The organism is Thiomicrolovo sp. ZZH C-3 (genome assembly GCF_054862725.1).
Window position 1 is genome coordinate 1 of record NZ_JBTKXX010000002.1, and the last position, 115343, is coordinate 115343.

At 54.3% G+C, this 115343-nt stretch carries 100 protein-coding genes, 1 tRNA gene and 1 pseudogene (1 of these 102 running past the window's edge); 21 read left to right on the forward strand and 81 right to left on the reverse strand.

Going from position 1 to position 115343, the window contains the following annotated elements:
- The first annotated feature begins 238 nt into the window (after window positions 1-238).
- The 6 genes from gyrA to ACXWTF_RS08485 all read left to right on the forward strand — a co-directional run bounded on the left by gyrA (window position 239) and on the right by ACXWTF_RS08485 (window position 6492).
- The gene (gyrA, locus tag ACXWTF_RS08460) at window positions 239-2758 is read left to right on the forward strand and encodes a DNA gyrase subunit A (RefSeq protein ID WP_461714581.1); all 2520 of its coding nucleotides are present in this window, start codon (window positions 239-241) and stop codon (window positions 2756-2758) included.
- A gap of 22 nt (window positions 2759-2780) precedes the next feature.
- Window positions 2781-3815 (forward strand): aspartate-semialdehyde dehydrogenase, encoded by a 1035-nt coding sequence (locus ACXWTF_RS08465; protein WP_461714582.1) that lies wholly within the window; start codon window positions 2781-2783, stop codon window positions 3813-3815.
- Entirely contained in the window at window positions 3808-4323 is a 516-nt protein-coding gene (locus ACXWTF_RS08470; protein ID WP_461714583.1) for a YqhA family protein, read from the forward strand. The genes ACXWTF_RS08465 and ACXWTF_RS08470 overlap by 8 nt, the downstream gene beginning before the upstream one ends.
- 34 nt (window positions 4324-4357) lie before the next feature.
- Window positions 4358-5407, forward strand: a complete 1050-nt coding sequence (gene hemE, locus ACXWTF_RS08475) for a uroporphyrinogen decarboxylase (RefSeq protein ID WP_461714584.1) — start codon at window positions 4358-4360, stop codon at window positions 5405-5407.
- Window positions 5408-5430: 23 nt separating this feature from the next.
- Window positions 5431-6375 (forward strand): radical SAM protein, encoded by a 945-nt coding sequence (locus ACXWTF_RS08480; RefSeq protein WP_461714585.1) that lies wholly within the window; start codon window positions 5431-5433, stop codon window positions 6373-6375.
- 42 nt (window positions 6376-6417) lie between these two features.
- A tRNA-Asn gene (locus ACXWTF_RS08485) sits at window positions 6418-6492 on the forward strand.
- Window positions 6493-6687: 195 nt separating this feature from the next.
- Here ACXWTF_RS08485 and ACXWTF_RS08490 read toward each other — a convergent pair.
- From ACXWTF_RS08490 to ACXWTF_RS08500, 3 genes are all read right to left on the reverse strand, one after another.
- The gene (locus tag ACXWTF_RS08490) at window positions 6688-8661 is read right to left on the reverse strand and encodes a glycyl radical enzyme family protein (RefSeq protein ID WP_461714586.1); all 1974 of its coding nucleotides are present in this window, start codon (window positions 8659-8661) and stop codon (window positions 6688-6690) included.
- Window positions 8662-8854: 193 nt separating this feature from the next.
- Complete coding sequence (locus tag ACXWTF_RS08495) at window positions 8855-10564, reverse strand: ABC transporter ATP-binding protein (protein WP_461714587.1); 1710 nt, start codon at window positions 10562-10564, stop codon at window positions 8855-8857.
- On the reverse strand, window positions 10561-12567 hold the full coding sequence (locus ACXWTF_RS08500) for an LTA synthase family protein (RefSeq protein ID WP_461714588.1): 2007 nt from the start codon (window positions 12565-12567) through the stop codon (window positions 10561-10563). The genes ACXWTF_RS08495 and ACXWTF_RS08500 overlap by 4 nt, the downstream gene beginning before the upstream one ends.
- 74 nt (window positions 12568-12641) lie before the next feature.
- On the opposite strand from ACXWTF_RS08500, the gene ACXWTF_RS08505 reads away from it, so the two are divergent.
- Complete coding sequence (locus ACXWTF_RS08505; RefSeq protein ID WP_461714589.1) at window positions 12642-14465, forward strand: sulfatase-like hydrolase/transferase; 1824 nt, start codon at window positions 12642-12644, stop codon at window positions 14463-14465.
- A gap of 17 nt (window positions 14466-14482) precedes the next feature.
- Here the strand turns inward: ACXWTF_RS08505 and rffA are convergent, their stop codons facing one another.
- Genes rffA through ACXWTF_RS08530 form a run of 5 tightly spaced genes read right to left on the reverse strand, consistent with a single transcriptional unit; the run spans window position 14483 to window position 18814 of the window.
- Window positions 14483-15613 (reverse strand): dTDP-4-amino-4,6-dideoxygalactose transaminase, encoded by a 1131-nt coding sequence (rffA, locus tag ACXWTF_RS08510; RefSeq protein ID WP_461714590.1) that lies wholly within the window; start codon window positions 15611-15613, stop codon window positions 14483-14485.
- Window positions 15610-16509 carry a methionyl-tRNA formyltransferase gene (locus ACXWTF_RS08515; protein WP_461714591.1) on the reverse strand — a complete coding sequence of 300 codons (900 nt, stop codon included), beginning with the start codon at window positions 16507-16509 and terminating at the stop codon, window positions 15610-15612. The genes rffA and ACXWTF_RS08515 overlap by 4 nt, the downstream gene beginning before the upstream one ends.
- A complete protein-coding gene (locus ACXWTF_RS08520) occupies window positions 16506-17573 on the reverse strand; it encodes a TDP-N-acetylfucosamine:lipid II N-acetylfucosaminyltransferase family protein (RefSeq protein ID WP_461714592.1) in 1068 nt (355 codons plus the stop codon). Before ACXWTF_RS08520 ends, ACXWTF_RS08515 begins: the two co-directional genes overlap by 4 nt.
- Window positions 17570-18337 carry a glycosyltransferase family 2 protein gene (locus ACXWTF_RS08525; RefSeq protein WP_461714593.1) on the reverse strand — a complete coding sequence of 256 codons (768 nt, stop codon included), beginning with the start codon at window positions 18335-18337 and terminating at the stop codon, window positions 17570-17572. The genes ACXWTF_RS08520 and ACXWTF_RS08525 overlap by 4 nt, the downstream gene beginning before the upstream one ends.
- Window positions 18338-18352: 15 nt before the next feature.
- Complete coding sequence (locus tag ACXWTF_RS08530; RefSeq protein WP_461714594.1) at window positions 18353-18814, reverse strand: acyltransferase; 462 nt, start codon at window positions 18812-18814, stop codon at window positions 18353-18355.
- Between the two features lie 298 nt (window positions 18815-19112).
- On the opposite strand from ACXWTF_RS08530, the gene ACXWTF_RS08535 reads away from it, so the two are divergent.
- On the forward strand, window positions 19113-19856 hold the full coding sequence (locus ACXWTF_RS08535; protein ID WP_461714595.1) for a lipopolysaccharide kinase InaA family protein: 744 nt from the start codon (window positions 19113-19115) through the stop codon (window positions 19854-19856).
- A gap of 6 nt (window positions 19857-19862) precedes the next feature.
- Here the strand turns inward: ACXWTF_RS08535 and ACXWTF_RS08540 are convergent, their stop codons facing one another.
- The gene (locus ACXWTF_RS08540; RefSeq protein WP_461714596.1) at window positions 19863-20897 is read right to left on the reverse strand and encodes a glycosyl transferase family 90; all 1035 of its coding nucleotides are present in this window, start codon (window positions 20895-20897) and stop codon (window positions 19863-19865) included.
- A gap of 136 nt (window positions 20898-21033) precedes the next feature.
- On the opposite strand from ACXWTF_RS08540, the gene ACXWTF_RS08545 reads away from it, so the two are divergent.
- Both ACXWTF_RS08545 and ACXWTF_RS08550 read left to right on the forward strand, forming a co-directional pair.
- Window positions 21034-22074 carry a glycosyltransferase family 4 protein gene (locus tag ACXWTF_RS08545; RefSeq protein ID WP_461714597.1) on the forward strand — a complete coding sequence of 347 codons (1041 nt, stop codon included), beginning with the start codon at window positions 21034-21036 and terminating at the stop codon, window positions 22072-22074.
- 70 nt (window positions 22075-22144) lie between these two features.
- On the forward strand, window positions 22145-23002 hold the full coding sequence (locus ACXWTF_RS08550) for a sulfotransferase family protein (protein ID WP_461714598.1): 858 nt from the start codon (window positions 22145-22147) through the stop codon (window positions 23000-23002).
- On the opposite strand, the gene ACXWTF_RS08555 is transcribed toward ACXWTF_RS08550, so the two are convergent.
- The gene (locus ACXWTF_RS08555; protein WP_461714599.1) at window positions 22992-23723 is read right to left on the reverse strand and encodes a sulfotransferase; all 732 of its coding nucleotides are present in this window, start codon (window positions 23721-23723) and stop codon (window positions 22992-22994) included. The two genes, ACXWTF_RS08550 and ACXWTF_RS08555, sit on opposite strands and share 11 nt — an antisense overlap.
- A gap of 43 nt (window positions 23724-23766) precedes the next feature.
- A complete protein-coding gene (locus ACXWTF_RS08560) occupies window positions 23767-25089 on the reverse strand; it encodes a UDP-glucose dehydrogenase family protein (protein WP_461714600.1) in 1323 nt (440 codons plus the stop codon).
- A gap of 156 nt (window positions 25090-25245) precedes the next feature.
- On the opposite strand from ACXWTF_RS08560, the gene ACXWTF_RS08565 reads away from it, so the two are divergent.
- The 3 genes from ACXWTF_RS08565 to waaF are packed head-to-tail and all read left to right on the forward strand — an operon-like array spanning window position 25246 to window position 29388.
- The gene (locus ACXWTF_RS08565) at window positions 25246-27132 is read left to right on the forward strand and encodes an LTA synthase family protein (protein WP_461714601.1); all 1887 of its coding nucleotides are present in this window, start codon (window positions 25246-25248) and stop codon (window positions 27130-27132) included.
- Window positions 27133-27157: 25 nt separating this feature from the next.
- Window positions 27158-28420: a glycosyl hydrolase gene (locus ACXWTF_RS08570; protein WP_461714602.1), complete on the forward strand. Its 1263-nt coding sequence runs from the start codon at window positions 27158-27160 to the stop codon at window positions 28418-28420.
- Window positions 28417-29388, forward strand: coding sequence for a lipopolysaccharide heptosyltransferase II (gene waaF, locus ACXWTF_RS08575; RefSeq protein ID WP_461714603.1), 972 nt, complete (start codon window positions 28417-28419; stop codon window positions 29386-29388). The genes ACXWTF_RS08570 and waaF overlap by 4 nt, the downstream gene beginning before the upstream one ends.
- 178 nt (window positions 29389-29566) lie before the next feature.
- Here waaF and ACXWTF_RS08580 read toward each other — a convergent pair whose 3' ends face one another.
- From ACXWTF_RS08580 to rfaD, 3 genes are read right to left on the reverse strand one after another with little or no spacing between them, the layout of a single operon-like run.
- A complete protein-coding gene (locus ACXWTF_RS08580; RefSeq protein ID WP_461714604.1) occupies window positions 29567-30169 on the reverse strand; it encodes a YfaZ family outer membrane protein in 603 nt (200 codons plus the stop codon).
- Window positions 30163-31599 carry a D-glycero-beta-D-manno-heptose-7-phosphate kinase gene (gene rfaE1 / locus ACXWTF_RS08585; RefSeq protein WP_461714605.1) on the reverse strand — a complete coding sequence of 479 codons (1437 nt, stop codon included), beginning with the start codon at window positions 31597-31599 and terminating at the stop codon, window positions 30163-30165. The genes ACXWTF_RS08580 and rfaE1 overlap by 7 nt, the downstream gene beginning before the upstream one ends.
- Window positions 31596-32603, reverse strand: a complete 1008-nt coding sequence (rfaD, locus tag ACXWTF_RS08590; RefSeq protein WP_461714606.1) for an ADP-glyceromanno-heptose 6-epimerase — start codon at window positions 32601-32603, stop codon at window positions 31596-31598. Before rfaD ends, rfaE1 begins: the two co-directional genes overlap by 4 nt.
- Before the next feature lie 180 nt (window positions 32604-32783).
- Here rfaD and ACXWTF_RS08595 point away from each other — a divergent pair, with 180 nt between their 5' ends.
- Complete coding sequence (locus ACXWTF_RS08595; RefSeq protein WP_461714607.1) at window positions 32784-33080, forward strand: c-type cytochrome; 297 nt, start codon at window positions 32784-32786, stop codon at window positions 33078-33080.
- Window positions 33081-33241: 161 nt separating this feature from the next.
- Here the strand turns inward: ACXWTF_RS08595 and mqnP are convergent, their stop codons facing one another.
- The gene (gene mqnP / locus ACXWTF_RS08600) at window positions 33242-34102 is read right to left on the reverse strand and encodes a menaquinone biosynthesis prenyltransferase MqnP (RefSeq protein ID WP_461714608.1); all 861 of its coding nucleotides are present in this window, start codon (window positions 34100-34102) and stop codon (window positions 33242-33244) included.
- Between the two features lie 4 nt (window positions 34103-34106).
- On the reverse strand, window positions 34107-34979 hold the full coding sequence (locus ACXWTF_RS08605) for an alpha/beta hydrolase (RefSeq protein ID WP_461714609.1): 873 nt from the start codon (window positions 34977-34979) through the stop codon (window positions 34107-34109).
- Window positions 34980-35040: 61 nt separating this feature from the next.
- Between ACXWTF_RS08605 and miaA the strand changes: the two genes are divergently transcribed.
- Both miaA and ACXWTF_RS08615 read left to right on the forward strand, forming a co-directional pair.
- Window positions 35041-35937: a tRNA (adenosine(37)-N6)-dimethylallyltransferase MiaA gene (miaA, locus tag ACXWTF_RS08610; protein ID WP_461714610.1), complete on the forward strand. Its 897-nt coding sequence runs from the start codon at window positions 35041-35043 to the stop codon at window positions 35935-35937.
- A gap of 77 nt (window positions 35938-36014) precedes the next feature.
- A complete protein-coding gene (locus ACXWTF_RS08615; RefSeq protein WP_461714611.1) occupies window positions 36015-37199 on the forward strand; it encodes a diguanylate cyclase in 1185 nt (394 codons plus the stop codon).
- Here the strand turns inward: ACXWTF_RS08615 and ACXWTF_RS08620 are convergent.
- The 20 genes from ACXWTF_RS08620 to ACXWTF_RS08715 form a co-directional block, all read right to left on the reverse strand.
- Window positions 37183-37734: a DedA family protein gene (locus ACXWTF_RS08620; protein ID WP_461714612.1), complete on the reverse strand. Its 552-nt coding sequence runs from the start codon at window positions 37732-37734 to the stop codon at window positions 37183-37185. The genes ACXWTF_RS08615 and ACXWTF_RS08620 overlap by 17 nt on opposite strands.
- A 9-nt stretch (window positions 37735-37743) precedes the next feature.
- Window positions 37744-38994, reverse strand: a complete 1251-nt coding sequence (locus ACXWTF_RS08625; RefSeq protein ID WP_461714613.1) for an MgtC/SapB family protein — start codon at window positions 38992-38994, stop codon at window positions 37744-37746.
- A 49-nt stretch (window positions 38995-39043) separates the two neighbouring features.
- Window positions 39044-41620 (reverse strand): plasma-membrane proton-efflux P-type ATPase, encoded by a 2577-nt coding sequence (locus ACXWTF_RS08630; RefSeq protein ID WP_461714614.1) that lies wholly within the window; start codon window positions 41618-41620, stop codon window positions 39044-39046.
- A gap of 161 nt (window positions 41621-41781) precedes the next feature.
- Complete coding sequence (nuoN, locus tag ACXWTF_RS08635) at window positions 41782-43290, reverse strand: NADH-quinone oxidoreductase subunit NuoN (protein WP_461714615.1); 1509 nt, start codon at window positions 43288-43290, stop codon at window positions 41782-41784.
- Window positions 43290-44864 carry an NADH-quinone oxidoreductase subunit M gene (locus ACXWTF_RS08640; RefSeq protein ID WP_461714616.1) on the reverse strand — a complete coding sequence of 525 codons (1575 nt, stop codon included), beginning with the start codon at window positions 44862-44864 and terminating at the stop codon, window positions 43290-43292. The genes nuoN and ACXWTF_RS08640 overlap by 1 nt, the downstream gene beginning before the upstream one ends.
- Window positions 44865-44867: 3 nt before the next feature.
- A complete protein-coding gene (gene nuoL, locus ACXWTF_RS08645; RefSeq protein ID WP_461714617.1) occupies window positions 44868-46772 on the reverse strand; it encodes an NADH-quinone oxidoreductase subunit L in 1905 nt (634 codons plus the stop codon).
- A gap of 5 nt (window positions 46773-46777) precedes the next feature.
- Window positions 46778-47086: an NADH-quinone oxidoreductase subunit NuoK gene (nuoK, locus tag ACXWTF_RS08650; RefSeq protein WP_461714618.1), complete on the reverse strand. Its 309-nt coding sequence runs from the start codon at window positions 47084-47086 to the stop codon at window positions 46778-46780.
- The gene (locus ACXWTF_RS08655) at window positions 47083-47658 is read right to left on the reverse strand and encodes an NADH-quinone oxidoreductase subunit J (RefSeq protein WP_461714619.1); all 576 of its coding nucleotides are present in this window, start codon (window positions 47656-47658) and stop codon (window positions 47083-47085) included. The genes nuoK and ACXWTF_RS08655 overlap by 4 nt, the downstream gene beginning before the upstream one ends.
- Before the next feature lie 9 nt (window positions 47659-47667).
- The gene (nuoI, locus tag ACXWTF_RS08660) at window positions 47668-48282 is read right to left on the reverse strand and encodes an NADH-quinone oxidoreductase subunit NuoI (RefSeq protein WP_461714620.1); all 615 of its coding nucleotides are present in this window, start codon (window positions 48280-48282) and stop codon (window positions 47668-47670) included.
- A gap of 9 nt (window positions 48283-48291) precedes the next feature.
- Window positions 48292-49284 (reverse strand): NADH-quinone oxidoreductase subunit NuoH, encoded by a 993-nt coding sequence (gene nuoH, locus ACXWTF_RS08665; RefSeq protein WP_345969877.1) that lies wholly within the window; start codon window positions 49282-49284, stop codon window positions 48292-48294.
- A complete protein-coding gene (locus ACXWTF_RS08670; protein ID WP_461714621.1) occupies window positions 49285-51780 on the reverse strand; it encodes an NADH-quinone oxidoreductase subunit G in 2496 nt (831 codons plus the stop codon).
- Window positions 51773-54040 carry a 2Fe-2S iron-sulfur cluster-binding protein gene (locus ACXWTF_RS08675; RefSeq protein ID WP_461714622.1) on the reverse strand — a complete coding sequence of 756 codons (2268 nt, stop codon included), beginning with the start codon at window positions 54038-54040 and terminating at the stop codon, window positions 51773-51775. The genes ACXWTF_RS08670 and ACXWTF_RS08675 overlap by 8 nt, the downstream gene beginning before the upstream one ends.
- 9 nt (window positions 54041-54049) lie before the next feature.
- Entirely contained in the window at window positions 54050-56083 is a 2034-nt protein-coding gene (locus tag ACXWTF_RS08680; RefSeq protein ID WP_461714623.1) for an FAD-dependent oxidoreductase, read from the reverse strand.
- 12 nt (window positions 56084-56095) lie between these two features.
- Window positions 56096-56317, reverse strand: a complete 222-nt coding sequence (locus tag ACXWTF_RS08685) for an NADH-ubiquinone oxidoreductase subunit E family protein (protein ID WP_231019198.1) — start codon at window positions 56315-56317, stop codon at window positions 56096-56098.
- Between the two features lie 14 nt (window positions 56318-56331).
- Window positions 56332-57570, reverse strand: a complete 1239-nt coding sequence (gene nuoD, locus ACXWTF_RS08690) for an NADH dehydrogenase (quinone) subunit D (protein WP_345985218.1) — start codon at window positions 57568-57570, stop codon at window positions 56332-56334.
- An 8-nt stretch (window positions 57571-57578) separates the two neighbouring features.
- Entirely contained in the window at window positions 57579-58385 is an 807-nt protein-coding gene (locus tag ACXWTF_RS08695; protein WP_461714624.1) for an NADH-quinone oxidoreductase subunit C, read from the reverse strand.
- Window positions 58385-58894 (reverse strand): NuoB/complex I 20 kDa subunit family protein, encoded by a 510-nt coding sequence (locus ACXWTF_RS08700; protein ID WP_345985220.1) that lies wholly within the window; start codon window positions 58892-58894, stop codon window positions 58385-58387. The genes ACXWTF_RS08695 and ACXWTF_RS08700 overlap by 1 nt, the downstream gene beginning before the upstream one ends.
- On the reverse strand, window positions 58876-59265 hold the full coding sequence (locus tag ACXWTF_RS08705; RefSeq protein ID WP_231019202.1) for an NAD(P)H-quinone oxidoreductase subunit 3: 390 nt from the start codon (window positions 59263-59265) through the stop codon (window positions 58876-58878). Before ACXWTF_RS08705 ends, ACXWTF_RS08700 begins: the two co-directional genes overlap by 19 nt.
- Before the next feature lie 237 nt (window positions 59266-59502).
- A complete protein-coding gene (locus ACXWTF_RS08710) occupies window positions 59503-61239 on the reverse strand; it encodes an ATP-binding protein (RefSeq protein WP_461714625.1) in 1737 nt (578 codons plus the stop codon).
- Between the two features lie 29 nt (window positions 61240-61268).
- Window positions 61269-62516 carry an OmpP1/FadL family transporter gene (locus tag ACXWTF_RS08715; RefSeq protein WP_461714626.1) on the reverse strand — a complete coding sequence of 416 codons (1248 nt, stop codon included), beginning with the start codon at window positions 62514-62516 and terminating at the stop codon, window positions 61269-61271.
- A gap of 189 nt (window positions 62517-62705) precedes the next feature.
- On the opposite strand from ACXWTF_RS08715, the gene ACXWTF_RS08720 reads away from it, so the two are divergent.
- Window positions 62706-64019 carry an OmpP1/FadL family transporter gene (locus ACXWTF_RS08720; RefSeq protein ID WP_461714627.1) on the forward strand — a complete coding sequence of 438 codons (1314 nt, stop codon included), beginning with the start codon at window positions 62706-62708 and terminating at the stop codon, window positions 64017-64019.
- A 9-nt stretch (window positions 64020-64028) separates the two neighbouring features.
- The gene (locus tag ACXWTF_RS08725) at window positions 64029-66122 is read left to right on the forward strand and encodes a hypothetical protein (RefSeq protein WP_461714628.1); all 2094 of its coding nucleotides are present in this window, start codon (window positions 64029-64031) and stop codon (window positions 66120-66122) included.
- A gap of 693 nt (window positions 66123-66815) precedes the next feature.
- Here ACXWTF_RS08725 and nfo read toward each other — a convergent pair.
- The 8 genes from nfo to ACXWTF_RS08765 form a co-directional block, all read right to left on the reverse strand.
- Window positions 66816-67670: a deoxyribonuclease IV gene (gene nfo / locus ACXWTF_RS08730; RefSeq protein ID WP_461714629.1), complete on the reverse strand. Its 855-nt coding sequence runs from the start codon at window positions 67668-67670 to the stop codon at window positions 66816-66818.
- A gap of 472 nt (window positions 67671-68142) precedes the next feature.
- Window positions 68143-68622 carry a hypothetical protein gene (locus tag ACXWTF_RS08735; protein ID WP_461714630.1) on the reverse strand — a complete coding sequence of 160 codons (480 nt, stop codon included), beginning with the start codon at window positions 68620-68622 and terminating at the stop codon, window positions 68143-68145.
- Complete coding sequence (locus ACXWTF_RS08740) at window positions 68619-69182, reverse strand: C40 family peptidase (RefSeq protein ID WP_461714631.1); 564 nt, start codon at window positions 69180-69182, stop codon at window positions 68619-68621. Before ACXWTF_RS08740 ends, ACXWTF_RS08735 begins: the two co-directional genes overlap by 4 nt.
- Before the next feature lie 31 nt (window positions 69183-69213).
- Window positions 69214-70230: an aldo/keto reductase gene (locus ACXWTF_RS08745; RefSeq protein WP_461714632.1), complete on the reverse strand. Its 1017-nt coding sequence runs from the start codon at window positions 70228-70230 to the stop codon at window positions 69214-69216.
- 36 nt (window positions 70231-70266) lie between these two features.
- Window positions 70267-71157, reverse strand: coding sequence for a DUF234 domain-containing protein (locus ACXWTF_RS08750; protein ID WP_461714633.1), 891 nt, complete (start codon window positions 71155-71157; stop codon window positions 70267-70269).
- A gap of 27 nt (window positions 71158-71184) precedes the next feature.
- Window positions 71185-71610 carry a hypothetical protein gene (locus ACXWTF_RS08755; RefSeq protein ID WP_461714634.1) on the reverse strand — a complete coding sequence of 142 codons (426 nt, stop codon included), beginning with the start codon at window positions 71608-71610 and terminating at the stop codon, window positions 71185-71187.
- Window positions 71611-71682: 72 nt separating this feature from the next.
- Window positions 71683-72531, reverse strand: coding sequence for an N-carbamoylputrescine amidase (gene aguB, locus ACXWTF_RS08760; RefSeq protein ID WP_461714635.1), 849 nt, complete (start codon window positions 72529-72531; stop codon window positions 71683-71685).
- A gap of 924 nt (window positions 72532-73455) precedes the next feature.
- On the reverse strand, window positions 73456-73707 hold the full coding sequence (locus ACXWTF_RS08765) for a ComEA family DNA-binding protein (RefSeq protein ID WP_461714636.1): 252 nt from the start codon (window positions 73705-73707) through the stop codon (window positions 73456-73458).
- A 165-nt stretch (window positions 73708-73872) separates the two neighbouring features.
- Between ACXWTF_RS08765 and ACXWTF_RS08770 the strand changes: the two genes are divergently transcribed.
- On the forward strand, window positions 73873-74307 hold the full coding sequence (locus ACXWTF_RS08770; protein WP_461714637.1) for a hypothetical protein: 435 nt from the start codon (window positions 73873-73875) through the stop codon (window positions 74305-74307).
- A gap of 202 nt (window positions 74308-74509) precedes the next feature.
- On the opposite strand, the gene ACXWTF_RS08775 is transcribed toward ACXWTF_RS08770, so the two are convergent.
- The 5 genes from ACXWTF_RS08775 to ACXWTF_RS08795 form a co-directional block, all read right to left on the reverse strand.
- A complete protein-coding gene (locus ACXWTF_RS08775) occupies window positions 74510-75580 on the reverse strand; it encodes a hypothetical protein (protein WP_461714638.1) in 1071 nt (356 codons plus the stop codon).
- Between the two features lie 116 nt (window positions 75581-75696).
- Window positions 75697-77058, reverse strand: coding sequence for a phosphomannomutase/phosphoglucomutase (locus ACXWTF_RS08780; protein ID WP_461714639.1), 1362 nt, complete (start codon window positions 77056-77058; stop codon window positions 75697-75699).
- Window positions 77059-77101: 43 nt separating this feature from the next.
- Window positions 77102-78742: an asparagine synthetase B family protein gene (locus ACXWTF_RS08785; RefSeq protein ID WP_461714640.1), complete on the reverse strand. Its 1641-nt coding sequence runs from the start codon at window positions 78740-78742 to the stop codon at window positions 77102-77104.
- A 36-nt stretch (window positions 78743-78778) separates the two neighbouring features.
- On the reverse strand, window positions 78779-78961 hold the full coding sequence (locus ACXWTF_RS08790) for a hypothetical protein (RefSeq protein ID WP_461714641.1): 183 nt from the start codon (window positions 78959-78961) through the stop codon (window positions 78779-78781).
- 89 nt (window positions 78962-79050) lie between these two features.
- On the reverse strand, window positions 79051-80052 hold the full coding sequence (locus ACXWTF_RS08795) for a glycosyltransferase family 4 protein (protein ID WP_461714642.1): 1002 nt from the start codon (window positions 80050-80052) through the stop codon (window positions 79051-79053).
- A gap of 237 nt (window positions 80053-80289) precedes the next feature.
- Here ACXWTF_RS08795 and ACXWTF_RS08800 point away from each other — a divergent pair, with 237 nt between their 5' ends.
- Window positions 80290-81498 (forward strand): nucleotidyltransferase domain-containing protein, encoded by a 1209-nt coding sequence (locus ACXWTF_RS08800; protein ID WP_461714643.1) that lies wholly within the window; start codon window positions 80290-80292, stop codon window positions 81496-81498.
- Here the strand turns inward: ACXWTF_RS08800 and ACXWTF_RS08805 are convergent.
- Complete coding sequence (locus ACXWTF_RS08805) at window positions 81492-82661, reverse strand: glycosyltransferase family 4 protein (protein ID WP_461714644.1); 1170 nt, start codon at window positions 82659-82661, stop codon at window positions 81492-81494. The genes ACXWTF_RS08800 and ACXWTF_RS08805 overlap by 7 nt on opposite strands.
- A 19-nt stretch (window positions 82662-82680) precedes the next feature.
- The gene (locus ACXWTF_RS08810; protein ID WP_461714645.1) at window positions 82681-83817 is read right to left on the reverse strand and encodes a glycosyltransferase family 4 protein; all 1137 of its coding nucleotides are present in this window, start codon (window positions 83815-83817) and stop codon (window positions 82681-82683) included.
- Window positions 83818-83994: 177 nt separating this feature from the next.
- Here ACXWTF_RS08810 and ACXWTF_RS08815 point away from each other — a divergent pair, with 177 nt between their 5' ends.
- Window positions 83995-84732 carry an ElyC/SanA/YdcF family protein gene (locus ACXWTF_RS08815; protein WP_461714646.1) on the forward strand — a complete coding sequence of 246 codons (738 nt, stop codon included), beginning with the start codon at window positions 83995-83997 and terminating at the stop codon, window positions 84730-84732.
- Here ACXWTF_RS08815 and ACXWTF_RS08820 read toward each other — a convergent pair.
- The 30 genes and pseudogenes from ACXWTF_RS08820 to cysN form a co-directional block, all read right to left on the reverse strand.
- Window positions 84729-85307 carry a YdcF family protein gene (locus tag ACXWTF_RS08820; RefSeq protein WP_461714647.1) on the reverse strand — a complete coding sequence of 193 codons (579 nt, stop codon included), beginning with the start codon at window positions 85305-85307 and terminating at the stop codon, window positions 84729-84731. The two genes, ACXWTF_RS08815 and ACXWTF_RS08820, sit on opposite strands and share 4 nt — an antisense overlap.
- A gap of 12 nt (window positions 85308-85319) precedes the next feature.
- Complete coding sequence (locus ACXWTF_RS08825; RefSeq protein WP_461714648.1) at window positions 85320-86369, reverse strand: EpsG family protein; 1050 nt, start codon at window positions 86367-86369, stop codon at window positions 85320-85322.
- A 76-nt stretch (window positions 86370-86445) separates the two neighbouring features.
- Window positions 86446-87492 (reverse strand): EpsG family protein, encoded by a 1047-nt coding sequence (locus ACXWTF_RS08830; RefSeq protein WP_461714649.1) that lies wholly within the window; start codon window positions 87490-87492, stop codon window positions 86446-86448.
- A gap of 25 nt (window positions 87493-87517) precedes the next feature.
- Entirely contained in the window at window positions 87518-89437 is a 1920-nt protein-coding gene (gene asnB, locus ACXWTF_RS08835; protein ID WP_461714650.1) for an asparagine synthase (glutamine-hydrolyzing), read from the reverse strand.
- Window positions 89438-89566: 129 nt separating this feature from the next.
- The gene (locus tag ACXWTF_RS08840; protein ID WP_461714651.1) at window positions 89567-90520 is read right to left on the reverse strand and encodes an acyltransferase family protein; all 954 of its coding nucleotides are present in this window, start codon (window positions 90518-90520) and stop codon (window positions 89567-89569) included.
- Between the two features lie 55 nt (window positions 90521-90575).
- On the reverse strand, window positions 90576-91388 hold the full coding sequence (locus tag ACXWTF_RS08845; RefSeq protein ID WP_461714652.1) for a hypothetical protein: 813 nt from the start codon (window positions 91386-91388) through the stop codon (window positions 90576-90578).
- Window positions 91381-92046 carry an HAD family hydrolase gene (locus tag ACXWTF_RS08850; RefSeq protein ID WP_461714653.1) on the reverse strand — a complete coding sequence of 222 codons (666 nt, stop codon included), beginning with the start codon at window positions 92044-92046 and terminating at the stop codon, window positions 91381-91383. Before ACXWTF_RS08850 ends, ACXWTF_RS08845 begins: the two co-directional genes overlap by 8 nt.
- Before the next feature lie 11 nt (window positions 92047-92057).
- Window positions 92058-93185, reverse strand: a complete 1128-nt coding sequence (gene wecB / locus ACXWTF_RS08855; protein WP_461714654.1) for a non-hydrolyzing UDP-N-acetylglucosamine 2-epimerase — start codon at window positions 93183-93185, stop codon at window positions 92058-92060.
- Complete coding sequence (locus tag ACXWTF_RS08860) at window positions 93175-94413, reverse strand: glycosyltransferase (RefSeq protein WP_461714655.1); 1239 nt, start codon at window positions 94411-94413, stop codon at window positions 93175-93177. Before ACXWTF_RS08860 ends, wecB begins: the two co-directional genes overlap by 11 nt.
- A complete protein-coding gene (locus ACXWTF_RS08865) occupies window positions 94410-95645 on the reverse strand; it encodes a glycosyltransferase family protein (RefSeq protein ID WP_461714656.1) in 1236 nt (411 codons plus the stop codon). Before ACXWTF_RS08865 ends, ACXWTF_RS08860 begins: the two co-directional genes overlap by 4 nt.
- Before the next feature lie 14 nt (window positions 95646-95659).
- Window positions 95660-96757 carry a glycosyltransferase gene (locus ACXWTF_RS08870; protein WP_461714657.1) on the reverse strand — a complete coding sequence of 366 codons (1098 nt, stop codon included), beginning with the start codon at window positions 96755-96757 and terminating at the stop codon, window positions 95660-95662.
- Between the two features lies 1 nt (window position 96758).
- Entirely contained in the window at window positions 96759-98030 is a 1272-nt protein-coding gene (locus ACXWTF_RS08875) for a glycosyltransferase (RefSeq protein ID WP_461714658.1), read from the reverse strand.
- Entirely contained in the window at window positions 98030-98977 is a 948-nt protein-coding gene (locus ACXWTF_RS08880; RefSeq protein WP_461714659.1) for a sulfotransferase family protein, read from the reverse strand. The genes ACXWTF_RS08875 and ACXWTF_RS08880 overlap by 1 nt, the downstream gene beginning before the upstream one ends.
- A 15-nt stretch (window positions 98978-98992) precedes the next feature.
- On the reverse strand, window positions 98993-99874 hold the full coding sequence (locus ACXWTF_RS08885) for a capsular polysaccharide synthesis protein (protein WP_461714660.1): 882 nt from the start codon (window positions 99872-99874) through the stop codon (window positions 98993-98995).
- Window positions 99875-99943: 69 nt separating this feature from the next.
- The gene (locus ACXWTF_RS08890) at window positions 99944-100747 is read right to left on the reverse strand and encodes a sulfotransferase family 2 domain-containing protein (protein ID WP_461714661.1); all 804 of its coding nucleotides are present in this window, start codon (window positions 100745-100747) and stop codon (window positions 99944-99946) included.
- 371 nt (window positions 100748-101118) lie between these two features.
- Complete coding sequence (locus tag ACXWTF_RS08895; protein WP_461714662.1) at window positions 101119-102105, reverse strand: glycosyltransferase; 987 nt, start codon at window positions 102103-102105, stop codon at window positions 101119-101121.
- Window positions 102106-102157: 52 nt separating this feature from the next.
- The gene (locus ACXWTF_RS08900) at window positions 102158-103927 is read right to left on the reverse strand and encodes an ABC transporter ATP-binding protein (protein ID WP_461714663.1); all 1770 of its coding nucleotides are present in this window, start codon (window positions 103925-103927) and stop codon (window positions 102158-102160) included.
- 51 nt (window positions 103928-103978) lie between these two features.
- Entirely contained in the window at window positions 103979-104881 is a 903-nt protein-coding gene (locus tag ACXWTF_RS08905; protein WP_461714664.1) for a sulfotransferase family protein, read from the reverse strand.
- Window positions 104877-105041: pseudogene (locus ACXWTF_RS08910) on the reverse strand (DapH/DapD/GlmU-related protein); the annotation flags it as partial. The gene ACXWTF_RS08905 and the pseudogene ACXWTF_RS08910, both read right to left, overlap by 5 nt.
- 522 nt (window positions 105042-105563) lie before the next feature.
- Complete coding sequence (gene rfbB, locus ACXWTF_RS08915) at window positions 105564-106631, reverse strand: dTDP-glucose 4,6-dehydratase (RefSeq protein ID WP_461714665.1); 1068 nt, start codon at window positions 106629-106631, stop codon at window positions 105564-105566.
- Window positions 106631-107503, reverse strand: coding sequence for a dTDP-4-dehydrorhamnose reductase (rfbD, locus tag ACXWTF_RS08920; RefSeq protein ID WP_461714666.1), 873 nt, complete (start codon window positions 107501-107503; stop codon window positions 106631-106633). Before rfbD ends, rfbB begins: the two co-directional genes overlap by 1 nt.
- Complete coding sequence (rfbC, locus tag ACXWTF_RS08925; protein ID WP_461714667.1) at window positions 107496-108068, reverse strand: dTDP-4-dehydrorhamnose 3,5-epimerase; 573 nt, start codon at window positions 108066-108068, stop codon at window positions 107496-107498. The genes rfbD and rfbC overlap by 8 nt, the downstream gene beginning before the upstream one ends.
- The gene (gene rfbA, locus ACXWTF_RS08930; RefSeq protein ID WP_461714668.1) at window positions 108065-108955 is read right to left on the reverse strand and encodes a glucose-1-phosphate thymidylyltransferase RfbA; all 891 of its coding nucleotides are present in this window, start codon (window positions 108953-108955) and stop codon (window positions 108065-108067) included. The genes rfbC and rfbA overlap by 4 nt, the downstream gene beginning before the upstream one ends.
- Window positions 108952-109995, reverse strand: a complete 1044-nt coding sequence (locus ACXWTF_RS08935; protein ID WP_461714669.1) for an SDR family oxidoreductase — start codon at window positions 109993-109995, stop codon at window positions 108952-108954. The genes rfbA and ACXWTF_RS08935 overlap by 4 nt, the downstream gene beginning before the upstream one ends.
- Before the next feature lie 3 nt (window positions 109996-109998).
- Window positions 109999-111258 carry a Vi polysaccharide biosynthesis UDP-N-acetylglucosamine C-6 dehydrogenase TviB gene (gene tviB / locus ACXWTF_RS08940; protein ID WP_461714670.1) on the reverse strand — a complete coding sequence of 420 codons (1260 nt, stop codon included), beginning with the start codon at window positions 111256-111258 and terminating at the stop codon, window positions 109999-110001.
- Between the two features lie 13 nt (window positions 111259-111271).
- Window positions 111272-112057, reverse strand: coding sequence for a 3'(2'),5'-bisphosphate nucleotidase CysQ (cysQ, locus tag ACXWTF_RS08945; protein WP_461714671.1), 786 nt, complete (start codon window positions 112055-112057; stop codon window positions 111272-111274).
- A complete protein-coding gene (gene cysC, locus ACXWTF_RS08950; RefSeq protein WP_461714672.1) occupies window positions 112050-112685 on the reverse strand; it encodes an adenylyl-sulfate kinase in 636 nt (211 codons plus the stop codon). Before cysC ends, cysQ begins: the two co-directional genes overlap by 8 nt.
- A complete protein-coding gene (locus ACXWTF_RS08955) occupies window positions 112678-113037 on the reverse strand; it encodes a four helix bundle protein (protein WP_461714673.1) in 360 nt (119 codons plus the stop codon). Before ACXWTF_RS08955 ends, cysC begins: the two co-directional genes overlap by 8 nt.
- Before the next feature lie 41 nt (window positions 113038-113078).
- Complete coding sequence (locus ACXWTF_RS08960; RefSeq protein WP_461714674.1) at window positions 113079-114812, reverse strand: SLC13 family permease; 1734 nt, start codon at window positions 114810-114812, stop codon at window positions 113079-113081.
- Window positions 114812-115343, reverse strand: partial view of a sulfate adenylyltransferase subunit CysN gene (gene cysN / locus ACXWTF_RS08965; RefSeq protein WP_461714675.1) — the final stretch only. Its footprint extends 929 nt past the window's final position; 532 of the gene's 1461 nt are visible here — the last part of the coding sequence; its start codon lies off the right edge, out of view — the gene reads right to left on this strand; the stop codon is at window positions 114812-114814. Before cysN ends, ACXWTF_RS08960 begins: the two co-directional genes overlap by 1 nt.

The following is a 115343-nucleotide window of genomic DNA, read 5'->3' on the forward strand; positions in this document are numbered from 1 at the left end:
ATTGGTTAATCCTTTTTTCGCAGCCTTGACTGCGGAAGTTTCATGAAAATAGTATACAATTTTGTCGGCTTTTTGTTCGGTATGGGTGGTTATTTTTTAATCACCCTCCTCGTTCTACCGCCCACCCCATCTCCCCCCGATCCCGCAACCGTCGTGTTTAAGTATATATAGGTTAATATAAGCGCCAAAAATCTTAGAACACGGGGCCTGCGGGCTCCTGTACGAGGTGGGACAAGCCATGAGCGAACCGTTGGATAACAGCGAAATCGAAAATATCAATATTGAAGAGAGCCTGCAGAGCAGCTACCTCGACTACTCCATGAGTGTCATCATCGGCCGTGCGCTCCCGGATGTACGCGACGGTCTCAAACCGGTCCACCGCCGTATCCTCTACGCGATGGACAAACTCAACCTCTCCGCCGGGGCGAAGTACAAAAAATCCGCCCGTATCGTCGGGGACGTTATCGGTCAGTACCACCCCCACGGCGATACGGCGGTCTATGACGCGCTGGTCCGTATGGCCCAGCCCTTCTCCATGCGCATGACCCTGGTCGACGGCCAGGGGAACTTCGGTTCCATCGACGGCGACAACGCGGCGGCGATGCGTTATACCGAAGCACGTATGACCAAGTATGCCGGGGAGCTGCTCAAAGACCTCGACAAAGAGACGGTCAATATGATCGACAACTACGATGCGACGACCCAGGAGCCCGAGATCCTGCCGACCCGCGTCCCCAACCTGCTGATCAACGGCTCCTCCGGTATCGCCGTCGGTATGGCCACCAATATCCCGCCGCACAACCCCAAAGAGGTCCTCTCCGCGCTGGTGCACCTCGTCGACAATCCCAAAGCGGCCCTGCCGGACATCATGAACTACATCAAGGCACCGGACTTCCCGACCGGCGGTACGATCTACGGTAAAAAAGGGATCATCGACGCCTATGAGACCGGCCGCGGCCGTATCAAAGTCCGTGCGAAGACCCATATCGAGCAGACCCGCAAAAAAGAGATCATCGTTATCGATGAGCTCCCCTACATGGTCAACAAGGCGCGCCTGATCGAGAGCATCGCCAACCTCGTCAAGGACAAGCAGATCGAGGGGATCAGCGAGATCCGCGACGAATCCGACCGCGAAGGGATCCGCGTCGTCATTGAGCTTAAACGCGACGCCATGAGCGAGATCGTTCTCAACAACCTTTTCAAATCGACCAATATGCAGACGACCTTCGGGATCATCATGCTCTCCATCCTTAACCAGGAACCGAGAGTCTTCCCGATCCTGGAGATGCTGAACCACTTCATCAACCACCGCAAAACGGTCATCATCCGCCGCACGATCTTCGACCTCGAAAAGGCCAAGGCGCGCGCCCACATTCTTGAAGGTCTGAAGAAGGCGCTGGACCACATCGATGCGATCATCAAGCTGATCCGCGCCAGCAAAGATACCGAAAGCGCCAAAGAGGGGCTTATCTCCGAGTTCGACTTCAGCCCGATCCAGGCCCAGGCGATCCTCGACATGCGCCTGCAGAAGCTGACCGGCCTCGAGCGTGAAAAGATCGAGAACGAGCTCAAAGAGCTGCTTGAACTCATCGAATATCTCGAGAGCGTCCTGCGCAGCGAAGAGGTGCTCCGCGGCATCATCAAAGAGGAGTTCAACGAGGTGATGGAGGTCTACGACGATCCGCGCCGTACGGACATCGAAGATGATTACGACGATATCGATATCGAGGACCTGATCCCGAACGAGCCGATGGTCGTCACCATCACCCACCGCGGCTACATCAAGCGTGTGCCGCTGGTGAACTACGAGAAACAGCGCCGCGGCGGCAAAGGCAAGACCGCCGTTACGACCTACGAGGATGACTTCATCGAGAGCTTCTTCACCTGCAACACCCACGATACGCTGATGTTCGTCACCGACCGCGGGCAGCTGCACTGGCTGAAGGTCTACCGTATCCCGGAAGGCTCCCGTACCGCCAAAGGCAAAGCCGTCGTCAACCTGATCCAGCTCCAGCCGGACGAAAAGATCCAGTCGATCATCCCGACGGAGGACTTCAGCGAAGAGAAATCCCTGGTCTTCTTTACCGAGAACGGCATCGTCAAGCGTACCAACCTCAGCGAGTTCTCCAACATCCGCAGCAACGGGGTCCGCGCCATCGTCCTCGACGACGACGATACATTGATCACCGCGAAGATCGCCACGACGGAGACAAAGTACCTCTTCATCCTGACCAAGTACGCGCAGTGCATCAAGTTCGAGATCGACAAGACCCGCGAACAGGGACGCAGCACCCGCGGGGTCCGCGGTATCAAGTTCAAACATGACGGCGACCGCGTTGTCGACGCGAACATTATCGACAGCGACGAGCAGGAGATCCTCACGGTCAGCGAGAAGGGGATCGGCAAGCGGACGACGGCGGGCGAATACCGCCTGACCAACCGCGCCGGCAGCGGGGTCATTGCGATGAAACTCAATGTCAAAACCGGCCAGCATGTCGTCGGTTGTGTGATCGTTAACGAAAATATGGACATGATGGCGCTGACAAAAGCCGGTAAAATGATCCGCGTCGACATGGAGAGCATCTCCAAATCGAGCCGCAACACCAGCGGCGTCTACATCGTCAAGGGCGACGATGTCGCCAGCATCTCCCGCTGTCCGAAGAAAGAGCCCGTGACCGATGAAGAGGATGACGGCGAAGAGGGCGGGCCGGAGAGTGTCCAGATTGAGCCTGAACAGCAATCTTTTGATTTAGAATAATTTTACGAGGTAGCAAACAGTCATGAAAACATATAACGTAGCCGTCGTCGGTGCCAGCGGTGCCGTCGGCGAAGAGATCCTGCGCATTTTTGAAGAGATCGATTTCCCCCTGGCCAAGCTCGTACCGATGGCCAGCAGCCGCAGTGCCGGCAATACCGTCGAATTCCGCGGCGACGAACTGGTCATCAAAGAGCTGACGGAGACCGTTTTTGAAGAAGAGGAGATCGAGATCGCCCTCTTCAGCGCCGGCGGTTCGGTTTCGGCGAAATTCGCCCCCTTCGCCGCCGCAGCCGGTGCCGTCGTCATCGACAACACCAGCCACTACCGGATGGATGAAGAGGTCCCCCTCGTCGTCCCCGAGGTCAACCCCGAAGATATCCGCGACTGGAAGAAAAAAGGGATCATCGCCAACCCGAACTGTTCGACCATCCAGATGGTCCAGGCCCTCAAGCCCCTCGACGACGCCTTTGACCTGGTCCGCGTCGACGTCAGTACCTACCAGGCGACCTCGGGCGCGGGCAAATCCGCCATGGAAGAGCTCGTGCAGCAGATGCAGGACTTCTTCGCCTTCCGCCTCGGTGAAAGCGAACATAACAAGTTCCCGCACCAGATCGCATTGAACCTTATTCCGCAGATCGACGTCTTTACCGACAACGGCTTTACGAAAGAGGAGATCAAAATGGTCAACGAGACCAAGAAGATCATGCACAAAGCCGTCGAACTGAGCGCCACCTGCGTCCGGGTCCCCGTGCTGCGCGGCCACTCCGAAGCGATCACGATGACCTTCGACAGCGCCATTGATGCCGCCGAAGCACGCGAGATTCTCTCCAAGGCCCCGAACATCGTTATCCAGGACGACCCGCAAAACAGCGTCTACCCGATGCCGGCGGCCTGCGTCGACCGCAACGAAACCTTTGTCGGACGCATCAGAGGCGACCTCTACCGCGACAATATGCTCCACATGTGGGTCGTCGCGGACAACCTCCGCGTCGGTGCCGCGACCAATGCCGTACGTATCGCGCAGAAATGGGTAGAGATGGGAGGCGCCGATGTTTGAGAAGCTGTTTGAATCCGGCCTCTGGAACAGCCGTCTTTTCACCCTCTTTGCCGTTGTCTTTTCGCTGATCGGTGCGATCATCCTCTTCGTTGTCGCCAGCCTCGACATCTGGGGCGTCCTGGTCATGGTATGGGACGTCGTCGCACACCACGCCCACCCGGAACATCTGCACGAAGACGTCGTAGCAAACATCATCGGGGCCATCGACCTCTACCTCATTGCCATCGTGCTGCTGATCTTCAGCCTCGGGGTCTACGAGCTCTTCGTCTCCAAGATCGATGCGGCCGAAGACGAGGACGGCAAAAGCTCCTCGGTGCTGCAGATCCACTCCCTCGACCAGCTCAAAGACAAGATCGCCAAGGTCATCGTCATGGTCCTGGTCGTCAACTTCTTCCAGCGCGTCCTGCACACCCAGTTCAACGGGGCGCTGGAGATGCTCTACTTCTCAGGGTCGATCCTGCTGCTGGCGCTCGCCCTCTACTTTCTGCACAAAGGCGATCAGCACTGATCGCCCGCTAAATCCAACACCCATAGGAATATAAATGAGTAAAATTTTCGTCGATGCCTGCCTCGGAAAAGAGACACCGTATACCCCCGTATGGATGATGCGCCAGGCCGGCCGCTACCTGCCGGAATATATGGAAGTCCGTGCCCAAGCGGGCAGTTTTCTCAACCTTTGCCATGACCCGGAGAAAGCGGCGGAAGTCACACTCCAGCCCCTCGATATCGTCGGCGTCGACGCGGCGATCCTCTTCAGCGACATCCTCGTCATTCCCGACGAGATGGGGATGGACCTCTCCTTCGTCAAGGGTGAAGGTCCGAAGTTCAGCGACCCGATCGAAACGCAGGCGGACGTCGATCGTCTCCTCGGCGGCGAAGCGGCGGCGGACAAGCTCACCTACGTCTACGACACCATCAAACTGCTGCGCAAGCAGCTCGACGAACGCGGCGACGAGAAGGCGCTGATCGGCTTTACCGGCGCGCCGTGGACCCTGGCAACCTACATGATCGAAGGGCAGGGCACGAAAACCTACAACGTCTGTAAAAAGATGATGTACTCCAACCCGGAGCTGCTGCACAGCGTGCTGAAAAAAGTCACCGAAGTCGTCAAGTACTACATGGAGAAACAGATCCAGAGCGGTGTCGACGTCGTGCAGATCTTCGACTCCTGGGCCGCAGCGATCGAACCGGGCAAATACGACGAATTCTCCTGGCAGTACATGGTCGAGATCGCCGAATACCTCAAAGAGAAGTACCCGCACGTGCCGGTCATCATGTTCCCCAAAGGGATCGCGGCCTTTATCGAGCGCGGTCTCGTCTACGGAAACTTCGACGTCATGGGCATCGACTGGGGCACACCGATGGCCCTGGCCAAGGAGAAGCTCGGCGACAAGTACGTCCTGCAGGGCAATATGGAGCCGTGCCGCCTCTACTCCAAGGAGGCTACAACGGCCTGTATCGAAGTGATCCAGAAGACGATGGGCGGCAAACGCCACATCTTCAACCTCGGCCACGGCATCCTGCCCGACGTTCCCGTCGAAAACGCCATCCACTTCGTCAACGAGTGCCACCGCGTCAGCACCAAAGCCTGACACCTGAACAACAGGAGCAAGGGATGAGCGCGATCTTCGGCCCGGTCAACTCCCGCCGTTTTGGCACCTCGCTGGGCATCGACCTCTCGCCCGGTCTCAAGCAGTGCAACTTCGACTGCCTCTACTGTGAGCTCGCTCCCGCAGCGCCTGTCACCGAACAGAAGCAGCGCAGCAGTGTCGACGAGATCATCGCCGAACTGGAAAGTGCCTTACTCGCACATCCCGGCATCGACGACATCACCGTCACCGCCAACGGCGAACCGACCCTCTACCCCGACCTGGACGCCCTGGTAGACCGTATCGACGCCGTCAAGGGTGAAACGAAAACCCTGATCCTCACCAACAGCGCCACCCTGACCGATCCGAATACCTTTGCGACCCTGCTCAAGTTCGACCAGGTCAAGCTCTCCCTCGATGCGGTCACCCCGGAGGTCTTCCGCAAGATCGACCGCCCCGCCGAGGGGATCGAGATCGGTGCGCTCGTGGATGCCGTCAAAGCCTTTGCCAAAGAGTACCGCGGCGATCTCTACCTCGAGATCCTCTTCGTCCACGGCCTCAACGACACCGATGCAGAGATTGCTGCATTAAATGACGTCCTGCATGACATCCCCTGCAAACGGGTCGATATCGGGACGATCGACCGCCCGCCAGCCTACCCCGTGCAGGGGCTCAGCTACGGCGAGCTTCACGAGGTCGCCTCGAAGTTTGACCCTGATCTGCCTATCCACATCGCCTCGCGGACCCATGCCGAATCGTGCCAGGGATGCTACAGCGATGACGCGATCCTCAACACCCTCGACAAGCGGCCGCTGAGTCTGGAGGATATCGCCCTGCTCTTCGACAGCGAGAGCCAGGAGCGTTTCCGGGGCCTCGTTGAGACGGGCCGGATCGTTGCCGAAGACAGCTCCGGGATCACCTTCTACATCCCTGCCGGAAACCTCCGCCGCAAACGCACGAAAAATTCTTGACTTTTCAGGAAGTTTCTTTTATAATTTCGGCCTCTTAACGATTCCGGATTAGCTCAGCGGTAGAGTAGGTGACTGTTAATCACTTGGTCACTGGTTCGAATCCAGTATCCGGAGCCACTTTCATTAGACGCTTTTTCCTAAACTCATCGTTGTCGTAGCACTCACGTACAAAAGTACGCTTCGCACTACTCCGCCTTGATTTTAGAAAAAATCGCCTATGAAAGTTCTACTTGCATAGAATGCCCTTTTTCAGACCTTCTTTTCTACCCATGATTCATTTCGTAGCGTTTACCCGTATACCGTACACCCCGCTTAAAGCTCGCAGGTGTCGTTCGAGCAGAAACGGCTCTCGATGCCGTCGCTGTCTGAAAAGAGGTTCCAGTCGATCTGTGGCATGGCGGCGAGTTTCTCCTCGTAGGTTTCCCGGGAGATCCCTTCGTAAGGCATCTGCTTGTAGGCACCGGTCTCGGAGTGCGGCAGCATGGAGACCGACTTGATGACAGGGGCGAACTGCGCCAGCATATGCTCGACCTGGTGCCCCTCCGTTTCGGGGTCGAAATAGACAGTACAGCTGACCATATTGTCGCTCCACTCGCGCTGGAGCATCGCCAGGAACGCGAACTGCTCCCAGGCGGAAACCTCCGTCGCTTTGCGCGTCTTCCCCTGATCGATCGGAAATTCGAACACTGTCGTATTGTCGCTGTAGACATCCGCTTCGTGCGGTACTCCCGCAGCCTTTAAGACACTGCAGACGGCAGAGTCGTTTCCGACACGCATCCGCCGCAGGGCGTACTGGAAGGTGGGGAAGTGCATCCCCGAGCTTACCCCCGCCAGCTGCGAAATCGTGCCTGAGGGTTTGATCGTCGTCACGCGGATCGAAGCCGGCACCCCCGCATCCGCCGCCAGTTTCTGGTTGACGGCGCGCACGACCTTGTACCCCTTCCGAAGCCGCCGTGTCAGTTCGGTCGCCCCAAGCGCATCGAGCATATCCGCCACACCGGAGAGACTGATCCCGATACGGCGGTTGCGTACGACGATGGCATTGGTCTCGGAACGGTGCGTCGGCAGCAGGGCGACCGTCGACGCATAAAACGTCGCGTATTCAAGCACCTTGTAAAAATCGTCCTCATCCCCGCAGCGCGACGGGAAAACCTCCGCGAGGTTGCACAGCTCGAAACTCTCCAACGGGATTTCGGCACAGGGGTTCGCCAGCCAGGCGTTGTCGTGGGCGTCCCTGCCGTAGCGTGCATACTTCTGCACGTTGATCAGGTTCATGATCCCCGGTTCCCCGTTGGCGATGATCTGTTTGGCGATCATCGGCAGTTTTTTGAAATCGTCCGTCTTCTCCAGGACCACCGTGTTATTGGACATCCAGCCGATCTCGGCGCGTTCGGGGTGGCGTTCGTAATCTTTGAGCTCCAGGAAGGTGCTGTCGTCCGCCGAACCCAGCGCGATCTCGGCACTGCGCCGGACATTGCCGGCGACGACGCATGCGCCGATGGCATTGAAGATATCCGCCGTACAGCGCGTTGCATCCGTCTCCCCCGCACAGAAGGCATCCAGATAGCTCTCGATCCTTCGATGCAGCGTCTTAAGCGGTCCCGGTCCCGAAGCGGTACCGCCGAAGCCCTTGATCGTTGCGCCAGCCGGTCGGATCGTATCGTAATCAAATGCGAACCATGCCCCGCCCCTGGTGTAGCTTTCGATCAGCAATCTGACCGAGGCGACCCACCCTTCGCGGCTGTCGGGAATGACAAAGGGCACCGGCCGTGACTTGTCCGGCACGGCCGCACCGCGGCCTGTCCAGGCGGTGTTAAAACCGACGCCGACACCGCACATCAGCATATCCATGGTCCAGTCGGCCGCAGCGGCAAGATCCGCCGTATCCACTGCGCCGCAGTTGTTGAGCGCCGCACCGCCTCGGGTATAGACGTATTCCGTTCCCATGGCCCAGAGGCCCCGTCCCGGCGGCAGCCACTTCATCTCGAACATCGCTTCGGCCATTTCGGCGGCATAGGACTGCCAATATGCCTCATCCCAATGCAGCCTGCTCGTCGCGTAGTGGTGTTTTCGGACGGACATCGCCCCGTTGGTCACCCGGATAACCGTATCGGCCCAATGCTCCTGCGACCCATCCTCTTTCCTGCGGCTGTAGGTCCGGTAATAAGTCGCCTCTCCAAAGCCCCCGAAGCCGAAATCCGGGGTGCGCTGCCGCAGGGCGGCACAGACCCTTTCTTTCAGCTCGAACCGTTCCGTGATCATCATCTTGTCGTCACTGTCATGCATCGCATCCCTCCTTGCAAGCCTCTTTCACAAGTATAGTAGGATTTTTATGCCACGGCTGTTAGTTTTGCCAACATGCCTGATGACTGCGCATATCTATCGATGTATTAGGGTGGATTTAAGAGCTGACGGGGGATGGAAAAGGGCGGGCGAAGAGTGTCGGTACCGTGTGCCAGATGAGGGTTCCCTGTCCGGGCTACCCTTCGTAGCTGCGCGCGATGCGCTGAAAATCTTCCGAACGCTCCATCAGCTCCGTAAAGCTTCCTGTGTCGGTAATCTCTCCGGCTTTGAAGAAGTAGAGCCTGTCGGCGTGTTCGACCGTTGTGAGGCGGTGGGCGATCATGATGGTGATCTTGTCTTTCGAGTAGGATGCCAGGGCCTTCTGGATGCGGTATTCGCTCTCGTTGTCCAGTGCGCTGGTCGCTTCGTCGAGGATCAAGACCGATGCGTTCTTGTAGATGGCACGGGCGATGGCGATGCGCTGGCGCTGCCCGCCCGAGAGGTTGACACCCCCCTCTTCCATCAGGGTATGGATCCCCTCCGGCAGGCCCTCGGCAAAGTCGTAGGCGTCGGCCAGCTTCAGCGCCTCGACGACCCGCTCTTCGTCCAGCTCAAGGCCGTAGGCCACATTTTCGGCGAGGCTGTCCTGCATGACATAAACGCGCTGGGAGACGACGGCCATCTGTTTGAGCAGGGAGCGGTGGTCATACTCCCGCACATCCCGGCCGTTGATGCGCAGCACCCCCTCGGACGGGTCATAAAAACGCAGCAGCAGATTGACCAGCGAACTCTTCCCGCCCCCGCTGTCGCCGACAAGGGCGATCTGCTCTGAGGGGTGGATGGAAAGCGACACATCCCGCAATGCGCGCTTCTCCCCGTAATCAAGCGAGACGTGACTGAATGCAATCTCCCGGATCGGCTCCTCGAGCTCGACATGCCCCTCTTCGATCATGCATTTGCGGTCAAGCACACTAAAGATCCGTTCGCTTGCTGCAATGGCGTTTTGGATCTTCCCGTAGATGGAGCTGACACGCCGCATCGGCTGGAAGGTGAGCCCCACGGCCGTCAGGAACGCCGTGAACTCCCCTACGGTCATCTGGTTGTTGAACACCTGCTGCCCGGCGATAAAGATGACGGCGGCCAGCCCCGTGGCCCCCAGAACCTCCATCATCGGCGAAACGATCTCGTTCGTATAGACCGCCTTCATGTTCACCTTGAAGAACTTGTTGTTCTCCGCGTCGAAACGGCCCATCTCGTAGGCTTCGGTGCCGTTGGCCTTGATGATCTCGGCGTTGTTGAAGACCTCGGTCAGGCGGGTGACAACATCGGCGTTCTTCTCCTGCGAACGGTGCGAAAGGCGGCGCAGGCGTTTGGCGATGAGGATCAGCGGGTAGATCGCCAGCGGCAGGACGACCAGCGAATAAAAGGCCAGTTCGGCATTGAGGTAGATAACGTAGACGATCAGGCCGATGGCTGTCAACAGCTCCCGGACCAGTTCGGGCAGCATATTGGAGACGAAGTACTGCACGCGGTTGATATCGTTGGTGATACGGCTGATCAGCTCCCCGCTGCGGTTGGCGTGCAGGAAAGCCATGTCCAGATGCAGCATGTGATCGAGCAGCTGCGAACGCAGCCGGGTGATGATATGCTGGCCGATATAGTTCATGAACACGGCCTGCAGGTAACGCCCCACCGATTTGACGACGTAGATAACGATCATCATCAGGGGGATGTAGTAGAGCATCTGCGGGTCTTTCTCGATGAACATCTTGTCCATCAGCGGCTGCATGATCTGCGCCGTCGCCACGGTGGCCAGTACCGTCATGATGATCCCGATAAGAACGATGAAATAGTAGCCTTTATACCCCTTGATATACGGCCAGAACCGCCTGAAAGTCTGTTTCATTCACTCCCCTTTTCCCATACGGGTTTCACCTGTTCATACGCCTGCCGCACCAGGTATTCGGTCACCGCCAGAGCGGCGTTATACTTCTGCTCGCAAGCATGCTGCTGTTCGTTGGAAGCATGACCGGTTTTGAACGCCCCTCCGGCCGAAACGATGACGCCCGCGTCATTATAACCGCAGTGCAGCGCCTCCGGATCGTAAAGATCCTCCCCCACGGCCGTATAGGTTGCGTTGGAAAGGGTGCGGCCGTAGAGCGTCGGAAAGAGGTCGTTATGCGACGCGCTGACGTTGCGGTCGAACGGTTCGGCCTTCAGATAGGGCGGCAGGTAGAGGTAGAACGGCACCTGCTTGCCCTCCTGCAGCGGACGGTCGTAATGCATGATCCCCTCGATCGTATTGTTGTCCGCGGTGATGGCGACGACGGTCCGTTCCCCCAAATCGGAGGCTTTGACCCCGTCCATGAAACGCCCCGCCATATCGAGGGCATACTGGTAGTCCTGCAGCCGACGGTGCGCCAGCTCCATATCCCCGGTAATGTGCGCCTGCAGTGCTTCCGTGAACTGCAGCGGCTTGGAGTCGTAGCTTTTGGAGAGAATATAGGGGGGATGGTTGTTCGTCGTCAGAATAAAGACGAACTGCGGCTTTTCCGCCTGCTCCAGCTTGTGCAGCACGAAATCATACGTATACCGGTCGTAGACGCCGTAGTCATGCTCCTCCGCCCCGGGGTAGAGCATTTCGATGTCACTTTTTCCCTCAACATGGTCGAACCCCTGGCGTTTGAAAAAACTGCCGACGTTGCGCCACGAGAGGTCCCCGCCGTAGACGAAGTTCGTCTCGTAGCCCGCCGCTTTGTAGACCCTCGCTGCCGCCTGGGGGAAAGCGGTACGCTGGTAACGGCTCTGCCCGTAGGCGATGCTGGCGGGACGGGCGACGACGTTAAGCAGGAACGGTTCCATCGACGCGATCGTCCCGTTGGCGCCGGAAATGAAATCGGTAAAGAGGATATCCTCGTCAAAGTGCCGCTTGAGCCGGCGCAAAATATCAAAGGTCGGACTCTGGTACTGCAGGATCGGTGCCCCGAAACTCTCCACCATGACGACGACGACATGGGGCGGTTTCGCTGCGGCAGCGCTATTATACGGCGTTGTGCGCCGCAGGTTCGACGCGAGATCGGCCGTATCGATCTGCTCCCGTCCGAGATAGTCCCTGAACGCCTGCGGCACTTTGCCTTTGTAGCCGCTGCGCCTGATCAGGTCGTAGCCGCCGTTCTTATCCTTCATGTACTGCTTGAGTGCTTTCTCGAAGGCGAAGACGCCGCTGTGCGGAATGGCGTTGACGAAAGCGTCCGACGACACCTCCGGGATGTTTTTGAGCAGGGGGAAAAGCCCCAGGCTTCCCCGTGCACCCACCCCGACCAGCAGCAGCAGCACAAGGTAGACGGCTGCCGCCTTCATCGGACCGGCCTTGACGGCGGAGGGACGGACATCGCGGAAGAAGCGGCCGACGAACCAGACCAGCGAAAGGGCGTAAAAGAGGATCACTCCTATGATCAGGGTGACATTGTAATTTTTGAGCCCGATCTGCACGAGGGCCCAGGTATCGTCGTCGAAGAAGCCGAAGAGCATGATCGTGATGTGCTCGCCGAAGTAGGAGTAGAACCCGAAATCGATCCCGACCAGGGCGCTCACAATCAGGTAGACGGCGGTGAAGTATCCGCGAAAAAGCCGCGGCAGCCACGGCAGCGGCACGACGTTCCGCGTCAGGTGGTTCAGGATGATCGCCAGCAGCGGCAGGGCCATGAGGTAGCAGAGTAGCACCAGGTCGATCCGCAGTCCCAGGAAGAACGCCTCTGCCAGCTCCCGGCCGGGGAAGGAAGCCTTCGACGGCGAAAACTGCCAGAAGAACAGCAGGCGGGAAAGAGAGAGCAGCAGCAGGAAAATCAGCTGGAGTTTCACGGTCTGCCGCAGCAGACCGAAATAGTATTGCGCCGGCGAGTATTTCACGCGTCTATGCCCTTTTTAAGGCGTATTATACAGTGTTGGCCGCCTCTGGTATACTTTCACGAAAAAGTGACACCATGACATCGCAGCATCTTGCCCTCTTTTTCAAAGCCAACCTGCTCACGACCGGTCTGCTCTCACTGGCCTTTGCCCTCTTCAACAGCCACTACACCCCCTCGGCCCTGCTCTTCACCGCGGCGGCCCTGCTCTCGACGACGGCGACGCTTTACCTGATCTACTGGCTGCTTCTGCGCGCTTTTTTCCGCCTGACCCGTCTGGCGACGGTGCTGCTTCTGCTGCTGTTCTTTCTCACCGACCTTCTGCTGATGACCGACTTTGCCATCTACCGCATCTGGAATTTCCATATCAACGGCATGGTGCTCAATATCCTCTTCTCGCCGGCCGCCTACGACAGCCTGCAGATGACGGGCCAGGCCGTCGTGATCGTCTTCATCGTCATTGCCGTCCTGGCGGCGCTGCTGCTCCTTGGGCTGAAACGGATCGCCCGGATTCCCGCCCAGAAGGCATTGCGGGTCAACCGCCGGCTGAACCGTACCCTCGTCCCCCTGCTCCTCCTCGTCATCGTCGGCGAAAAACTGACCTACGCCGTGGCCAACCTCCACCTCGACGGCAACATCCTTGAACGCACGAAGGTCGTCCCCCTCTACCAGCCGCTGCTGATGGACGACCTGCTCATCGGCACCTTCGGCATGGAGAAGGCACAGAACGACGGGATCAACGTCAACATCAAGAAGATCACCAATATCCACTATCCACTGCACCCCATCAGCGTCACCCACCCCAAAACACCCAACATCTTCATCTTCGGGGTCGACGCCCTCCGCCCTGACATCGTCAATGACGACAACATGCCCAACATGGCTGCCTTCAAACGCGAGACCGTCGATTTCGAGCGCCACTACAGCGGCGGGAACAATACCCGTTTCGGCTTCTTCTCGATCTTTTACGGCATCAACTCCAGCTACTGGTTCGGCTTCCTCAATGCCAAGAAAGGCCCGGTACTGTTCGAGACCCTCAAGAAACTGGATTACCAGATCAGTATTGATTCCAGCGTCAACACCGCCTGGCCGGAGTTCCGGCAGACGATCTTTTACGACGTCCAGGATGCCATCAAGGATGATTACAACGGTACCAAGACCCAGAATGACCTGGCGACCGTCACCTATTTCGACGACTGGCTCGGGAAACAGGAGATGGACAAACCCATGTTTGCCTTCGTCTGGCTCGATGCGGTCCACAGCCGCGCCTACGACGACGCTTTCCGGAAGTATACCCCGGACCAGGTGAGCAGCCAGTACCTGACGGCGACCGCCGAGGAGCGGACGGAACTCTTCAACATGTACAAGAATGCCGCGTATCAGGTCGATGACCGCTTCGCCCGCTTTATCGCCGCACTCAAGGCCAGGGGCCTCTACGACGACGCCGTTATCATCGTCCTTTCCGACCACGGGCAGGAGTTCTTCGAGCACGACCACTACGGACACAACTCCGCCTACGACCGCGAGCAGGTCGGCACGCCGCTTTATATCCGCCTGCCGGGCACGGCACCGAAAAAAGTGACCCGCCTCACCTCGCACCTCGATATCGCCCCGACGCTGATGGCGATGCTGGGAACAGACAACCCCGCAAGCGACTATGCCCACGGCTACGACCTGTTCGCCCCGGACTACAACCGCGAATGCGCCTTTGTAGGGAACTGGAACGAAAACGCCATTATCTGTGAAGACGAAACCTTCGTCATCTCCGACGTCATCTCCAAAGCCTTCAATAACGAGATACGCGATACGAAGACATACAAAAAGATCAAACTGAACGATAAAAAAAGGATGAATAAAATCCTGATCAGAAGTCTGGAGGAGAACCGGCAGTTCAGCCGGTAATACGGGGGAGTGAAGGTCTAGTCACCGTAGAAGGATGTCACGACGTCGATGACGCGCTGACGCGTCGCCTCGCCCATCCCGTAATAGAGCGGGAGGCGGACAAGACGTTCGCTCTCGACAGTCGTGAAACGGTCTTCGCCGTGGAAACGGCTGAACCGTTTGCCCGCCGGCGATGCATGAAGCGGGATGTAGTGGAATACGGCCAGGATCTCTTCCGTTTTGCAGTGCTCCAAGAAAGCGGAACGCTCCTCGAACGAACGGCATTTGAGGTAGAACATATGGGCATTGTGCTCGCAGTGTGCCGGTATCGTCGCCAGATCGATACCCTTTTTTTCCAGTGCGGCGAACGCTTCGTAATAGTGCCGCCAGCTTGCCAGACGGTCCGCATTGACCGCATCGGCCGCCTCCAGCTGCGCATAGAGATAGGCCGCGTTGATGTCCGCCGGCAGGTAGGATGAACCGATATCGACCCAGGTGTATTTGTCCACCATCCCCCGAAAGAACTGGCTGCGGTTTGTCCCCTTCTCCCGGATGACCTCCGCCCGCTCGGCGAAACGCTCGTCGTTGATGATCAGCAGTCCGCCCTCGCCGCCGGCGGTGTAGTTCTTCGTCTCGTGGAAACTGTAGGTTCCGATGTGCCCGATGGTGCCCAGTGCGCGCCCCTTATAGGTCGCCTGCATCCCCTGCGCGGCATCCTCGATAACGTAGAGGTCGTGGCGTTCCGCGATCGCCATGATCGTATCCATCTCGCAGCCGACGCCGGCGTAATGAACCGGCACGATTGCCTTCGTTTTCTCGGTGATCGCCGCTTCGATCTTCGTCTCGTCGATATTGAGCGTATCGGGACGGATGTCGACGAAAACGATCTTCGCCCCTCTCAGGACGAACGCGTTGGCCGTCGAAACGAAGGTGTAACTCGGCATGATCACCTCATCGCCCGGCTCGATCTCTATCAGAATAGCCGCCATCTCCAGGGCATGGGTGCATGATGTCGTCAAGAGGGCCTTGGCACACCCGAGCTCACGCTCGAACCATTCGTGGCACTTCTTCGTGAATAGGCCGTCACCGGAGATCTTCCCGCTCCGAACCGCTTCGAGCATATACGCATCTTCTTTACCGGTGTACGCCGGTACATTAAAAAAAATCATAAGGGTCTGTCCACCTTTTCAAATCGGGATCGAAACTGTTTCAGGGGCAATACGCTTTCACCCGTTCTGCTCTTTCGGGCATCAAGGATCCTGAGCAATCCCCGCTTGCACACAACGACCGGGTACCCCTCCGCGTAAAAAATCACCTTGCCGATATGGCTGTCGCGGTCCTCGATCGCTACATCAGAGCACACTTCGACGCTCACCAGCGTGATCATCTCACCGTTCAGCGACAGTTTGGCGCCATCGTACGGCGAACCGAGGGCATCCACTTCGCGTTTGATGCGATCGGCGTCTTTATGCAGGTCAATGCAGTAATCTTCCGCATCCCGCCAAAGGCTGTACGTGGCCTCCGACTCCCTTTGCGGTGTCCCCGCAACTCCTTTGCCGCCGATGATGGCCGCACTGATGGAGTTGACCAGCTTGGAATAGAGCGGCGCAATTTTTTCAATCGCCTGCTGGATGGTCATGGGATAAGCGATATCGATCGCTTCCTGAGCGACGATATCCCCTTTATCATACTCGTCTGCGGCGAATATGGCCGTAACGCCAAGACGCTCTTCCCCGTTGATCAAGGCGTTGACAAGCGGCGCAAACCCCCTGTATGCCGGCAAAAGAGAGTCATGGAAGATGATCAGATTCGCCGAGGATGGCAGCAACCAGCGCCAGCCGATCGTAAACGCATAGGTCTCCGCCGCTCTTGCCGGCTCTTCGCCGCGCGCAAAAAAAGCGATGCCGTGCGTACTGCAGAGCTGCCCGATCCTGTCGAAATAATCCGTCTCCATCTGTGCATCCCTCGCCGAACAGACATAGGTGATCTTCTCCGTTCCGTATGCTTCGACAAAGTTTTGAAGGGTGACATACCCTTTTTCCGTCATGAGGTAAAAGACGATCATCGCTGTCCGCTTCCCTGAAAAACCTCTGCCCACTGCGTTTGCAAGACAGCATCCGAAAAGAGCGTTTGGATGCGTTGACAATTCGCTGCTTCCGTCTCTGCAGGCAACCGTTCAATCGAAAGCGGCCCGCAGCTGTCAAACAGCTGCACCCCTTTCTCCTCAAAAAGTCCCCACGTGGAGATGTCGCTTCGCAGATAGACTTTCTTACCAAGGCCGAGCAGCGTGATAATGTTCCCCATTGCCTGCTGCCGCTTATGGTTGAACACCGCAATGTCAATCTCGGCGAGGGAGTTCAGGTACTCTTCATAAGGCAGAAACGTCATCAACGGCTGGAACTTGTCGCCAAACCACGCTTTGCCCGTCGCCGCCACCTTCTTTGCATGCTGTTTGCTTCCGTACGAAAGCGGACAGATGATTTTGATCTTTTCATCGGCATAGGGGCGGAGCTTCTGCAGGATCTCCAGATGGTTGTTCGTGGGGTTTGCCGAATTTCCGACCTGGATACAGATCTCCTCTTTCTCCGTTTCGGGAAGCGGAATCGCCTTGTAGGTATTGCTTTGGTACATCAGACATTCATGATAGCTGCCCTCGGCGCCGTACCAGCGCCTCGCAAGCTCGTAATCGCCGCGAATGTAGGTGATGAGACCCGCAATGCGCTTGATCACCTGACGCTTCTTATACAGATAAAATTGCCGCTTGAGCTTCTTTTTCTTGGCGGGGTAGTCATAAAGGTCTCCCCCCCATACGACCCAATACGCTTTGGTGCAGAACCGCAGGTTGTAAAAGAAAAAGTCGATGATCCCGCGGATCAGCAGACTGTGGATGATCACCTTTTCCGCCTGTTCAAAATAGGGCTTCAGCTGCTTGACGGCCGAGAAATAGCGCAAAGGGCTGTTCATACTCTTGATAACGATCACATTGGGATGATCCGGTACCGGGTGCTTCTCCTGCGACACGCCCCCCAGGATGATGAACAGATGTTCATCGGGGTTGAACTGGGTGTGGATGAAGGTGATGAAAGAGGCGATGAACTTCTCGTTCTTCATGATGTGCAGGTACTTCATGCCGACGTCTCTTCCTCTGCTTCATTCTCCTGCATCTCGATCAGGATCATGTATTTCATATAGGTATTGAACCCGGAGATGATCGAGACGGTCCAGCCGGGCATGCCGTGGAACATCCCCCCTTTGACGACCAGCTTTTTGAAGAACGTCAGTCCGCCGTGCAGGAACGGGTCGTACCATCGGGCCCGCTTCCCCTTGGCGTGCAGCATGCGCGCACCGCGGGCGGCGAACTTTTCGATGTTGTTGATCATCTGCCCGTAGCTCTTGTAGGAGTAGTGCAGCAGGTCCGCGTCAAGCTCCTTGACCTTCTCCGCCTCGACTTTCGCATGGCCGATCGCCTGGGTGAATCCCGCACTGTTGCGGTTGTACAGGCGCACGAGCCGGTCCGGATACCACAGCTTGATGAAGTGTCGTCCGATATAACTCTTCCGGCGAAAAGCGTATGCGTCATACCCGCTGTTCGCCAGATCAAGGCCGGCGATCGCTTCGACCGCGTTTGCGTCAAGCCGCTCATCGGCATCGAGACTCAGGATCCAGTCGTTCGCGGCCAGCGGCGCGCCGAATGCCTTTTGCGGCCCGTCCCCAAGGTAGGGCTGGACGACAACCTTGGCCCCGAGGGATTCGGCGATCTCCCTCGTTTTGTCCGTGCTCTGCGAATCGACGACGAGGACCTCATCGCAGACGGCCTGAACGGAACGGATCGCGTCCGCTATATTCTCCTCTTCATTCAGTGTAATGATATTTGCTGTAATTTTCTGCTTCATTCGATCCGTTCTTCGTTAATTAGGTAGTGCTTTTTTATAGGCGACGGGAATGCCCGCGTAGATGCCCGCATGCTCCAGCGGACGGTTGACGACCCCTTTGGCCGCAACGACGCTGTTCGCAGGGAGCACGCTCCCCTTCAGCACATTGACGTCGTTCGCCAGCCAGCAACCCTCTCCGATCTCAACGCTGCCCAGCGTATAGTCGCTTTTCGAGACCTTCCCGCCGGCAAGCCTGTGGTCGTGGTCATAGACCTTGACGCTCTCCCCGAAAAGGCAGTCCGCCCCGATGTGGATCGCGTCACGGCAGACAATCGTGCAGTTGCGGTTGAAAAAACACCCCGCGCCGATACGGAGCGAAGCGTTTTTGCGGACGCCGATCAGCGTGCCCGACTTCAGGGTGATGTCGCCCTCGATCGTCAGGGTCGCCCCCCTGGCGACTTCGATCGTAAAAAAGCCGTTAGCGTGTATGCGCCCCATCAGCTTTACCCGCTTGGAATAGAAGAGCTTGAGATAATACGAATAAATAAAAGTATAGAGCCGTGCAATCGATTTCAATCGGTGTCCCAGTCTTGTATAGTGATAGCTAATTTTATCAGATTACCGGCCCAACAATCCTTGCGCAAGCTCTTGTGCGTTGTGAAAACACTCCGATTCAATATTCTTTTCCCCCCCGGTTGTTATAATGCTGCCCATCGTCCGTTATTTCCATCACGGCCCCGCTGTGACGCAAGTCAGAAGCACATCACCATTCCACTCACTTACAAAAGGGTTGCCGTTGTCTGTCCGCTATACGATCCATCCAGACTATGCCGAGTTTGAAACAGAGCTGCTCTCGGTCGAAGCGCAATTCTCCTCCTCGGATGAAAGCATCCACAAAGCGCGCAACGAACTGCGGATCGTCCCTATGCACGGTATCAAGACCGTCATCAAGGCGTTCAAGGTGCCCCACCTGCTCAACCGTTTCGTCTACGCCTATCTGCGCGATTCGAAGGCGAAAAAGTCCTATCACAACGGCGTTCGACTGCAGGATCTGGATGTCCCGACCCCTCAGCCTATCGGCTATATCGAGTTCTTCGAGCGCGGGCTCTTCGCGCAAAGTTTCTTCATCTCGAAGTACGAGCCCTATGATTTTACAATCCGGGAGGTGCTGCATCATGAGGTAGAGGATGTCGAGGCGATCCTCCGTGCCTTTACGACCTTCACCTGCAGTCTACACGAAAAAGGGGTCTGGCACGAGGATTACTCCCCCGGAAATATCCTGATACGGAAAGAGAACGGGGCTTACACCTTTATGCTCGTCGATATCAACCGCATGCAGTTCCGCCCCATCGGCCCTCTTGAAGGGCTGAAAAACTTCAGCAAGCTCTGGGCACAGCCCGATGACCTCGCCCTGATGGGAAGGGTCTATGCCGAGCTGCGCGGTATCGACGAAGCGCTGGCAGTGAAAGCCATCGCCGCGTTCGACCGCAAAACCAAAGCGGTCGTCAACTTCAAAAAGCGTCTCAAAGGGAAGAAGTAAACCCCTTTACACCCCGAATAGCGCCGGGACCGGGCGGACCGTACGCCGTCTCTTCTGTGCACGCGGACGCTGACGCTCCGCTTCCAGCTGCCCCGAACGTTCGAAATACTTCTCCAATACCGACACGGACAGTATCGCCTCGCGTTCACTGTCCCGGAACCGTGCCACGTGGCGGTGGGCATTGGCGATAATGGCCTTCGCCTCCTCGGGATGTTCACTGTAATAGGCGATCTTCTCCTCCAGGTCGGAATAATCATCTTTGAGCAGGACATAGTGGTAATCGGGTACAAGGGTGCCCTCCATGAACCAGGTCTCGTATTTGGGCCGGGCCATAAACGCGAGTGAATTGGAGGACATGATCCACTTGAGGTTCGAGGCGACATCGTTGCCTTCGATGGAGACGATAAATTTGTACTGCAGCTGCTCTTTGAGCGTCATTCGCCCCTTCTGCCAGGGCACGTCCCGCTCGAACTTCGTATTCGTCTGTCCGATATCGCAAAGCGGGTGGTCGTAAAAACGTTTCACGAACGCCTTGCGGTGCTCTCCGTACGCCTTGCCGCGCCAGACCGCCATACTCTTTTTCGCCTCGAACGGCACCCTGTCGTTCACGAAGACGAAGTGACGTACTTTATTAAGATTCATCAGCACCGAATTGCGGTTATCCCCGTCAATGGGGCGGCTTTTGACCAGGGTCGGCTGCGGCGGCACGTGGGTGATATCCCCGAAGAGGTAGGCGCTGCGGTACTCGGGGCGGAAATAGCGCCACCATCCGTAAAGATCGAAGAAGTAGGTCTTTTTTTTCGCCTTTCTGAAAGCATCGAGTGTGTCGGCTTCGCTTCCCAGGTGGAATGGCGCGTCGCAGCGGTTATAGTAGTGCAACCGCTCCTGCACTTCCGTATCCGCTTTCCCTCGCTCCAGCAGTGAATCGCGGTGCTGACGGAAAAGAATACCCGGCAGCGGGTAGGCGAGTACGTTGCGCATATAGTAGGTAAACTTGCTGTTTCTGTCCGCATCGATCCGGAGGTAACGGCGGTTAAGCATCACCAATCATCCTTCGTCCCCGGCAGCGGGGCATCGTGATTTTTGGCAATGTTACAGTACCATACGGCATCCTTCCGACACGATCCGGTTACCCTTCGGATACGTCCGGAATATGCAGTGAGAGAGGACAGTTACGATGGAGCATCCCGGAGCGCTTATCGCCCACGCCAACTTTGCCAAAGGGTTCCGTGGGGGCGAGCGGCAGACGCAGTTACTGATCGAAACACTCTCGCAGCGGGGCTACTGCCAGCGGCTGCTCGTGCGCAAAGGTTCGGAACTGGGACGGCGCTGCCGGGAGATCGAAAACCTCACCGTCCTCGAGATCGGTAAACCCTACGCCTTTCACCTCCGCCGGCTCAAAGGGGCGGCCCTGCTGCATGCGCACGAAACGAAAGCGGCGCAGTTCGCCCTCTTCGGCAGACGGCTCCTCGGTATCCCCTACATCGTCACCCGCCGTGTCGACCACGCCATCACGAACAACGCCTTCAACCGGGCCATTTATGCCAATGCCGCGCAGTGCGTCGCCCTTTCCGAAGCCATCAAAACGGAGATACATAAACTTGTTCCCGACACCGATGTCGCAATCATCCCGAGCGCTTGGAGCCGCCTCGCATTCGACGGGGAGAGTGTCAGCAGACTGAAACGCCGGTTTGAGGGAAAATTCGTCGTGGGGCATATCGGCGCGCTTGTCGATGCCCACAAAGGCCAGGCCGTGCTCATCGAGGCGGCCCGTCTCCTGGCGAAAACACACCCGGACGTCCAAGTGGTGCTGCTGGGCGGCGGTCAGGACGAAGCGCGGCTGAAAGCGGCGGCGGCGGATCTCGCGAACGTCACCTTCGAGGGATTCGTCAACAACGTCGGCGACTACCTCAAATGCTTTGACCTCTTCGCCTTCCCCTCACGCTATGAAGGGCTGGGTTCCATCCTCTTCGACGCCATGCAGTTCGATGTGCCCATCGTCGCCTCGAATGTCGGCGGCATCCCCGACATCATTCATGATGACGCCAACGGCCTCCTCGTGCCGCCCGGCGATGCCCGTGCGCTCGCCGAGGCCATCAAGCGCCTTTACGGCGATGCTGCCCTTCGCGCGCGGTTGAGCGCCCATGCCCGGGACCAACTCGACGCCTACTCACCCGCCGCCATGACCGAAAAGTACGAAAGGCTCTATCGGCACTAGGCGCTGAAAATCAGCGAACCCCAACACCCTTTACTGTATTATTATCATCACAAAAACAAGGAAATACTCTATGTTCGGAAACGTCAAAGCAAAGCTCGACCTGCTCAAAGACTACTTTTATACGAAACGGGCGCTGAAAGCCGAGCCGCACCTTTTTGACCATGTCGAAACCTACTGTATGTTCGTCGGCTATCCGCGCAGCAGCCACAGCCTGATCGGCTCGTTGATCGACGCCCATCCCCAAACCAATATCGCCCATGAGCAGGATGTACTCAAATATATCAAGTACGGGTTTTCGAAAGAGGCCATCTTTCACCTGCTGCTGCGCAACGCCAAGCAGTTCACCGAGGCCGGCCGCGAGTGGACGGGCTATTCTTATGCCGTCGAAGGCCAGTACCAGGGCAAATACACCGACCTGAAGGTGATCGGCGACAAACGCGGGGGGAACAGCTCCAGGCGTTTCAGCCGGAACCCGGAACTGCTGAAGAAACTGAAAAAGACCATCGACCTCCCGATCAAATTCATCCACGTCATCCGGAACCCCTACGACAATATCAGCACCATGGCCTACCGGGCCGTCGGTTCGGACAAGAGCAAAGTGACGCCGGAGGCGCTAACGGGGGAACTCGAGCACTACTTCTCCCTCGTGGAGACGGCGAATTCGGTCTTTAAACAGGTGGATGCAGACGATGTGATCCATATCAAAATCGAAAACTTCATGGAGTACCCGAAAGAGGAGCTGAAAAGAGTTTGCGATTTTCTCGGCCTTGAGACGACCGAGGAGTATCTCGATGCCTGCGCGGCGATCGTCTATACGAAACCGCATAAAACCCGTAACGACTATACGTGGGATGACGCGCTCAAAGCGCGGGTGGCAGGGGAGTTCGAAAAGTATCCCTTCTTCGAAGGCTACAGCTTTACGGCTTGAAAGCGTAGCCGAGCTCTTCCATCTTTTCCCCGGCGATCTCCCAGAACTGCTCTTTCCAATGGCGCGGCCATTCGTCATACTTGGGGAAGAACTCGATCCGGTTGCGGTTGACTTTCTTCTCCAGGGAAGCGCGGACCTTCGCTTCGTCATACACCAGGCCGTCAAACTTCGCCAGGATGTCGAAGATGAGCTCTTTGTTCGTCTTAAAGAGCTCCTCGAACTTGATAATCATATCCGGCTGGGTCTCGATGGCGCGGGTGTTGACCGTTTTCCAGTACCAGGCCAGTTTCTGCAGCGCGTTCCAGTTCTCCCACAACGCCTGCGCCGGGTCGCCGGGAATATGGAAGGGGGTCATGTGGTCGTTCGTGATATAGCGGCCGCGGTTGAGCCATGAGGTCACCACATCCCTGCCGTCGCGGACGATGTGGAACACGAGGGCATCGGGAAAGGCGTCCCGGATCAGCGGAATGGCAGCAAAGAGGTGGTAGTTCGTTTCCACATACCACTCTTCGGAATGCTTCATGTGCCACCAGCGCCGCGGCAGCGAAAAGTAGTACTTCTCCCACGCCGTGTGGGGACGGGACATCAGCTGATGCCCCCGCTTTCTGAATGCTGGTTTCGGCTCATGAAGACTCCAGGAGTTTTCAACGACATTGTTGAAAAAATCGGTAAAAAAGTCGGTCCCGGTCCGTCCCGTCGAAACAAAAAAAGCTGTCTTCAAGCTTTCTCCTTCTGTAGTTTTTTTCTTATCGGAAATAACGTTCTCAGACCCCGATCTGGAAGTATTCGAATCCGAGGCGCGCCATACGCTCCTTGTCGAACTGGTTGCGGCCGTCGAAGAAGATCGGGCTGTTGAGGCGTTTGTCGATCTCGTCGAAGTCCGGACTGCGGAACTCCTGCCACTCGGTGACGAGGATGAGCGCATCAGCGCCGGTGAGGGCATCGTATTTGCTGTCGACGTATTCGACGCTCTCGTTACCCTTGAGATAGTAGCTCTCCGCCTCGTGACGCGCTTTGGGGTCGTAGGCTTTGATCTTCGCGCCGCGTGCCGTGAGGGCGTTGATGATCGTAATAGAAGAGGCTTCGCGCATATCGTCCGTTTCCGGTTTGAATGCCAGCCCCCAGACGGCGAAGGTGAGGCCGGAAAGATCCTCTCCGAAACGTTTGATCACCTTGTCCGCTATGACCATCTTCTGATCGTAGTTCACCGCTTCAACGGCGTCGAGGATCCGCGGGATATAGCCGAAATCCTTGGCTGTTTTGGCGAGGGCCTGAACGTCCTTGGGGAAGCAGCTGCCGCCGTAGCCGCAGCCCGGGTAGATGAAGCTGTAGCCGATGCGGCCGTCGCTGCCGATGCCGTGGCGCACTTTGTTGACATCCGCGCCGACGCGTTCGCAGATATTGGCCATCTCGTTCATAAAGCTGATCTTCGTCGCGAGCATCGCGTTCGCAGCGTACTTGGTCATCTCGGCGCTTTTGATATCCATCCCGATAAAACGATCGCTCTTTTTCATAAAGGGGGCATAGAGGTCGTGCATCACCTGCATCGCCGTGTCTCTCTCGGCACCGATGACGACGCGGTCGGGGTGCATGAAATCCTCGATAGCCGCGCCCTCTTTGAGGAACTCCGGGTTGGAGACGACATCAAACGCCAGGTCAACGCCGCGCTTGTCCAGTTCTGCCTGGATCGCGGCTTTGACTTTGTCCGCCGTCCCGACGGGGACCGTCGATTTATCGACGACGACCATATAGTGTTGCATATGCTCACCGATGCTTTTGGCAACGGCCAGCACGTACTGAAGGTCCGCGCTGCCGTCTTCACCCATCGGGGTACCGACGGCGATAAAGGCGACATCCGTCGAAGCGATCGCCTCTTGGATATCGGTCGTGAACGCGAGGGTACCCTTCTCATGGTTCTCCAGAACCATCGTCTCCAGACCCGGTTCGTAGATCGGGATGAGTCCCTGGCGCAGTTTCGCGATCTTTCCCTCATCGATGTCCACACAGGTGACGCTGTTGCCCATCTGTGCAAAACAGGTCCCGCTGACCAGGCCTACATAGCCCGTGCCGATGACGGATATTTTCATCTCTTCGCTCCTCGCGGTTTTCTTGGAGGTGATTGTACCCAATGGGGTATTAGAATTAGGATACAATAGGGTTACATTCAGACAACAAAACAGCGCATTCCAGGGAGAGCGGCCCCCGTACTCCCCCTATGCCGGTTGCCGGGGAGAGGGCAGTCTATGATTTTTCTGCGCAATTACTTTACGCTGTTTGCAGTCGCCTACCTCCTGCTGGCGGCGACCAAACTGCTTTTTCTCATCTTTTACGCCGACCGTTTCGGCGGCTATCCCCTCGGATCCCTGCTGTACGCCCTTTTGTGGGGGTACCGTTTCGATATCGCCGCCGCCGCCATCGTCACGCTGCTGGCGACGCTGGGGCAGTTCAATGCCCGGCTTCTGCACATCGGCACCGCGCTGCTTCTCGGTCTGCTCGTCATGCTGCAACTCTCCGACATTCTCTACTTCGAAGATGCCTCCCGCCATATCGCCTACGAGATCACCGATGTTTTCAACGACGCCGGTGAGCTTTTTATGACGGCACTCGGCCAGAATACCCTCTTCACCCTCACCGCACTGACTGCTTTACCGCTAATGGTGTGGGGCTTCTACTGTTTCAGCCGCTCCCGGCTTCACCCGGTCTCCCTCGACCGCTACTATTTTCCGAAAACCCTGCTGCTCGTGGGCCTTTCCGTCTTTTTCATCCGCGGCATGTTCGCGCATATCCCCCTGACCCCCTGGCAGTCAAGCCAGATCGGGGACGCCCGCCTGGCGCAGCTGGCCCTCAACGGAAGCTACAGTGCCCTCTTTTCCCTTGTCGACACGGAAGGGCGTCTCCTACCCCGGCGCGTCGCCAAACTTTCGCCGCAGGAGGTCAAACGGGGGTTTGCCGAAATCTATGACGACGGCAGCACCGTGAACGGTACGAACGCCACGCCGAACGTTATCTTCTTCTTTCTCGAAGGGTGGAGCGGCATCAATATGCAGCCCTACGGGCATGCGCTCCAGACGACACCCTTTTTCGACAGCATCCTTCCCCGTTCGCTCCGTCCGAAAGCCGCAATCGCCGGCGGTCACCGGACGACGGAAGGGATGTTCGCCACCCTGGTCTCCTATCAGAATCCCCTTGCCAGAAGCGTCGCGAAAACCCAGCTGCAGAACTTCCGCTACCGTTCGGTCATCGACCTCTTCAATGCCCGCGGATACCGGAGTATCTTCTTCCAGGGGACGGCCAAAGAGACCAGCGGCACGGGCGCGCTGGCGCAGAAACTTGGTTTTCGCGAAAGCTACGGCAAGGAGGACGTGACCGAACGCCGTTTCGGAAGCAACTTCTGGGGCGTCTACGACCAGGACCTCTACGCCTTTACCTTGCAGAAACTCGGGGAGAGTTCTTCGCCTTTCGTGCTCGGTATCAACGGTGCCACGACCCATGACGACAAGCTCCCGGAGGGGATCGGGAAAAGGCGATTCACCGATGATGAAAAACAGAACAACCGCCTGAATGCGCTGCATTTTGCGGACGCGGCCCTGGGGGAGTTCGTAGCCGCGGTGCAGGAACGCTATCCGAACACGCTCTTTGTCTTTTTCGCCGACCACTGCGGCGGAGGCGTCGACGGCACCTTTGAGAACTTTATGATCCCCCTTGCCTTCTACGGTGCCGGCATTGCACCTCACTACCTCGACCACTATGTATCGCAGCGCGACATCGCCCCGACCGTCGTCGACATCGTCTTCGGGGACTACAAAAAACTGATGCCGGATTTCAGCGGAAAATCGCTTGTCAGCGATCACCATTTCGTCGCCGATTATTACCGCAACGGTATTCTGGGATGGGTCGAGGGAATGCAAGCCGTCGAATACCTTGCTGCCACAGGGGAGGTCAGCTGCTACGACATCTCCCGATACAGGGCAGAGCCCGCGGCGTGCGGACGCGTTTCCGATGACTATACCCTGCGCGCCTCGGCCTTTACCGACGTCTCCCAAAGACTGCTGTTTGCCGGAGAAACAGGCCGTTTCCATACCTACCGCGCAGCCCGGCCGACGTACGCCTCTCTGGCGGGCAGACGCTGACACCCGCTTCGCTATAATACGTCCTATGAAACCGCCGTACGCCTGGGACTTCCACTCCGACCAGCCCTATCAGCTCAAAGACCGCGCCCTCAAACGCCGCCTGCGCAAAGCACAGCGGGGCTCCCTTGCCAAAACGGCGCTCTCGGGCCTGCTCTGGCTGCCGCTGGCCCTGCTGGCCATGCCTTTCCTGCGCCGCCGCCCGGTCGAAGCCTCCCGTTTTACAGGCCTTATCGTCGATCCCCTCCGCGAGCCCGAAGCCACACTTGCCGCTCTTACCGATCTCGGCACCACCGAACTGCTGATCCGGGTCAAACTCTGGGAACCCGAGGCCCTGGAAGCAATCGCCGCCTTTGTCCGGAAACTCGAAGGAAAGCAGCTGCTCTTCGTGTTGATGCAGGACCGGGAACACATTGAAGATGCGGCACTGCGCCGGCAAGCGTTCGAGCGCACCTTTGCCGCCCTCGCCCCCTTCGGCAACCGCTTCCAGATCGGCACGACGATCAACCGTGCGAAATGGGGGTTTGCCAGTGTCAACGAATACCTGGACTTTTTCAGAACGGCGCAGCAGCTCCGCGACGAGCGTTTTCCGGAGCTGAAGCTCATCGGCCCCGGCGTCATCGATTTCGAGTACCACTTTGCGGCCCATGCCCTTTTCAACCTCCGTAGTGTCCGATTCGACGCCGTCAATGCCCTGCTCTACGTCGACCGCCGCGGGGCCCCGGAAAATACCCAGGCGGGGTGCGACCTCCCCTGCAAGATCAATTTCCTCTCCTCGCTAGTCATGCTCTCTCCCCGGGCAAAGTATCCCCTCTACCTCACCGAGGCGAACTGGCCGCTGAGCGGGACGGCCCCCTACGCGCCGACCAGCGAAAAGGAGTGCGTCGACGAGGAGAGCTACGCCTCGTACATGGTGCGCTACTACCTGCTCGCCCTGGCGACACAGCAGGTCGCCACCGTCTACTGGCACCAGCTCGCCGCACCCGGCTACGGCCTCGTCGATACCCGGGAGGGGTGGCATGAACGCCCCGCGTTTCGTGCGTTCAAGACCATGACTTCCCTGTTGAAAGAGGCGCGTCACATCGCGCTTCAGCAGCGACGTGAACGGTTTGAAATGCTCTTGCAGCGCCCCGAGGGCCTGCTGCGGGTCTTCTGGACGAACGGGACCGAGTATACCCGGCACTTTGCCGAACCCCGTCACTTTATCGGCCGTGACGGCACCCCCTTTACGACAGACGCCCTAACCGTCACCGGCGCCCCGGTCTATCTGATTGAAAAGGACGAAGCGTGAAGCTGCTGGTCATCCTGCCCAACTGGCTCGGCGACGCGGTCATGGCCACGGCCGCCATTGAGTCGCTCTGCGAATGCTACCCCCAGGCGCGGCTGACCCTGGTCGGCTCCTTCGTCTCCGTCGAAGCCCTCAAATACCACCCTATGTGTGTCAATGCCTACGTTGACGAGACGAAAAAGGGTGGGAACCGTCTCGCCAACACCTACCGCTTCGCCAAAACGATCGGCCACCATGACGCCGCGGTCAGTTTCCGCAACCAGCTGCACGCCTCGCTGCTGCTGCGCTGGACGGGAACCCCCAGGACCGTCGCCCGTAAAAGCTGGCATGCGCAGCTGCTGCTCAGCGACGCCGTTGCCCTCTCCCGCGAAGAGCATCTCACCCGGCAGTACCAGCGGCTCGCCGACCGCCTCTGCGGCGGCGAGACAACCCCGGGACCGCTGCGCCTTTTCATGACACCGCAGACCTTTGACAGGCCGACACTCGGCATCAACCCGGGGGCGACCTACGGTTCGGCCAAACGGTGGTACCCCGAAAAGTTCGCCGCCGTCGCCGCCCATTTTTCAGACCGCTACGACATCGTTATCTTCGGCGGTCCCGGGGAAACGGCCATGGCGGAGGCGATTGAAAAGGATCTGCAGGTACGGGGGGTTGAGAACTACCGCAACCTCGCGGGAAAAACGACCATCCCGGAGCTCTGTTCGGCGATCGGTGGGCTGTCACTCTTCGTCACCAACGACAGCGGCCCCATGCACGTCGCGGCCGCCTACCGCATCCCTACCGTCGCCATCTTCGGCCCGACGCGCCACAAAGAGACCTGCCAATGGGACAACCCCAAAAGCGCCATCGTCCGCCACGACATGGAATGCGCCCCCTGCATGAAACGCGAGTGTCCCCTGAAACATCATGAATGTATGAAATCGATTGAGGCATACGAAGTGATTGAAGCAGCCGAAACGCTGATTGTCTGATTCTGCCTTGTCAAAGGCTGGCTTCAGCGCCACAGCGGCCAGCGTAGCCTATGGGACTTTGTTCCATGGGCGTGTCAATCAATGGTGACACCATGAATGTATGAAATCGATTGAAGCCTATGAAGTCATTGAGGCGGCGGAACAGCTCATTGTCTGAGCCCGCCGAAAGCAGAAAGGTCTAGAAGCGGAACTTGACGCCGGCGAACCAGGCTTCGTTGAAGGTGAAGTCCCCGCCGGGAAGGTCGAAGTCCGTATCGATCTTGCGGTACCCCGCCGTCACCGCGGCGCGTTCGATAATCTGGATGTCGAGCGACACGTCATACTCCAGGTAGTTCTTCGCATCCTGCCAGGCGAGCACCTGCGGCGCGTAGTAAAGATCGGCGCCCACGACAAAGGGGATCGCCAGGTTCAGTGGCAGCGTGTAGCGTGCAAAAAGGCCAAGTGGCATGGCGTAATAGTCATACCCTTCAATCGAGGTGTAAACGAGTTTTGCCCCGAGCCCGAGCTTGAGCGCGCGGTTGGCATCCAGGTGCTCCCCGACGGCAAAGTGCAGATCGACAAGATCGTGGTCCTTGTCGCGGAGTTCGTCACTGTGGTGGTAGGAACCGTGCAGATAACGCGCACCGACAAAGACGGTGTCCGGATCGACGGCATCGTTGAACTGCCCCATATCAAGATCGAGTTTCAGATTGAGATCGTAGTTGTTCAGGTTCAGTTCCGCTTCGTGCATCGCGAAAAGCGAGCAGCCGAGCGCGAGCGTAGCTACCAAAGTTTTCAGCATGTTGTTCCCTCCTGGATTTTGGCTATGGTTCTCGTCGTACTTTTGCCTTCGACGAAATCAACGAGTTTGAGTTCCCCTGCAAATTCGGTTCCGACGACCGCTTTTCCCTCATAATCTCCCCCCTTGACGAGGACGTCGGGGCGGAGCATTTTGATCAGCTCGTAGGGTGTATCGTCACCGAACTTGACGACATAGTCCACCGATTCGAGCGCGGCGAGGATGTAGGCGCGGTCATCTTCGTTGTTCACCGGGCGGGACGGCCCTTTGAGCGCGCGCACGGAGGCATCGGAGTTGAGCCCGACAATGAGGATGTCGCCGAAGCTCTTGGCCACCTGCAGGTACTTGACATGGCCGACGTGCAGGATATCGAAACAGCCGTTGGTGAAGACGATGCGTTTGCCCCCCGCACGGCAGCGGTTCACGATCCGGTCGATCTCCTCAAAGCTCTTGATGTGCGCATCGGAGCTGCTCTGGTGCAGCATCGCCTCGTACTCTTCAATCTCGTCGAGGGTGACCGTCGCCGAACCGATCTTGCCGACGACGACGCCGGCAGCGAGGTTCGCGAAGCGGGCCGCGTCGTCGATGCTGAGCCCCGAACTGAGGCCAAACGCGATGGAGGCAATGACCGTATCGCCCGCCCCCGTCACGTCATAGACCTCCTGCGCCACGGTTGGGAAACGCTTAAGCTTCTCATCGAAGATCGCGATCCCGTCCTCGGAGAGGGTGATCATGGAGCGGTCAAGGTCGCACTCGTTCTTGAGCCACAGCAGCGCGGCCTGAAGGCTTTCACTGTCCGTGATCTCGATGCCGGTCGCTTCGATCGCCTCTTTTTTATTAGGCGTGAGCAGGTGTGCGCCGCGGTACTTCGAGTAGTCGCGCCCTTTCGGGTCGACGAGCACTTTCTTGCCCCCCGCGCGTGCACGGGAAATAATCCCCTGGGCCAGTGCCGGCGTCAGGACCCCTTTGCCGTAGTCGGAGAGAATAATAATGTCGTAGAGGAAAAGGTCCTTCTCCACCGCGGCGAGGATCTTCGCCTCGGAGGCCTCCGTAATGGCGTCCTTGGACTCCTTGTCGTAACGGAGGATCTGCTGGTTGGCGGCGATGACGCGGCTCTTCTTGCTTGTTTTGCGGCCCGCCTGCGTCACCAGTCCCTCCGTCTTGACTCCGATGCTTTTGAGCATCAGCGTCAGCTCCTTGCCGTTGGCGTCATCCCCGATGGCCGAGGCGACGCTGACGGAGGCACCCAGGGCGATCAGGTTGTTGATGACGTTGCCCGCGCCGCCCAGCACCGTCGTCTCGTTGGCGACGTCGACGACCTGCACCGGTGCCTCGGGGGAGATGCGTTCCGCCCGGCCCCAGAGGTAGTGGTCGATCATCAGGTCCCCGATGACGAGGATATTGGGACGGCTGTTACGCAGGATCGGGATCATTTGACCTCTTCTTCAAAGAGGCGCTTGATCTCGGGGATATAAGCTTTGATCCCGTCTTCGAGTTCATAGCGCGGCGCATACCCCAGCCCCTGCTTGGTGCTCTCGATATCCGCCTCGGTGTGGAACTGGTAGCGCCCGACGAAGGGGTTCGGGATGTATTCGCACGGCATAGAAGTCCCCAGCTCTTTTTGGAGCGTGTCGACGATGGACTGGAAAGAACGCGCCTTGCCCGTGCCGACGTTGTAGATCCCGTTCTCCTTGGGGTGCATCGCCAGGATGTTCGCCTGGATGATATCCTCGATGTAGATGAAGTCGCGCACGATCTTGTCCGAACCTTCAAAGAGGCGCGGGTTCTTGCCGGCGAGGATCTGATGTCCGAACTGCACGACCATCGACGCGGTCTTATTCTTGAAGAACTCCCGCGGCCCGTAAACGTTGAAGTAGCGCAGGCCGACGATGCCGATCTTCTCGCGTTTCATGTAATCACGGCTGAGGTGGTCCATCATCAGCTTGGAGAAGCCGTAGACGTTCTGCGGTGCCTCGACCCCGACACGCTGCGGTGAGGGGGCGTCGCCGTACGTCGCGCCCGAAGAGGCGTAGATCATGTTCGCCCCCTGGCGCACCGCCATGTCGAGGAGGTCTTTGTAGGCGTTGAGGTTCGTGCGGATCATCAGGTCCTGCTCGAGGGCCGTCGTGTCGGAGATGGCCGCTTCGTGGAAGATGTAGTCGAAGTCGTAATCATTTTCCAGCTTGGTCAGCAGCGCCTTGTCGTTGATGTCGCCGCTGATCACCTCGCCGGTGAATCCGATCAGGTTCTTGAAGTGGCCGAAGCTCTTGAGGTTCCCATTGCTAAGCGTCTCGCCGCTGCGGAAACTGTCGAGGACGACGACATGGGCATCGGGGTGATTCTCCTGAAAATAGAAGGCCAGGTTCGCACCGATAAAGCCCGCGCCCCCCGTGATCAGAATCGTCTTGTCTTTCAGGTCGTCATCAATATAGCGCATCGTTTTCCCCATGTTAAAAATAATGGGGATTTTACCATTTTGAACGTAACAACCCTCTAAGAGCCTGTATATTCAACAGAAGTGAACATCTCGTTAAGCGAAACTAATAGGAATGATTAACAATGTTTAAGACTCTTCCCAGTATAATGAACCCCGAAATTTTCACTTGGAGACCTAAAAATGAAAAAAATCGCTCTGACTCTGCTTGTTGCTAGCGTATCTCTGATGGCGGCTGACGGTGCTGCTCTGTACAAAAAATGTGCTGCATGCCACGGTGCAAACGGCGAGAAAAAAGCCCTCGGTAAATCTGAGATCATCAAAGGCTGGGATGCTGCTAAAACTGCAGCGGCTCTGACTGAATACAAAGCCGGTACTCGTAACATCCACGGTATGGGTGCACTGATGAAAGGTCAGGTTGCTCCGTACTCCGAAGCAGACATCAAAGCTGTTTCAGCTTACATCGCAGGCCTGAAGTAATTCCGGCCCCGTTCCGCATCCCTGCGGGACACCTCTTTTCTACACACATCCTCCACCCTTCTCTACTTTAACCGAACACGCAAACGAATCGATACAAACCTCATCAATCATCATGCCGAACCGGCAGCGATACCTACCGAAACGATTTCAGCCGTAAAAGCCTAGCGCAGCCACGCATCCAGGATGATCAGCACCAGGAAAACGATTCCGAGGTAGCCGTTAACGGTAAAGAAGGCACGGTCGATCTTCGTGAAGTCCTTGCGGACAAGGTAGTGTTCATACCCCAGCATCAGCGCGCTGACGGCCACCGCCATCCATGCAAAGAAGCCCAGCTCCGCCGCCCAGACGAACATCCACCAGAACAGCACCGTGTTGAGATGGAAGAGGGTCGAGATGAAAAGGGTCGCTTTCGGGCCGTAGACGGAGGGCACGGAGTGCAGCCCGTGCAGTTTGTCGAATTCAATGTCCTGCAGCGAATAGAGCAGGTCAAACCCCGCCACCCAGAACAGAACGCCCAGGGAGAGCAGTACCGACCACTGCGGCACGCTTTCACTCACCGCAACTACTCCGGCCAGGGGTGCAAGCCCCAGGGAAATGCCCAGTACGACATGGGCCAACTCGCTGAAACGCTTGAAATACGAATAGCTTCCCAGTACCGCCAGTACGGGAACTGCCAGCATAAAGGCCAGCTCGTTGATCAGGTAGGCGACAATGATAAAGACGAGGGCGTTGACGACGGAAAAGAGCAGGATCGTCGTGCTGTCGAGGCGGCCGTCGGCGTTGGGGCGCTCCTGGGTCCTCGGGTTCAGCGCGTCGATATCGCGGTCGGCATAGCGGTTGACCCCCATGGCGAAGTTACGGGCCGAGATTGCCGCAAGGATCCCCAGCAGCAGCAGTGAAAAGCCGAACCACCCCCCGGCGGCGACAATCATCGCGATAAAGATGAACGGAAGAGAGAAGATGGAGTGCTGGAACATCACCAGCTCGTTGAAATCATGCAGTTTGGCGACGATGCGTTTCACCCGGCTACTCACTTTTTTGTTTAATTGTATCAAAAATCAGCATAGCCGAGGCATCCTGGTCAAAGCGCGGCCTGCGCAGAAACGCCAAAAAGCGGTTTCGCACCCGGGGATGGGCAAAAGCATTGATATGCCCGGCATCCGTCACAAGCCAGAAAGCACGCGGCCGGGCCGAGGCGTCAAAGAGCTGCCAGCTGTGGTTGGGGGAGATAATGCTGTCTTTGGAACCGGCGAGATAGAGTTTTGGCACCGTCAGCGACGGGGCGATCCCGATGGGATCAAAGCGGTCCGTCAGCGCCAGCGACGCGCTCCACTGCACAGGCCACCCGACGACGGAGCGGTCAAGCGCTTCCCTGCCCGCCTGGGGCAGCGATGCAAAGGTACTGTCAAAGACGGCCAGTGCGATCCGCTCCGTCCCCTGCCGCGCCAGGGCATTGAACAGCAGGGCACCCCCCAGCGACTGCCCGATGACGGTCACCTTCCCGCCGCGCCGGGCCAGTACGTAGGCCAAAGCCGCTTCGGTGTCCTCCACCGCCCCCTCCAGCGCGGGGGTACCTTCCGAGGCGCCGTACCCCCGGTAATCGAAGATGAACGCCTCGTAACCCGCCCGTACCAGCCAGTCGAACCCCAAAAAATGCGCCGAGATGTTCTGCGCGTTTCCGTGCACAATGATCACCGTTCCCAGCCGTGCGGATGGCGGTTCGAGCCACCAGCCCGACAGCCGCGTACCGTCTTTCGAATTGAAATGCACCTCCCGGTAACTGAGGTTGAGATCCGTCGGCGTCGCGTAGAGCCTCGAATCGGGCTGGAATACCATCGCTTCGCACCCCCACAGCGCCAACAATACCGTGATCGCAACCGCGTACGCCGCCAGTTTCATCCTGCTTCTCCTTGTGCCTAAATACACAACTTTAACAGCGATTGTAGCGTATACTGTCGTCATGAAAACGATCGCCCTCATCGGACCCACGGCCTCGGGCAAGAGCGACCTCGCCCTGCAGGCTGCCGCCGTCTCGGGTGCACGTATCCTCTCCCTTGATTCTCTGAGCATTTACAAGGGGATCGACATCGCCTCGGCCAAGCCCACCGTAGAAGAGCGCGGAGAGATCATCCACTACGGCATCGACGTCCTCACACCGGACCGGCCCTTCGATGTCACGACCTTCGTCGATCTCTACCGCCGGGCCCGTCACGACTGCGAAACCGCCGGTACCCCACTGATCATCGTCGGCGGCACCTCCTTTTACCTCAAAATCCTCTTTGAGGGGATCTCCGAAACCCCCCTCACCGATGAGAGTACCCGGCAGAAGGTTGCGGCGATGCTGCAGGACCAAACCAAGGCCTACAACCTGCTGCAGCGTGCCGATCCGGCCTATATGGCCGGGATCGACGCCAACGACCGCTACCGCACCGAGAAAATGCTCACGATCTACCTGCAGACGGGCATGCCCCCCTCGGAGTGGTTCGCGGCCCACCCTCCCAAACCTATTCTGACCGACGCCCCCCTCTTCGCGATCGATGTCCCCCGCGACCTGCTGCGCGAACGTATCACCCTGCGAACCCACAAGATGATCGCCTCCGGGCTTATCGACGAAGTCGCCCGTCTCGAGCAGCAGTACGGGCGGACCCCCAACCCCATGAAAGCGATCGGCATCATCGAGGTACTGGAGTTCCTTGACGGAAAGATCTCCAAAGCGGAGATGACGCAGCAGATCATCACCCACACGGCGCAGCTGGCCAAGCGGCAGCAGACCTTTAACCGTAACCAGTTCGCATTGCAGACCCTGCTGCCCTGCGATGCGCTGCTCGCACCCATGATCACCGCCCTTTCCGACTGACCCTCCGCACCTCAACATTCCCGTGTTATAATGTATGTATATACACACATAATAATTTTTAAATACCAAGGGATACAATGAAAGGGAAGATCGCCCTGCTGGCGGGAGGATGGATACTCGTCGTTCTTTTTTCATGGCGCTGGGAGTTTTCCCATAACAAAAGCCTCGAGGAGCAGGCGATGCTCAACAGCGGGCGCGCGTTTTTCCAGCAGATCCTTCTGACCCGGGAGTGGAATGCGGGGCATGGCGGCGTCTACGTCTTTACCTCCGAATCAACCCCGCCGAACCCCTACCTCAAAGATGTCCGGCGCGATATCCACCTCGACGACGGCCAGTCACTGACCCTCGTCAACCCGGCCTACATGACACGCCAGCTCTCCGAACTGGCCGAGCACTACGACGGCCTGCAGATCCACATTACCAGCCTCAAGCCGATCCGCCCCGAAAATGCGCCGCAGCCCTGGGAGCGGACCATACTCGAATCCTTTTATGACGGTGACAAAGAGTATGGTGCTTTCTTCGCGGACGGCTACCGCTATATGGCACCGCTCTATACCAAGAAGAGCTGCCTGCAGTGTCATGCCAACCAGGGCTACAGGGTCGGGGATATCCGCGGTGCCATCAGCATCACCATTCCCCATGTACGGGCACCCCAGCTACCGCTGGGCGGGGGGCACCTTCTTATCGCCCTGAGCGGGCTGGGGATCATCCTGCTGGTCGGATCGCGCCTGCGGCGCGCCTACCAGACCGTCGAAACGCAAAGCATGATCGACCCGCTCATCGGGATCGCCAACCGCCGCCATTTTATGAAGCGCCTGCAGGAGGAGTGGCAGCGCTCCCGGCGCGAAGCGCAGCCGCTGGCCCTGATCATGGCCGATATCGACGCGTTCAAAGCCTATAATGACACCTACGGCCATATCGAGGGGGACCGCTGTCTGCAGAGGGTAGCCCGTGCGATGCAGAAAGACCTTAAACGACCAGGCGACTGTATTGCCCGCTACGGGGGCGAAGAGTTTATCATCATGCTTCCCAATACGCCCCTGGCCAATGCCGTGCAGTTCGCGGAAGCGCTGCGCCGCCGTGTCGAGGCGCTGGCCATCCGTCATGAATACTCCGTCGCCGCAGAGGTCGTGACCGTCAGCTTCGGTGTCACCGAAACCCAGGCCGGCGATCCTGACTATGAAACCGTTATCCGGCGGGCCGATGCCGCACTTTATGAGGCAAAAAAGGAAGGACGGAACCGCGTCAACGCGGCCGCCTGAAAAAGCGCCATCCCCCTACCGCCACCGCAATGAGGGCGGCCCCCAGGGCACCATAGAGGGCATAGCGGTGCGCCTCGGCGAAAAGCAGCGTCACCGTGTGCCCCAGCAGATAGCCTGCCACCGCAACAACGACGGCCCAGAGCGCCGCACCGGCGGCATTGAGGATCATGAACTTTCCCGGAGCGATCCCGCTCGCACCGAGCAGAAAGGGAGTGACCGTCCGCAGCCCGTAGAGAAAACGGAAGCCGACGATCACGCTGTTCTGGCGGCGCTGCAGCAGTGCACGCACCCGTTCGGATTTTGCCTGCCACCTGGGACGTTTTTCCAGCAGGGCCGTCCCCTGCTTCCGGCCGATGAAAAAGTAGAGCTGATCCCCGGCAAAACTGCCTGCAAAGGCGGAAACGATCACCCAGGGAAGCTCCAGGTAGCCTGCGTGAGCCAGGTAGCCGCCGATCACAAGGACCGTCTCCCCTTCAAAGAAAGTCCCCGCGGCGATCATCGCATAGCCGTACGTCATCACCAGCGCTTCAAGCATATCAGCGCCCTAGATGATCAAAGCGACGCCTATGGTCGACAGGCCGAGCAGCAGCAGCCAGAGCGCGGCGATCCGGCCGGCGGCAAAGCCCCCGAACCAGACGGCATAAATCGCCTTGAGCAGGTTGTTGCTGCCCGCCGCGATCATCACCGATGAGACGATCACCGGCGTGCTCAGCCCCTCGTGGCCCGTCAGCAGCGACAGGACAAAAGGGTCGATATCGGTGAAGCCGACGGCAAACGAGAGCAGCTGCAGCCCGCCCGTGCCGAAATGGGCCGTCACGAGCTGCGTCACCGCCATCATCACGACAAAGAGGGTGGCAAAAAGGAATGCCGTTCCCAGTTCCAGCGGGTTCGTATCAACACTCCCTTCCACCGGAACCGTCTCCGTGCTTTGCCGCAGGGCATACGGTGCCGCAATCGCAAAGGCCGCCAGGGCAAAGAGCATAAAAGGGAGCAGGAGTGCCTCGGCCACCTCCGGGGTGAAAATCACGGCGATCACGATCAGGCGCAGGTACATCATGGCCGAGGCGGCGACGATGGCCCCCGTCATCAATCGCCGGTTCCCGATCTCGGCGGCCTTGCGCGAGAGTACGACCGTGGTCGCAGTACTGGAGTAGAGTCCACCGATCAGTCCTGCAATCAGGTAGCCCCGCTGACGGAAGATATATTTTTGGGCCAGGTAGCCTCCGTAGGAGATCGATGATACGATCACTACCGCGCTCCAGAGTTCAAAGGGCGAGAGGGGCAGAAACGCCCCGATAGGCTTATGCGGCAGGAGCGGCAGGATAACGGCCGAGAGCAGTACCATCTTGCCGACCGTTTCCAGCTCCTCAGAATTGAGGCTTTTGGAGAGTGCCTGCAGACGCGGCTTGGCGTTGAGCAGGAAGATCATCAGGACGAACACCAGGGAGGGCAGCCAGATCGCGAAAAGCTCCGACAGCGGCCCGATAGTGTAGACCAGCAGCGCCGCCAGGTAAAAGAGAATGGAGGGGCGCCCCTTGTTAAGCTGCTGGACGTAAAAGAGCGCAAAGAGCAGGGTTACCCCTCCCATTGCGACCAGATAGGGGGCCGTACCGAGCAGCCAGCAGAGATAGCCGAGGATGCCGAGAAACGTATAGGTCCTCGCCGAACCGAACGTATGCTCCTGGTCGGTGGGGTGAAACCGCAGCCGGTAGGTCTTGACCTCCAGGCCGATCAGGAAACTGAACATCGCCGTCAGGGCAAAATGCGCCAGCCGGCTGTCGAAATACTCTTCCATCGCTTGACTCCTCACCATCGTCATCGGCCTGTGGTGCGTCTGTCCGCCGTTAGATCACCGCGATACCGAACCGTTTACGATAATAGCGCAAAACCGCCATTTTGACGACATCGTTGAATACAAACCAGAGCGCCGCGTATGCCCCGACGGCCGCAGCGGCACCCCAACCGATCGGCACCATCAGTCCGAACCCGTAGACGCCGACGACGATCCCGACGGCGGCGCTGAGCAGCGATGCCCAGAGCAGCGGTCCCGAGGGGAAAGGACGACGGAAAAACCATTCGTCGATACGCGTATTGAAAATCGTGCCGTGCCCGGCAACGATAAGCTTGACGAAAAAGAGCGACTGCACGAAATCGAGCGGCAGATGCATCAGAGACATCGTAATCCAGAACAGGGTAAATGAGGAGAGCACGCCGGCAATCCCCAGCCAGGTCGCCAGGACGAACACCTCCCGCATGTCCCACCGTACCGGCTTCTGCCTCACCTTCGTATTGTCGTAGGCGATGGTCATGATCGGGATGTCATTGAGCAGCGCCAAGATAATGATCATCAGCGCCGTGACGGGATAGAAGTCGTAGACGACGATGGCCAGCGTCATGAAAATAATGACGCGGATCGTTTCGGCGATACGGAAGATCGTATAGCTTTTCATCCGCTCGAAGATCTGCCGCGCCTCCTTGATGGCGTCGACGATTACGTGCAGGCCCGGTGCCGTCAGCACAATATCCGCCGCCGCCCGCGCCGCATCCGTTGCCCCCTCGACCGCGATACCGCAGTCCGCCTTCTTCAGTGCCGGGGCGTCGTTGACCCCGTCGCCCGTCATCCCCACGATATGATCGGCCTTCTGCAGTTCGTCGACGATGAAGTACTTGTCCTCCGGGTAGACCTGGGCGAACCCGTGCGCCGCCTCGATCAGGGCGATGATCTCCGATTCGTGCTTCTTCACCGCCCCCTTCGGTATCGGCATGTTGTAGAGTTCGCGCTGCACCTTCTGCAGGATCTCCCGCACTTTCGCTTCCACTTCGGCCGCAGCGTCATGCGGCATCACCGCCTCGGTGATGGCCGAGGTCAATACCTTCGAGAGGTAGAGGTACTCCTCGATGGATTCCCCCTTCAACGCCCGGACGTCCTCGATCTGTTCCCCGATGGTCAGCAGCCGGGCGATATAGGTCGCAACGGCGATATTGTCCCCCGTCACCATCTTGACGTCGATCCCGTTCGCCTCCGCCTCCGTCACGGCCAGCTTGGAGTCGCTCCTCGGCGGATCGAAAAAGGGAAGCAGGCCCACGAAGTGATAGACATCCTCTTCGCATTTGCGGAAAGCGACCCCCAGGGTGCGGAACCCCTTTTCCGCAAACAGCCTCACCCCCTCGTACGCCCGCTCGCGGTCAAATTCGTGCGCGTCACTCTGTTCAATGATGATCTGCGGCGCCCCCTTGGTGACGATCAGTTCGCACTCCCCGCCCTCGTAGATCCCCTCGGTACGTTTGTGGACGGGATCGAACGGGAGAAATTTCTTCAGTTCCCATGGCGTCAGCCGCTCCCGCAGCCCCCGGGTGTCGATCATGTCAAAAATCGGGCGTTCGATCGGGTCGCCGTTCTCCTCCCTGCTTGCCAAAGCGGCGTAGACATACAGTGCCTCTTCGTCGAAACCGTCGGCAATGTAGGGGTCGGCCAGGCTCATGCGGTTCTGCGTCAGCGTCCCCGTCTTGTCCGAGCAGAGCACATCCATGCCTGCAAGCTCCTCGATCGCGGCCAGACGGCTGACAATCGCCTCTTTCAGTGCCAGGACATGTGCCCCTATCGCCATCGTCACGGTAAGGACGGCAGGCATAGCGACGGGAATGGCAGAGATCGTCAGCACCAGCGAAAAGATCAGCAGTTCGACCGTCGGTTCGTTGTTCCGCACGCCGTGATAGACGATGACGGCGATCATCGTCAGTGTCAGCAGAATGAGGAAGTTCCCGACACGCACGACCATTTTCTGAAAATGGCTCCGCCCTTCGCGTTCCGCCTTGGCAACGAGCCCGACCGTTTTTCCGAAATAGGTGTGTGCCCCGGTGCCCGTGACATGGGCGATCAGCTCGCCTTGCCGGATGATCGCGTTGGCGTAGAGGTCATCCCCGACCTTTTTTTCAACGGGGAGGGACTCCCCCGTCAATGCGGACTGGTCGACCTGGATATAGTCGCTTCCGCTGAGCAGTTTCGCATCGGCCGGAACGATATCGCCGATTTTGATCTTGATGATGTCGTCGGGGACAAGATGTGAGGCATCGACGGTTTGCCAGGCCGCGTCCCGCAGGACCAGCGCTTTTTGGGCCAGCTTTTTCTTGAGTACCTCGATCGCGTTGAGCGCTTTCGACTCCTGATAAAAGTCGACGGCCGCATTGACAAGCAGCATCACCATGATGATGGTGAACTCTTCCCACCGCTGCACGCTCAGCGACAGCACGGCGGCGGTCTCGATCATCCAGGGAATCGGACCCCAGAAACGTTTTAAGAGCCGGGTAGCCCAGGAGACCTGCTTCTCTTCGATCGTATTGGGCCCGAACTGTGCAAGACGGGCTTCGGCCTCTTCGCTGCTCAGACCGTGCTGTAGTGAGTCTGGTGTGTCCGTTTCCATCGTGGCTCCTTTTCAGGAATTCCGGTTGCCCTGCGTATGCCCAACGGCACGATCAGAGCCTCATGGCATCATTGTAGCACTTTCATAAAATCGGTAGTAAACGGAAACAGAACGGCGAAGCGTTGAAAAGAAGAAAAGGCGACGGCTGCGCCGCCCCGGGATCAATACCCGGAATTGTAGACGAGGGTCGCGATGAATTCGATCAGCGGGTTGACCGTGATGACCGCGAAGATCGTTGCCAATGCAGCGATCCCGATGATCGTCTTGAGCGAAAGAGAGGCATTCATCATGTAGTACTCGTGTACCCCATGGAAAACCGGTTCTTTCATGAACATGTAGATGATCAGTTTCAGGTAGTAGTACCCGGCAATGGCGGAGTTGAGCGCCATGATAAGTGCCAGGACCGTATAGCCGCCGGTGACCGCGGAGCTGATCATGTAAAGTTTACCCCAGAAGAGGCCGAACGGCGGGATCCCCGCCAGTGAAAGCATGAACAGACCCATCAGGACGGCCGCAAAAGGCATGATCTTGATCATACCCGCGAACTTCTCGTAAGGATGGTCTGAACTCTGACCCGGCAGCAGGTGCTTCTGGCGGTTGACCCACAGCATCGTAAAGGCGCCGAGGTTCGTAAAGCTGAAGAGCACCCAGTAGAGGAAAAGCGCCGTATTGGCCTGCGTCGTCCCGATCAGGATCGCCGCAAGAACGAAACCGGCGTGGGAGATGGAGCTGTAGGCCAGCATCCGCTTGACGTCGGTCTGGACCAGTGCCCAGATGTTCGCCGCCGTCATCGTCACGACGACACCGCCGTAGAGGATCACCTGCAGCCAGACGACTTCGCTGTGGACCATGAACTCGAACAGACGCATGACGACGACAAAGCCCGCGATCTTCGGTACGATGGACATGTAGCCCGCCAGTGCCGCGCTGGAACCTTCATAAACGTCCGGTGTCCAGGTATGAAACGGCACCAGGGAGACCTTGAAGCCGAGGGCTGCAAGCATGAAAACGCTGCCGATACTGGCATAACCGATATTGCTGAAACCGTCCGCCGCCATCACTTCGGCGATCGTATGGATCTCAACGGAACCGCTGATCGCGTAGAAGATCATCGCACCGAAGGCGTAGAAGCCGGCGGCGAGCGCCCCCATCGTAAAGTACTTGACCGCCGCTTCAAAGGACTTGGAGCGGTTGTGCAGGGCGATGAGCGTATAGAGCGCCAGGGATGCCGTCTCGAGGCCGACGAAGACGAGGATCAGGTTGTCTGTTGCGACCATAAACTGGAAGCCCGCGATCATGAACAGGAACAGCGAGAAGTACTCCGGATAGTTGTACTCGTGGAAACGCTTCGACGTCAGGGCCAGCGGGATAAAGAGCATGGACGCCCCGACGATGATCAGCTGCGACAGGATGGAGATCCCGTCCATCAGCATGACATTGAAGAATCCGAGCATCGTGCCGTTTTCCGCGAAGATACCGGCGAAATCGACGAGGGAGCCGAAATCGAGCAGCAGGAACAGCAGAGAGACCATGACGTAGAAGGACTTGTGCAGCCCGCTCTTCGCCAGGTCGACAACCAGGATTGCAAGTGCACCGGTGATCGCAATGAGCATCGGGGCGAGGGTGGCGATGTTCAGCTCACCCAAAGATACATTGACAGCTTCCAACATTATTCTGCCTCCCTTTCAACGTCCACTTCGACTTCCGTGACGGAAGCCATGGCGATTTTTGTTTCGGCCGGGTTCGGGATCGCGGCTTTTGCCTCCGGCGTGATCGCCTTCTCATGCATCAGCTGAACGATGGATTCGACCGAGTTGTTGATCGGCGTCAGGACCGGTTTCGGGTAGACACCGAGCCAGACCGCGATGATGGTCAGCGGGATCAGCGCCACCAGCTCCTTCTTGTTGACGTCCTTGAGGTTCTTATTCTCCTCTTTGGTGACGTCGCCGAAGAACGCTTTCTTGTAGGCGGAGAGCATATAGATCGCGCCGACGATGATCGCCGTACCGGCGAGCAGCGTCATGATATGTGACTGGGAGTAGAAGCCCAGAAGGCTCAGGAACTCGCCGACGAAGTTGATCGTGAGCGGCAGACCGACGGAGGCCATGACCATGATCCCGAAGATCGTCGCATAGCGCGGCATCACCTGCGCCAGGCCGCCGAACTCGCTCATCAGCTTCGTATGGCGGCGATCATAGATGACACCGACCAACAAGAAGAGCGCACCGGAGACGACCCCGTGCCCGATCATCAGGAAGACCGAACCGCTGATCCCTTCGACGTTCATTGCGAAGGTACCGAGGATGATGACACCCATGTGGGAGATGGAGCTATACGCGACAACCTGCTTGATGTCTTCCTGCGCATAGGCGACCATCGCCGTGTAGATGATCATGATGATCGCGAGGACCGCGACCGGGACCATAAAGAAAACGGAAGCGTCCGGGAACATCGGAAGGGAAAAACGGACAAACGCGTAGGTCCCCATTTTCAGCAGGATCGCCGCCAGGATGACCGAACCGATCGTCGGCGCCTGCCCGTGGGCGTACGGCAGCCAGGTGTGGAACGGGAACATCGGGACCTTGATCGCGAACCCGATGAAGAAGGCCACGAAGAGCCACAGCTGCAGGTTCTCCGGCAGGACCAGGCGGTACCACTCAAGGATCGAGAAGCTCCACTGGCCTGTCGCCTGGAAGTAGAAGTAGGCCATGAAGAGCATACCGACGAGCATGATCAGTGAACCTGTAAATGTGTACAGGAAGAACTTGATCGACGCGTAGATACGCAGCGGCCCGCCCCAGGCGCCGATGATATAGAGCATCGGGACGAGGGAGAGTTCCCAGAAGACGTAGAAGACGATCGCGTCAAGCGCCGCGAAAACACCGACCATCGTCATCTGCAGGAACAGCAGGGTGATGATCATGTCCTTGACACGGCGGGTCTCCGTCAGTGACGCAATGCCGATCAGGGTAAAGAAAGCCGCCAGGATGATAATGAACAGCGAGATCCCGTCAACCCCCAGGAGGTAGTTGATGCCGAACGCCGGGACGAGAGCGAACTGTTCCATGAACTGCATACCCGAAACACTCGGGTCGTAGGCGTACCACAGTACCAGGGAGAGCACGAACTCGATGGCGCTGACCGTGATCCCGTAGGCGCGGATGCTCTCTTTGGACACGATAAAGCCCAGCATACCGGCCAGTGCCGGGAAGAAAATCAGAATCGATAGAATATGATCAAACATCGGTTAAGCTCCTAAACCTGGGAATACCATCTGCATCAACGCCAGGATGTCGTAGCGTTTGACGTAGAGGACTGCAAGCACGAGAAGGCCAACGGTACCGATGACCATCCAGCGCAGCATGGATGAGAGGTTCCCGTTTTGCATCGTGTGCGTCCCCTCACCTGTTTTGTAGATCGTCGTCGCAATGAAGTCGACGGTGGCGTCAACGACCTTGAGATCGATCTGTTTCCAGAAGATCTTCGAGAGCTCCGCATACGGCTTGGAGAAGAACTCATCGTAGAACTTCGGAATGTAGTACTGGTTGAACAGCAGTTTGTAAACCGCCGTCTTCTGCAGCTTCGGATTGAGCAGGCCGTTGCGATACATGAAGACCGCAAGGGCGATACCGCCGAGCGCCATCAGCGACGTCACGGCGATGAGCATCATCTCGACGTGGTGGGTATGGAACTCAAACGTCGGAAGCAGCTCGGTCACGAAGTGGACGAACTGGTGTTCGAACCAGCCGGCAATAACAGCCAGGACCGCCAGCGGCGCCATCGCCCAGAGCATGAACTTGTACGCTTCATGCGGATGGAAACCGTGTTCCTTGTAGCGTTCCTGACCGGAGAAGAAGGTCAGCATGATCAGACGGAAAGAGTAGAACGCCGTCAGACCCGCCGTGATCCAGAGCACCGCCCAGATGATGTAGTGTTCGCTGCTGAAGGCGACTTCGAGGATCTTGTCCTTGGAAAAGAAGCCCGCCAGCGGCCAGATACCGGCCAGGGCGACGGAAGCGAGGATCATCAGGATCGCCGTCCATTTCATGACCTTGTAGAGCCCGCCCATCTTGAACGGGTCGAGCTCGTCGCTCATCGCGTGCATGACGTTACCGGCACCCAGGAAGAGGAGCGCTTTGAAGAAGGCGTGCGCCATCAGGTGGAAGAGCGCGACCCAGTAGGCACCGAGGCCCGCCGCAACGAACATGTAGCCCAGCTGCGACAGCGTAGAGTAGGCGATGATGCGCTTGATGTCACGGTTGACCAGCGCCATCGTCGCCGCAAACAACGCGACAAAGGCACCGAGGCCGGCGATGAAGTAGCCGACTTCCGGGATCAGGCTGTAGAGCGGGTTGGCGCGGACGACGAGGTAGACCCCCGCCGTAACCATCGTTGCCGCGTGGATGAGGGCGGAAACCGGTGTCGGACCCTCCATCGCGTCTGCCAGCCAGGTGTGCAGCGGGAACTGCGCCGATTTACCCATCGCACCGATGAAGAGGAAGATCCCCATCAGTGTCAGTACGGATGCGTCGAGTGCCGGAAGCGCCGGGAAGACGACGTCATACTGCAGGCTGCCCGTATGCCAGTAGAGCAGGAAGATACCGATCAGCATGCCCAGGTCGGCGATACGGTTCATGATGAACGCTTCGTTCGCCGCCCAGGTCGCAGACTCTTTGTGGTACCAGAAGCCGATCAGGGCCCAGGAACAGAGACCGACGCCTTCCCAACCGATAAAGAGACCGGCGAAGTTGTCGCTCATGACAAGGATCATCATGGAGAAAACGAACGCCGAGAGCCACGCGAAGAAGCGGTTGAACGCCTTGTCGTGGTCCATGTAGCCGATGGCGTAGACGTGAACGACCGTCGAAACCGTCGTCACGACGATCATCATCGTCGCGCTCACCTGGTCGACGACGAAGCCGAACGGGATGTAGAGGCTTCCCGTCTCCATCCACGTCATCAGTTCCGTATGGATCGGTTCACCGCCCTGGAGCAGGTAAACAAACAGTGTCACGCTGGAGACGAACGATGCAAAGAGCAGCGCCGAGGTGACAACCCCGGTCCAAAGCGTTTTCGGTGACGCACCGAACAGCGCCGCGAAAAGCGAGCCGACAAACGGTGCGAACAGTGCAATATAGAGATACATTTCCATTCTTATTACCCTCGCATCGATGTCATAGTATCAAGATCGATCGTACCGGTACGTTTGTACCAGATGATCAGCAGGCCGAGGCCGACGGCGACTTCGGACGCCGCGATGGCGATGACGAAGAACGCGAACATCTGTCCCGTCAGGTCGCCGTAGTAGTGACCGATGGCGGCAAACGCGACGTTGACGGCGTTGAGCAGGATCTCCGACGCCATAAAGAGCATCAGCAGGTTCTTGCGGCGCATGACGCCGACGAGACCGATCGCGAACAGGATCGTCGAAAGTACAAGGTAGTGTGTCAGTCCGATTTCCATCATAATGTCACCTTCTGCTGAGTCTCTTCTTGATGCATCATCGCGATCTCCTCTTCTTTCATTTTCGTGAGGCTGCGGTCCATCTTCTTACCGGCCATGACGATACCGGCGATCATCGCAACGAGCAGCATGACGGCGGCGACCTCGAAGGGGACAAGGTACTTCGTAAAGAGGACGATACCGACCGCTTTCGGGTTCTCAACACCCGCCGGTTCCGGGAAGGCCGCACTGATGTTCTCCGCCGCGATCGGCATCGTGAAGATCGCGACGACCAGCAGCGTCGCCAGGACGCTCAGCGTCAGGACGATCACCTTGGAAGTGTTGTTTTCTTTGACCGCACGGGTCGTATCGAAGAACATCATACCGAAGGCGTAGAGGGCCATGACGGCACCCGTATAGACGATGATCTGGACGACGCCCAGGAAGTCCGCGTTCAGCAGGAAGAAGAACGCGGAGATCATGATCATCCCCGCCGCCATGGAGCTCAGCGCGTAGAGGGCCTGGCTGCTCATCACGGTGTAGGTGAACATCGCGATGGTCAGGACCGCGAAAAGGTAAAATGCAATAGTTTCCATTCAGGCTCCTTAATACGCCAGCGGCGTCTTCTTGACGCGCGTATCTTCGTTCGGAGTAACCGCACCGAATCCCGGGTACTCTTTCTGCTCGCCCTTGATCGCCATGTCAATCGGGGTCAGCATATCCTCGAACAGGATGAAGTGCTCACGCTGCTCGGAGGTGTTCTCGTAGCGCGGACCGTGGACGATCGCCAGTTCCGGGCAGACTTCGGCACAGTAGCCGCAGAAGATACAGCGGCCGAGGTTGATCGTGTACTCGGTCACCTCTTTGCGGCTGTTCTCGTCGATGCGCGTATCCATGCGGATACAGTCGGAGATACAGATCTTCTCACACAGGCCGCAGCCGATACAGCGCTCGGTCCCTGATTCGAAGAGGCGCTGCATCTCGTGGACGGCGCGGTAGCGCGGCCCGATCGGCAGCTTCTCTTTCGGGTACTGCACGGTATGGATGTCAAATTTGATCATCTCGCGCATGACGACCCAGAGGCCGACGAAGAGCTCGCCGCTCAGCGCCCGCTTGACCACCTGTTTGAACCGGTCCCATCCTGTCTCCGGATAGTCCTCGATATCGACCTTGAAATAGTGCTGCTGCACGTTTCTGTCAGTAAATTGTTCCAGACTCATCACGACCCCTTAAAACATCATCACAATGCCGGTAACGACGACATTGATAACCGCGAGCGGCATCAGCACTTTCCAGCAGAGCCACATCAGTTGGTCCGGACGGACATCCGGCCATGCCGCACGCGTCCAGAGGAAAAAGAAGAAGAAGAACGCCACTTTGAGCAGCAGTCCCAGCGCGCCCATCACCGTACCGTCACCGTAGCCGCCGAGGAAGACGATCGCCATGACGAAGGAGATGAAGAACATATTCGCATACTCCCCGATAAAGAAGAGACCCCAGCGCATCCCCGAATACTCCGTACCGAAACCGTCAATGATCTCGTGGTCGTTGGCGACGAGGTGGAACGGCGTACGTCCCGTCTCGGCGAAGGCCGCGATCCAGAAGAGGATAAAGGAGATAAAGCCCATCGGGTGTGCGAAGGCCATCCAGCCGTTCGCGGCCTGGTACTCGTTGAAATCCAGCAGCGAGAGCGAGCCGATGATCATCAGCGGCACCAGCAGCGCCAGCCCCGTGACCACCTCGTAGGAGATGAAGATCGCCGCGCCGCGCGCCGCGGAGATGAGCGACCATTTGTTGTTCGACGCCATACCCCCGAGCAGCGGGCCATAGAGGCCGATGGCCATCACGCCCAGGATATAGAGGATCCCGATGTTGACATCGGCGATGATCGGGTGAACCGTGTAGCCGAAGATGGTGAACTCCGGCAGGAACGGGATCGCCGCCGCTGCCATGAATGCCGTAGCCGCCGTAATGACCGGCGCGATCTTGAAGATCGGCCCGACGACGCCGGACGGGACGATATCCTCTTTGGTAAAGAGCTTGATCCCGTCGGCTGCGATCTGCAGCAGCCCGTACGGACCGACGTGCATCGGCCCCAGACGGCGCTGCATAAATGCGAGCACTTTACGTTCGAAATAGGTTCCGAAGCCGGCCAGTGCCGAGAAGACCAGCAGTACCACGACGATCTTGACGAGCGTCTCGATAATGAATGCTGTATCCATTTACCCCTCCTTATGAATGGATGCTGTCGCAAAGCGGTATGCGCCGAACAGCTCCTCTGTTTTAATGTTTGGATCGAAGGTCGTGACACACATGACGCTGCCGTCGATCTTGTTGTCCTCGACCACTTTCAGGCTCTGTTCGCCCAAGGCCGTTTTGACGCGGACGGTGTCGCCTGCGGCCACGCCCATCGCTTCAAGCTGTGCCGGCGAGAGGTAGATACCGCTCGCTTCGTTCAGCTGGTGCGGCTTCATCGTGAAGGCCGTGAACTGGCGAACCGGGTTGGCCGCGTAGATCACGTTTTCACCTTCGAGCGCCAGGGCTTCGTCGATCTTCTCCACCGCGTCGTCACCCGCGGCGACCGCGGCATTGTTCAGCGCGTAGCCGCGGACTTCCGTGCCGTCGTTCTCGTAACGGTTCGGCAGACTGTCGAACTCGCGTGCTTCAAAGCCGGCGTCTACCGGGAGCTGCGCCGTATAGTCGATAGCATACTTCGCGTTCAGTCCGAGGGCGTTGGCGATGTCGTTCAGTTCATAGCCGCCGTACGGCAGCGCCGCATTGGTCGGGTTGACACGCTTCTCGATTCCGGTCAGCGTCCCCTCCTGCTGGTTCATCGCCGGCATATCAAGGTCGCCTCCTCCCAACGCGCTGAGCACAAAGTCGCCCGCCGTGTTGTAGCCGATGCTGTAATCGCCGGCTTCGCTGTCAAGGTCACAGATGAGCGCCACGCCGAGCGTATTGCTGAGCGGCGGGATCATTGTCAGCTCGAAGTCCGTATACTTTTCGACAAGTGCACAGAGGCGCGCGAGGTTCTTCGCGTTCGGGTGCGTATAGAGGTCCGGACCTGCGATAAGGGCGAAGGCATCTTTTTTCTTGAGGTTCTTGTCGAGGAACGCGTCCCACGCGTCCGCATCGATGTCGAGCAGCTCGAGCAGGCGGTTTTCGTCGACTTCGACCTCTTTGGAGACCTTCTTCGGCACCATTTTGGTCTTCTCTTCCTCGACCTCTTCCTCAACGCCTGTCTCCTCGTTGACCTTCTTCACCATCACCTTCTCGACGACCTTCTCTTTGATCGTCTCTTCGACCGTCACGGTCTTGAGTGTGTGGAAGGAGGCGAGGTACTCCGTGATGTCAGAAGGCATCTTCTCTTTGTCCCCGAAGAGGTCGAGGATCAGGTAGAGTGCCGCTTCTTCGCGCAGCGGCTTGTGGTAGGCCGTGAAGACGCCCTTGCCGATCCCTTCGATGACCGGATCGGCGAGCGGGTGGAAATAGACCCCCGCGCCCTTGTTCATTTTGATGGCGTTGTTGAAAGCGTAGCGGGCGTTCGGGTTGTCCGACTTGAGGGCCGTACCGACGGAAACGACGAAGTTCGCATCGTGTGCTTTTTTCAGGTCGCCGCCGTAGAGCTGCCGGCCGCTGACCGCAGCGTAGTCGTCAAGGAACGTTTTGAAAGTACGCGCTTCCTCGTTGATGAGACGGTACCCTTTAAGTTCCTTCAGCTTCTGCAGCATCAGCGCCTCTTCGTTGCTGATCGTGCTTGTAAAGCGGATCGTGTCCGCCTTCTCAAAGGCTGCGAGTGCTGCGCTGAACGCGGCTTCGTCTTTGGCGACGTCGCGGTTCTCGAAGTCGTAGCCGTAGCGTCCGGCACCGCAGAGGGAGACGTAGTTCCACTCGTTGCTCGTACGGTAGATCTTCTCCTCGTTGCTGTCAACGGAAGTGTGCTTCACTTCGTAGTTGAGCTGGCAGCCCGCCGAACAGTGTGAACAGGTCGCCGGGATCTTCTGCTGTTCCCAGGCGTTGGTCGTGTAGACGAAGTCCGTATCGACGAGGGCGCCGACCGGACAGACCGCCGCACACTCACCGCAGGAGGTACAGTCAAGCATCTCTTCACCGGAGGTGAGACCGATAACGGATTTGTTGAGCTTGTTCCACATCGCGTAGGCGTCTTTGGGCATCGTCTCTTTGAACTCGGCATCGATCGGTCCGCCGCCGCGGGGAACGGTTTTGAGGGAGTTATCGCCGATCATGTCCTTACAGACGGTGACACAGCGCTCGCAGACGATACAGAGGCCCGGATCGTAGTGGAGGTGCCCCCAGTCTTTGATGGGGCGCTCGACGTCGGCGATGCTGTAGCTCTGCGAATCGACGCCCAGCTCGAGGGTGTAGTTCTGCAGTTCGCACTCGCCGGACTGGTCACAGACCCCGCACTGCAGCGGGTGGTTGACGTCGTAGACCTCCATGATGGAGCGGCGCTCCGTCGCGATGTTGTCCGTCGTCGTCGTGATCTCCATGCCCTCTTTGGTCTTGGCGTTACAGGCGTAGACCTGTTTGCCGTCCGCCTCTACCAGACAGATACGGCAGGCCAAGGTCGGGCTGCAGCGTGTCAGGTAACAGATGGCAGGGATGAAAATGCCGTTGGCCCGCGCGGCGTTGAGGATGTATTCGCCCTCTTCGCACTCGATCGGCCGGCCGTCGATGGTGATGTTGATTTTACTCATCGTTGCTCGCTTTCATAATATTGACTTTCTCAAACCTGTAGGCCCCCGGATTCACGGAAAGGCCGCGATCGAAGGTCGGTTCAAGGGCAATGGTTCCCTTCAGGCTGGAATCGATGACAAAACGGCGTTCGCGGGCCGCGTCGCCGCTGCCGATGACGACAAGGTCGCCGTCTTTGAGGCGTGCCGCCACCGCGAACTGTTCGCTTCCGCGCAGTTCTGCGTTTTTCTCCAGCTGCGCCGTGCGCGCCGTGAAACGGTTGAACTGCAAGACCGGGTTGCTGGCGTAAACGACCGTCCCGTTGAACTCCGGAAGCTCTTCGACGTCGTCGCACTTCTGCGCCGCCGGCTTTTTGACCTTCTCGAGGCGGTAACCGCGCGTATCCTCACCCAGGGGGGAGTAGAAGTTCTCCAGGTCGTCGAAGGCGACGGCCTTGAAGCCCTTCTCTGCCGGAAGTTCCGGCGTGAAGTCGATGGTGTAGCGCTTGCCGACACCCAGGGCGTTGGCCAGGTCGTTGAGCACGTAGCCGTCGAACCCCACGGCCACGTTCATCGGCAGGAGCTGGCGGTCGAGGTTGACCACCGTCCCCTCCTGCTGGTTCATCGCCGCGACCGTCAGGTCCGCATCGGCATCCGACGCGATCACGAAGTCGCCGGCCGCGTTGTAGCCGACGACTTTCGTGTTGCTGCCGCTGTCCGCATCAAGGTCACAGATCAGTGAGACCCCGACGCTGTTGACCTCCGCCGCCGCAACGACGACTTTGTAACCGCCGAAGCGCGCCAGCAGTCCCGCCAGTCTCGCAATGTTCTCCGCACGCGGATGGGCAAATAAATCGCTTCCAAGCACGAGGGTCTTGGCTTTTGCCCGCTTGAACTGCTTGCCGATGAGGGCCAGTTCCTCTTCACCGACATTGCTCTCGGCACTGAGGTAGCCGTCGTCGAGCGCCGCAAGGAAGGCTTCGGTCGTCTTGTTCGTCTCGGTACCGGCGAGGAGCGCCTGCGCCAGCAGCGCCATGACACCCTCTTCGGTCCCGACTTCGTGCTTGATGAACTGCGTGACGATGTTCTGCATCAGGGCATCCTCGAGCGGATGCATGTAGACGATCTTCGCCCCGCGGTGGCGGGCGGCCGTCGTCATCGCGTAGCGCAGCGCCGGGTTGTCGGTCCCGATACGGCTGCCCAGCACGATGATGCCGTCGCTGGCTTTGAGGTCGGCCATTGTAGCGAGTTCCGCCTTGCCGTCCGCCGTCGAGCCGAAGGCCTCGACAAAGGCGCCGTAGCGGCGTGCATCCTCGTTATAGAGCTTGAGGCCCGTCTGCTCCTTGAGACGCTGCAGGATCAGCGCCTCTTCATTGGTAATGATCGAGGAGAAGCGGATCGCCTCGGCGCCTTTGATGGCTTCCAGGGCCGCCACGAACGCTTTGCCGTCTTTTTCGCCTTTGACATCGAAGTCAAACCCGAAACGCCCCGCCCCGCAAAGCGAGGCGAATTCAAAGTTGTTCGTGACGCGGAAGATGCGCTCTTCGCCCGGCTTGGCCGCGCCGGAGCTCTTCACTTCGTACTCCAGGGCGCAGCCCGCGGAACAGTGGGCACAGGTGGAGGGAATACGCTCCAGTTCCCAGGCGTTGGCCTTGTACTGGAAATCCGCACTCACCAGCGCACCGACCGGACAGACCGCGATACACTCGCCGCAGAAGGTACAGTCAAGCTGCTCGCTGTTTTTCGGAATGATCGTCGACTTGTAGCCGCCGAATTTGAGTTCGATGGCATCGTCGCCGATCACTTCGTTACAGACGTGCGTACACTTCTCGCACATGATACAGAGGTTCGGATCGTAGTTGATCAGTCCCCAATGCTCGATCTTGCGCGACTGCTCCTTGGCCGTAAAGTGCTGTGCACCGACGTTGAACTCCAGCGTCTTGTTCTGCAGATCGCAGGCACCCGATTTGTCGCAGACCCCGCACTCAAGGGGGTGGTTGACGTCGTAGAGGCGCATGATGTTCGTGCGCTCTTCGTGCAGGACGTTGTTGTTGGTAATGACGGCCAGCCCCTCGGTCGGAGGTGTCTGGCAGCTCAGGACCATCCCGTCGACGCCCTCGGCTTCCACGACGCACAGACGGCACGATGCCGCCGGGTTCGTTTTTTCGAGGTAACACATCGTCGGGATATAGATCCCTTCGCGGCGGGCGACGTTAAGGATCGTCTCGCCCTTTTTCGCACTGACGTTGCGGCCGTCAATGGTAAAGTTGATCATTTCACTCATCCGGCCTCCTTACTGCGCGACCATCGCGATATAGTAGCAGCGCATACAGCGTTCAGCTTCGCTGATCGCCTGCTCCTGCGTGAAGCCGAAGTTGACTTCCATGTTGTTGACTTTTCGGATGTCGACGTCGACGACCTCGCTATGCTGGCGCGGCAGGCCCGGCAACCAGCCGGTGACCTTTTCGTTCTTGTCGTAGACCCGCATTTTACGCAGCTGGTCCTCCATCACCTCGTCATCGGTGAGGGTGATCTCCCCGCTCTGAACGTACCGGGAGATGACGGAAGCGGCGCGCTTCGCCTGCCCGACGGCGTTGACGATGGTCATCGGACCGTATTCGCAGTCGCCCGATGCAAAGATCCCTTTGCGCGAGGTCATGTAGTCCTTGCCGTTGGTCTTGATCGTCGCCCAGGAGGTCATCTCGATCTCCCACTCCTCCGGGAGCAGGTCCAAATCGGCGCTCTGGGAAACGGCCGGGATCAGGTAGTCGCACTCCATCTCGAAGGAAGCCCCTTCGATCTTGACGAGTTGCGGACGCCCGCCGTCGGGATCGGGGACCAGTTCGAACTTGTCGACGATGAGGGATTTGAGTACATCGTTCTCATCGACGATCGCATTGACCGCGGAGTGGAAGATAAACTCGACACCCTCTTCGACCGCTTCGTGGTACTCCTCGTAGGTCGTATTACGGATGATCGTCTTCTCGTCGCGGCGGTAAAGCATGACGACACGCTTCGCCCCGGCGCGGATGGAACAGCGCACGACGTCCATCGAGGTAAAGCCGCCCCCGACACAGACGACGGTCTTGCCCGTAAGGTCGACGTAGTCGCAGTCGATGGCGTACTCTTTTTTCTGCTCCTCGGTGAGGGTAATCCCGAACTTGACGTAGAGGTTCACGCGGTCGAGGAAATCGATCGCCCCCCAGTAGCCGGTGATCTCCGGGCGCTCGTTATCACAGCGCACCTTCTTGGAGATCCGCGTACCCGTCGCGACCATGACCGCGTCGTAGTCCTGTTCGAACTGGCGCATCATGTCCGCCGTGACGCGGCTGTTGGTAATGAAGTTGACGCCGAGGTCCTTGACGGCCTCGATATCCTTTTCATACTTGTCCCACGGCATACGGTATTCCGGAACACCGACGGTCACTTCACCGCCGAGGACCGGCAGCTCTTCATAGACGTCACAGTGGACCCCTTCGAGCGCCAGGTAGTACGCGGTGGTGAGACCCGCAGGGCCCGCACCAATGACGGCGACTTTCTTGCCAGTGGACGGTTTCTGCTCTGAGGGGTGGAAGAAGCCGAAACCGTGGTCGGTCTCGTAATCGGCGCCGAGACGCTTGAGCTCCATGATCGCGATCGGTTCGTCCAGGTTCGTACGGCGGCACTCATCCTCGCACGGATGCGGACAGACGCGGCCGCAGGTGTGCGCCAGCGGCATCGTCTGGCGGGTGGCCATCAGGGAGTCGTCGAAACGGAGATCCCGGACACCCTCGATGTACGCCGGAATGTCGACGTGCGCCGGACAGGCGTCCGTACACGGCGCCGTGATCTTGGCGATGTAGCCGACGTCCTCGTTGTAGTGTTTCGAAGGCTTCTGCCCGTCGATGCACGCCAGGAAATCCGCTTCGAAATGCGTCATCAGGTCCAGCAGCGGGTTCGGCACGGTTTTGCCGATCTCGCATTTGGAGGTCAGCTGCATGTTGCGCGCAACCTCTTTGAGGTGATCCATATCACTGAGCGCACCTTCGCCCCGGGCGATCTTGTCCAGAAGGTCGTACAGGATCCGTCCGCCCCAGCGGCCGGGGGCACAGCGCCCGCACGCCTCGGAGTAGACCTGGTACTGTGCGGCATATTCGGTTGCCAGGCGTACAACATCCACTTCGGGATCGTAGAGCGCCACGCCGTCCCAGCCAATAAAGGCCTTGGCATCACTGTGCTCGTTGTACTGCATCGGCAGCTTGTATGCACTCTCTTCCCACGCCGCTTCGGATTTGCCGATATTGTTAATCTGCTCCGATTTCCACGTGGAGAAATAGACTTTACTCAACTTTTCTTCCTCTTATTTGCGGACAACAAGGGTCCAGTCGACTTCGTTGAACTTCAACGAATTGAGCAGTTCGTATCCCTGCTCTTTCATCAGGTCGGCACTGCGCTGTACCGGCGAGAAGTCACCTACTTCGAACAGGAAGATGATCACTTCGCCCGCAGGAGCCGTTTGCATGATCTCCATCATGCGGCCATCAAACTCATTGTGCAGATGTCTAAGGTCGTAACGTAACATTCATGCGCTCCTTATTAACGGTCGACTTCGCCGAAGACGATATTGGTCGTTCCGATGATGGAGACGACGTCCGGGATGTAGTGGCCCGGGAGAAGATCCGTGAGGATCCCCGTGTGCCAGAACGACGGTGCACGCAGCTTGAGGCGGTACGGATAGGCGCCGCCCTGGCTGTTGATGAAGTAGCCCAGCTCCCCTTTGGGGGATTCGGTCGGGACATACACCTCGCCGACCGGCGGGCGCATCCCCTGCGTGACGAGGACGAAGTGCTGCATCAGCGCGTAGTTCTGCGTCATGATGTCGAGCTTCGGCGCGGAGATGTATTGCGGCGCATGGGCCATCAGTTCGGTCTGGTTGTTCTTGACCGTCTCCTCGTACATGTCGATCGTCTGGTAGAGGATCTTCGCGGATTCGCGCATCTCGGCCATGTAGATCTTGTAACGTGCGTAGTTGTCGCCCTTGTCGGACCACGGGATGTCGAACTCGACTTCGTCGTAGAGTTCGTACGGCTCCTCTTTACGGATATCCCACTGGACACCAGAAGCACGAAGCATCGGACCTGTACAACCCCAGGAGAGGGCCATCTCCGTCGAGATCGTCCCGACGTTCTCCATACGCATTTTCCAGATACGGTTCTGGTCGAGGAGGTCTTCGTAATCCTTGATGTTCTGCGGGAGCTTGTCCAGGAACTTCTTGAGGTCGCCCAGGAAGTTGTCCGGAATGTCGAGCGGCACACCGCCGATGCGGATCGCCGCGTGCGTCAGGCGCGCACCGCAGTAATCCTCGACGAGGTCCATCAGGTATTCGCGTTCGCGGAAGGCGTAGAGGAAGACCGTCATCGCCCCGATGTCGAGCGCCGTCGTCGCCAGCCAGAAGAGGTGCGACATGAGGCGGTTGACCTCGAGCAGCATCATACGGATGACCTTCGCGCGGCGCGGCACTTCGAGGCCGATCAGTTTCTCAACCGCCAGGGCGAAGCCGTAGTTGTTGGAAGAAGAGGCGATATAGTCCATACGGTCGGTGGTCGGCATGAACTCGTTGTAGATCATGTTCTCCGCCATCTTCTCCATCCCGCGGTGCAGATAACCGACATCCGGGTGCGCCTTGACGATCTGCTCCTGCTGGAGGTGCAGCATCAGGCGCAGCTGTCCGTGTGCGGAGGGGTGCTGCGGTCCGAAGTTGAGCACGAGTTCGTTGTCGTCACGCTCAAAGGTGATATTTTCAAAAAACGGTCGTAATCGGTTCGTCTGTTGCATTGCTCGCCTTATCTGTCTCTGTCTTCAATAACGACAGATTTTTCTTCGTGGAATTTCGAAATCATGAAGACGCCGCCCTCTTCCTGGTAGTCGAGATCCTTCTTCGTTTCACCTTCGGTGATATCCGTACCCTTCGGCACTTCGTGGCCGAGGCGGGCGAAACGTGTCGTATCGTAGCGGTTGACTTCCGCCGGGTCGCGCAGTTCAGGTCCGATGATATCGCGGTACTCTTTGCCGAAGATCTTGTCGACTTCGTACCATGCGGCAAACTCGTCGCCCTGCAGCGGGTAGGTCTTGCGCAGCGGCCAGCCTTCCCAGTCGTCCGGCATCAGGATGCGTTTGGGGAACGGGTGGTTGTTCAGTTTGATCCCGAACATGTCGAACATCTCGCGCTCGCTCCAGTCCGCGCTGCGGAAGAGTTTCTCGACGCTGTTGACCGCTTCGTTCTCATCGATGAACATCTTAATACGGAGGCGCTTGCGCTTGGTCATGCTGAGCATCTGGTAGAAGACCTCGAACTGTCCCTTTTCCGCCAGCCAGTCGATGGCGCTCATTTCTGAGAGCTGGGTATACCCCAGTTCATCACGGAGCAGTTCGAGCACACCGAAGTTGTCCTCGGGCTTGATGTAGACGACCATCTGCTCGACCTGGATATAGGCCTCGCTGACGTCGAATTTCGCTTTGATCGCTTCGAGGTCCGCCGCGAAAACCGCGTCTTCGCTCACGTCGCTTTTCGCGACCTGCGGTGCGACCCAGTAGCGGTCCGTATAGTAGGGTTTTGCCTGTACGTCGTCTTTCGGGGTATAGCGTCTCATTACAGCAGCCTTTTCGGTTTCTGGGCTTTGATCGCCTTTTCACTGCGGATCTTCTTCTGCAGCATCAGGACCGCATACTGCAGTGTCTCCGGACGCGGGGCGCAGCCCGGCAGGTAGAGGTCGACCGGAATGACGCGGTCACACCCCTGCACGGTGGCGTAGGTGTTGAACATCCCGCCCGTATTGGCGCAGGAGCCCATGGAGATGACCCATTTGGGTTCCGTCATCTGGTCGTAGAGACGGCGGATGAACTCCGCGTGCTTCTTCGTCAGCGTTCCCGCGACGATCATGACTTCCGACTGGCGCGGGGAAGCGCGGAAGATCGTACCGAAGCGGTCGAAGTCGTAGCGGGACGCCCCCGATGCCATCATCTCGATCCCGCAGCAGGCCAGACCGTATGTCAGGGCCCAAAGCGAGTTCGAGCGCCCCCAGTTGACCACCTTGTCGACAGTCGTCAGTGCGACGGGAAGCCCGCCGTCTTGCATGAAATTTACTTGATGTTGTGCCATTCAAGCGCTCCTTTCTTCCAAGCGTACACGAAACCGATGGCCAGCAGCAGGATGAAGAGCATCATCTCCGCAAAACCGAACCAACCGAGCAGTTTGAAGTCGATTGCCCATGGGAACATGAAAACGATCTCCACGTCAAACAGCAGAAACAGCAGCGCGAACAGGTAAAACTGCGGCGAGATTCTGTTGGGCTGTTTGGTCACTTCCGGTCCACATTCGTAGATGGAAAGTTTGATCTTTTCCGTATCTTTTGCCGCCATTGCGCGGCTGGCCCATCGTGCCAGGACCGTCGTTCCGTAGAACGCACCGAAGGTCAGCACGAAGAGGATAAAGACCCCAAAATAGGGGTGAGCAACACCTACATGTTCCATGTATCCTACCTTTTCTAATGGTATCAACCCGGAGAAATCCCCGAAAATCGGGGCTTTCTCCAAGCGAGATTCTATATAAAAACAGTTGTAAGCAATATAGCGAAAAGGTCATTAAAACCCCTAAATCCGGCCTTCCCAATTGGGGTGTATGTCACCGATGGAAACAGGTCAAAAATGAGGGTGCAGGAGGCGTTGTTTCAATTTGTAGCAAAGAAAAGCAGCGGGATGATGAAAAAATCACCCCTGGAGGAATCCCATCGCTTTTTCCGTATCGAAGGTACCCCGTTTCTCTTTTTCGATCTCCTCGGTGAAGGCTTCCAGGGTAAAAAGCGGCTCCTCCATCGTCGCGACGTTGAAGGCCGTATTCTTGATGACGAGGCTGATCTGCCCGCCGCTCAGATCATACCCGGCGAGTTTCTCGATGTCGAAATCCTCTGCATAGGGCGCTTTGGTCGGCAGCATCTTCTCCCAGAGCGTGCGGCGCTGTTCGCGGTCGGGGCGTTTGAACTCGATCTTGTAGTTGAAACGGCGCGAAAAGGCGCTGTCGATATTCTCCAGCAGGTTCGTCGTCGCGATGAGGATCCCCTTGAAACCCTCGATCTGCTCGAGAAAGATGTTCTGCATCTGGTTGTGCATCTGTTCGGCGCTGCTGCCCGTGCCGGAGGAGCGCGCACTCAGGAACTGGTCCGCCTCGTTGAGCAGCAGGACCGGTTCCGTCTTCGTCTTCTCCGTCAGATCCTTATAGGTATCGAAGATCTTGCGGACGTTCTTCTCACTCTCACCCACGTACATGGAGAGTATCTTGGAACAGTCGAAACTGAGCACCTGGCGCTTCAGCGACTTGGCCAGGGAGTAGGCCGTCATCGTTTTTCCCGTACCCGGGGGGCCGTAGAAGATGATACGCGCGTCGACGCCCTGCTTTTTGCTCTTGACCCCCCACTCCACGAGCCGCTGCACGACCCGCTTGTCCATCTGGTGCATCAGGTTGTCGAGGACCCGGCGCGTCGAGGGGTTGAGGACGACGTCGTCAAGGGAGGTGCTGGGATCGATCAGTTCGAAGATCTCCTGCTCCTTGATGAGCATGTCGAGTTTGAGCTTGTGCACCTTCTTCTTTTTCTGGGGGTGCATAATGTTCTGGAGCACCTCGTCGACGATGTAGAAGGCCCGGGCGATCCCGCCGAAGGGGTTGAGCATCTCTTCGTAGTCGATGATCTCCTCGGTGAGCAGCTTGGAACCCTCCTCGAGCAGGGCGCGGTTGCGGATGCGGTCGTATTCGTCGCTGCTGATCAGGTCGATCAGCGCCGTCATCTCCCGCAGGGAGTTGTCCCCGGCGCTGTACTCCTCTTTGAGCAGGGCCAGGAAGATCACCTCCTCCTTGCCTTCAAGCTCGCTGGTGCGGAGGTATTTCTCCAGGGCGATCTCCGACGTCGTCTGGGCGATCCGCTCGCCGATCCGCTTCTCCAGTATCTCCAGCTTGTTCTGCAGCCGGTGGATCGAAAGGGACTGCTCATTGCCCTGGTGGCGCACCGTGCTGATCTTCTGGTAGAGCTCGATACGGAAGAACTGGTCCTGGAGGTACTCCAGGTGATCTTCGTAGGGTTTGATCTCGGGCAGTGTCATCTCCAGCGAGCCCAGCTCGAGCAGCCGCAGGAACGGGGTGCTGAGCGCCACCGACGTATTGAGCAGCTCCAGATTGCACGCCTCGCTGACTTTGAGCGGTGTGAAGCTCTGCTGGGCGATCCAGCCGAGCTCGAGCAGGTTCTTGATCTGATCGAGGTGGGCGAGGAAACCGTACTCCTCCTCCCCGAAAAGCTCCTGCAGCAGCTCCAGCACTCCGCTGTCCTCCTGCCCGGTAATATAGCGGCGTGCCATCGCCTGAAGGATCTTGGCCTCTTCGACACCGCATTTGAGCTGGGCGAAGATGGTGCTTTGCTCCACCTCGCCGCGTTCAACAAACTCCACCAGATATTTCACTTCTGTCACTTCCTTTATGTCGTTCGGGACTAGAAACGGTACTCCGCGCCCAGTGTCACCAGGATCGCGGCCGTATTCTTGAAGATCCCGTCGATATCGTTGTCATTGACGGTACCGTTGATTTTACGGTCCTCTTTATGGTCATAGAGGAGCCCCCCGCCGAAGTTCCACGCTTCGTCAAAACGGTAGCGCGCCCCGGCGGAGAAGATGATCGCATCGGCGTCGGGCAGCTCGAAATTAAGCGTCTTCTCGGGGACCGGGGTCTCGTCGAGCGCGATGCCCGCCATCAGCGTCCATGCGTCAAGCCCCTGCGTGACGCCCAGACGGTAGACGTTCGTATCTTTCCAGTTCTTCGGGATCGGGTCGTCAAAATAGGGGGCCATCGCCCCGATGTCGGTGTCGTAATCAAAATCGAGGTCTTTGAAGGCGGACCAGTAATCTTTTTCATACATGAACTCGACCGTCGTTGCCTGCGCGCTCCCTTCGTTGAAGGTGTACGCCGCCGCCACCTGCAGCACCGCCGGCAGCGGCAGGCTGACCGAACCGCCGACATCATAGAGCAGCGTCCCGTTGTAGGCGCCGTCATCGGGGAAGTAGATTTTCGCATCCCCCTCGATATCGAATTCGACGCTGCTGCGGTAGGTTGCCGCGAGTTTCACTTCCGGCGTCGGTCGGTAGCTCAGCGCCAGGTTGTAGCCGAACGCGAATCCGTCGCCGGCCATGTCCCGCGAACCGATAGAGCCGCTTTTGACGACGCCCTGCACGTAGAGTGCCCGCACGCCGCCCCCGACGGAGAGCTCCGGCGTGATGCGGTAGGCCGCCGTGGGGTTGAACTCGATGGTCTGCACCGTCACCTCCCACGCATAGCTTCGCGCCGGCTGGTCGTTCCAGCGTTTGGAAAGACCGCCGGGAGAGAGCATAGAAGCACCGAAACGCCAGTCGCCGAAGGCCGGGGAGACGTAGTGCAGCGTCGGAACGAGGAAGTGCTCAGGCTCCGCATCGGAACCGCTCGTATCCGTCCCGACAAGCCCCGCCTGCGGCGCGGAACCGTTGAAGTGCACCCCCGTAAGCCCGATATAGGTCAGGGCTGCCTCCGCTTTCTGTGCAGCATCATCGAAGACCATGTTCGCCGGGTTGTAATAGGTGGCATCCGCCCCGTTGGCGTTGGCGGCATAGGCCGCGGCCAATGCCAGGCTGTTGATGGAATTTTCGGGGATGCGGTATCCCCCGGCCGTCAATGCCGTAGCCGCCGTCGCCAACAGAAGCGCTCTTTTCATCTCTTCCTCTCCTGATCCACAAGGTTCTATCTCTACGCTTATGGTATCCAATTGACCCATAGAATTGTCATAATACCGTGTGCTCTCACCATTGGGTGTGTATTGATGTTTTGATACGTTTAATCTCACTTTATAGCGAACTCATCTATAGTAACAGTTGCACTAACAAAAGAAGAGAGGGAATAACACATGAGGAGATTGCGTCTTCATCCGTTTTACAGCGCCGCGGCGCTGCTGCTCGCCGCGGCGGGCGCACAGGGTGCCGGCTTCGGCATTATCGAAAACTCGGCCTCGGGCATGGGAACGGCGTACGCCTCCGGAGGGGCGGCGGGCGAGGACGCTTCGACCGTCTGGTTCAACCCCGCCTCGATGACGCTGCTGGGGGGCCAGAACGTCGTCGGGGCGATCAATGCCATCCTTCCGACGGCCGATTTCAGCAATAACGGTTCCGCCTTTGCCGACGGCAGCGCCCTCAGCGGCCCCGATTCGAACAGCAACACCCCGGCCCTGATCCCGACCTTTTACTACAGCGGCCAGATCAACGACCGGCTCTTCGCCGGGATCAGCATCAACGCCCCTTTCGGGCTGGTGACGCAGTATGACGATGACTGGGTCGGACGCTACCATGCCGTCGAGTCGGACCTCAAAACCGTCAACATCAACCCTGCCGTCGCCTACAGGATCGATGAGCATTGGAGCATTGGGGCCGGCGTCAGCCTCCAGCTGCTCGACATCACCCTCACCAGCGCCGTCGACTTCGGCGCCCTGATCGGTACCCCCGGCAGCGCCGACGGTTTTGCCGATCTCAGCGGCGACAACTACAACGACCTGGCCTTCGGCTGGAACATCGGCGTGCTCTACAATGTCGATGATCATACCCGGGTCGCCCTCGCCTACCGTTCCGCCGTCGACCAGCATGTAGAGGGCGACGCCGACTTCCGCGTGCCCGCGGCGGCCGCCCCCGTCGTCAGTACCGGCGCCTTTACCGATACGACCCTCAGCGCCGACGTCACCCTGCCCGCTTCCGCGTCGTTGAGCCTCTTTCACAGCTTCGGGGTACTCGACCTGATGGCCGATGTCACCTGGACGCAGTGGAGCACGTTCGAGGAACTGCGCATCAAGTATGACAACCCGGCCCAGCCCGACTCCGTCACAACAGAGGATTACCAGGACCAGCTGCGTGTCGCCCTAGGCGAACGCATCCATATCAACGATCAGTTCGTCCTGCGCGCCGGGATGGCCTATGACCAGAAGGCCGTCAAAAACCGCTACCGCCGTACCCCGCGTATCCCGGACAACGACCGTTTCTGGCTCTCGCTGGGTGCGGGGTATGCCGTGAACAGCATGCTCAGCATCGACGCGGCCTACAGTCACCTCTTTGTCCCGGCAACGAAGATCGAGAATACCTTTGAATCCGGTCTCCCGGAACTCAACCACACCCTCAAAGGAACCTACAATTCCAGCGTCGATATCCTCAGCGCCCAGCTGAGCATGAAATTTTAGGAGGCCATGATGCGCTATTATCACCTTACCCTCACCGCGGCGGCCGCGGTACTGGCACTGACGTTCGGCGGCTGTAACGGCGACAAGAGTACGGACCTGCAGGACAGCCTGGACGGCCATACCGTCGACGACCTCATCGCCGGGTATACCGTGTTCGACCCGACGACGGGCACGATCCCCTACCCCAACAACATTCTCTTTGCGCCCAACAGCAGTACGACGGACGATTATGACGACATGGTGACGCTCAATATTCCCTACGAGCCTACGGACGCCGACGCCAACATCAAGCGCCAGCTCAACAGCCTGACGGGCTTCTCGACGACGATGCCGATTACCGCGCCGATCAGTGCAGGGGTGACGCTCGACGCCACCTCCCTGCCCTTCGGCGTCCAGCTCTACAAGGTTGACGTCAATGCAACCGGATACGTCACCGGTGTCACTGAAACGCTTCAATATGGTGTCGACTTCGCGGCGGCCCAGAGCGGCGACACTGTTGTCATCGTCCCGATGAAACCGCTGGAGTCGCTGACGAACTACATGGCCGTCCTCACCAATGACCTCAACGACAGCGACGGACGCGTCCTCGCCCCGGACTACGCCACGGCCCTGACCCTTTCGCCCAACCCGGTCGAGGCCGGCGGCGCCCTGGACGAAGCGACAGCCGCCGCGCTCGAAGCGATCCGCCAGGGCAACCAGGCCATGCTCTACGCCCTGGCCCTGGCCGGCAAAGACCCGACCAAAACGGTACAGGTCTGGACCTTCCGCACCCAGATGATCGGTGCGGTGCAGGCGAATATCGCGGCGCAGGCCGAAGCGCACACCGGCTCCATGCTGATGCTGACGGGGACCGGTGCCACGACCAGCGCTGTCCTGGGCGCCGGGAGCGGGACTGCCGACATCTATGCCGGTGTCCTCACGGAGGTGCCGCAGTATATGCCCCAGCCGCAGGATGCCAACGACACGACGCCGGTCACCATGGGCGCGTTCAGCTACACCGCCCCCTTCGTGCCGGCGGTAGAGGCCAATGTGACGATCCCCGTGATCGCGACGGTCCCCGCGGCCTCCTCCGGCTGTACGGAACCGCCGGGCGGCTGGCCCGTCGTGATCTACCAGCACGGCATCACCCGTTCGCGCCTGGACCTCTTCGTCTACGGTGAGACCCTGGCATCCGGCTGCCATGTCGGTATTGCCATCGACCTTCCGCTGCACGGGGTCACCGAGAGCAATATCAGTATCAACCCCTTCTATGCAGGCAGTATTGAGCGCACCTTCAACGTCGACCTCGTGACGGAGAACCCCTACGGCACGGTCTCGGCCTTCGCGCCCGACGGCGTCATCGACTCCACCGGGATCAACTTCATGAACCTCGCCAACGTAACGACGACAAGGGACAACCTTCAGCAGACAACGTCCGACCTGATCGTCCTGACCAACGCCCTCGGCAGTGCCGTCGGCCTCCATCTCGACCCCGCGCGCATCAGTTTCCTCTCGCACTCCCTGGGCAATATCGCCTCTATCGGCTACCTCAACCAGACCGACGCGCTGCAAAGCGCCGTTTTGATGATGGCAGGGCAGCAGATGATCCCCTTCCTGGTCAGCTCCCCGGTCTTCGCACCGGAGATCAATGCCGGCCTGGCGGTCTACGGCATCATGCCGGGCACGTCGGAGTATGACGCCTTCCTCCATGCGACCCAGACCCTTATCGACGACGCGGACCCGGCGAACTACTCCATCGCGATCGGAGCGAAAACGGCACTGCCTATTCTGGAGATGCAGGCCATCGGCGACGGCAGCGAGGGAAGCGGCGACCAGCATATCCCCGCTGCTGTAGCGGGCTACCCGCTGGCGGGCGGCAACCCGTTCATCTTCTTTACCCAGGCCAAAGACCTGAACAAAACGGCGCTTCCGCCCAGCGCACCGTACTACTACTCCCCCGATACGAACAAGACCGTCACCCGCATTACCGTAGGCGAGCACCGTTCACCGCTTGACCCGCAGTACAGCCTCAGCGCCTTCTACGAGTACCACACCGAAATGATCTCCTTTATCGGTTCAAACGGTACGGCGATCCTCGTCAACGATCCATTGATCATTCAGTAGCAGCGGCCTCGTGCCGGGTGTTATCCCCCCTGAGGGGACTTCCTCCGGGGCAAGTGCTAAGTGCTAAGTGCTAAGTGCTAAGTGCTAAGTGCTAAGTGCTAAGTGCTAAGTGCTAAGTGAAGATGTCAGAATGCGTTTCTTTAGTCAAGTCAGAAACGGTCATTAGCGTGTCCGTGGGACAACTGGAGAGTGGAGTGTCCCGAAAGCGCACTCCGAGGGTATTTCTTCCAGGGCGCAGCCTTTTATCCTTTTTTTTCCCGATTCGGCTCTAGGGCATTTCTATGATTGATTGAATGCGCTTTGACACGTCAAAGCGTCCCTCTATCAGCTTCGGTCTACCGAAGCGCATTAATTCAATAGGCAGAAGGTCGTTATGCGTGCCTTGAAAGCCGCTCCGGAGGCATAAAGCCGGGAGGAGCGAGCGATTCGCAGAACGACGATTTTCTTTGGGTTCGTTTCTTTGTAAAAAGAAAGGAATTAACTACATGCTTCTTTGCCACTTTTTTAAAAAAAGTAGCGCAAAAAACGGCCTTTCGCAAATCGCTCATCCCTCCCGGCTTTATGCCTCCGGGATGGCTTATAAGGAATGCTCAAGGCCAATCCCCAATTGATTGGACGCACTTCGACGAGTCGAAGCTAGTATGAAAGTGCAAAGCTTCGGGAACCGAAGCTAATTAAAACTTGTTGCCTTGACTACGCACTCTCTTCCAGGGAATAAAGCAGCTTGATCTCCTCCGCCCAGATTGTCTCGTCGATCGTCTCGAGGATAAGGGGGATGTCGTCCATGCGCGGGTCGTTCATGATATAGCGGAACGCCTCCAGCCCGATCTTGCCTTTGCCGATGCTGTCGTGGCGGTCGACGTGGCTGCCGAGGTCCGGCTTGGAGTCGTTGAGGTGCATCCCGCGCAGGTATTTGAAGCCGACGATATTTTCGAACTCCGCCATGGAAACGTCGTAGGCCTCCTTGGTGCGGATGTCGTAGCCGGCGGTAAACATGTGGCAGGTATCGATGCAGACGCCGACACGTGACTTGTCCTCGACCTTGTCGATAATGTGGGCAAGATGTTCGAACTTCCAGCCGAGATTGCTCCCCTGTCCCGCTGTGTTCTCCAGCACAAGTGTCACACCGCTGGTCGCGTCGAGGGTCCGGTTCATACTCTCGGCGATCCGGTCCAGGCACGCCTCTTCGCTGATCTGCTTGAGGTGCGAACCCGGGTGGAAATTAAGCCGGTCGAGCCCCAGCTGCATGCAGCGCTCGACCTCGTCGACGAAGGCGTCGAAGGATTTCTGGCGCTTCTCCTCTTCGGGGTGGCCCAGATTGATCAGGTAAGAATCATGCGGCAGCACGTGTTTGGGCGCGATCCCGCTCTCGTCAAGCAGACGCTTGAAGGTATCGATGGTTTCCGTATCGAGGTCCTTTGCCTTCCACTGGCGCTGGTTCTTCGTAAAGAGCGCAAAGGCCTGCGCCCCGATCGCCTCGGCATTGGTGATGGCGTTGTAGACCCCGCCCGAGGCCGACGTATGTGCACCGACAAATTTATTGCTCATGATAAAAATTCCTGTTTTTTTGCGCAAGCATAGCCAATCGCGCGTTAAACCAGACGAAAGGGGCACAGGTAGTACTTGCCGCTAAGTGTATGGTGAATCTATGATTCGTGGATGTAAGCTTCGGTTCGCCGAAGCTCTTTTCTAACAGCTTCAATGCTTGAAGCGCATTAATCGATAGGCAACCTGTCGTTAAGCGTGCTTTGAAAGCCGCCCTGAAGGCATAAAGCCGAGAAGGGCGTGCGATTCGCGCAACGACGATTTTCTTTTGGTTCTTTTCTTGGTAAAAAGAAAAGAATGAACTACTTGTCTCTTTGCCACTTTTTTAAAAAAAGTAGCACAAAAAGCGGCCTTTCGCGAATCGCTCATCCCTCCCGGCTTTGGGCCTCCGGGATGGCTTTCAAGGAACGTTCAAGGCCAATTTTCAATTCAATTGAATGCGCTTCGACGTGTCGAAGCTGATAGCACTGTCGGTTTACGGCAAGCGTTTGAACTTGATCAGGATCCCATGTTCGAAATCCTTGAAGTAGGTCTGCTCCGCGCTCACCCGGTAGAGGATTCCCCCGATCCGCTGTTCAAACCCGTCGTCGGTGTGCACGAGGTTCTGCCGTTCCATGATCGCCTCACCCCGCAGCAGGTGATAAAAGAGGTCATCCGGGTAGGCGGCGCTGAGATACTTGGCATTGAAGGCTGATTTGGCGAGACACCCCTCATCTTCCACGCAGACGAGGCTTTCGACCTGCAAGCGCAAAATACGCTGCCCCGCCTCGAAAACTTCCAGCTCCGCAACCCCGTCACCCTTGCGGATGTACCCCGTATCGGCGAACCGCCATTGCGGTGTCTTGAACACGACGACGTAGGCCGCCGTTTCCAAAGGTTTTTTCATGGCGCAGCCGCCGAACAGGGCGGCCAACAGCGCGGCAAACAGTCCGAGCCGGAATATCGTCATGCTCATCGTATCCTTCTTGTCGTCCAGTAGTGCCGTTTCCAGTAGGGCTTATCCATGCTCGAGATCATCACCCCGTATTTGGTGGAAACATGCATGAACTTCCCCCCTTCGAGATAGATGCCGACATGGCGGTCCCGGCCGCTCGTACGGAAAAAGACGAGGTCCCCGGCCTGCAGCTGCTGTTTGGATACGGCGCTGCCGCAGCTTGCCTGCTGCCGGGTCGTCCGGGGCAGACGGATGCCGAAAAGATCCCGGTAGGCCCGCTGTACGAATGCAGAACAGTCAATCCCCCGCGATCCCACGCCCCCGTAGCGGTAGGGGGTATGGTGCCACTGCTCCTGGAAAGGGTACAGCTTGGAAAGCACCGGATCCTGCAGTACGGGCTGCCGTGCCGCGGCCGTCTCCTCCTGCGGCAGCCACACCTCTTCCATCGGCGGCAACGCGGAAAAACTCCTCTCAGCGGCATGGACAACCGGCGGCGGCAACGGCCTGTGCTCGGCATAACGGGTGGAACAGCCGCCGAGAAGCAGCAGTGCCGCAACACCCAGGACCCCCAGTTGCCGCACACCTCCCCTTCTCATTGTTTCAGCGCCCCTTTCAGCCCATCGGGTAGAGAATGTCCGCGTGTACCGCGTCGCAGGCCGCCATCACTTCATCCGTGAGGGTCAGCTCCATGGCCGCGAGCGACGCATCGAGCTGCTCGGGACGGGTCGCCCCGATGATCGTGGAGGCGACAAAATCGTGCTGCTTGCTCCAGGCCGCCGCCATCGTCACCGGGTCCAGCCCCGCGTCGGCGGCGATTTTGAGGTAGCGCTGCGTAGAAGAGAGGGTCTTGTCGTTGACAAAGCGTGCCGCCATCAGGCGCTGGCGGGCGTTGGGGGATTTGAAGTAGTCCGCAAAGCGCCCTTCGCCTATTTCAGCCTGATTGTACTTGCCGCTAAGTACCCCGCCGCCCAGCGGCGAATAGGGCAGCAGGGAGATCTGTTCCCGACGGCAGAGGGTGGCGAGCTCATCCATGAAACGGCGGTTGAGCAAAGAGAAGTTGTTCTGGATCGACTCAAAGCGCGCAAGCCCCTTGTAGTGGCTGGCGGCCAGGGCCTTCGCCGTCCCGTAGGCCGTGTCGTTGGAGGTCCCGACATAGCGTACTTTACCGCTCTGCACCAGCCGGTCAAAAGCCTCCATCGTCTCTTCGACGGGCACGACGGTATCGGGCCAGTGCATCTGGTAGAGGTCGATGTAGTCCGTTCCCAGCCGTTTCAACGAGCCCTCGACCGCCCGCTCGATATGAAAGCGGTCCATGGCCGTCAGCCCGTGACGGACCGGGGGGACAAACCAGCCCGAGGCCGCCCCGGCGACCTTGGTGGCGAGGATGATGCTCTCCCGGGGCTTCGTTTTGAGCCAGCGTCCGACGATCTCCTCGGTCTGCCCCGCCAGGTCGCTGCGCGGCGGCACCGGGTAGAGCTCGGCGGTGTCGAAGAAATTCACCCCCGCCGCATACGCCTTGTCCATGATGGCGAAGGCGCTCTTCTCGTCGCACTGTCCGGGGAAGGTCATCGTCCCCAGGCAGATCGGGCTGACCCGCAGGCCGCTTCGGCCGATATAGCGGTATTGCATCTTTTCTCCTCCTAAAAGTGTTGCGTTCTCTGTACGCTACTCAATCAGTTCTTTCATCTCTTCCGCGCAGACAAGCACCAGCGTATCGCTGCGCATCGCCTCGAGCTCGTTGGAAAAGCCCCGTTTCGCAAAGAGCCAGATCTGCTCCGGCTCGAGCCCCACGAGGGCGCACTTCTCCTGCAGCTTCTGCAGTTCGCCTTTGTTGACGTTGGTATTGGTCCATTTGCACTCGCCGACGATGAAGCCGCCGCCAGGGGCGCGGGCCAGGATATCGAGCTCGATCACCCGGTCCCAGTAACTGCCGCATCGCAGGTAGGGGTCGTTTCCCAGCTGATGCCGTAGGTAGAGCTGGGAGATCTCCTCGAAAACGAGCCCTGTAAACGCCGTGTCCTGCTCCTCAAAACGCTGAAGTACGCTTTCATAATCCCCCTTCTCAATACGCCGGTGCTGTGGTGAGACGAACCGGAACCAAAAGCGCAGAAAAGGGGAGCGGAAGCGCAGCTTGTGCGAGATGCGGTGGCGGGCGACCTCGCGCTTGAGCTTCTGTTTCGGGTACTCCTTTTTCGGGGGCGCTTCGCGCGACGCCTCCAGGTCGAGGATACCGATGGTACGAAGGTGATCGACGATCTCACCCCCCTTCGCCTCGCTGATGTGCGCCCGTCGGCAGGCAGAGTGGATGCGGCGGTCCCCCTTGGCAACCGCCTGAAGCAGTGCAATCACCTGCTTGTCCTCTAGAAAGCCTGTATGAATACGGTTGTAGTGCTCACCGTAGTGGTCCAGTATCTTCGTTTCGATCAGTTCGGAAAGCGGTACGGTGGTATCGATCTCGATGCCGCTCTCACCGAAAACGGCGAAATACGCAATGAGAATTTCCATCGATTCGGGAAACGTCTCATCATGGAAACGTTGCAGTTGGTTCAGCAGCAATGGGGGGCCTTGGACAACATAGAGGGATTATAGCACATACACATACGGTATGCCATGATTGGTAATTCGTAAAAAAAGAGCTTCGGCACGCCGAAGGGCCGCTTTTTGCAGCGGTTCATTCTTTTCTTTTTCATAAGAAAAGAACCAAAAGAAAATCGTCGTTGCGCGAATCGCACGCCCTTCTCGGCTTTGTGCCTTCAGGGCGGCTTTCACGGCACGCTTAACGACCTTTCGTCTATCGATTTTATGCGCTTCAGGAACTGAAGCTAACTGAAAAGCAAAGAGCCTCGATACGTCGAAGCGCATCAATAAAATGGGGCCTTGGGCCTTGAGCGCGATCCTTGAAAGCCATCCCGGAGGCATAAAGCCGGGAGGGATGAGCGATTCGCGAAAGGCCGCTTTTTGTGCTACTTTTTCTTTGTGCTTGCACTCTCTGTGAGAAACAAGTAGCAAAGATATTTGTAGTTCATTCCTTTCTTTATTACAAAGAAACGAAACCAAAGAAAATAGAGGTTGCGCTCAATACTACTCCCCGCAGATCCGCCCATACATCTCCGGGCGTCGGTCGGCGAAGAGCGCCCAGTAGTCGCGCTGTCTGGCAATCTCGTCAAGGTCGTATTCGGCATAAATGACGCCTTCGCTCTCCCGGTCGGCTTCGGCGATCTTCCTGCCGGTATAGTCCGTCACAAACGACGAGCCGTAAAAGGTGAGCGTACAGCTCTCACCTGCTTCCTCGCCGATACGGTTGGCCGCAATGACCGGGACGGTATTGGCGGCGCTGTGTCCCTGCTGAACGCGCTGCCAATGCTCTTTGGAATCGACGTTTATTTCCGGTTCGCTGCCGATCGCGGTGGGGTAGAAGATCAGTTCGGCACCCATGAGTGCGAGCGAGCGCGCCGTCTCCGGGAACCATTGATCCCAGCAGATGCCGACGCCGATCTTACCAAAACGCGTCTGCCACACTTTGAATCCGGTGTCCCCCGGTTCAAAGTAGAACTTCTCCTCGTAGCCCGGGCCGGAAGGGATGTGGGTCTTACGATAGTTATCCAGCACCGTCCCGTCGCTGTCGATCATCACCAGGGAGTTGAAGTAGCGCTCACCGTCACGCTCGAAATAACTCAGCGGCAATACGACGCCGAGTTCCTTTGCCAACGCCGAGAAGCGGGCGATCATCGGGTGGCCCTGGCGCGGCTGGGCCCACGCGAAATACTTTTCGTCCATATCTTTGCAGAAATAGAGCCCCTCGAAAAGTTCCGGCAGTAAAACGATCTGTGCGCCCGCAGCCGCCGCCTCACGCACCAGCGCTTCCGCCCGGTCCTTATTGGCCTCTTTATCCTCACCCATTCGCATCTGCACTGCGGCGACTCTGACCATGTTTTTCTCCCTATCAAACTTCACCGAAATTATACCGATTTCAGGCATGGCCATATCATGGAAATGATTCCTGATTCGTGATTCGTAAATAGAGCTTCGACATGTCGAAGCGCATTCAATCAGATAAAAATGGGCCTTGAGCGCTCTTTGAAAGCCACCCTGAAGGCATAAAGCCGAGAAAGGGTGAGCGATTCGCGAAAGGCCGCTTTTTGCGCTACTTTTTCTAAAAAAGTGGCATGAACATTCTTCTCTATCTTTTCTTTTTACAAAGAAAAGAAACAAAAGAAAATCGTCGTGATACGAATCGCTCGTTTCTCCCGGCTTTATGCCTCCGAAACGGCTTTCAATGCACGTATCACGACAGGTTGCCTATCGATTTGATGCGCNGATACGAATCGCTCGTTTCTCCCGGCTTTATGCCTCCGAAACGGCTTTCAATGCACGTATCACGACAGGTTGCCTATCGATTTGATGCGCTTCGGGAACCGAAGCTAATGGGAAAACAGAGCTTCGACACGTCGAAGCGCATAAATTAAATGGACTCTTGGTCTTGAGCGCAATCTTTGTAAGCCGCCCTGGTGCAGTAGTGTAAGGAAGGGCGTGCGTTTCGCGAAAGGCCGCTTTTTGCGCTACTTTTTCTTTGTGCTTGCACTCTCTGTGAGAAACAAGTGGCATGAACATTCTTCTCTATCTTTTCTTTTTACAAAGAAAAGAAACCAAAGAAAATCGTCGTTGCGCGAATCGCACGCTTAACGCTGACACGCCATGGCGCCGGGGCTGCTCTGGAAACCCTGCACGGTGCCGAGATTGCAGGCATCAACCGACGGGGAGAACGGTTCCGCCGACCATGCCCTCGCACACCGCACAGGGTTTTCAAAAATGCCCAAAAGCCTTCTACCGGGACTAGCCCGGCAAAGGTAAGGGTCAGACCTCGAGGTCATCCTTAATCTTCAGGAAGGTTTTTTCACCCACTCCCTTGACGTTCATGATATCCTCGATACTGTTGAAGCGGTGCTCCTTGCGGTACTCGATGATCTTCGCCGCCGTAGACGGGCCAATGCCCTTGAGACTTTCCAGCTCCTCCGCCGTCGCCGTATTGAGATTAACGCCGGCCAACAGGGGGATACTGATTGCCAAGGCAGCCACTGCCGCCACCAGTTTCTTCACGAATCCCATTTCTACATCCTTTTTATCAAAATTCCTGGGTACCCTTCTGTAATCCTACTAAAATATTTTTAATTATTTTTTAACTATATATATTTCAATATGCAATATTAATATTTTTAAATGTTTTTTACAGGTATTGTATATTTGTAAAATCTGACAATACGGAGGGATGCCATGTACCAGACCATGACCCAGATCGGAAAGCACTACGGTGTTGACGCCAAAGTCGTCGGCAAGATTCTTTACACATTGAAGATCCGCGACCCCGACCACCCGGAGCAGAAAGGGTTCCCTTTCGATCAGGCCGTCGTCCATGGTATCGCCAAGGCCTATACAGGACGGACCGGGGAGCCCTACTACCGCTATGACATCGAGCGGATCAAAGAGGAGTTCGAAGCGGAGCTGCGGCGGCTCCAGTCAGAGACTGCGGACAATCACACCCAAGCAGATGTGACAGCTCGCACTCCTGCACATGGAACGATCGAAGCAAAACTGCAGGAGATGCTGACGGTGCTCAACAATGTCCTGCAAACGGGAGAGATCGGCGGCATTCACCGCCTGAAAGGAGATATCGCGGATATCTATGCAATGATCGACCGAGGCACATAAATGCGGCCGACAACCACTGAGTAGAAAACGCCAAACGCAGCATCATAAAAAGACATATCGCAATAATGGCTTTAAGGAACTGCTCTTGAAAATGATAGGGAGTGGTTTCGGAGAAAAAGATGCAGTGAAAACAGACCGCCGTCTGTATTCGATATTTATGGCTCTGTATGCATGCTGAAGGCATGCATACGTTTAATCGCTCTTATTGTTTAGTCAGATCGAACTCTGCAATAACACCTTCTGCACAACCGACATAAACTTTTGCACCGTTAGGCGAGACTGCCACACTGCTGGGGCCGATACAGCGTGTCGCACCTGTATTGACAACACTTGAAACACTGTTATTGTTCTCAAGATCGACAATGAACAGGGTATCGTCATGATTTTTCTCCGTTACAAAGAGCAGCTTGTCATCTTTACTCAATTTGACCTCTCTGACCCAGTCAAATGTATCTGTTGCGTTAATATCGTAAAGCGTTGCGCTCACCGTACCGGCAACCATATCCACAATATCGATCCCCAAGCTTTGCTGGCCCAGTGAAACATAGGCCGTCGTTTCATCGGTAGTCATATCAAAATCGGCTGCATAACCGCCGCCGCTTGTCGTAATGGTGCTGACAGCATCAGCAGCGATATCGTACGTCACCAGCCCGCCACCGCTTGACTCGCTTACAAACACTTTCGATTCATCGGCGGACAGGATGACGGTATTCCCATAACCGCCATTCAACGGTACCCGCTTCTCAACGGTTTCCGTAGCCAGATCAACAACCGCCAGCTCATTACTGACGCCGTCGAGTCCAATATACATCTTGCTGCCATCCGCCGTAATATCCATACCGCTGGCATAGCTGTCGATGTAAATGGAATTTGTCACCGTCTTCGTTCCCAAATCGATAAACGAAAGGTTATCATCTCCCCCCGCCGTGACGTATGCGGTTTTTTCGTCATTGGAAAGTTTGACATAACGCCCCATCAAACCGGTATCGATATGCTCGGTAGTTCCCGTCGAGAGGTTCAAAATCGTCAGTCCGTGTTCAACCGCATCCGGATGTGCATCCGTCCCGGAATCATTGACAGCGGCATAGAGTGTCTTTCCATCTGAAGAGAGTTCCATATGCATAATCACACTGCCGTTAAAATCACTATATGTCACACCGCTTGACGTCACCGGCAACCCATAACTTGCACTGCCACTGCTACTCCCGCAACCGCTTATGATGGCCACAGAAGCGATAAGGCTTAGGCCGACTGCATATTTAAAAACTTTCATTAATTACTCCTTATAGGTCAATAATTATAGATTATCACCCAAAAGCTGAAAATAACATTCAAACACGATGAAATTTATCACAAAGTTATCACATACATTATCATTCCAACCATGGGTTAAGACAATGCAGCTTTGGCTTTGCCAATGAGTTCGTTCAGGGCCTCTTCGTAACGTTTGGCGTTTTCCGGGTCCGGTGACTCGAAGCGGGTCACGAGCACAGGAGTCGTATTGGATGCGCGTACCAGTCCCCAACCGTTTTCAAAGATGACGCGGACACCGTCAACCGTGATGATGTCGTGGATCACCGGGAAATCTGCCGGCGGGTTTTGCAGCATCTCCTTCAGTTTTTCCATCAACGGGAACTTCTCCTGTTCGGTCGTCTTCACAGTGATCTCCTCGGTGGAATAGACCGACGGCAGCTTGTCCAGCTCCGCATCGAGGTCTATTCCCTCCTGGACGAGCTCCAGCATCCGCAGGGTGGCATAGATGGCGTCATCGTAACCGAAATAACGGTCATTGAAGAAAAAGTGACCGTTCATCTCACACGCCAGGTCGGCATTCAGCTCTTTGATCTTCACCTTGAGGTTGGAATGCCCCGTTTTGTACATCACCGACGTTGCACCACGGGCTTTGAGGGTGTCGAACATTACCTGAGAGCACTTGACGTCACCGATGACGGTGGGCTTCTCCATCCCCATGGAAAAGAGCAGCGCCATCTGATCACCGTTGATTTTGTGCTTCCTTGTCAGCACAACGACTCGGTCGGCGTCACCGTCGTAGGCGATGGCGACATCGCCTTCCGCCTCCAGGGCCGACTTGACGTCGGACAGGTTGACCTCGATAGAAGGGTCCGGGTGGTGGTTGGGGAAGGTGCCGTCGGGCGCGACGTAGAGGCCTCTCGCATCCAGCTCGAGGCGCGCAAAGATCTCCGGCACGACGACACCGGCCGCCCCGTTGCCGCAGTCATAGACGATCTTCTCTTTCATCCCCTTCAGGTGGGAAAACTGCTCGACCATATAGTCGATATAGCGCGTTTTTACATCGATCTCGATAATCTTTTCATCTGCCTTCGGCGGCATCTCTATCGCGGCAACCTCATCGCCCAGGGTGTAGATCTGCTCGCCGAAGAATGGGGCCTTGGCAACGGTGATCTTGAAGCCGTTGTATTCGCTGGGGTTGTGCGATCCGGTAATCATGACGGAGGCGGAAGGCGTTTTTCCGTCAAACTCCTGGTAGTTGGCAAAGTAGTTCACCGGCGTCGGCACGAGTCCCATGGCAAGTACCGTCTTCCCTCCGGCATTGAGCCCTGCAGCCAGGTACCCGAACAGCTCCGGAGAGTGCGTCCGCGCATCGTAGCCCACGGCAACGAACTCGCCGTCGATCTTCCCGGCCAGTGCGAATCCTATTTTCATCACCGTCTGCTCGTTCAGTTCCCCCGGCACAATACCCCGGATGTCATACTCCCTGAAAATGCTCATGCTCGACCTTGTCCATTTTTTCGATACTTTGACGAACGTACTGTTAAGCACTAAGCTTATCCGGTTCGAAGGTATGCCGATACCAATACTCGACATTGATGTAGCGCCAGAAAGTGACGGTTTCAGCGGGTGAAAGACGACCATCACGATACTTTCCGTACATCACGTCGATCTTCTCTTTGTCAATCCATCCCTTGCGAACGATCACCGGATCGTCCAGGAGCGGCGGGAGATCCATGGCGTCAATTTGCTGTAAGAGCACTTCGGAAAATTCTGCTTTGTCAGAACGCTCCCTGATCTTTTCGGGGAGAATGCCTTTCATCGCCAAACGAAGAAGGTACTTCTTCCGTCCGCAGCCGAACTTGAACCAGGGGGGAAGTGAAAGCATAAACTCCACCAGCCTTACGTCAAAGAAGGGGTGACGGTACTCGACGCCGAAATGCTTCTCTATGGCGTGGAAAGCTGCGGCATCCATCATCATGGCATGTATAGGTGAGGTAACCAACTGAAGTTCGGCGGAAAATGCCCTGGAGAGAACTGGATACGACTCTGTAATGCTTTTGACGGCATATCTTTTTTGTTCAGGCATTTCCGGTTGCATCCCCAAAATTTTCTTTAGAAAACGCGTTTTACCGTCACTCAAAAAAGGCCTAATGAGATAAGCGCTAATCACACTTCTCCGGTTCTTCACGTGCCATAGTTCACCTGCAAGCTTGACAAAAGACCAGCGCTTCAGCATCTCTGTCAATGCATAGGGACTTCCATTCATAATATGATCACCACCCTGCCCCGTAATCACCGCTGTCATACCGTCTCGCCGCATCTGTTCAACAAGAGGAAAAACCATCGTAAAGGTGACCACCATCGGCCAGTGTGGGTTGACGTTGTAATTGAAAGCCATGTCATACCGTGAGGTATAATCCGTCAAATCAATGCGTGGCTGTGTTGGTGATAATCCATATTTGTCGGCAACCGTGTCGATATACGGCCCTTCATCACATGAAAAGTTCCCGAAACGCATTGCATAGACATTAAGTTGTTTTTTTGGATCGGTTTGACGTAGGTAGGAGACTACCGAAGATGAGTCCAATCCCCCGCTTAGCTCAAAAGCAGTCGTTTTTTCTTCATCTATACGATCCTGAATTGCCTGTTCAAAAAGTACACGGAAGCGTTCTACTGCCTTATCCTGCGAAATCGAATAGTCTGTAACGATGGTCTCCGGCCGCCAATAGCGATATTGATCCAATGTTCCCTTATCAACTACCATCCAATGTCCCGGCGGAAGTCTGAAAATATTTTCATACATCGTGGCATTGTAATCAATCGCTATCGTGTCAAGTAGGGAACGTATCGCTTCAACGTTTGGGTATTTTTCAATCCCGGATTTCTCAAAAAGTACATCAAGATCGCCGGCAAAATAAAGCTGTCTCTTTGTTTGTACATAATAGAGCGGTTTGATACCGAGCGGATCACGGGCGCAATAATAAACATCATCTTGAGTATCATGCACGACAAAGGAGAAATCACCGATCAGCTTTTCCGCGCAGAGCTTGCCCCACCTTTGGAAGGCCGATAAGAGTAATGTTCTATCATCAAAGCGCCCGGAAAGTCCAAGTGCAGTACCAACCTCCTCCCGGTTATCAATACGTGTATCAAAGTAAATAATATGAAGCAGTTTCTTCACCCATGAATACTTCTACTGAACGGGTTGTCAAAGAAATCAAGAGCCACCCAGCACCAAAACATCGCTGCCCAGCAGCTGGTTCGGACCTTTCGTTTTTGTAGCCATTGAACCGATTTCCCGAAGCTCCGGAGTCCTATATGCTTTACGTGCACTAGTGTCAAACAACTGCGTCTGTGCGACATCTTTCATTTCAGCATTTTGTTCTTCCAGCTCTTTCATTCGTTTGACCTTTTAGGACTTTTTTATAAATAGATCTTATAGACAACCTGCTTTAAGACATCTTTGGCACAACCTTTACTTGAACGTCTCTAGAGCATCTCGGTTTCCCGTGGGATACGCAACGAAAGGAAAATATAAAATACAAAAAAGACAAGCCCGAAAAGTAGCAGGTTCAAAAATGGTTCATTATCGGCCAGTTCGACCCCCACGATGGAAAAAATGATCTGAATAGATGCGATAATAGCCACACTTAATGGGACATTGTTCCCTTTAAGACGCATGATGACATGATGTATGTGCGTCTTATCCGGGGCAAAAGGCGATCTTCCCCAGCGAATACGTCGTACCATGACAACAACGGTATCGAGAATCGGAACCAGAGCAATAAAGAAAACCGTTGTCGCATCGACATACTTCAGTGCATGCACCGAGAGCATCGAGATGATGAAACCAAGCGTCAGTGCCCCGCTGTCCCCCATAAAAATACGTGCAGGGTGAAAATTAAAAACCAAAAAGCCCGCGATAGCTGCAACCGTACCCAGGGACAGATGTATCATCAATGGGTCATCATGCATATAACCGATGTACGCCAAGGTAAGCAAAATTATGGATGCAACCGTGCCCGCAAGCATATCGATTCCATCTATGAGATTCAGTGCATTGGTAAAGCCCGCCACGGCGAACATCGTAAACGGCAGCGCCAGCCACCCCAATCCCAGTTTCCCGCCGAAATAGTGGCCGAGGTCCGTGATCTGGAACCCTTCCATAAAGGTCATAAGCGTTGCAAGGAAAATGACAAAGAATTTCATTTTAGGACTGGCTTCAAAACGGTCATCGGCGATGCCTACCAAAAAAACCAGCGCTATAGCGACAAACAGAAGCGGAAACTGGGAAAGCATTTCCGGCTCAAAGACTGTCAGTCCCCCCATCAAAGAGGCGAAGATCCCCACTCCCCCAGAGTGGGGTGTAGGATGTACATGAGAGCTGCGACCGTTCGGGTGATCCACTAACCCCAGCGTCTCTGAAAAACAAACCAAAGCATAGGTAAAAATCGTCGAAACAACAAAAATGGCAAGAATCTCAACAAACATGGAAATGGCCTTCTATCTACAAAACGGAAAAAAAATATGTATGAATCAATATGCATGTAATTATAGGGTTTTCATATGAATACAAACTAAAATATCATACAAATAATCATATAAAACACCTTTTTTGATTACACAACTGTTCCACCTCATTTACTTTCTTGTTTTTTGGCAGGCACGACGTAGCCGGGGATGAGTCGAACCACCGGCAAATTCCAACCCCACTGCTATAATTAGTGCATGCATACCGTTCCGCCACAGAAGCACTCGCGCTCCGATGTCCTCCGCTTCCTCATTGCCTGCTGTCAGTCAGAACCGTCACACGAAGAAATAGACCTCATCGCTTCTTTGATACCGACAGACCATTCAGAGCGCCATCAGCTGCTAACGATGGCAAACGCCCACGGTCTCCTCCCCCTTGTCTATCAGTCTCTAGTAAACCTTGATGGAAAAAAGCTTTTCACTCATATACCGCCGGCGGCCAACTCCCAACTTCATACGCTCATTGCAGACCTCAAATCAGCCTATTTGCAGATCGCGCAAAGGAATATGCTGATGGCTGCAGAGCTTCTGCGGATCGCAAAAGTTCTTAAAGCAAATGGGATCAAGGCAGTCACCTTCAAAGGGCCCGCCCTTGCACAACTGCTTTACGGCGACATCACTTTACGACAGTTCGGAGACCTTGACCTCCTCATCCATCGAAAAGACATTGATCTGCTTAAGCACCATCTGTGCATGGAAGGCTATGAGGATACGCTTCTTATCCCGGCCGAGCAGGAGCAGCAGTGGTACCGGTATGCCAAAGACATGGTGTTATACCATCCACAAAAACATCTACCCCTCGAACTCCATTGGCAGCTGCTCGATGCCGACTACCCGATCCGTATCAATCTTCATTCGATCTGGTCTGAAGCACAACCGATACAGATCAACGGACATACCATTCATACGTTTTCAAACGAAGCCCTGCTGATCTACCTGTGTATCCACGGATCAAAACATTTGTGGGAGAGAGTGGGCTGGATCAAAGATATCGATGTATTAATCCGCACCCAGCCCATTGATTGGCACGGCGTATCCGCACAAATGGCGGGCGGCAACTTCCGCCGTCTTCTGCTTCTCGGACTCCATCTGAGCAGCCGCCACTTTGACACTCCCCTGCCGTCTGCCTTCGAACCATACCCGGAAGATCGTCACTGGCTCGCTCCGCTAATACGTTTTGTCGAAAACAGCTGGGGACACCATGCCGGCATGTTCTCCAGCACCCGTGCCATGCTCCGACTGTTCCCAACGCTTCCCATGAAGCTGCGCTACCTGAACAAGGTCCTCTTCAAACCGTCAAAAAACGAGTATCGACTGCTCAATCTTCCCCGTGGACTACACTGGGCCTATTTTTTTCTCCGCCCATACCTGCTGGTCAAAAAATACCTGCGGCCAAACAGTCAATAGCTCTGTTCTTTAAAAAATTGCTCCAGAAAAGCATGCCGTTTTACTTCCAGCCGAGTGTTTTCATACAGCCGTGCCACGTCAAAGTTCCGCAATGCCTCTTGCCGCATTCGTGACCTGTCTTCATGCAATGCGATAATCAGCGCTACCAACTGCTGCGGCGCTGCATGCCGGAACAGCACTGCCTCATCCAACAGCTCGGGGATACCTCCGACGTCAGCACCAACGGCGGGGCATCCCCTGCTCATTGCCTCCATAAGCGAGCGGGGAAGTCCTTCGGTCAGACTGGGTTGCAGATACAGATCAATTGTGTCCAACCAGCGGTAGACAGCGTCGCCGCCCGGCACATTGCCGTCAAAATGCACGTCTCCATCAACCCCAAGGCTGGCAGCCAACGCACGGTAGCGGTCAGGATCGCCGCCACCCAGTACCCTGTATTCAACGTCGATCCCCCGACTTTTGATCTCGGCCAGTGCCCTGATGACCACATCAATACCTTTGTATGCCAGGTCCACATTGGCGATCGTGCCCAAAGCAAGCTTGGCTTCAGAGCGGTCGATCTTCTTGAACCTTCTTTGCAGTACAGCCTCGTCGGCATCGGGCAGCATGATGTCCGACATTGCCTCAGTAATGGCATTCGATCCGGGCGGATACCGATGCTGCAGGAACCCCTCTGTCACATAGCTGACATAGTGCGCCTGCCTGACAGCACGACGCATTCGCGCATACAGAAGCGGAGCATAGAGTCTGGCCTTGAGGCTCCCGTAGTACCACATGGCATCCCAGGCACATCCCACGACTTCGAGCATACACGGTTTGTTCAATCGCCTGGCAATCGCTGCCGCCATTAATCCGAATTCGCTCGGCACGCGCGCAATCACATGGTCGTGTGTTGCAACAAGAGTTGTCAGCCGCTGCCGCTGCCGCTGTCTCGCGCCGAAAAACGCCTTGAACGAAGCGATGTTCTCCAAAAAGACGAATGATATGCCGGTACCGGAAGCGACAGGAATATCCGGCGCCATTCCCGTTTCCCTGCATCGCGCCACGACTGTCACTTCGAGCCCCATATCGACGTAACGTCTCAATAACGCATAGGGGAAGGTATTGGAGTAGACTTTCCCGCCCCAGGTCATAAAAATATGATCATGTACGAAAAGCAGTTTCACACGCTACCGCCGAACATGTTCAACGCTGCACTGCCCCCGCGATCGCCTCGCGGTACCGATCAATCACGATCTGTTCATCAAACTCCCTGCAGACCTTCTCACGTCCCTTCTGCCCCATGACACTTCTCTCCTCCTCTGTCAATCGAAGCATTTTCATCATCGCCTCTGCCAGAGACCCGGTGTCCCTCACCTGACACAGGTAACCGTTTACATTGTCGTCCACGACTTCCCGGCAGCCGGGGACGTCCGTCGTTACGATAGGCTTTGCCATCGCGGCGGCTTCGAGCAGCACACGTGACAATCCTTCACGGTATGAAGGCAGCACGACACAATCGGCATCGGCAATGACCGATGCAACATCATCGCTCGTACCAAGATACTCAACCGTTCCTTCCGCCTCCCATGCTTTCATCTCGGTCTCGGTGATAGCCGTAGGATTTCCCGGGTAGTAGGCCCCCAGGATCATGAATTTGACTTTTTGCGCATCGGACTGCTGATTGATCAGTTTTGCCGCTTCGACGTACTCGATGATCCCCTTGTCTCTGACCAGACGGGCAATAAAAAGAAAACGGACGGTTCCGTTGGAAACGCCTACCGGCCTCGGTGCAAACCGCGTGGAATCGATCCCCGATCCCGGCAGCAGGCCGCTCCTTTCTGCTTTGACCAGTTTCGAATGGATGAATAGCTCCCGGTCCTGTATGTTTTGGAAAAATACCTTTTTGGGTGCCTTCAAAGCGATCTTGTAAAGTAGCTTGGCGATCCTGGATGAGAGGCTGTCGTTCAAAAAAACGGTCCCCAGTCCAGAGATATTGCTGACGACCGGAATGCCCAGAAGAGCGGCGGCCATTGCGCCGTAGATGTTGGGTTTAATAGTGTAGTGCAGCAACACATCCGGCCGGACCGCTTTATAAATCCGGTAGAAATCGCCTATGAGCCTGATATCCTCGATAGGGTTGGTTCCCTTGTTGTTGATCATAACGTCATAAAACTCAAATCCGAGTGCCTCGAGCTTTTCGGAGTACTCATCATGCGGCGCGATACAGACAATGCGATGCCCTTCTGCCTGGAACGCTTTGAGCATTCCTCTGCGGAAATTGTAGATATTCCAGGAGGTGTTGATAACGATGGCGATGGTGAGAGGTTTGTCAGTCTTCATCCGGCTCCCGCGGTTTTTGCTACGGCGATAGTAGCATTTCGCGGCTGACAGTTTTTGTAACTGCCTGTGCAACGACTTTCAAAGAACCGGTAACGACAACTTGCCATTTTTTAATGTGCCCCGGAGGGTCGAAGCTCCATCACCAGTTGCTAATCACTATTCACCTATAATCCTCTTATGTTTCTGCTCAAAAAGTTTATCGCTTCTTTCATCATGCCGCTCCCGATCTTTCTCTTCCTGTCTGCCATCGGACTCTATCTCCTCTACACCGACCGCCGCAGGAAGGGATTACAGTTTCTCTCCGTCGCATTTGTCTGGATCGTGCTGCTCTCCTACGCCCCCTTTTCGGCGCTGCTGCTTCAACCGTTGGAATCACACTTTCCGAAATGGCAGCCGGACGGTACACCGGCGGCTTACGTCCACGTCCTGGGGTATGGTCATGACTCGGACGAAACGCTTCCCCTCTCTTCCCAACCTTATCCTGATGGGCTGGTACGCATTGTCGAGGGGATTGCCGTCTTTCGTCAGAACAGCGGTGCGAAACTGATCTTCAGCGGCTACGGCGGTCATGACGAACTCTCCAATGCGAAGGTCAATGCACGTGTTGCCGCCGCTTTGGGCGTTGAAGAGGACAATATCATCGTACTGGACTCGTCGCGTGATACTGCCGAAGAGGCCACTGCACTCAAAAAGATCGCCGGGAACAAAGAAGTCATTCTCGTCACGTCTGCCGCACATATGCCTCGTGCCATAAAAAGCTTTGAAAATGTGGGCCTCAACGTCAGCGCCGCTCCAACGGACTTTAAGGCCAAGGATTCAGTCCTTCTGCAACTACCCGGTGCCTCGGGTCTGAGCAACAGCGAGACCGCCTTTCACGAATATCTCGGGCTGCTTTGGATGCAAATCATGCATTAGTCACCTGTGCGGCACCCTGCAACTGCACTGCATAGCAGCGCATATATAATGCCTCCAATCTCATGCAGGACAGCTTGCCTTGCCTGTGCGTTTTTATAGTAGTGTTCCCTGTCCCACCACTTTTCATGGGGAGCAACCAGGGAAAAGGTCATCTTATCATCTGCCCCGCCGGGCAGAATCGAGAGCAGTACGCGCACCCTCCGGGTATGGGGCGGATCCGTGACGATAATGGCACTATGGTACCCATGTATCTGCATATACTTTTTGAGCGCGACGACTTCTTCCATCGTGTTTTTCGGTCCCTCGTCTATCGTAACATGCGCATCCGGATAGTGTTTCCCGATATAGGGCCGGTTGTACCAGGATTCTCCCATAAGCAAGAATACACTCCGGGCCGAGTACCCCTCCTCCAACAGACGCATGGAGACCTTTACCCGGTCTACGGTCCCGCCGCCCAGACAAACGATGATATCCGATTTCACAGGTTGACCGGCAACATCGACAAACCTCCCCAGGTTGAGTCCGGTCAAAAGCAGCAGCAAAAGAGCACTGATAACAAAAATCCATTTTTTCATTAATGCGCACCGTCACCCAAACAGAGACATGGTTATAAGGTTTCTATACGGTATCCACCACATCGAGAAGTTGCCCAAAGTCAACCAGACGGTTAGAACAGCGAAATAGAACAGTAATACAAGGGATGTCATCGTCTGCTGCGGGAACCTGTGGCGCATTAAAAACGGCAGCCGGGAGAATACGACAATTTGAATCGGCAGGAAATAGAGTGCCATCCGGTCCACCGCGGTTGACGCCATCCCGACCAGCCCCATTGCCGCTATTGAGGCCAATGCCACCATGCCCCAGAAACCGTAGTCACTGAAGTGTTCTTTCCACTCCCTGCGGTAAATCAACAGCAGGAGCGCCGGTAGCGCATTGAGCGCCACCCTGATCTGAGCACCGCCAGATTCCATCCCTGCTTCGACATAATTCTTATAGAGTGTATCGGCGGCACTTCCGACAAAAGCCGTCCAGACTCCAATCCCGGCGAACACGACCGCCAGGATCTTAAAAAGCCTTCCCTGCCCCTGCTGAAAAGCCCCGAAAGCGATCATCAGAATCGCTGACTTGTGAAATGTAACCGCCAGAGCAACCATTCCGACAAACCGTAAGAATTTACCCCTGTCGAGAAACGTGATGCCCCACATCACCAGCCCCAGTGCCACCCCCTGCCGCATGTAGCCCATAAAAACGACGATGTACAGATATGGGATCGCCACGGCCAAGCCCAGCCAGGGGTTTACCTGACGCCGCAAAAAAATCATCAGACCCGTGACAGAGATCACCGCGCAGATCGTCGTTACCGCGAAAAAACCGAACTCCCACTGGTACATATAGTAGCTGATCAGCTGATAACCCGGGTCTTTGATACTCAATGCTTGATCCAGTGTCAAGTAGCGCATCTGCTCAAAACGCTCAAGATAGTTGAGCCAGTCGCCGCCACTCATACGAAACCCGGCAAAAATAGTTAGCAAAGCTCCGATGGTGACCCAGAGTGCGCTATTTGGTCGGGCTGTTCCTACGGCATTGACCATCGCCATCATAGCAGGGACAAGAAATAACAGGTAGTACGTCACCATTCTCTACGTTCCGTCCATTTCATTCCATGACCCTCAAAGTCTCCCAATTTGCTTCAATGCGGCAGCCACACCCCTGTCATCCAAACATCCAAGAAGTAAGATAGTTCCTATATGGTACCCACCACATCGAAAAATTACCAAAATTGAGCCAGACCGTCAGGACCGTGAAATAGAAACCCAAGATCATGAAAGCCGTCAGCTGGGGGGGAAACACATGGCGTAGCAGATACGGTAGTCGGGCAAAAACGACGATCTGGATGGGCAGGAAGTAGAGTGCCACCCTGTCGACAGCCGTCGAAGCCAGCCCGACCAGGGGAATTGCCGCCAGTGATACGTAAGCGATGATCGACCAAAAGCCATAGTCACCGAACTCGTCTCGCCATCTTTTGCGCAGCAGCAAAAGCAGCAGCGCCGGGACGGCATTGAGCAGGACACGGATCAATGCCCCCTCCGATATCATACCCGCCTGAACATAGTTCACATAGAGTCTTTCGGTCGCGTCGCCGACGTATGCGGCCCAAAAGCCCGCGGCAATGACAACAACTGCCGATATGTTGAAAAGACGACCTTTTTTCCGCTGGAATATGCCAAAAGCGATCATCAAAACGGCAGACATATGAAAAGTCACTGCCAGCCCCACAAACGCAACATAGTGCCAAAATTTTCCGCGGTCCAGATAGGTGATAGCCCACATCACCAGGCCCAGGGCGACCCCCTGCCGCATATAGCCCATGAACACAACGATGTAAAGATAGGGGACCGCCACGGCCAGCCCGAGCCACGGATTGACCTGCTGCCGCAGAAATACCATCAACCCCGTTACCGAGATCATGGCACAGATCAGTGTGACAGCGGCAAAACCGAGATCCCACTGGTACATCACGTAGCTGATGAGCTTGTAGCCGAAATCCCTGGCAGAAACTGCTTCTTCAAGCGTCACAAACTGCATGCCTTCATACAGTTTAAGATAGTTGTACCAGTCACCCCCGCTCATCCTGAAGCCCAGCAGAATGATCAGCAGGATCGCAAAGAGTGTCCATGCAAAGCGCGGACGCTGCATTTCGCCCGATTTCAGCATCGCTACGACTGCAGGAATGAAATAGATGAGATAATACGTCAGCATACTGCGTTGCTTACCTGTTTCATCTTCAGGCCTCCCATGCTTCCCGCCACATCTCGAACATCAACATGAACCATATCTCGTTGATGTTGACGTAGCGTCCCTCATAATAATCGTCCAGTGTTCTTTGCACTTGCAAAGCATCGAAGATCTGCCCTTCCTCCAAACGTTCTTTTGCAAGGTAACGGTCAAGCAAAGGCCGCAGATCATTTTTCAGCCACTCATACAACGGGACCTGAAAACCCGATTTCGGCCGATCATAATAACGTTTCGGTACATGATTGTACAGCACTTTTTTCAGCAGGTACTTCCCGCTATCGTCTTTGTATTTCAGCGCGATGGGCACCCTAGCAATGAACTCGGCAACCTTGTGATCGAGCAGCGGTTCGCGCCCTTCCAGGCTGACACTCATCGTCGCACGGTCGACTTTGGTCAGGACATCATCGACCATAAAAGTCTGAAAGTCGACAGCCATCATCCGTTCCAGCGGTGCGATATCCGCCAATGTTTCAAAGCTGCCGAAGCCGGTTTGCGCCGGAAGGCCCGCTTCACCTCCCAAACAGTTCTCAATGGTCTCCGCATCGACATAAGAGCTTGCCTCGATGAACATCTGCTCCAGCGTATCGGCGTTGACAGCCCGTTTAAACTTCTGGAATTTGTCACGGATATTGGTCTGCCGTTTCGAGCGAGGGAGCATGCCGTTCAACCGGTAGACCGCTTTTTCGTTTAGCAGGTTGACTGCCCCTTTGAGCAGACTCTTTTTCAACCCCGGTGCCAGGAGCCTCATGACCCTGTTAAGGGCAAAATACTTGCTATAGCCGCAAAAAAGCTCGTCTCCCCCGTCACCGGAAAGCACGACGGAAACCTTCTCTTTCGCCAGCTTTGAAACCAGTATGGTCGCTATGGCCGAACTGTCTCCGAAAGGTTCATCATAGATCTTCGGCAGCTCCGGGATGACCTGTAAGGCATCCTCTTTGGTACAGTAGTATTCGGTATGTTCCGTGCCCAGGTAGGACGCGATCTTCCTGGCGTGCTCCGCTTCATCGTAGCCCTCTTCGTCAAACCCGATGGTAAAGGTTCGCAGCGGCTCCTTCAAATCTTTTTGAAGCAGTGCCGTTACCAGCGAACTGTCGATACCTCCGCTCAGAAAGACACCGACAGGGACATCAGAGACCATGCGCAGTTGAAAAGCCTCCGTCAGCTCTTGCTCCAGCGTGTCAAGCACGGCTTCCTCCGAAAGATCCAGCTTCGCTTTTCCATAAAAAACATTAACGTCCCAGTACTGCCGTATCTCGAACTGCCCCGCCTGAAGATCGTACTCCAAGTAGTGGCCCGCTTTGAGCTTGTATGTATCTGCGAAGATAGTATAGGGCGCCGGGATGTACCCGAAACGCATGTACACTGGAATGACCGATCTGTCGATCGTCTTTTCAAACCCTTCGTGTTCCCTGAAGGCCTTGAGTTCGCTGGCGAATAGAAAAAGTCCGTCCTTTACGTAGTAATAGAACGGCTTTACACCGGCCCGGTCACGGAACATAAACAGTTTCTCCGCCCTGCTGTCATAGATGACGAATGCGAACATCCCCCTAAACTTTTCAACGCATGCCACGCCCCAGGCATGAAAGGCTTTAAGAATCACTTCGGTGTCAGAGTTGGAGGCGAAGGCATACCCCAGGAGTTCAAGCTCTTTTTTGATCTCTTCAAAGTTGTAGACTTCCCCGTTATAGACCATGCTCAAATGTTCAAAGGACATGGGCTGATGCCCCAGTGCAGAAAGGTCCAGAATGGAGAGCCGGCGATGCCCCAGACCGATCTGGGCGAAATCGGTATGCTCAAAAAATGTTCCGGAATCATCCGGGCCCCGCAATACCATAGCATCCGTCATCGATTTAAGTATCGTCTCTGACGACTGCCCCCGGTGATCAATAAAGCCTGTTACACCGCACATAAATCAATTGATCCTACGAATGTCAAAATTTATCCTAATCATATAAGTTGATCTTCTCTTTGCCTCTCCATATATACGCCTAAACTCCAATACCAATCAATGAAATCAATTTTACCTTCCATTTCTATTTCAAAGTATAAATCTCAATTTGCTGTTAATTCTTATTAAGAATAAAGAGGCAACAAGTGATGAAGCAATAACCATCAAGACCAATTCAATGCTATTTAAATGTAGATATTTTCTGTATAAAATTAAAAATAATGGATGAATAAAATATACTCCTGATGCGTACAAAGCAATTTGTTTACTTTCCCCTTGAAAGTTGACATTCATAAATAATAAAAATAATGTACTACATAAAAATAACAGTGAAATTAATTGTTGAAAATCTCTATCATCTCCAGCATATATAAAATTAAAATAAGATTCACTTAATAAAACAATTGTGGCCACTAAACTTAATATGAAAAAATTCATAGATGAAATTTTAGTATGTATCTTGAATTTATTTATTAGAAACCCTGTAGCAAAAAAAGGAAATGCAAAAAATAAAAAACTCCTATGAACCAATGTAATGTTAAAAACCTTATCAACAAAAGAACCAAAAATATGGTAGTTCCCTGCATATTGCATCATTGTTCCTAAAGAGAAAGAAATTAAAATCGCAAATATCATAAACTTATATGAAATTCTTTGTAGAACAATTACTAAAATTGCAGCCCCAAAGATTGCGGGCAAATACCATAAATGATAATAACCAAAAATAATAAACTTAGCTTGCAGTAATAATTCAACCAAAGATACTCCGGACAAACTGAACCAAAAATACGAATAGAACAACATCCAGAAAAGATATAAATATATTATTCTTTTTAACCAATTAGCAGAATTTCTTTTTCGCAAAACATCATAAAAATAAAATCCATTTATCAATAAAAACATTGGAACTGCCACTCTGAAAACACCATAACAAGTTAAAAAATTTCCAACCTCAGTAAAATCATGTAAAAAATGTGCATGCAACCCAATGACCATAAAAGCCATCACAAGTTTCAAAATATCTAAAGAAATATTTCTATTCATACTATTTACTCACCTGCTTGACTAGCATAATTCATAAATAATATCCTCTCATTATTCATCTTTGATATATCCCTCTATTCACCAATAACCAGGCTGTTATTCTGAATAAAAAAAAGTAGCCTGCTGCTGCGACAATACACATTTTCTCTCCACCGGACCCCGGAAAAGCAAATAAAGAGAGCGACATTGCAAAAAATACAAAATAGTACTTCACTCTAAAACTGTCATGGTTGCCGATCGCCGCCCTATAGGCCGGAAATCGGAATTTCTCGCTGGAAGCATATTCCAGCGTCCTGACCACCGGATAAATCAATAACAAGGCTATCACCGCCCATGCCGAGTCGTCTGCCGAAACGAATAGCAGGGGAAGCGCGAGGTACTTGGTCGCCTGTAAAAAGGCGAAAGTGACAATGTTGCGCCTGTCTCTCCAGCGGTTATGCAGCACAAAGGCAATCCTTGAAACCAATAAAGTCGAAGCATATTGGAAAATATACAGATCAAGCTCATACCAGGACAAAACAATCAGTATCAGAAGAACAGAAAAGACGTAAAAATATCTGGCCAAAATCAGTTTTCCGAACTGCCGCATGAAGAAGTCACCGTCACCTGCACGAATTCTATGCGTGGGGTCTTTTTCACTTTCAACAGTCGTCAGATCATTTTGAAGATATCCGATCTCATAGAGAGCAAGATACCCCACCATTGCAAGCAATGCAATCCCGAGCGTTTGCACCGTTCCCATGCCGGAGACGACAGCCGAAAAGAAAAGGACGGGTATGACATAGATGATGACCCATGAAATTTTTTCGGATTTTGCAGACAACCTGCTGTAGAACAGGTAACTGAAGGGCAGAAAAAGTCTATGCATCGTAAGTTTCCAAATAGCGGATTTTCGATGAATCGGGAAACCGCTTCTCCCAAAACTCCCGGTCTTTCTTTTTGTTGCATACGACATAGGCTTTGTCCGCCGCACTCAACAAGTCATAGTCCGTTTTATTGTCACTGACCACAATAAGCTCGTCTATCTGGGGATAAACACTTTCCAGACGCATTTTTTTCGTAAACAGCTGGTCAGAACGGAACCCGCCTGTCAATCGCCCCTCCACACTCTCAAGCTCCGAGGCAAAAAAACTGTCGGCGGAAAAATAGTCGGCGACATGTGCCACGATAAAACCGTATGAACCGGACATCAGAACTATCCTGTATCCCGCTTCCCGCAGTTCATGCAGCAGTGCTTCCGTTTGTGGGTTGATCTTGTCTACCAGACGGTTGAATATGAACTCCCGGGAACTCGTCTCAATTTCCCGCATATCTTCACCGGCCAAGAAGCGTGTTGCCGCTACTCTTACCAAATCGTATTTCATCCACCTGTACAAAGGGTAATTGATCAGTTTCCCCGGGAACGATCTGCTGAATTTTCGGAAGAGCCGATATCGCCTGTTTCCGGAAAAATAGCTGTCGAGAAATTCAAATGACGTATTGACGCTGTATAAAGTGTCGCATACGTCAAATATTGCAATTTTCACACGACGCTCCGCTATTCTGCATTCAACGGTATCGAAGCAAGAAAACCGACGATTTTTTTGGAAGTCGTACCGTCACCATACGGGTTATCCGCTTTTGCCATCCCATTGTAGCGTTCTGTAGAATTTTTAATATCATTGAACGCCCTCAGTATCTTTTCGGCATCCGTTCCCCCCAGCACGCTGCAGCCGCTGGTGATCCCCTCGCTGCGTTCCGTCGTGTTCCTCATCACAATCAGCGGCACGTTCAACGTCGGTGCCTCTTCCTGGATACCGCCGGAATCCGTCAGGACCATCCACGACTTCATCATGAGATAGACCAGCTCGTCGTAAGGCAGGGGTTCGATCAGGCGGATGTTGTCGTATCCATCCAGCAAACGGTAGACCACTTCCTGTATATTCGGGTTAAGATGCACCGGGTAAATGATCTGCATATCGGGGTTCTGTTCAGCGATCGTAGCCAGCGCCAGGCAAATCTGTTCAAACCCTTTTCCGAAACTTTCCCGCCTGTGCCCCGTCACGAGGATGATCTTTTGTCCTTCCGTAATAGATGCGAACTGCTGTTCGTAGTGTCCGATATCCTGCCCGATTTTCTGCTTGGCAAGCAGCAAGCTGTCGATGACGCTGTTGCCGACTAGCACGACGTTATCCGTAATATTTTCGTTTTTCAGGTTTTCGACTGCGGGCAGAGTGGCGGCGAAATGGATGTCTGCTATGCTGCCTATCATCCTGCGGTTGCTCTCTTCCGGGAAGGGGGCCCATTTATCGTGCGTCCGCAGTCCGGCCTCCACATGGACGATCTTATATTTGTAGTACAGTGCGGAAACTGCCCCGACAAACGCGGTCGTCGTATCTCCCTGGACCATGACGTACGTATACTGATGCTTACTGAAATGCGCGCCGATTTCCCGGAACATTTTCGATGTCAATCCGGACAGCGTTTGATTGGGCTCCATCACATTGAGTTTAAAGTCCGGCTGCACGGCAAAAAAGTCGAAAATCTGCTGCAGCATGGATTCATGCTGGCCGGTGGAGATCAGTACCGGCTCGAAGTTCTCATTTCTTTTCAGCTCCAGATAGATCGGAATGAGCTTGATCGCTTCCGGCCTTGTTCCCAATATAATTGCAATCCTATTTTTCACCTGCAACCTCCCTGAAAATTTGGCCTAAACGCTCCGCATTGTAATCGGCTGCATACGTGCGGTCCGGCGCATTAAGCATAAAATACGATTCATCCTTCCTTTTCCATGCGTGCCAGGCGTCGATCAGGGCAGCACCGAGCCCTTCGGTATCGTCGTGGGCAAAACAGTTCCCCAGTTTTCCCTCGACGATCTCCCATGACATACTGCCCCGGTCGGTCAGCGCAAGGATCCGCCGCTGCATCAGCATATAATCGAGAAGCTTGGAAGGAAAGAACTGCGCATCTTCGGGATTGTGAAACGGCGAGTCTATGACAAGAAGCATGTCGGCCTGCTGCTGAAGCTTGAGAGCGTCAGGAAACGAGAGACTGCCGATGTGCCGCACCCCCATGATTTCCCGGTCGAACAACGCCCGGTTTTTACGGTCCAGTGCACCGGCAAATACAAAATCGAAGTCCCGGAGGACTTCCGGCCGTTCACGTTCCATGTTCCCAATCACTTCAAAAAGCTTTTCGGGGCTTCTTTCGCCGACCAGGCCGCCCGTGTAAACCACCGTCAGTTTATCCTTGAACTTATACGTTTGCAGGATTTTATCCTCAGGGTCGAAAACATTCGGGGAAAGCCTGAATTTCTCCGTGAAATCCGGATATTTTTTTCGATACAGCTCCATGGTCTTCGACGACGAAAAAGCGATGCATGCAGCATCCTCGAAACAGGTTTTTTCCATCGACGCGTTCCATCGTCCGGCTTTTCCGAAATCATGCAACGGGTTCAGCGTCCAAGGGTCGCTGAGATGCAATACCCAGGGTACTTTGTAATGCTTCTGCAGATAATACGCCATCAGCGTCGACGACAGAGGATAGGAGCGGGAGTAGATCACATCCGGCCTGTTTTGAAGCCGTTGGACCACCTTCTTCCATTGCCTGTAAAATCTGAATTTCGAATCGGGATACTTCAGAATGTCAGGATGAATTTTTCTAAGCAGGAAACTGACATACCTGTTTTCAAAAAACTTGGCCTGTATCATTTGCCGGTATCCCTTCGCATATCTGCCGAGACTCTGATCCACCGGCATGTTCACCGTGTCGTCCGCCGATGTCACCACGTCTATTTCGAAGCCCTGGTCCTTGACAAGATATTTGAAATATTTGGCCGTTTGCAGGCACTCCGGATCGCTTTTGGGCGGGAAGGCGATGCTCACGAACAGGAGATTGGCCTTTCCCGTCATCATTCCATCTCCGTCAGATAGTACAGCGCCTGGGAAAAACGCTGTTTCAATCGGCTGTAGCCGCGGTACTCCAGCCCCACCTCACGGCAATGCCTCCGCAATGCCGCACCGTCACGCGTCAGATAATCCCTGATCTTCGGCCAGGCCTTTTTAATCTCATCTTTGCTGAAATCTTCCACGACGACCCCAACATCTCTTTCTTCGGCATAAATATAATCTTCCGACACCCCCCGCACGACCAGAAAAGGGAGGCCGGAGCACAGGTACTCTCCGACTTTGATACTGGAAGTAAACTTTTTGGAAGGGCCCGGCGGAACGGAAATGATTGCGAAGTCGCCGGCACTGTTGTATTTGTGGATATCCGCATAATCGCTATGGGTAACGGTGTAGTCCTCCGGGGGCACCCCCGCTACATCAAACAGTGTTTTCACCTCGGCATCCGTATGCGGTGTTACAATCAGCAGATGCAGCCTCTTATCTTCCTCTTTTAACCATTTGTACATCCATGCAAACTCTTCGCGATAATAAAGGTCGCCGAATTTCCCAGGGTAGTACAGCACCCAGGCATCTTCTGGAATATTAAGTTCTTTTCTTACTGTTGTCCGATCCTTTGCATTAAAAACAAACTTTTCGTCATTTGCAGCTGTAGGCAATTTGACAAATTTTGCCTTTGACTTCCATACTTTCTCAAGTCTCTCCTGCATAAAAATCGTACCTGAACCTATTACTGCAGCGGATTTTGCCGCTTTTTCTTCCAGAAAATGGGTAATTTTGTATTGACGACTCTCTTTTGTCCACCACCCGCTATCCAACCCATACTCGCTGTGCGGTTCAAATGAATACATAAACAGACGCATGCGAAGCGGCACACTGTATACATATGCGTACGTACCGGCTATCGATGCCAGCGTCGAAATATATTTATACCCCTGCAGGCGGAGCTTTGTAACAACCATAAAACCAGCCAGCAGATCAAGCAACTTTTTACTGAGCTCTTTTCCCTGATGCCAGGCCAAAGGCGTCCAGTCTAAGCCGAGACTTTTCCAATGCTCCACTAGTGTTTTTTGTTCATCCGTCAACGGATAGGTAGGGTCTTCATAACTGACGACATGAAATTGGTAAGGACTGTTTTTGTCTTCCAGAAAATCTTTGATATAAAGCCAGAAGTTTGACTGATTCACCTGGTCGAACAGACGGTTATAAAGAAAAATAACGATCTTGCGCCTGTTCCTCATCACTCCGGACCTTGTTAGAATTTCATATTATGTTTATTTAAAATTGTGATTATACGGTCAAGCTGCTTAGGGTACGTGTTGTTCTGTGCGAAAGCTCTGCGTACACTCTGCTTTGTAATACTGTTGTAATCGTCAATATTTGAAACGACATCCCTGAATTTCTCAATAAAAGCATCCGGTCCGTCTACCATCTCGAGCAACCCGGGCTTATCCTTGTACTCATCCGTATAAGTTGCGACGACGACTTTCCCGCTAGATAGATACTCCATGAGCTTGTGCGGACTCGCCATCTGCTTTTTCTCCCAATCGCTTTTGACGCTGTACGTCAACAACTGAATATCGCAATGTAAAAGGATCGAGGGGATCATTTCGCTTTTAACCGCACCCCACCAACTTATATTTTCATAATCCTTACATTGCCTGTATAAACTGCCGTCATCACTGTATTTGCCTACAAAATGAAACCGGATTGCCGGGAACGTCTGTACAAGTTCACAAAGGAGCTCCAGATCGAGGTATGGGATATCAAGGTTACCGACGTATACGGCGTTGATACCATTCTCCGAAAAATGCTTCTCTTGTTCCTCCGTGAGTGGAATCGGTTCAGAAGGCATGGAAACACCATGATGAATTTTGTAGACCCTGCCGTTGTAAGGCAAAATCTTATGCAGAATCACATCTGTATTCGCAAAACAGATATCTGCTGACACGGAGGCAGCAACAACATGAAAGTCCTGATTAAGATCAACCTGGTGATAAATTTTTAATCGGTCACCGCCAAAACGCATGTCATAAAAGCGCGAGTTTTCAAACAGCCAGATGGCAGAAAATTCTCTGCCCACCTTTTTTTCCAACTCTTTGAGCCAACGCGCTTCCAACCAGCGGCGTACAGCGACCGGGTAAAACCGCAGTCCCTTCGCAACCATTGGTCCGGACACTTCCCACAGGTTCGCATAATTTGTCTTCTCGATTCTAACCCCGGACAGGGATCCATCGGGTGGATTCAGGAAATAAACCCCATAACCTCTCGCAGCGAGGTTAACCGCGTAATGATGTTTACTAACGAAATGCCCTTTCCACGGTTCAGGGGAAATAATCAAAATAGTAGACATTTTATTTAATTCTATCGTCACATAAATGAATCAAATACAAAATAAACTGCCTATAATTTTCAGAAGCAAGATATTTATCTTTAAAAACTTTATAGGCATTTTCCCGTATAGCTGTATCTTTAAAAAAAGAAAGATCCGTAAAGGCAATGAAATATTCATCTACCTCTGACTTTTCACTCAGTAATTTTCCGTTGTATCCATCCTCAATCATGTCGGAAATACCGCCGACATCTGGAGCCACAACAGGAATATGGCAACTCATCGCCTCCATCATCGAAACTGGAACACCTTCGGACTCGCTAGCGTTGATAAATACATCAACTGCATGACTTTCATAATAACTATAGACATCTTCATTAGAAAGCATTCCAAGCAAGTTGTATTGAACATTCTCTTTCCGAGAAAGTTTTGTATAAGCATATTCTTTAATTTGCTTTTCTAACGGACCATCACCAATATGTGACCAAACAAAAGACACTCCAGGATATTGCACAGAAAGCTTCCCCAAAAGATCTATGATTTTATCTACCCGTTTGACTGGCCTTAAGGCCGAACATGAGACGATATGAAATTTTCCTGCTCCCGTCGCATTTGCATTTATCTGCTTATCATCAACCCCTAGCCTAGATGTTGTTATGTTTTTTTTGTCAAACCCATAGGTAGTTGAAAGATAATCTATCCCCGAATCCGTGATAGTAAATATATGGTCCAGTCCTCTAACAAACTGCCGTCTCAAAGGCATGTAATTATGTAAAGTAGTATCTTCATAAAGATCAAACCTATGCGTTCTTGTGATTAACTTGTTCCTTGAGCCTTTTAGAATTGTTTGTAAAGCATATGTAACTTCTGTGTGCCAATAGGTATAAAAAATCGCTTTAGCATATTGTTTTTGTAGCGATCCAAAAAAATGCTTATACACAAAGTATTTTCTCATTGAAAGCATAAGTTCTTTTATTTTGGCGATATCAAAAATCTTTTGTGCAAATATTTCTGTCCAGAACATAATGCTAAATAAAACTCTTACAGCATAAAGTATTTTATAAAATTTACTGCCAATTATATGATTGCCGTGTTTATTGAGATATTGCGCAAATGACTGATCCACTTTTATGCTACGAGGAAGCTGTCGACTGTCATTTCCCACTTTCATTGGCATAATTGTCAGTTCAACATCTTTACGTTCAGCCCAATGCTTAACTTCTGACTCCAAAAATGTTTCCGTTGCAATACCATAGGGGAAAAATTCGGGGATGAGTATAACTTTTGTCATCATCAGTCTTTATTCATTTTATGTTTATACAACTCGTATATGGGTCTTAGCCGATTACGAAGACGATGGCTTAGTTTCCTGTTGTTGATATGGAGCTTGAATTTTTTTTCAATCTGCTCTTTATTATCATGTAAAAAAAAGGAAGTATTGGTCATGTATTCTTCTCTCACCCTGTCAAACGCCTGTTCAAGGCCCGGATCGCCTGCAATAAGTTGCAGGTAGAGTTCATTGGTTTCCTGTACAAATATAGGTACAGGAGCGACAAGAGAGTTGCCCCCGTTATAATGTTTAAGCCCCTCTTCCACGAAACGCGATGCATGATCTATCTTACTATCCATATCTTCAACGTCGACGGAAAGTCGTTGAAATATTTTTTTAACGGTTTCTTTTGGCTCTCCAAGCAGATCATAATAGGCAATGGCAACCCGTGGATATTTGCGGGAATAATATTCAGCAAGAAGAACATATTTTACCCACATTAAAAATGTTTTTTCCCTACTGAAACCGTCGCGCTTCTGCAGTGAGCGATATATTTCCTCCGGATTTCTATATGGCAGAATCACCTTTATTTCTATATTCAAGTCACGGAGAACTTTTTCCCAAAATGGAAATAAAATACAGAGTCGCGGGTCTTTGATGCCAAAAAGTTTCTCTTCTGAATAATCGGCCCGGATAATCTCTTTGGCTACCGCATAAAGACCTCTGACCTTCTCATCTTCCTCCCACCCTTCCGGAAGAAGCGAAAGATCATCCCAAGTCTGTTCTAACGCGGGGAAAAGCACATAGTCATTAAAATCTATAATCTTCTTGTTTTCGAAGTAGCCTTTCGGATTATGCTTCTTCGCTTCTACAAGCGTCTGCCCCATTGAAATACCAAGCGCGTGCAGCACCCCGCCGAGTGCCGATGTCCCGCTTCTGTGCATTCCCAAAACTGCTATACATACTTGCAAACCTGTTCTCCTCCTTTAAGCGTCATCGCTTTCATTTTTTAATCTGTTCCCTTCCCCGCCGTATCTGCCTTCAAACAGATACCACAGCAAGGAGAACGGATACTTTTCCGCTTCAAAATTTTTATACGTCAGCTTAAACATCGGGACATCGCTTTCATCTACAAGCTTTTTGTTCGCTTCGGTCAGCGGACTCAGTAACCCTTCAAACTGCAGCGAGTGTGGGCCATCAGCGCTAATTTTCTTTGTTTTTTCCCATATTATTCTTCCTTCTTCATCATTTGAGATCAACCTCTCAAACAAATAATGTATGGCGAAGTAAGGGTACACTTTAATTATTTTTGTGATGAACGGAGAAAACCAATACTTTGTTCTTTTACAACTGCCATTTAAATGATAGCCTAGACGTTCCACAATCTCTTTTCTAACCTTACCTGGCTGTGGAAACTTATTCATATTCCAGTAATCTGTTAACAGCTGACACCATTGAACAACGAGAATATTGTGCTTTTCTGAAATAAGGAACCAGCTTGCTAGCAAGCGGCCCGGACCTGGTCGGTCAAATGCGAAAAAGCCAGATACAGACGCTTCTTCAATCCATTCATCAAGTGGCTTAAAACAATATGTTGTTGCATCAGCCCAGACTCCACCATATTTCTCAAGTAGTTTCAAACGGATTAGATCAGACTTTTGCGCTAACGAAAGTGTTGAGATTTTTTCTTCCGGAAGATCCAAACATACATATTCAGAAAAATTCATTTTATCCAAGAGCCTGAGGTCCCAATTCGAATTGTACTTTTGCCACGATCTAACACAGTTTTTTACAACGACATGCGCATCTTCAAACCCTTGTTCCCAGTACATCCAGATGATTTTCGGAATTGAAATTTGTTTATCCATTAAAAACTCTTTTGTGAAACTGTATTTTTTTGACTCTCATAGCTCTATCTTGACGTCATCAGACATACTCTATTTAAATAACCATCTAAAATACTGCAGATATTTCCAATATTTGTTGACTTTTTGAAATGTTTTTACATCTGCATCTGAAATATGTTTTAGATATTCTTGTTCTCTGTTTTTAACTTCTTGAAATAAAATCATATCTAGCCAGTTCATTTCTTCAATATCTTTTTGAGTTTTAGGCGGAAGTTTGTTTTTTGATCCTTTCGAAGAAGCGTTAAGCCAAATATAGTAAGGCTTGTTTTTCCAAGAGAGTTTAGAATGCAAAAATAACAGGGCCCGATCAAAGTTGTCTGTGGTGAATACATACTCAATGCTGTTTAACCTATCAAACAGTTCTGCTATTAATTCATCTCTATCGACTTTATTTAAATCAAGTTCAAGATTCTCAGGATTATCTAGGGGTAATCGTTCTAATAAATGTCTACTCTGTATGTTGTCATAATGTTCTTCCTTTTGGAATAACATCCATTCATCTATAGTCATATTCAAAGCCACATCATGAAATCTGTTCAGCTGCTGCTTTCTAACATATGTATAGTTAGAAACAAACCATTTAACAGGATCACGAAAAAAACTAAAAAATGTAATATCTTGATCTGCCAAAGCTGGATGTTTACGCATTGAAAAAGCCAAATGCCCTTGAATACAGTCAAGTTCTTTTATTGATTTTGCATCCATTTCAACAAGTTTTTGTAAGGTTTTTTCCTTATCACGCCCATTGATTGTAAATATTTTTTCATACTGTTGTTCTAAAATTCCGTAAAGAGTTGTTCCCGCTGTTTTTGGAATGTGAAAAAAGATTACCATGATCTTGTCCTTCTATGTAAAAAAATTTCATCTATCAAATATTGCATTACCAAGTAAGAATAAATTTTGAAAACCTTAGTCAACAGGAATGTAAACAAAAAGTTTATGCTTTAATAACAAGCATTTAAATGAAGATCAGTTCGCTCACCTTCTTTTTGTCTAACAACCAAGCCTAAAAAAACTGTTTTTATCCCTTAGCCCAATGTCCCAAGTTGGGTTCCATTTTCGCCACGATTGAACACAATTTTGGACAATCAAAAGGAAGTCTCCAAGTCCTTGTATCCTATACATCCAAATAATCCTAGGGATACGTTTTCCTTGTATGCTCAAATCTATCCCTTTTCAAAGATCATTATATATTGTTTATAACTTTAATCAGGAATTTCATCTATCTTTAAACTGGTGACGCGCGTATGAAATCCTCTTGGTGTCAAAACTATCGCTTTAACGTATTTCAAGGTAGACAAGAACTGAAAAGCTTCTCGTCCATATTTTTTGCCTTTGAAAAGTGAAAATAATAATAAAAGCAAACTTTTAATCGTTCTGAAAAAAACGTATATTCCAAGAAAATAATTGCCCTGTTTTTTCAGATACAGCATATAAGAAACTATCGATTGCTTGGACATGAGACCGTATTTGTCCGTTTTGCCGGAAAAATGGACCAGGCCGACTTTCGGATAAACCATGCTTTTATATTTTTTGTAAAACCTGTTCCTGAACAATTCAATATCTTCCGCATACATGAAAAAGTCGGGATCAAATCCGCCCACGTCAAAAAAAGCAGAACGGCGCATCATCACAAAAGGCCCATGAAAACCGCCCACTTCGAACGGTTCGCTCTTTTTTATGAGTTCTTCCAACTCCCCCGACCTGTCTTTGGAAATCAGTTGTTTTACTCTGTACGGCAAAAGGCCCCTGACCATAAATTTCAGGAACCTCATTTTCGCAATACCCTTCTGCATAAAAAAAGTATGTTGCCGCGTCCCGTCATCATTGTTAATCAAGCAGCTTAGTGCGCCGACGTCATCCGGCAATGTTTGGAAATAACCATACAACTCATCCAAAATGTTTCCCTGCACCAATTCCATATCGGGATTTACCATGCAAAAATAATCATATTGGGAATTTTCAACGCCTTTGTTTATAGCGCGTCCGAATCCTTCGTTTCCATGATTGTTTATAATTTTAATATTGTATTCATGCTGATATTCATCCGTCCACTGAAATGCGGGAATACTGTTACTGACAATAACGATTTCAAGGTTCTTCAACTGCACGTTCGACAAAACGCTATCGACCAACTTTTCGATATACGTTTCACAAAAATAATTGACAATAATAAGAGACAGCCCGTCCATTATTTTGTTTTCCCCTCTCTCTTATTCTTTCTCTGCATCTGTTCTCCCCATCTCAAAGGTTTATTATTTCGTGGTACGGACCCGAAGCCACGATTTTGCCTTTTTCCAACTTATACACGTTATCACACCCATTTAATGTCGTAAGCCTATGCGCTATCATTAGGACAGTCAAATCTTTATTCAAAGCGTTGATTGACTGCATCACGTTTGCTTCCGTTTTGCCGTCAAGTGCGCTTGTCGCCTCATCCATAATAATGACATTCGCCTGTTTATACATGGCGCGTGCAATACCTATGCGCTGTCTTTGTCCACCTGACAATTGAACACCGCGTTCACCCACGGATGTGTCATATGCATTCGGCAAAGACTCAATGAACGTATGCAAATCCGCTTTTTTCGCGGCCTGTGTAACACGTACCATATCAATTTCACTCTTTTGTTGACCAAACGCAATGTTTTCTGCAATGGAAGCGTCAGCAAGAAAAATGTGCTGAGGCACGTGTGCAATATTCGCCTGCCATTGATGTACATTTTTTTTGTCAATCACCACTCCGTCTACCGTCATCTCTCCCTCTGTCGGGAAGAGCAGCCCCATTATTACATCTATCAAAGTACTTTTCCCGCTGCCTGTCGGCCCGATAAAACCGATCCGTTGCCCATGCTTGATTTTCAAATCGATATTGTGCAAAGCTGCTTCTTCATTACTGTCATACTTGAAACACAGTTTTTTAAGGCACACTTCATTTTTAAAAGGAATGGGAACTGTCGGAGTCTTCTCCTCCTGTTCCATCGACAATGGGCTTGTGAGGTATTCAGCCACTTCCCCCAGAATAGCTTTGGCCCCATTGACGGTTGACCAGGAAAAATATATTTGTTGCAATGAAGGTAATAGGCGTTGTGCCCCAAGGGCCAAAGCACCCAATACCGGCAGCGCCAGATGCGTGCCGGCTTCATTCGATTCAATGTAATAAGCCAACAATGCTATTAAAGATATGCTCAGCATTTCCAGCAAGGATTTGGGCACATTGCTAAAAAACGAATTAACCATCGACGCCATTTGTATTTTGCTAGCGACTTTGTAATAACTGCGGCTGAATTCATCTTGACTGCCGTCAATAAGAATATCGCGTATCCCCCCTATCCCTTCCTGGATTGATCTGACCGCTTTAGGCTGATTTTTGGCAATGACCTCACCGTTATGTGCTATTTTTTTCCGAACAAGGAAACCTATAAAGATATACCCACCGCCAAGAACAAGAAAAGCGATCAATGCGACAAGCGGGTTCACCAAAAGAATACTCAGGATAATTGCCGTACTCATTACGATATTTGTGGCCAACAACAAAATGTGCATGATGCCGGCATTTATAACAACCCCGACTTTTTCAGTGACAAGGCTGATGAGATCACTGCTGTTGTGCGCTATATGAAAAGTGTAGGGTTTATATAAAGCCAAACGGTAGATGTCGTTTCTCAACTGAATACCCATGCTTGCAGACATTGTTGTATTCATCCACAAGAGCAATATTCGCGTGGATGTAGCGAAAACAACGATACCGACAAAACCGACTGTCAATGGCATCAGCAGCTCGCCCGGAGAATGAACCCGCAAAAGTTCTGCAAAAGGTTTGAACCATTCCAGTTGCATCAACTTCATGGGTTCCGTCAGTGCCGCGAGAAAAGGTATGACAGCACCTATCGTTACCATCTCAGCAAAAACAGAGATGAGTGTCAATACAAAAATAAACACTATCTGCAGTTTACGCGTCCGGATCAGATGTCCCCACAGGACAAAAATATAATGTGCAACGTTACTTTTCATATCCAGTTCTTCACCTATGCTTACCGCTTATTGATCTGCTGTGAAAGCACGTCATTTATACCAACACCCCAAATCTCTTCCGATCAGGCTTTCAAGTTCTTTGATGTCATCCATAAAATATTTTTCCAAAAGCACCTTTCTTTCCCTAGCTTCCAGTTTGGCTTTTTCGACAGGACGTTCCACCTTACTTAAGGCCCTTAGCAGATCCCCCACCATCTTTTTTAACTTTTTGGAAAGCAAAATCTTCTTAACGGCTTCTTTAACAAAAGACGGTCGATTCAAAAAATCTCTGACCCATGGATATTTCACATCGCCGCTTTTGTTACTATGTACATCCATTGCATACTCTATATTCTGATCGAGATCCAAAAACCGCATAAGTTTATTAAGCGTCTCTTCTTTATTTTGGACAAGATCCTCTTCGAAGATTACAAAATACATATTTTCTTTCGGGAAAAATTGCAAATATCTTTTCAGTTGACATGTATAATACCCGCGATCGATATAACTGAAATGGCTTTTGTGAAACGTATCGATGCCTAACCGTTCTTTCTCTTTTTCAATAGCAGCTTCAAAAGAAAGCCGTTCAAAACCCCTTTTCCGGCTCATTAAATAATGGGAATAGGCACGGTCCGCCGGATTTCTAAAAATAAATATCAGTTTTATGTCCGTGCCCAGGCTTTCATGAATTCTTTGGGGCACATTTTCGAAATACAGATATTCCGGATCGATTTCACCCAGAGTTTGTCCCTCTTTCCCAGCGGAAAAATATGTTTGAAAATAATATTCCAGCCCTTTTCCGTATTTTTCGTCGTTTTGAAAAAATTTTGTCTCTTTGACAGTCGGCAAATATACATCCCGGCGTGACGCGAGTATCTCGTGCAGAGAAGTTGTACCCGATTTTTGCGCCCCGACACATATAAACTTCAGTTCGGATTTAACCGATTGCATCATTTCCCCTGTACTTGATTATTTTGGCTGGAACGCCGCCGACTATCGCATAGGGAGGCACATCTTTTGTCACGACCGCGTTTGCCCCGATAATGGCTCCGGTTCCTATCGTCACTCCTTTTGTAATGACGGCGCCATGCCCGATCCATACATCATCATGAATCTCGATGGGAGCGGTCCTGATCCCTTGTTTCATCATCGGAACATCCATCCGGTCAAACGCATGGTCCGTATCCCTGATGCTCACAAACTGCGCAATCATCACATTCTCTCCAATAACGATATGTTCATTGCAGCCAACAATGGTATATTCACCAATAAATGAATTTTTTCCAAAAACAAACTTTCCTGACCCTTGGATTGTTACATTGGAGTGAAGACAAGTATTTTCACATAGTCTAATGGAAATTTTTTTCTTACTAAAAAAAAAAGGGCGAATTTTCACTCCTCTGTGTATTACAACATTTTTTTCTACTTGTAAGTATTGTGAATGCAATAAGTAAAAATACTTTGTATAGAATTTTTTATACAAAGAAATAATTTTATTTGCAATCTTCATGATTTTTCATTAAACTTTTTGTATTTCATATAGCAGGAAACGATAGTTGTCACCCAGCCATTCGCATAGAATTTATCGACATAGGACATATATTTCTGTTTATCCGGCAGCCATGTTTTCGTGACATTAATCACTGTATTTCTCCAGGTACCATGAAACCGTTTTAATTATACCTGTCTCAAAAGTCTCGTTTGCACACCAGCCCAGTTCCGTCTCGATCTTCGTCGCGTCTATCGCGTAACGGCGGTCATGCCCCGCCCTGTCAGCTACGTAGGAGATTAGCTCCTTGTAGCTTTGGATATGGGATAATGGGGATTGGGGATTGCGATTGGAATTTTTGGAAATTGGGTAGAGTTCGTCCAGGATCTCGCATACCTTGTCCGCGATATAGTTATTGGTGCGCTCGTTACGGCCGCCGATGTTATAGACCTCGCCGCTGTTTCCCTTGTGGTATGCCAGGTCGATCCCGGTGCAGTGGTCTCGCACGTAGAGCCAGTCGCGGATGTTCTTGCCGTCGCCGTAGATCGGGATGGCTTCCCCATGCAGCGCCTTGCGGATGATCGTCGGGATGAGCTTCTCGTCGTGCTGCTTGGGGCCGTAGTTATTCGAACAGTTGGTGATGATCGTATCCATGCCGTAGGTGTGGTGATAGCTGCGCACGACCATGTCGCTGCCCGCCTTGGAAGCGCTGTAGGGCGAGTTCGGGGCATACGGCGTCTCTTCGGTAAAGAGTCCCTCCTCGCCAAGTGTGCCGTACACCTCATCGGTTGAAATATGGTGGAAACGGCACCCCTCGTAGCCTTCGTTGTAGACGAAAGGTTTGTGCATCCACTTTTTGTAGGCAACGTCGATCAGGGTAAAGGTCCCGTTGACGTTGGTTTCGATGAAAACGCCCGGGTTTTTGATGGAGTTGTCCACGTGGCTCTCCGCCGCGAAATGGATAACGCCGCGGATATCAAAATCGTCAAAGATCTTCCCGACCAAACCCCGATCGCAGATATTGCCTTCTATAAATGCGTAGCGGGGATGCCCCTCGACCTCTTTGAGATTTTCAAGATTCCCGGCGTAAGTCAGCAGATCGAGGTTGACCAGGTTGTAGCCGGGATGGTTGTCGAGAAAATAGGGAACGAAGTTGCTCCCGATGAAGCCGGCACACCCCGTGACCAGAATGGTTTTGTTGTTATTATCAAACATTAATGCGTCTCTCCTAATTTTTCCAGACAACTATTGAGACTGTCCCGCCAATATGGAATCGTCAAACCAAAATCCCTTTTAATTTTCATTTTGTTCAGCAGGCTGTAGTGCGGCCGCGTCGCTGGCGTCGGATACGCTTTGGTCTCGATCGGGTTGACGGTACAGCCAACCCCGGCCAATTCGAAAATCGCCTTTGCGAAATCGTACCAGCTGCAGACTCCCTCGTTTGAATAGTGGTAGACCTCGGTGCCTTCACTTTCTAAAAGCGGCAATATATCGAGAATAACCCGGGCCAGGTCACGGGCATAGGTCGGCGTACCGATCTGGTCAAAGATCACACCGAGTTCGTCCCGCTCACGGCCCAGCCGCAGCATCGTTTTGACAAAGTTGCTCCCGAATTCGGAGTAGACCCATGACGTGCGGATGATCGCGGAACGGGGAGGGTTGATGGCCCGCATCGCCTCCTCCCCGTCAAGTTTCGTCTGCCCGTAAACTCCCTGCGGATTCGTCGGTTCGTTTTCCGTGTAAGGCTTGTAGTTGCTGCCGTCAAAAACGTAATCGGTAGAGATATGAACGAGCGAGATCCCTTTTGCCTTGGCAATATGTGCCAGTGTCTCGACTGCCCGGTGATTGATTGCATTGGCCATTTCCGGTTCGCTTTCCGCTTTGTCGACAGCAGTATAGGCTGCACAGTTAATGATGACGTCAAAAGTTTTCCCGTCAAAAAAACGTCCGATCTGCGCCGTATCCGCGAGATCGGCATCGGCGCGATCGATAAATGTAAAATTGAATTGATCCGTCTGCTCGCTCAATACACGCAGTTCGCTGCCGAGCTGGCCGTCCGCACCGGTCACTAGTATGCGCTTAGGCATAATAGTCTACTCCATATTCGAAGTACTCAGCTTCTGTAAAAAAGGGCTGCTTCATGTCTTTTTCGGAGAGTTTCAACTTTGACGCATCAATCTGCCAGTCGATGCCTAGCGCCGGATCGTCAAATGCCATTCCCCGATCGTTTTCGGGGGAGTAGTAGTTATCGACTTTGTAGGCGAATGTCGCCTCATCCGAGAGGACGACAAAACCGTGTGCAAAACCGCGCGGGATAAACATCTGCCGCATATTCTCGCCCGAGAGTTCAACGGCGACATGTTTGCCGAAAGTCGGACTGCCTTTGCGGATATCGACAGCGACATCGAGAGCCCGCCCCTGAATGACCCGTACCAGCTTCGTCTGTGCGGCCGGCGCCAGCTGATAATGCAGCCCCCGCAGTACACCGTAGGAAGATTTCGACTCATTATCCTGGCAGAAGTTTACTGTGTACCCTAGAAACGCTTCCAACTTCTCTTGCCTGTATGTCTCGACAAAATAACCCCGTGCATCGCCATGCACCTTCGGTTCAATAATGACGACGTCCAGGATCTCTGTACGGATAAATGTCATCGCTGCACCATCCCGCTCTCGGCCCGGCGCAGCAAGTACTGGCCGTACTGGTTCTTCTTGAGCGGCTGTGCCAATGCAATGAGCTGCTCGCGGTCGATATAGCCCATCTCGTAGGCTATCTCCTCGATACAGGCAACCTTGAGCCCCTGCCGTTTCTCGATGGTCTGGATAAAATTGGAGGCATCGAGCAGGCTCTCATGGGTACCCGTATCGAGCCAGGCGTAACCTCGTCCCATCAGCTCAACTTTCAGTTTCCCATGCTCAAGGTAGGTCTGGTTGACCGTGGTGATCTCCAGTTCGCCGCGTGCGGATGGCTTGACACCTTTCGCGATCCCAACAACGGAGTTGGGGTAAAAATAGAGGCCCGTTACCGCGTAGTTCGATTTGGGGGCCTCCGGTTTCTCTTCGATACTGACAGCATTACCCGCGTCGTCGAACTCAACCACGCCGTAGCGCTGAGGATCGTTGACGTAGTAACCGAAGACCGTTGCCTTTCCTGCCTCTTCGACATTTTTAACGGACTGCGCCAGCAGCTTCGTAAATCCCTGACCGTAGTAAATGTTGTCCCCGAGGACGAGGCAGACATCATCTTCCCCGATAAAATCCTCCCCAAGGATGAACGCCTGTGCCAGGCCGTCGGGAGAGGGTTGAGCGACATACTCGAACCGCATCCCGATGTCATGCCCGTCCCCGAGAAGCTCTTCAAACCGCGGCAGGTCGTTCGGGGTCGAGATGATGAGGACCTCCCGGATGCCGGCAAGCATCAGGACGGAGAGAGGGTAATAGATCATCGGCTTGTCGTAAATAGGCGTGAGCTGCTTGCTCACACCGCGTGTAATGGGATAAAGCCGTGTGCCGCTGCCCCCTGCAAGTATGATCCCTTTCATCGCCCGTTCCTTTTTTCAAAGTCCTTGATATACCATTCGATCGCCTGCTGCATCCCCTGGTAGATATTATGTGTCGGCTCAAAGCCGACCAGCGTCTTCGCTTTGGTAATATCGGCGTTCGAATGGCGGATATCACCGGGGCGGAAATCGCGGTAAACTGCCTCTTTGCGTTGGAACCCTTCCACATGTTTCATCAGCTCTTCGCTAATCAGATCGTAGAGTTCATTGAGTGTATTTCTGCCGCCGACGGCAACATTGAAGGCTTCGCCGAAAGCTGCATCATTCTTCGTAAGGCCCGCAAGAACATTCATCTGGATCACATTGTCGATGTAGGTAAAATCACGGCTGGTTTCTCCGTCGCCATTAATGTAAACATCTTCGCCTGTCAGCAGCGAACCGATCCATTTCGGGATGACAGCCGCATAGGCCCCGTCGGGGGTTTGACGGCGTCCGAACACGTTGAAGTAACGAAGACCGATCGTCTCAAGTCCGTAAGTTCTCCAGAAAACATCACCGTACAGCTCGTTGGTTTTCTTCATGACCGAATAGGGTGACAACAGGTTCCCCGTTCGCGCTTCGACCTTGGGCAGCTCTTTTGAATCGCCGTAAACCGAACTTGAACTCGCATAGACGAAGCGTTTTATCCCTGCATCCTTGGCAGCCGTCATCATGTTCAGAAACCCTGTAATGTTGGAGCGATTCGACGTGATCGGGTCTGCAATCGAACGCGGTACGGACCCGAGTGCCGCCTGGTGCAGTACAATGTCAACCCCTTTGCATGCTTCCTGGCATGCGGTAAGGTCCGCAATGTCACCTTCGATAAAACGGAAACGCTTAGCGGCTTCCGTGCCGACGCAAGCCCGGACGTCGTCAAGATTGTGCTGAAAGCCGTTGGAAAAGTTGTCGATTCCGACAACGTTTTGATGATGCCTTAACAGAAATTCGGTCAGATTCGACCCGATAAAACCGGCACACCCGGTCACCAGCCAGGTCTTTTGCTCCTGCTGCAGCCGCAATTTCAACTGTTCAAATGCCGTCATATTTTAAAGCCTTCCATCGACTAATTTTTCATCGACAAACGACTTGATGTCAAACAGGACGCTCTTGTCGGTCTTGTGAAGATCGAGCGTTTTGAACTCATTGTGGGCGACCGCCAATACGATGGCTTCATAACTGTCATAATCAAATGCATCGATCAGCTCTATGCCGTATGCTTGCCGGACCTCCGCCTTGTCCGCCCAGGGATCGTACACCTCGATGCTCGTGCCGAATTCCCGCAACTCGTGGATAACGTCGATAACACGGCTGTTACGGATATCCGGGCAGTTTTCCTTAAAAGTAATGCCCAGTACGAGCACTTTTGACCCTTCAATCTTGTGCCCCTTTTTGATCATCAGCTTGATCACCTGATTGGCGACATAGATACCCATGTTGTCATTGAGACGGCGTCCTGCAAGGATAATCTCGGGGTTGTAGCCGACGGCCTGTGCTTTGTGCGTCAGGTAATAGGGATCGACGCCGATGCAGTGACCGCCGACAAGGCCCGGACGGAACGGCAGAAAATTCCATTTCGTCCCCGCGGCCTCGAGTACGGCCTCTGTATCAATGCCAAGCTTGTTGAAAATGATGGCGAGTTCGTTAACGAAGGCAATATTGATATCGCGCTGGGAATTCTCAATGACTTTTGCGGCCTCAGCGACTTTGATGGAAGGCGCGAGGTGCGTTCCCGCCGTAATAATACTCGCATAGAGTGCATCAACCCGCTTGCCGATCTCCGGTGTGGAACCGGACGTTACCTTCAGGATCTTCTTGACTGTATGTTCTTTGTCCCCCGGGTTGATCCGCTCCGGGCTGTAACCGCAGAAGAACTCCTCGTTAAACTTCAGGCCGCTGACACGTTCCAGTACCGGTACGCACTCCTCTTCCGTCGCCCCCGGATAAACGGTGGATTCGTAGATGACAATATCGCCTTTTTTGAGGACCTTCCCGATAGATTCGCTGGCTTTGATCAGAGGTGTAAGATCGGGCCGCTTATATTCGTCGATCGGTGTCGGTACCGTGACAATATAGATAGTACAGTCAGCAATTTCATCGAGTACATTCGTAAAATGCATCCCGTGTGCGATCGCTTCCTTCACCTGGCTTTCGCTCAATTCAAGCGTACGGTCCGTTCCGCTTCGCAATTCGTCAATGCGCCACTGAGCGATATCAAACCCGGTGACACTGTATTTTTCGCTGAATGCATGTGCCAGAGGCAGACCGACGTAACCCAAACCTATGACGGCTATCTTATCTTTGCTCATTGCTTACCCATTTTCATTTATGAAGTTCTTTGACTACAAACCAAGGATTCAAAAGATCAGGTTTATTGTAGATAACCGGTACGTCCTCAGACATATCAGGTCTGTATTGATACGTCATTTTTCCGCTTTCGCGCACAATAGCGTCTGCTGCTGCCGTATCCCACTCCATCGTCGGGGCGAGACGGGGGTAGATGTCAGCTTCCCCTTCTGCAACCATGCAGAGCTTAAGCGAACTTCCTTTGGAAACCTGCTGTATCTCCTCCGTCGTTTTCGCCAATGTGTCAATAAACGCCTGGGTCTCTTCGGAGAGGTGCGACTTGCTCGCAACGACATTGAGGTACATCTCCGGGGTCAGGTTGCGTTTCAGCGGCAGGCTCTGGCCGTTCTTGAAAGCGCCCTCCCCCTTTTTCGCCTTGTACATGTCGCCCAGGGCCGGGGCGTAGACGACGCCGAGGACAGGCGTGTCTTTGTGGATCAGTGCAATATTGACGGTAAACTCGCCGTTTTTCTTGATGAACTCCTTGGTGCCGTCGATAGGGTCGATGCACCAGTAGTACTCCCAGTTCTTGCGTTCGTCGTAGGGGACGGCCTTGTTCTCTTCCGAGAGCAGCGGGATCTCCGGATAAAGCTCGCCGAGCGCCTGGCAGATGATCTCGTTGGAAGTCGTATCGGCTTCAGTCAGCGGGGATTTGTCGTCTTTGTACTCGACGGCGAAATCCTGCGCGTAAATTTCCATAATGGCCTTGCCCGCTTTTTCCGCGATGGCAACGACATTCTCAAGATCAATCTTTTCAAGCATGAAGGTATCCTTTTGTCTTCAGGTAGTCAATGACCTGCTGTGCAGCGTCATCGACGGAGATGTTGTAATTTATGACATTGATTTCCGGGGCTTTAGGCGCCTCGTATGGGGAGTCAATGCCCGTAAAGTTCGGGATCTCCCCGGCCCGGGCTTTTTTATAGAGCCCTTTTGGGTCACGCGCTTCGCAGGTCTCCAGTGGTGTATTAATAAAGACTTCGACAAACTCGCCCTCATCGACAAGGGCGCGTACCCGTTCCCGATCCTCCCGGAACGGCGAGATAAACGCCGTCAGCACGATCGTGCCGGCATCAACAAAGAGTTTCGCGACTTCGCCGATGCGGCGGATGTTCTCGATGCGGTCTTCATCGGAAAACCCAAGCCCGCGGTTCAGCCCATGGCGGATGTTGTCGCCGTCGAGCAGGTAGGTGTGCTTCCCCATCGCCAGAAGTTTCGTCTCAACAGCATTGGCAACGGTACTTTTGCCCGACCCGCTGAGCCCTGTAAACCAGAGGATGCAGGGCTTTTGTTCCTTGAGAGTGCTACGCTCCCCTTTATTTACGTGGTGGTCGTGCCAAACAATGTCCGGGTGTTGGGTGCTGGGTGCTGGGTTATTGGTACTTTTAGACATGGGTTTTCCTATGCTCAATTAATCGCTTCAACATTTTTGATAGTGTATGGCACTCATCCAATCTTTTCGCATATAGATCTGCTTCGAGATAGCCAAGCTCATACGCAATGATAAGCTGTGTTTTCACTTCTGCCAACGAACCATTCGCTATATAGAAAAAACGAACAGCCTCCTTGTTGGTTTCGCGTTCATCACCTTCTGCAATATTTGAAGGCACGGAAACCGCAGCCCGTCTGATCTGGTCTTTTAGTCCATAGTCTTTTTCAAAAGCAGGACCCAAGGTCAAACGATAGATATCAACACTCAAATTCTTCGCCCTTTTCCATATATCCAGTTCCTGAAAATCACCCATTTTCTGTCATCCTCCCTGCAACCTAACACCTAACTACCTCCCTACCCTTCAAACGGGAAAAAGAGCGGCACCAGCGTCAGTACGACCGCGCTGTAGAGCACGGAGACCGGCAGACCGATTCTCACATAGTCTTTAAACTTGTAGCCACCCGGACCGTACACCATCAGGTTTGTCTGATAGCCGTAGGGACTGAGGAAACTCGCGCTGGCCCCGTAGGCAACGGCCATGACAAAAGGCATGGGATCTGCACCAAGCGACATCGATGTCGCATACGCGATGGGAAAGCTGAGGGCCGCTGCCGCATTGTTCGTAATGATCTCCGTCAACAGGAAGGTCATCAGGTAAATAGCCGCAAAACTGCCGTAAACACCCATCCAATCGGTCGTTTCCGTAATAAACGCCCCCAGCATGCCTGCCACCCCGCTTTGCATGAGCACCTGCGCTATTCCCAGCGCAGAGCCGATGATCAGCACCAGCTCGAAAGGGAAGGTCCGCTTGATCTCGGCGAGGTCGAGGAATTTCATCAAAAGGAAAAGCCCCAACAGAAACAGCAGCCCTTTGAGAAAAAGGATGACTTTCATGGCGCTCAGCACGATCACACCGAGAAAAAGCAGCATAATTGCCAGGCTGCTTTTGGCATCGAACTTTTTCGTCAGCGGGCGGTCCGAAACAAAGTAGAAATTCTTTTTCAGATTGTCGCGCTTGGAAAAATCCTCGCCGGCCGCCAAAAGCAGTGTATCACCGGCCTGCAGACGGATATTGCCCAGTTTCCCGGAGAGTTTTTCGTTCCCCCTCCGGACAGCGACAACCGCCGCATCGAATTTCATCCTGAACTCCGCCTCCTTGATCGTCTTGCCGACAAGGTTCGATTCATGGGATACGACGACTTCCGTCAGGTTCGTCTGCAGCGTACAGCGGCTGTCACCAAAGATGGAGAGTCCCTTGAAACGGTTAAGCTCATGGATATCGCGCATGTTCCCGGTAAAGATCAGCACGTCACCGGCCTGCAGCACCTCCCGCGGCGTTACGGGCGAAACAAGTTCCTTGCCCCGGAGCAGTTCGGCCACGAAGAGCTGTTCCATGTTGCGCAGCCCGTTCTCCTGGATACTTCGCCCGATCAGAGGGGAGCCCTCTTCAACCCGTGCTTCGAGAAAATAGTGTGCTTCTTCTTTCTCTTTTTTCACGTCGTACCCCGGCAGAAGCGCCGGACCGGCAAGACTGAGAAAGAGCGTTCCGATCGCGACGATGGGCAATCCGACATACAAAAAATCAAAGAGCCCGAGCGGCTCCAGGCCCGCTTCGATGACAAAGCCGTTGACGATCAGGTTTGTAGAGGTACCGATCAGCGTCATCGTCCCGCCGAAAATAGCGGCATAGGAGAGCGGAATCAGGATCTTGGAGGGGAGCATATGGCGATTGTTTTTGGCCATACCGAGCATCGACGCGACGACGGCCGTATTATTCAGAAAAGCGGAAAAGATCGATGTCATTCCTGTGAACCGCAACAGAGATGCAAAACGGTTCGTCGAAAAAGCAAAACGGGCCATCCACTCGACAACGGCCGTCCGCTCGATAACGCCGGAGAGGATGATCAGTAGCACCAGGACCATCAGCGAAGGATTGACAAAGTTCTGTAGCATCGTTTTCGTCTCGATCAGACCGGCAAAATAATACAGTGCCAGCAACCCGCCGAACAGGACGGCAGGCCTCATGGTGCCGCGCACCAGCAAGACGACCAGCAGTGCCAATGTAACCAATACCCCCGCTGCTGTCATCACACCTCTTCGGAAAAGAATTCCCGCATATCTCGGGCTCCCCAGTGCGGGAAGTGTTTGCGGATAAGCTGATTCAGTTCCAGTTCGAATGCGGAGATAGCCGGGGTCTGTTCGACTTCCCTTGATGCTACATCGACGATCATCCCCGCGCCCACCGTATTGTTCGTGACGCGGTCGATGACGATGAAGCTGCCGGTCTGGCGGTTGTCCGTATAGTGGTCAGCGGCAATAGGACGGTTCAATACAAGCTTGCATGATGCGATATCATTGAGGGTAAGCGTCTCGACCTGCTCGCGCTCATAGGTATTGACGTCGACCTTGTAATTGATGTGTTCGAATTGTCCCGAAGCGAGGGAGGTCGCACGCTTGATGTCGTAGGCGTTTCCGGGTTTCATCGGGGCCTCGTCCATCCAGACGAGCATCACCTTCAATGCATTGGAGACCCGCGGGACGGCTTCGGTATGCACGATCATATCGCCGCGGCTGATGTCAACCTCCTCCGTCGTCGTGATCGTCACGGCCATCGGGGCG

What these genes read in the sequence shown, in the direction of transcription:
- gyrA (WP_461714581.1), top strand. Translation starts at nt 239, where the DNA reads ATGAGCGAACCGTTGGATAACAGCGAAATCGAAAATATCAATATTGAA.
- ACXWTF_RS08465 (WP_461714582.1), top strand. Translation starts at nt 2,781, where the DNA reads ATGAAAACATATAACGTAGCCGTCGTCGGTGCCAGCGGTGCCGTCGGC.
- ACXWTF_RS08470 (WP_461714583.1), top strand. Translation starts at nt 3,808, where the DNA reads ATGTTTGAGAAGCTGTTTGAATCCGGCCTCTGGAACAGCCGTCTTTTC.
- hemE (WP_461714584.1), top strand. Translation starts at nt 4,358, where the DNA reads ATGAGTAAAATTTTCGTCGATGCCTGCCTCGGAAAAGAGACACCGTAT.
- ACXWTF_RS08480 (WP_461714585.1), top strand. Translation starts at nt 5,431, where the DNA reads ATGAGCGCGATCTTCGGCCCGGTCAACTCCCGCCGTTTTGGCACCTCG.
- ACXWTF_RS08490 (WP_461714586.1), bottom strand. Translation starts at nt 8,661, where the DNA reads ATGCATGACAGTGACGACAAGATGATGATCACGGAACGGTTCGAGCTG.
- ACXWTF_RS08495 (WP_461714587.1), bottom strand. Translation starts at nt 10,564, where the DNA reads ATGAAACAGACTTTCAGGCGGTTCTGGCCGTATATCAAGGGGTATAAA.
- ACXWTF_RS08505 (WP_461714589.1), top strand. Translation starts at nt 12,642, where the DNA reads ATGACATCGCAGCATCTTGCCCTCTTTTTCAAAGCCAACCTGCTCACG.
- rffA (WP_461714590.1), bottom strand. Translation starts at nt 15,613, where the DNA reads ATGATTTTTTTTAATGTACCGGCGTACACCGGTAAAGAAGATGCGTAT.
- ACXWTF_RS08515 (WP_461714591.1), bottom strand. Translation starts at nt 16,509, where the DNA reads ATGATCGTCTTTTACCTCATGACGGAAAAAGGGTATGTCACCCTTCAA.
- ACXWTF_RS08520 (WP_461714592.1), bottom strand. Translation starts at nt 17,573, where the DNA reads ATGAAGTACCTGCACATCATGAAGAACGAGAAGTTCATCGCCTCTTTC.
- ACXWTF_RS08525 (WP_461714593.1), bottom strand. Translation starts at nt 18,337, where the DNA reads ATGAAGCAGAAAATTACAGCAAATATCATTACACTGAATGAAGAGGAG.
- ACXWTF_RS08530 (WP_461714594.1), bottom strand. Translation starts at nt 18,814, where the DNA reads ATGGGGCGCATACACGCTAACGGCTTTTTTACGATCGAAGTCGCCAGG.
- ACXWTF_RS08540 (WP_461714596.1), bottom strand. Translation starts at nt 20,897, where the DNA reads ATGCTTAACCGCCGTTACCTCCGGATCGATGCGGACAGAAACAGCAAG.
- ACXWTF_RS08545 (WP_461714597.1), top strand. Translation starts at nt 21,034, where the DNA reads ATGGAGCATCCCGGAGCGCTTATCGCCCACGCCAACTTTGCCAAAGGG.
- ACXWTF_RS08550 (WP_461714598.1), top strand. Translation starts at nt 22,145, where the DNA reads ATGTTCGGAAACGTCAAAGCAAAGCTCGACCTGCTCAAAGACTACTTT.
- ACXWTF_RS08560 (WP_461714600.1), bottom strand. Translation starts at nt 25,089, where the DNA reads ATGAAAATATCCGTCATCGGCACGGGCTATGTAGGCCTGGTCAGCGGG.
- ACXWTF_RS08565 (WP_461714601.1), top strand. Translation starts at nt 25,246, where the DNA reads ATGATTTTTCTGCGCAATTACTTTACGCTGTTTGCAGTCGCCTACCTC.
- ACXWTF_RS08570 (WP_461714602.1), top strand. Translation starts at nt 27,158, where the DNA reads ATGAAACCGCCGTACGCCTGGGACTTCCACTCCGACCAGCCCTATCAG.
- ACXWTF_RS08580 (WP_461714604.1), bottom strand. Translation starts at nt 30,169, where the DNA reads ATGCTGAAAACTTTGGTAGCTACGCTCGCGCTCGGCTGCTCGCTTTTC.
- rfaE1 (WP_461714605.1), bottom strand. Translation starts at nt 31,599, where the DNA reads ATGATCCCGATCCTGCGTAACAGCCGTCCCAATATCCTCGTCATCGGG.
- rfaD (WP_461714606.1), bottom strand. Translation starts at nt 32,603, where the DNA reads ATGCGCTATATTGATGACGACCTGAAAGACAAGACGATTCTGATCACG.
- ACXWTF_RS08595 (WP_461714607.1), top strand. Translation starts at nt 32,784, where the DNA reads ATGAAAAAAATCGCTCTGACTCTGCTTGTTGCTAGCGTATCTCTGATG.
- ACXWTF_RS08605 (WP_461714609.1), bottom strand. Translation starts at nt 34,979, where the DNA reads ATGAAACTGGCGGCGTACGCGGTTGCGATCACGGTATTGTTGGCGCTG.
- miaA (WP_461714610.1), top strand. Translation starts at nt 35,041, where the DNA reads ATGAAAACGATCGCCCTCATCGGACCCACGGCCTCGGGCAAGAGCGAC.
- ACXWTF_RS08615 (WP_461714611.1), top strand. Translation starts at nt 36,015, where the DNA reads ATGAAAGGGAAGATCGCCCTGCTGGCGGGAGGATGGATACTCGTCGTT.
- ACXWTF_RS08620 (WP_461714612.1), bottom strand. Translation starts at nt 37,734, where the DNA reads ATGCTTGAAGCGCTGGTGATGACGTACGGCTATGCGATGATCGCCGCG.
- ACXWTF_RS08625 (WP_461714613.1), bottom strand. Translation starts at nt 38,994, where the DNA reads ATGGAAGAGTATTTCGACAGCCGGCTGGCGCATTTTGCCCTGACGGCG.
- ACXWTF_RS08630 (WP_461714614.1), bottom strand. Translation starts at nt 41,620, where the DNA reads ATGGAAACGGACACACCAGACTCACTACAGCACGGTCTGAGCAGCGAA.
- nuoN (WP_461714615.1), bottom strand. Translation starts at nt 43,290, where the DNA reads ATGTTGGAAGCTGTCAATGTATCTTTGGGTGAGCTGAACATCGCCACC.
- ACXWTF_RS08640 (WP_461714616.1), bottom strand. Translation starts at nt 44,864, where the DNA reads ATGTTTGATCATATTCTATCGATTCTGATTTTCTTCCCGGCACTGGCC.
- nuoL (WP_461714617.1), bottom strand. Translation starts at nt 46,772, where the DNA reads ATGGAAATGTATCTCTATATTGCACTGTTCGCACCGTTTGTCGGCTCG.
- nuoK (WP_461714618.1), bottom strand. Translation starts at nt 47,086, where the DNA reads ATGATGGAAATCGGACTGACACACTACCTTGTACTTTCGACGATCCTG.
- ACXWTF_RS08655 (WP_461714619.1), bottom strand. Translation starts at nt 47,658, where the DNA reads ATGGAAACTATTGCATTTTACCTTTTCGCGGTCCTGACCATCGCGATG.
- nuoI (WP_461714620.1), bottom strand. Translation starts at nt 48,282, where the DNA reads ATGAGTCTGGAACAATTTACTGACAGAAACGTGCAGCAGCACTATTTC.
- nuoH (WP_345969877.1), bottom strand. Translation starts at nt 49,284, where the DNA reads ATGGATACAGCATTCATTATCGAGACGCTCGTCAAGATCGTCGTGGTA.
- ACXWTF_RS08670 (WP_461714621.1), bottom strand. Translation starts at nt 51,780, where the DNA reads ATGAGTAAAATCAACATCACCATCGACGGCCGGCCGATCGAGTGCGAA.
- ACXWTF_RS08675 (WP_461714622.1), bottom strand. Translation starts at nt 54,040, where the DNA reads ATGAGTGAAATGATCAACTTTACCATTGACGGCCGCAACGTCAGTGCG.
- ACXWTF_RS08685 (WP_231019198.1), bottom strand. Translation starts at nt 56,317, where the DNA reads ATGTTACGTTACGACCTTAGACATCTGCACAATGAGTTTGATGGCCGC.
- nuoD (WP_345985218.1), bottom strand. Translation starts at nt 57,570, where the DNA reads ATGCAACAGACGAACCGATTACGACCGTTTTTTGAAAATATCACCTTT.
- ACXWTF_RS08695 (WP_461714624.1), bottom strand. Translation starts at nt 58,385, where the DNA reads ATGAGACGCTATACCCCGAAAGACGACGTACAGGCAAAACCCTACTAT.
- ACXWTF_RS08700 (WP_345985220.1), bottom strand. Translation starts at nt 58,894, where the DNA reads ATGGCACAACATCAAGTAAATTTCATGCAAGACGGCGGGCTTCCCGTC.
- ACXWTF_RS08705 (WP_231019202.1), bottom strand. Translation starts at nt 59,265, where the DNA reads ATGGAACATGTAGGTGTTGCTCACCCCTATTTTGGGGTCTTTATCCTC.
- ACXWTF_RS08715 (WP_461714626.1), bottom strand. Translation starts at nt 62,516, where the DNA reads ATGAAAAGAGCGCTTCTGTTGGCGACGGCGGCTACGGCATTGACGGCC.
- ACXWTF_RS08720 (WP_461714627.1), top strand. Translation starts at nt 62,706, where the DNA reads ATGAGGAGATTGCGTCTTCATCCGTTTTACAGCGCCGCGGCGCTGCTG.
- ACXWTF_RS08725 (WP_461714628.1), top strand. Translation starts at nt 64,029, where the DNA reads ATGCGCTATTATCACCTTACCCTCACCGCGGCGGCCGCGGTACTGGCA.
- nfo (WP_461714629.1), bottom strand. Translation starts at nt 67,670, where the DNA reads ATGAGCAATAAATTTGTCGGTGCACATACGTCGGCCTCGGGCGGGGTC.
- ACXWTF_RS08735 (WP_461714630.1), bottom strand. Translation starts at nt 68,622, where the DNA reads ATGAGCATGACGATATTCCGGCTCGGACTGTTTGCCGCGCTGTTGGCC.
- ACXWTF_RS08745 (WP_461714632.1), bottom strand. Translation starts at nt 70,230, where the DNA reads ATGCAATACCGCTATATCGGCCGAAGCGGCCTGCGGGTCAGCCCGATC.
- aguB (WP_461714635.1), bottom strand. Translation starts at nt 72,531, where the DNA reads ATGGTCAGAGTCGCCGCAGTGCAGATGCGAATGGGTGAGGATAAAGAG.
- ACXWTF_RS08765 (WP_461714636.1), bottom strand. Translation starts at nt 73,707, where the DNA reads ATGGGATTCGTGAAGAAACTGGTGGCGGCAGTGGCTGCCTTGGCAATC.
- ACXWTF_RS08770 (WP_461714637.1), top strand. Translation starts at nt 73,873, where the DNA reads ATGTACCAGACCATGACCCAGATCGGAAAGCACTACGGTGTTGACGCC.
- ACXWTF_RS08775 (WP_461714638.1), bottom strand. Translation starts at nt 75,580, where the DNA reads ATGAAAGTTTTTAAATATGCAGTCGGCCTAAGCCTTATCGCTTCTGTG.
- ACXWTF_RS08780 (WP_461714639.1), bottom strand. Translation starts at nt 77,058, where the DNA reads ATGAGCATTTTCAGGGAGTATGACATCCGGGGTATTGTGCCGGGGGAA.
- ACXWTF_RS08790 (WP_461714641.1), bottom strand. Translation starts at nt 78,961, where the DNA reads ATGAAAGAGCTGGAAGAACAAAATGCTGAAATGAAAGATGTCGCACAG.
- ACXWTF_RS08795 (WP_461714642.1), bottom strand. Translation starts at nt 80,052, where the DNA reads ATGTTTGTTGAGATTCTTGCCATTTTTGTTGTTTCGACGATTTTTACC.
- ACXWTF_RS08800 (WP_461714643.1), top strand. Translation starts at nt 80,290, where the DNA reads ATGCATACCGTTCCGCCACAGAAGCACTCGCGCTCCGATGTCCTCCGC.
- ACXWTF_RS08810 (WP_461714645.1), bottom strand. Translation starts at nt 83,817, where the DNA reads ATGAAGACTGACAAACCTCTCACCATCGCCATCGTTATCAACACCTCC.
- ACXWTF_RS08815 (WP_461714646.1), top strand. Translation starts at nt 83,995, where the DNA reads ATGTTTCTGCTCAAAAAGTTTATCGCTTCTTTCATCATGCCGCTCCCG.
- ACXWTF_RS08820 (WP_461714647.1), bottom strand. Translation starts at nt 85,307, where the DNA reads ATGAAAAAATGGATTTTTGTTATCAGTGCTCTTTTGCTGCTGCTTTTG.
- ACXWTF_RS08825 (WP_461714648.1), bottom strand. Translation starts at nt 86,369, where the DNA reads ATGGTGACGTACTACCTGTTATTTCTTGTCCCTGCTATGATGGCGATG.
- ACXWTF_RS08830 (WP_461714649.1), bottom strand. Translation starts at nt 87,492, where the DNA reads ATGCTGACGTATTATCTCATCTATTTCATTCCTGCAGTCGTAGCGATG.
- asnB (WP_461714650.1), bottom strand. Translation starts at nt 89,437, where the DNA reads ATGTGCGGTGTAACAGGCTTTATTGATCACCGGGGGCAGTCGTCAGAG.
- ACXWTF_RS08840 (WP_461714651.1), bottom strand. Translation starts at nt 90,520, where the DNA reads ATGAATAGAAATATTTCTTTAGATATTTTGAAACTTGTGATGGCTTTT.
- ACXWTF_RS08845 (WP_461714652.1), bottom strand. Translation starts at nt 91,388, where the DNA reads ATGCATAGACTTTTTCTGCCCTTCAGTTACCTGTTCTACAGCAGGTTG.
- ACXWTF_RS08860 (WP_461714655.1), bottom strand. Translation starts at nt 94,413, where the DNA reads ATGATGACGGGAAAGGCCAATCTCCTGTTCGTGAGCATCGCCTTCCCG.
- ACXWTF_RS08865 (WP_461714656.1), bottom strand. Translation starts at nt 95,645, where the DNA reads ATGAGGAACAGGCGCAAGATCGTTATTTTTCTTTATAACCGTCTGTTC.
- ACXWTF_RS08870 (WP_461714657.1), bottom strand. Translation starts at nt 96,757, where the DNA reads ATGTCTACTATTTTGATTATTTCCCCTGAACCGTGGAAAGGGCATTTC.
- ACXWTF_RS08875 (WP_461714658.1), bottom strand. Translation starts at nt 98,030, where the DNA reads ATGATGACAAAAGTTATACTCATCCCCGAATTTTTCCCCTATGGTATT.
- ACXWTF_RS08885 (WP_461714660.1), bottom strand. Translation starts at nt 99,874, where the DNA reads ATGGATAAACAAATTTCAATTCCGAAAATCATCTGGATGTACTGGGAA.
- ACXWTF_RS08890 (WP_461714661.1), bottom strand. Translation starts at nt 100,747, where the DNA reads ATGGTAATCTTTTTTCACATTCCAAAAACAGCGGGAACAACTCTTTAC.
- ACXWTF_RS08895 (WP_461714662.1), bottom strand. Translation starts at nt 102,105, where the DNA reads ATGGACGGGCTGTCTCTTATTATTGTCAATTATTTTTGTGAAACGTAT.
- ACXWTF_RS08900 (WP_461714663.1), bottom strand. Translation starts at nt 103,927, where the DNA reads ATGAAAAGTAACGTTGCACATTATATTTTTGTCCTGTGGGGACATCTG.
- ACXWTF_RS08905 (WP_461714664.1), bottom strand. Translation starts at nt 104,881, where the DNA reads ATGATGCAATCGGTTAAATCCGAACTGAAGTTTATATGTGTCGGGGCG.
- rfbB (WP_461714665.1), bottom strand. Translation starts at nt 106,631, where the DNA reads ATGTTTGATAATAACAACAAAACCATTCTGGTCACGGGGTGTGCCGGC.
- rfbD (WP_461714666.1), bottom strand. Translation starts at nt 107,503, where the DNA reads ATGCCTAAGCGCATACTAGTGACCGGTGCGGACGGCCAGCTCGGCAGC.
- rfbC (WP_461714667.1), bottom strand. Translation starts at nt 108,068, where the DNA reads ATGACATTTATCCGTACAGAGATCCTGGACGTCGTCATTATTGAACCG.
- rfbA (WP_461714668.1), bottom strand. Translation starts at nt 108,955, where the DNA reads ATGAAAGGGATCATACTTGCAGGGGGCAGCGGCACACGGCTTTATCCC.
- ACXWTF_RS08935 (WP_461714669.1), bottom strand. Translation starts at nt 109,995, where the DNA reads ATGACGGCATTTGAACAGTTGAAATTGCGGCTGCAGCAGGAGCAAAAG.
- tviB (WP_461714670.1), bottom strand. Translation starts at nt 111,258, where the DNA reads ATGAGCAAAGATAAGATAGCCGTCATAGGTTTGGGTTACGTCGGTCTG.
- cysQ (WP_461714671.1), bottom strand. Translation starts at nt 112,057, where the DNA reads ATGCTTGAAAAGATTGATCTTGAGAATGTCGTTGCCATCGCGGAAAAA.
- cysC (WP_461714672.1), bottom strand. Translation starts at nt 112,685, where the DNA reads ATGTCTAAAAGTACCAATAACCCAGCACCCAGCACCCAACACCCGGAC.
- ACXWTF_RS08955 (WP_461714673.1), bottom strand. Translation starts at nt 113,037, where the DNA reads ATGGGTGATTTTCAGGAACTGGATATATGGAAAAGGGCGAAGAATTTG.
- ACXWTF_RS08960 (WP_461714674.1), bottom strand. Translation starts at nt 114,812, where the DNA reads ATGACAGCAGCGGGGGTATTGGTTACATTGGCACTGCTGGTCGTCTTG.